The sequence below is a fragment of the Croceivirga thetidis genome (genome assembly GCF_012272815.1).
GTDB lineage: Bacteria > Bacteroidota > Bacteroidia > Flavobacteriales > Flavobacteriaceae > Croceivirga > Croceivirga thetidis.
The window spans coordinates 1,542,725-1,658,067 of record NZ_JAAWWL010000002.1; the positions used below are offsets into that span (position 1 = coordinate 1,542,725).

General features: G+C 38.1%; 122 protein-coding genes (2 of these 122 running past the window's edge). 50 read left to right on the forward strand and 72 right to left on the reverse strand.

The genetic code is table 11. The annotated features are described in order from the left end of the window. A protein-coding gene (locus HCU67_RS14610; protein ID WP_168553331.1) for a TonB-dependent receptor crosses the window boundary here: on the forward strand, positions 1-2,331 show its 3' portion. 234 nt of this gene lie to the left of the window's left edge; only the last 2,331 of its 2,565 coding nucleotides appear in the window; the start codon falls outside the window, past its left edge; the stop codon is at positions 2,329-2,331. On the opposite strand, the gene HCU67_RS14615 is transcribed toward HCU67_RS14610, so the two are convergent. Then, positions 2,315-3,190 carry a Brp/Blh family beta-carotene 15,15'-dioxygenase gene (locus HCU67_RS14615; protein ID WP_168553332.1) on the reverse strand — a complete coding sequence of 292 codons (876 nt, stop codon included), beginning with the start codon at positions 3,188-3,190 and terminating at the stop codon, positions 2,315-2,317. The genes HCU67_RS14610 and HCU67_RS14615 overlap by 17 nt on opposite strands. 118 nt (positions 3,191-3,308) lie before the next feature. On the opposite strand from HCU67_RS14615, the gene HCU67_RS14620 reads away from it, so the two are divergent. Next, a complete protein-coding gene (locus HCU67_RS14620; protein ID WP_168553333.1) occupies positions 3,309-4,055 on the forward strand; it encodes a bacteriorhodopsin-like in 747 nt (248 codons plus the stop codon). Between the two features lie 72 nt (positions 4,056-4,127). Here HCU67_RS14620 and HCU67_RS14625 read toward each other — a convergent pair whose 3' ends face one another. Together HCU67_RS14625 and argS are read right to left on the reverse strand one after the other, a co-directional pair. Beyond that, positions 4,128-4,937, reverse strand: coding sequence for a zinc-dependent peptidase (locus HCU67_RS14625; protein ID WP_168553334.1), 810 nt, complete (start codon positions 4,935-4,937; stop codon positions 4,128-4,130). Beyond that, positions 4,937-6,712 (reverse strand): arginine--tRNA ligase, encoded by a 1,776-nt coding sequence (gene argS, locus HCU67_RS14630; protein WP_168553335.1) that lies wholly within the window; start codon positions 6,710-6,712, stop codon positions 4,937-4,939. The genes HCU67_RS14625 and argS overlap by 1 nt, the downstream gene beginning before the upstream one ends. Before the next feature lie 95 nt (positions 6,713-6,807). On the opposite strand from argS, the gene HCU67_RS14635 reads away from it, so the two are divergent. The 6 genes from HCU67_RS14635 (at position 6,808) to HCU67_RS14660 (ending at position 12,735) form a co-directional block, all read left to right on the forward strand. Then, positions 6,808-7,170, forward strand: a complete 363-nt coding sequence (locus tag HCU67_RS14635; protein WP_168553336.1) for a bleomycin resistance protein — start codon at positions 6,808-6,810, stop codon at positions 7,168-7,170. Then, complete coding sequence (locus tag HCU67_RS14640; protein ID WP_168553337.1) at positions 7,170-7,595, forward strand: hypothetical protein; 426 nt, start codon at positions 7,170-7,172, stop codon at positions 7,593-7,595. The genes HCU67_RS14635 and HCU67_RS14640 overlap by 1 nt, the downstream gene beginning before the upstream one ends. 29 nt (positions 7,596-7,624) lie before the next feature. Then, the gene (locus HCU67_RS14645) at positions 7,625-8,077 is read left to right on the forward strand and encodes a nuclear transport factor 2 family protein (RefSeq protein ID WP_168553338.1); all 453 of its coding nucleotides are present in this window, start codon (positions 7,625-7,627) and stop codon (positions 8,075-8,077) included. Positions 8,078-8,126: 49 nt separating this feature from the next. After that, entirely contained in the window at positions 8,127-9,551 is a 1,425-nt protein-coding gene (locus HCU67_RS14650; protein WP_168553339.1) for an SDR family oxidoreductase, read from the forward strand. A gap of 109 nt (positions 9,552-9,660) precedes the next feature. Continuing rightward, the gene (locus tag HCU67_RS14655; protein ID WP_168553340.1) at positions 9,661-11,163 is read left to right on the forward strand and encodes a carboxypeptidase-like regulatory domain-containing protein; all 1,503 of its coding nucleotides are present in this window, start codon (positions 9,661-9,663) and stop codon (positions 11,161-11,163) included. Between the two features lie 93 nt (positions 11,164-11,256). Beyond that, positions 11,257-12,735: a peptidase associated/transthyretin-like domain-containing protein gene (locus HCU67_RS14660; protein ID WP_168553341.1), complete on the forward strand. Its 1,479-nt coding sequence runs from the start codon at positions 11,257-11,259 to the stop codon at positions 12,733-12,735. A gap of 3 nt (positions 12,736-12,738) precedes the next feature. Here the strand turns inward: HCU67_RS14660 and ctlX are convergent, their stop codons facing one another. The 38 genes from ctlX to rpsL form a co-directional block, all read right to left on the reverse strand. Continuing rightward, positions 12,739-13,668, reverse strand: coding sequence for a citrulline utilization hydrolase CtlX (ctlX, locus tag HCU67_RS14665; RefSeq protein WP_168553342.1), 930 nt, complete (start codon positions 13,666-13,668; stop codon positions 12,739-12,741). Positions 13,669-13,679: 11 nt separating this feature from the next. Further along, positions 13,680-14,597 (reverse strand): dimethylarginine dimethylaminohydrolase family protein, encoded by a 918-nt coding sequence (locus tag HCU67_RS14670; RefSeq protein ID WP_168553343.1) that lies wholly within the window; start codon positions 14,595-14,597, stop codon positions 13,680-13,682. Positions 14,598-14,681: 84 nt separating this feature from the next. Next, positions 14,682-15,965, reverse strand: coding sequence for a citrate synthase (locus tag HCU67_RS14675; protein ID WP_168553344.1), 1,284 nt, complete (start codon positions 15,963-15,965; stop codon positions 14,682-14,684). Between the two features lie 114 nt (positions 15,966-16,079). Further along, a complete protein-coding gene (locus HCU67_RS14680) occupies positions 16,080-17,615 on the reverse strand; it encodes a glycogen synthase (RefSeq protein WP_168553345.1) in 1,536 nt (511 codons plus the stop codon). 91 nt (positions 17,616-17,706) lie between these two features. Next, positions 17,707-18,999, reverse strand: a complete 1,293-nt coding sequence (gene eno / locus HCU67_RS14685) for a phosphopyruvate hydratase (RefSeq protein WP_168553346.1) — start codon at positions 18,997-18,999, stop codon at positions 17,707-17,709. A gap of 106 nt (positions 19,000-19,105) precedes the next feature. Next, complete coding sequence (carA, locus tag HCU67_RS14690; RefSeq protein ID WP_168553347.1) at positions 19,106-20,218, reverse strand: glutamine-hydrolyzing carbamoyl-phosphate synthase small subunit; 1,113 nt, start codon at positions 20,216-20,218, stop codon at positions 19,106-19,108. A gap of 83 nt (positions 20,219-20,301) precedes the next feature. Then, positions 20,302-20,808 carry a 50S ribosomal protein L17 gene (rplQ, locus tag HCU67_RS14695; protein ID WP_168553348.1) on the reverse strand — a complete coding sequence of 169 codons (507 nt, stop codon included), beginning with the start codon at positions 20,806-20,808 and terminating at the stop codon, positions 20,302-20,304. A 58-nt stretch (positions 20,809-20,866) separates the two neighbouring features. Beyond that, complete coding sequence (locus tag HCU67_RS14700; protein ID WP_168553349.1) at positions 20,867-21,859, reverse strand: DNA-directed RNA polymerase subunit alpha; 993 nt, start codon at positions 21,857-21,859, stop codon at positions 20,867-20,869. 16 nt (positions 21,860-21,875) lie between these two features. Continuing rightward, positions 21,876-22,481 (reverse strand): 30S ribosomal protein S4, encoded by a 606-nt coding sequence (gene rpsD, locus HCU67_RS14705; protein WP_168553350.1) that lies wholly within the window; start codon positions 22,479-22,481, stop codon positions 21,876-21,878. Between the two features lie 106 nt (positions 22,482-22,587). After that, positions 22,588-22,989, reverse strand: coding sequence for a 30S ribosomal protein S11 (gene rpsK, locus HCU67_RS14710; protein WP_168553351.1), 402 nt, complete (start codon positions 22,987-22,989; stop codon positions 22,588-22,590). 10 nt (positions 22,990-22,999) lie between these two features. Beyond that, positions 23,000-23,374 carry a 30S ribosomal protein S13 gene (gene rpsM / locus HCU67_RS14715; protein ID WP_168553352.1) on the reverse strand — a complete coding sequence of 125 codons (375 nt, stop codon included), beginning with the start codon at positions 23,372-23,374 and terminating at the stop codon, positions 23,000-23,002. A gap of 2 nt (positions 23,375-23,376) precedes the next feature. Next, a complete protein-coding gene (gene ykgO / locus HCU67_RS14720) occupies positions 23,377-23,493 on the reverse strand; it encodes a type B 50S ribosomal protein L36 (protein ID WP_038084689.1) in 117 nt (38 codons plus the stop codon). Between the two features lie 2 nt (positions 23,494-23,495). Next, a complete protein-coding gene (gene infA / locus HCU67_RS14725) occupies positions 23,496-23,711 on the reverse strand; it encodes a translation initiation factor IF-1 (RefSeq protein ID WP_007094967.1) in 216 nt (71 codons plus the stop codon). Between the two features lie 6 nt (positions 23,712-23,717). Beyond that, positions 23,718-25,061 (reverse strand): preprotein translocase subunit SecY, encoded by a 1,344-nt coding sequence (gene secY / locus HCU67_RS14730; RefSeq protein WP_168553353.1) that lies wholly within the window; start codon positions 25,059-25,061, stop codon positions 23,718-23,720. A gap of 10 nt (positions 25,062-25,071) precedes the next feature. Next, positions 25,072-25,524 (reverse strand): 50S ribosomal protein L15, encoded by a 453-nt coding sequence (gene rplO, locus HCU67_RS14735; protein WP_168553354.1) that lies wholly within the window; start codon positions 25,522-25,524, stop codon positions 25,072-25,074. 13 nt (positions 25,525-25,537) lie between these two features. Further along, positions 25,538-25,714: a 50S ribosomal protein L30 gene (gene rpmD / locus HCU67_RS14740; protein ID WP_168553355.1), complete on the reverse strand. Its 177-nt coding sequence runs from the start codon at positions 25,712-25,714 to the stop codon at positions 25,538-25,540. Positions 25,715-25,718: 4 nt separating this feature from the next. Next, the gene (gene rpsE, locus HCU67_RS14745; RefSeq protein WP_168553356.1) at positions 25,719-26,243 is read right to left on the reverse strand and encodes a 30S ribosomal protein S5; all 525 of its coding nucleotides are present in this window, start codon (positions 26,241-26,243) and stop codon (positions 25,719-25,721) included. Between the two features lie 6 nt (positions 26,244-26,249). Then, a complete protein-coding gene (gene rplR, locus HCU67_RS14750) occupies positions 26,250-26,603 on the reverse strand; it encodes a 50S ribosomal protein L18 (protein WP_168553357.1) in 354 nt (117 codons plus the stop codon). 11 nt (positions 26,604-26,614) lie between these two features. Continuing rightward, positions 26,615-27,157 (reverse strand): 50S ribosomal protein L6, encoded by a 543-nt coding sequence (rplF, locus tag HCU67_RS14755; RefSeq protein WP_168553358.1) that lies wholly within the window; start codon positions 27,155-27,157, stop codon positions 26,615-26,617. An 18-nt stretch (positions 27,158-27,175) separates the two neighbouring features. Next, positions 27,176-27,574 carry a 30S ribosomal protein S8 gene (gene rpsH / locus HCU67_RS14760; RefSeq protein ID WP_168553359.1) on the reverse strand — a complete coding sequence of 133 codons (399 nt, stop codon included), beginning with the start codon at positions 27,572-27,574 and terminating at the stop codon, positions 27,176-27,178. A 21-nt stretch (positions 27,575-27,595) separates the two neighbouring features. Then, positions 27,596-27,865, reverse strand: coding sequence for a 30S ribosomal protein S14 (gene rpsN / locus HCU67_RS14765; RefSeq protein ID WP_158779560.1), 270 nt, complete (start codon positions 27,863-27,865; stop codon positions 27,596-27,598). Positions 27,866-27,868: 3 nt separating this feature from the next. Continuing rightward, complete coding sequence (gene rplE, locus HCU67_RS14770; RefSeq protein WP_168553360.1) at positions 27,869-28,420, reverse strand: 50S ribosomal protein L5; 552 nt, start codon at positions 28,418-28,420, stop codon at positions 27,869-27,871. A 2-nt stretch (positions 28,421-28,422) separates the two neighbouring features. Next, positions 28,423-28,728 carry a 50S ribosomal protein L24 gene (rplX, locus tag HCU67_RS14775; protein ID WP_168553542.1) on the reverse strand — a complete coding sequence of 102 codons (306 nt, stop codon included), beginning with the start codon at positions 28,726-28,728 and terminating at the stop codon, positions 28,423-28,425. A gap of 12 nt (positions 28,729-28,740) precedes the next feature. Continuing rightward, complete coding sequence (gene rplN, locus HCU67_RS14780) at positions 28,741-29,109, reverse strand: 50S ribosomal protein L14 (RefSeq protein WP_168553361.1); 369 nt, start codon at positions 29,107-29,109, stop codon at positions 28,741-28,743. A 2-nt stretch (positions 29,110-29,111) separates the two neighbouring features. Next, on the reverse strand, positions 29,112-29,378 hold the full coding sequence (gene rpsQ / locus HCU67_RS14785) for a 30S ribosomal protein S17 (protein ID WP_168553362.1): 267 nt from the start codon (positions 29,376-29,378) through the stop codon (positions 29,112-29,114). Between the two features lie 13 nt (positions 29,379-29,391). Further along, the gene (gene rpmC / locus HCU67_RS14790) at positions 29,392-29,583 is read right to left on the reverse strand and encodes a 50S ribosomal protein L29 (protein ID WP_168553363.1); all 192 of its coding nucleotides are present in this window, start codon (positions 29,581-29,583) and stop codon (positions 29,392-29,394) included. Positions 29,584-29,595: 12 nt separating this feature from the next. Then, a complete protein-coding gene (gene rplP / locus HCU67_RS14795) occupies positions 29,596-30,015 on the reverse strand; it encodes a 50S ribosomal protein L16 (protein ID WP_168553364.1) in 420 nt (139 codons plus the stop codon). A 19-nt stretch (positions 30,016-30,034) separates the two neighbouring features. Then, positions 30,035-30,751 (reverse strand): 30S ribosomal protein S3, encoded by a 717-nt coding sequence (gene rpsC, locus HCU67_RS14800; protein WP_168553365.1) that lies wholly within the window; start codon positions 30,749-30,751, stop codon positions 30,035-30,037. A gap of 1 nt (position 30,752) precedes the next feature. Beyond that, the gene (gene rplV / locus HCU67_RS14805; RefSeq protein ID WP_168553366.1) at positions 30,753-31,172 is read right to left on the reverse strand and encodes a 50S ribosomal protein L22; all 420 of its coding nucleotides are present in this window, start codon (positions 31,170-31,172) and stop codon (positions 30,753-30,755) included. A gap of 6 nt (positions 31,173-31,178) precedes the next feature. Next, positions 31,179-31,457, reverse strand: coding sequence for a 30S ribosomal protein S19 (gene rpsS / locus HCU67_RS14810; RefSeq protein ID WP_168553367.1), 279 nt, complete (start codon positions 31,455-31,457; stop codon positions 31,179-31,181). A gap of 10 nt (positions 31,458-31,467) precedes the next feature. Next, entirely contained in the window at positions 31,468-32,292 is an 825-nt protein-coding gene (gene rplB / locus HCU67_RS14815; protein ID WP_168553368.1) for a 50S ribosomal protein L2, read from the reverse strand. A 9-nt stretch (positions 32,293-32,301) separates the two neighbouring features. Then, positions 32,302-32,592, reverse strand: a complete 291-nt coding sequence (gene rplW / locus HCU67_RS14820; protein ID WP_168553369.1) for a 50S ribosomal protein L23 — start codon at positions 32,590-32,592, stop codon at positions 32,302-32,304. A gap of 7 nt (positions 32,593-32,599) precedes the next feature. After that, positions 32,600-33,229 carry a 50S ribosomal protein L4 gene (gene rplD, locus HCU67_RS14825; RefSeq protein WP_168553370.1) on the reverse strand — a complete coding sequence of 210 codons (630 nt, stop codon included), beginning with the start codon at positions 33,227-33,229 and terminating at the stop codon, positions 32,600-32,602. Between the two features lie 4 nt (positions 33,230-33,233). Then, positions 33,234-33,851, reverse strand: coding sequence for a 50S ribosomal protein L3 (gene rplC, locus HCU67_RS14830; RefSeq protein ID WP_168553371.1), 618 nt, complete (start codon positions 33,849-33,851; stop codon positions 33,234-33,236). A gap of 162 nt (positions 33,852-34,013) precedes the next feature. Next, positions 34,014-34,319, reverse strand: a complete 306-nt coding sequence (gene rpsJ, locus HCU67_RS14835) for a 30S ribosomal protein S10 (protein ID WP_007094989.1) — start codon at positions 34,317-34,319, stop codon at positions 34,014-34,016. A 10-nt stretch (positions 34,320-34,329) separates the two neighbouring features. Next, positions 34,330-36,459: an elongation factor G gene (gene fusA, locus HCU67_RS14840; RefSeq protein ID WP_168553372.1), complete on the reverse strand. Its 2,130-nt coding sequence runs from the start codon at positions 36,457-36,459 to the stop codon at positions 34,330-34,332. Positions 36,460-36,466: 7 nt separating this feature from the next. Then, entirely contained in the window at positions 36,467-36,943 is a 477-nt protein-coding gene (rpsG, locus tag HCU67_RS14845) for a 30S ribosomal protein S7 (RefSeq protein WP_168553373.1), read from the reverse strand. A gap of 6 nt (positions 36,944-36,949) precedes the next feature. Continuing rightward, positions 36,950-37,324 carry a 30S ribosomal protein S12 gene (gene rpsL / locus HCU67_RS14850; protein WP_045801201.1) on the reverse strand — a complete coding sequence of 125 codons (375 nt, stop codon included), beginning with the start codon at positions 37,322-37,324 and terminating at the stop codon, positions 36,950-36,952. A 673-nt stretch (positions 37,325-37,997) separates the two neighbouring features. Here rpsL and HCU67_RS14855 point away from each other — a divergent pair. From HCU67_RS14855 to rlmB, 7 genes are all read left to right on the forward strand, one after another. Further along, complete coding sequence (locus tag HCU67_RS14855) at positions 37,998-41,255, forward strand: SusC/RagA family TonB-linked outer membrane protein (RefSeq protein ID WP_168553374.1); 3,258 nt, start codon at positions 37,998-38,000, stop codon at positions 41,253-41,255. A 25-nt stretch (positions 41,256-41,280) separates the two neighbouring features. Further along, positions 41,281-42,999: a SusD/RagB family nutrient-binding outer membrane lipoprotein gene (locus tag HCU67_RS14860; RefSeq protein ID WP_168553375.1), complete on the forward strand. Its 1,719-nt coding sequence runs from the start codon at positions 41,281-41,283 to the stop codon at positions 42,997-42,999. Positions 43,000-43,014: 15 nt separating this feature from the next. Then, positions 43,015-43,968, forward strand: coding sequence for a hypothetical protein (locus tag HCU67_RS14865; protein ID WP_168553376.1), 954 nt, complete (start codon positions 43,015-43,017; stop codon positions 43,966-43,968). A gap of 146 nt (positions 43,969-44,114) precedes the next feature. Next, the gene (locus HCU67_RS14870) at positions 44,115-47,465 is read left to right on the forward strand and encodes a VCBS repeat-containing protein (protein WP_168553377.1); all 3,351 of its coding nucleotides are present in this window, start codon (positions 44,115-44,117) and stop codon (positions 47,463-47,465) included. A gap of 155 nt (positions 47,466-47,620) precedes the next feature. Then, entirely contained in the window at positions 47,621-48,355 is a 735-nt protein-coding gene (locus HCU67_RS14875; RefSeq protein WP_168553378.1) for a hypothetical protein, read from the forward strand. A 110-nt stretch (positions 48,356-48,465) separates the two neighbouring features. Next, positions 48,466-49,200 (forward strand): hypothetical protein, encoded by a 735-nt coding sequence (locus tag HCU67_RS14880; protein ID WP_168553379.1) that lies wholly within the window; start codon positions 48,466-48,468, stop codon positions 49,198-49,200. A gap of 105 nt (positions 49,201-49,305) precedes the next feature. Further along, positions 49,306-50,043: a 23S rRNA (guanosine(2251)-2'-O)-methyltransferase RlmB gene (rlmB, locus tag HCU67_RS14885; protein ID WP_168553380.1), complete on the forward strand. Its 738-nt coding sequence runs from the start codon at positions 49,306-49,308 to the stop codon at positions 50,041-50,043. Here the strand turns inward: rlmB and HCU67_RS14890 are convergent. Further along, on the reverse strand, positions 50,040-50,765 hold the full coding sequence (locus HCU67_RS14890) for a rhomboid family intramembrane serine protease (RefSeq protein ID WP_168553381.1): 726 nt from the start codon (positions 50,763-50,765) through the stop codon (positions 50,040-50,042). The genes rlmB and HCU67_RS14890 overlap by 4 nt on opposite strands. Before the next feature lie 80 nt (positions 50,766-50,845). Between HCU67_RS14890 and HCU67_RS14895 the strand changes: the two genes are divergently transcribed. Continuing rightward, positions 50,846-52,123: a replication-associated recombination protein A gene (locus HCU67_RS14895; protein WP_168553382.1), complete on the forward strand. Its 1,278-nt coding sequence runs from the start codon at positions 50,846-50,848 to the stop codon at positions 52,121-52,123. Here the strand turns inward: HCU67_RS14895 and HCU67_RS14900 are convergent. From HCU67_RS14900 to radC, 6 genes are all read right to left on the reverse strand, one after another. Next, positions 52,120-53,016: a hypothetical protein gene (locus HCU67_RS14900; protein WP_168553383.1), complete on the reverse strand. Its 897-nt coding sequence runs from the start codon at positions 53,014-53,016 to the stop codon at positions 52,120-52,122. The genes HCU67_RS14895 and HCU67_RS14900 overlap by 4 nt on opposite strands. A 12-nt stretch (positions 53,017-53,028) precedes the next feature. After that, positions 53,029-54,477 (reverse strand): DUF5723 family protein, encoded by a 1,449-nt coding sequence (locus tag HCU67_RS14905; protein WP_168553384.1) that lies wholly within the window; start codon positions 54,475-54,477, stop codon positions 53,029-53,031. Next, positions 54,474-54,983: a hypothetical protein gene (locus tag HCU67_RS14910; protein WP_246865793.1), complete on the reverse strand. Its 510-nt coding sequence runs from the start codon at positions 54,981-54,983 to the stop codon at positions 54,474-54,476. The genes HCU67_RS14905 and HCU67_RS14910 overlap by 4 nt, the downstream gene beginning before the upstream one ends. 92 nt (positions 54,984-55,075) lie before the next feature. Then, on the reverse strand, positions 55,076-55,762 hold the full coding sequence (locus HCU67_RS14915; RefSeq protein WP_168553386.1) for a YjjG family noncanonical pyrimidine nucleotidase: 687 nt from the start codon (positions 55,760-55,762) through the stop codon (positions 55,076-55,078). After that, on the reverse strand, positions 55,755-57,050 hold the full coding sequence (locus HCU67_RS14920; RefSeq protein WP_168553387.1) for a polysaccharide deacetylase family protein: 1,296 nt from the start codon (positions 57,048-57,050) through the stop codon (positions 55,755-55,757). The genes HCU67_RS14915 and HCU67_RS14920 overlap by 8 nt, the downstream gene beginning before the upstream one ends. Positions 57,051-57,131: 81 nt before the next feature. Beyond that, a complete protein-coding gene (radC, locus tag HCU67_RS14925; RefSeq protein WP_168553388.1) occupies positions 57,132-57,830 on the reverse strand; it encodes a RadC family protein in 699 nt (232 codons plus the stop codon). Positions 57,831-57,907: 77 nt separating this feature from the next. On the opposite strand from radC, the gene HCU67_RS14930 reads away from it, so the two are divergent. After that, a complete protein-coding gene (locus HCU67_RS14930; protein ID WP_168553389.1) occupies positions 57,908-58,357 on the forward strand; it encodes a DUF1569 domain-containing protein in 450 nt (149 codons plus the stop codon). Here the strand turns inward: HCU67_RS14930 and HCU67_RS16545 are convergent, their stop codons facing one another. Then, entirely contained in the window at positions 58,358-58,588 is a 231-nt protein-coding gene (locus HCU67_RS16545) for a hypothetical protein (RefSeq protein ID WP_210423722.1), read from the reverse strand. A gap of 12 nt (positions 58,589-58,600) precedes the next feature. Further along, complete coding sequence (locus tag HCU67_RS14935; protein WP_168553390.1) at positions 58,601-59,956, reverse strand: UDP-N-acetylmuramate--L-alanine ligase; 1,356 nt, start codon at positions 59,954-59,956, stop codon at positions 58,601-58,603. On the opposite strand from HCU67_RS14935, the gene HCU67_RS14940 reads away from it, so the two are divergent. The 5 genes from HCU67_RS14940 (at position 59,945) to HCU67_RS14960 (ending at position 63,774) form a co-directional block, all read left to right on the forward strand. Next, complete coding sequence (locus tag HCU67_RS14940; protein WP_168553391.1) at positions 59,945-60,838, forward strand: class I SAM-dependent methyltransferase; 894 nt, start codon at positions 59,945-59,947, stop codon at positions 60,836-60,838. The two genes, HCU67_RS14935 and HCU67_RS14940, sit on opposite strands and share 12 nt — an antisense overlap. A 1-nt stretch (position 60,839) precedes the next feature. Continuing rightward, complete coding sequence (locus HCU67_RS14945) at positions 60,840-61,151, forward strand: cupin domain-containing protein (RefSeq protein ID WP_168553392.1); 312 nt, start codon at positions 60,840-60,842, stop codon at positions 61,149-61,151. Then, positions 61,148-61,933 (forward strand): SDR family oxidoreductase, encoded by a 786-nt coding sequence (locus HCU67_RS14950; RefSeq protein WP_168553393.1) that lies wholly within the window; start codon positions 61,148-61,150, stop codon positions 61,931-61,933. Before HCU67_RS14945 ends, HCU67_RS14950 begins: the two co-directional genes overlap by 4 nt. A gap of 138 nt (positions 61,934-62,071) precedes the next feature. Continuing rightward, entirely contained in the window at positions 62,072-62,755 is a 684-nt protein-coding gene (locus tag HCU67_RS14955) for a carboxypeptidase-like regulatory domain-containing protein (RefSeq protein ID WP_168553394.1), read from the forward strand. Continuing rightward, positions 62,752-63,774, forward strand: coding sequence for a transglutaminase domain-containing protein (locus HCU67_RS14960; protein WP_168553395.1), 1,023 nt, complete (start codon positions 62,752-62,754; stop codon positions 63,772-63,774). The genes HCU67_RS14955 and HCU67_RS14960 overlap by 4 nt, the downstream gene beginning before the upstream one ends. Here the strand turns inward: HCU67_RS14960 and HCU67_RS14965 are convergent. The 5 genes from HCU67_RS14965 to HCU67_RS14985 all read right to left on the reverse strand — a co-directional run bounded on the left by HCU67_RS14965 (position 63,752) and on the right by HCU67_RS14985 (position 67,552). After that, positions 63,752-64,474 carry a LytR/AlgR family response regulator transcription factor gene (locus tag HCU67_RS14965; protein WP_168553543.1) on the reverse strand — a complete coding sequence of 241 codons (723 nt, stop codon included), beginning with the start codon at positions 64,472-64,474 and terminating at the stop codon, positions 63,752-63,754. The two genes, HCU67_RS14960 and HCU67_RS14965, sit on opposite strands and share 23 nt — an antisense overlap. Beyond that, the gene (locus tag HCU67_RS14970) at positions 64,464-65,474 is read right to left on the reverse strand and encodes a hypothetical protein (protein ID WP_168553396.1); all 1,011 of its coding nucleotides are present in this window, start codon (positions 65,472-65,474) and stop codon (positions 64,464-64,466) included. The genes HCU67_RS14965 and HCU67_RS14970 overlap by 11 nt, the downstream gene beginning before the upstream one ends. A gap of 7 nt (positions 65,475-65,481) precedes the next feature. Next, complete coding sequence (locus tag HCU67_RS14975) at positions 65,482-66,543, reverse strand: sensor histidine kinase (protein WP_168553397.1); 1,062 nt, start codon at positions 66,541-66,543, stop codon at positions 65,482-65,484. An 11-nt stretch (positions 66,544-66,554) separates the two neighbouring features. Further along, positions 66,555-66,848, reverse strand: a complete 294-nt coding sequence (locus HCU67_RS14980; RefSeq protein WP_168553398.1) for a hypothetical protein — start codon at positions 66,846-66,848, stop codon at positions 66,555-66,557. 245 nt (positions 66,849-67,093) lie between these two features. Beyond that, complete coding sequence (locus tag HCU67_RS14985; protein ID WP_168553399.1) at positions 67,094-67,552, reverse strand: hypothetical protein; 459 nt, start codon at positions 67,550-67,552, stop codon at positions 67,094-67,096. Positions 67,553-67,638: 86 nt separating this feature from the next. On the opposite strand from HCU67_RS14985, the gene HCU67_RS14990 reads away from it, so the two are divergent. After that, the gene (locus tag HCU67_RS14990) at positions 67,639-67,788 is read left to right on the forward strand and encodes a hypothetical protein (protein WP_168553400.1); all 150 of its coding nucleotides are present in this window, start codon (positions 67,639-67,641) and stop codon (positions 67,786-67,788) included. Between the two features lie 48 nt (positions 67,789-67,836). Here the strand turns inward: HCU67_RS14990 and HCU67_RS14995 are convergent, their stop codons facing one another. The 4 genes from HCU67_RS14995 to HCU67_RS15010 form a co-directional block, all read right to left on the reverse strand. Continuing rightward, complete coding sequence (locus tag HCU67_RS14995) at positions 67,837-70,107, reverse strand: S9 family peptidase (protein WP_428047541.1); 2,271 nt, start codon at positions 70,105-70,107, stop codon at positions 67,837-67,839. Positions 70,108-70,286: 179 nt separating this feature from the next. Beyond that, a complete protein-coding gene (locus HCU67_RS15000; protein ID WP_168553402.1) occupies positions 70,287-70,811 on the reverse strand; it encodes a DUF4136 domain-containing protein in 525 nt (174 codons plus the stop codon). Between the two features lie 59 nt (positions 70,812-70,870). Continuing rightward, on the reverse strand, positions 70,871-71,872 hold the full coding sequence (gene obgE / locus HCU67_RS15005) for a GTPase ObgE (RefSeq protein ID WP_168553403.1): 1,002 nt from the start codon (positions 71,870-71,872) through the stop codon (positions 70,871-70,873). Positions 71,873-72,286: 414 nt separating this feature from the next. Then, positions 72,287-73,393, reverse strand: a complete 1,107-nt coding sequence (locus HCU67_RS15010) for an adenylate kinase (protein WP_168553404.1) — start codon at positions 73,391-73,393, stop codon at positions 72,287-72,289. A gap of 102 nt (positions 73,394-73,495) precedes the next feature. On the opposite strand from HCU67_RS15010, the gene HCU67_RS15015 reads away from it, so the two are divergent. From HCU67_RS15015 to HCU67_RS15045, 7 genes are all read left to right on the forward strand, one after another. Further along, positions 73,496-74,653 carry a 5-(carboxyamino)imidazole ribonucleotide synthase gene (locus HCU67_RS15015; protein WP_168553405.1) on the forward strand — a complete coding sequence of 386 codons (1,158 nt, stop codon included), beginning with the start codon at positions 73,496-73,498 and terminating at the stop codon, positions 74,651-74,653. Beyond that, a complete protein-coding gene (gene purE / locus HCU67_RS15020; protein WP_168553406.1) occupies positions 74,650-75,141 on the forward strand; it encodes a 5-(carboxyamino)imidazole ribonucleotide mutase in 492 nt (163 codons plus the stop codon). The genes HCU67_RS15015 and purE overlap by 4 nt, the downstream gene beginning before the upstream one ends. A gap of 56 nt (positions 75,142-75,197) precedes the next feature. Beyond that, positions 75,198-77,216, forward strand: a complete 2,019-nt coding sequence (locus tag HCU67_RS15025; protein ID WP_168553407.1) for a M3 family metallopeptidase — start codon at positions 75,198-75,200, stop codon at positions 77,214-77,216. A 55-nt stretch (positions 77,217-77,271) separates the two neighbouring features. Further along, positions 77,272-77,775 (forward strand): GbsR/MarR family transcriptional regulator, encoded by a 504-nt coding sequence (locus tag HCU67_RS15030; RefSeq protein WP_168553408.1) that lies wholly within the window; start codon positions 77,272-77,274, stop codon positions 77,773-77,775. A gap of 50 nt (positions 77,776-77,825) precedes the next feature. Then, positions 77,826-78,713 (forward strand): fatty acid desaturase, encoded by an 888-nt coding sequence (locus tag HCU67_RS15035; protein ID WP_168553409.1) that lies wholly within the window; start codon positions 77,826-77,828, stop codon positions 78,711-78,713. 118 nt (positions 78,714-78,831) lie between these two features. Then, positions 78,832-79,383, forward strand: a complete 552-nt coding sequence (locus HCU67_RS15040; RefSeq protein ID WP_168553410.1) for a sigma-70 family RNA polymerase sigma factor — start codon at positions 78,832-78,834, stop codon at positions 79,381-79,383. Between the two features lie 3 nt (positions 79,384-79,386). Continuing rightward, the gene (locus tag HCU67_RS15045) at positions 79,387-79,617 is read left to right on the forward strand and encodes a hypothetical protein (protein ID WP_168553411.1); all 231 of its coding nucleotides are present in this window, start codon (positions 79,387-79,389) and stop codon (positions 79,615-79,617) included. Here the strand turns inward: HCU67_RS15045 and HCU67_RS15050 are convergent. Then, positions 79,614-80,435: a UbiA prenyltransferase family protein gene (locus tag HCU67_RS15050; protein ID WP_168553412.1), complete on the reverse strand. Its 822-nt coding sequence runs from the start codon at positions 80,433-80,435 to the stop codon at positions 79,614-79,616. The two genes, HCU67_RS15045 and HCU67_RS15050, sit on opposite strands and share 4 nt — an antisense overlap. Positions 80,436-80,557: 122 nt before the next feature. On the opposite strand from HCU67_RS15050, the gene gcvP reads away from it, so the two are divergent. From gcvP to HCU67_RS15085, 7 genes are all read left to right on the forward strand, one after another. Next, positions 80,558-83,410 carry an aminomethyl-transferring glycine dehydrogenase gene (gcvP, locus tag HCU67_RS15055; RefSeq protein ID WP_168553413.1) on the forward strand — a complete coding sequence of 951 codons (2,853 nt, stop codon included), beginning with the start codon at positions 80,558-80,560 and terminating at the stop codon, positions 83,408-83,410. Positions 83,411-83,573: 163 nt separating this feature from the next. After that, positions 83,574-84,632 (forward strand): 3-oxoacyl-ACP synthase III family protein, encoded by a 1,059-nt coding sequence (locus HCU67_RS15060; protein WP_168553414.1) that lies wholly within the window; start codon positions 83,574-83,576, stop codon positions 84,630-84,632. A 242-nt stretch (positions 84,633-84,874) separates the two neighbouring features. Further along, positions 84,875-85,402 carry a methyltransferase gene (locus tag HCU67_RS15065; RefSeq protein ID WP_168553415.1) on the forward strand — a complete coding sequence of 176 codons (528 nt, stop codon included), beginning with the start codon at positions 84,875-84,877 and terminating at the stop codon, positions 85,400-85,402. Positions 85,403-85,472: 70 nt separating this feature from the next. Beyond that, on the forward strand, positions 85,473-86,324 hold the full coding sequence (locus tag HCU67_RS15070) for a glycosyltransferase family 2 protein (protein ID WP_168553416.1): 852 nt from the start codon (positions 85,473-85,475) through the stop codon (positions 86,322-86,324). A gap of 15 nt (positions 86,325-86,339) precedes the next feature. Continuing rightward, positions 86,340-87,041, forward strand: coding sequence for a class I SAM-dependent methyltransferase (locus HCU67_RS15075; protein WP_168553417.1), 702 nt, complete (start codon positions 86,340-86,342; stop codon positions 87,039-87,041). A 47-nt stretch (positions 87,042-87,088) separates the two neighbouring features. Next, positions 87,089-87,391 carry a hypothetical protein gene (locus HCU67_RS15080; RefSeq protein WP_168553418.1) on the forward strand — a complete coding sequence of 101 codons (303 nt, stop codon included), beginning with the start codon at positions 87,089-87,091 and terminating at the stop codon, positions 87,389-87,391. Between the two features lie 127 nt (positions 87,392-87,518). Continuing rightward, the gene (locus HCU67_RS15085; protein WP_168553419.1) at positions 87,519-88,868 is read left to right on the forward strand and encodes a purple acid phosphatase family protein; all 1,350 of its coding nucleotides are present in this window, start codon (positions 87,519-87,521) and stop codon (positions 88,866-88,868) included. Positions 88,869-88,934: 66 nt separating this feature from the next. Here HCU67_RS15085 and pafA read toward each other — a convergent pair whose 3' ends face one another. After that, positions 88,935-90,599: an alkaline phosphatase PafA gene (gene pafA / locus HCU67_RS15090; RefSeq protein WP_168553420.1), complete on the reverse strand. Its 1,665-nt coding sequence runs from the start codon at positions 90,597-90,599 to the stop codon at positions 88,935-88,937. A 110-nt stretch (positions 90,600-90,709) separates the two neighbouring features. On the opposite strand from pafA, the gene HCU67_RS15095 reads away from it, so the two are divergent. The 4 genes from HCU67_RS15095 to HCU67_RS15110 all read left to right on the forward strand — a co-directional run bounded on the left by HCU67_RS15095 (position 90,710) and on the right by HCU67_RS15110 (position 95,247). After that, a complete protein-coding gene (locus HCU67_RS15095) occupies positions 90,710-91,447 on the forward strand; it encodes an MlaE family ABC transporter permease (RefSeq protein WP_168553544.1) in 738 nt (245 codons plus the stop codon). Beyond that, a complete protein-coding gene (locus tag HCU67_RS15100; protein WP_168553421.1) occupies positions 91,447-92,214 on the forward strand; it encodes an ABC transporter ATP-binding protein in 768 nt (255 codons plus the stop codon). The genes HCU67_RS15095 and HCU67_RS15100 overlap by 1 nt, the downstream gene beginning before the upstream one ends. A gap of 338 nt (positions 92,215-92,552) precedes the next feature. Beyond that, entirely contained in the window at positions 92,553-93,323 is a 771-nt protein-coding gene (locus HCU67_RS15105; RefSeq protein ID WP_210423723.1) for a creatininase family protein, read from the forward strand. A gap of 97 nt (positions 93,324-93,420) precedes the next feature. Then, positions 93,421-95,247, forward strand: coding sequence for a metallophosphoesterase (locus tag HCU67_RS15110; protein ID WP_168553422.1), 1,827 nt, complete (start codon positions 93,421-93,423; stop codon positions 95,245-95,247). 4 nt (positions 95,248-95,251) lie between these two features. Here HCU67_RS15110 and HCU67_RS15115 read toward each other — a convergent pair whose 3' ends face one another. From HCU67_RS15115 to HCU67_RS15125, 3 genes are read right to left on the reverse strand one after another with little or no spacing between them, the layout of a single operon-like run. Continuing rightward, positions 95,252-96,703 carry a TIGR00341 family protein gene (locus HCU67_RS15115; RefSeq protein ID WP_168553423.1) on the reverse strand — a complete coding sequence of 484 codons (1,452 nt, stop codon included), beginning with the start codon at positions 96,701-96,703 and terminating at the stop codon, positions 95,252-95,254. A gap of 5 nt (positions 96,704-96,708) precedes the next feature. Beyond that, on the reverse strand, positions 96,709-97,788 hold the full coding sequence (locus HCU67_RS15120; protein ID WP_168553424.1) for a mannose-1-phosphate guanylyltransferase: 1,080 nt from the start codon (positions 97,786-97,788) through the stop codon (positions 96,709-96,711). Between the two features lie 9 nt (positions 97,789-97,797). Beyond that, positions 97,798-98,403: a SprT-like domain-containing protein gene (locus HCU67_RS15125; RefSeq protein ID WP_168553425.1), complete on the reverse strand. Its 606-nt coding sequence runs from the start codon at positions 98,401-98,403 to the stop codon at positions 97,798-97,800. Positions 98,404-98,523: 120 nt separating this feature from the next. Between HCU67_RS15125 and HCU67_RS15130 the strand changes: the two genes are divergently transcribed. The 3 genes from HCU67_RS15130 (at position 98,524) to HCU67_RS15140 (ending at position 100,734) form a co-directional block, all read left to right on the forward strand. Beyond that, on the forward strand, positions 98,524-99,363 hold the full coding sequence (locus HCU67_RS15130; RefSeq protein WP_168553426.1) for a metallophosphoesterase: 840 nt from the start codon (positions 98,524-98,526) through the stop codon (positions 99,361-99,363). A 64-nt stretch (positions 99,364-99,427) separates the two neighbouring features. Then, entirely contained in the window at positions 99,428-100,273 is an 846-nt protein-coding gene (locus tag HCU67_RS15135) for a metallophosphoesterase (protein WP_168553427.1), read from the forward strand. Positions 100,274-100,296: 23 nt separating this feature from the next. Next, positions 100,297-100,734: an SRPBCC family protein gene (locus tag HCU67_RS15140; RefSeq protein ID WP_168553428.1), complete on the forward strand. Its 438-nt coding sequence runs from the start codon at positions 100,297-100,299 to the stop codon at positions 100,732-100,734. Here HCU67_RS15140 and HCU67_RS15145 read toward each other — a convergent pair. The 7 genes from HCU67_RS15145 to porV all read right to left on the reverse strand — a co-directional run bounded on the left by HCU67_RS15145 (position 100,731) and on the right by porV (position 107,610). Further along, a complete protein-coding gene (locus HCU67_RS15145) occupies positions 100,731-101,315 on the reverse strand; it encodes an aspartyl/asparaginyl beta-hydroxylase domain-containing protein (protein WP_168553429.1) in 585 nt (194 codons plus the stop codon). The two genes, HCU67_RS15140 and HCU67_RS15145, sit on opposite strands and share 4 nt — an antisense overlap. Positions 101,316-101,326: 11 nt before the next feature. Next, the gene (locus HCU67_RS15150; RefSeq protein ID WP_168553430.1) at positions 101,327-102,004 is read right to left on the reverse strand and encodes an SDR family NAD(P)-dependent oxidoreductase; all 678 of its coding nucleotides are present in this window, start codon (positions 102,002-102,004) and stop codon (positions 101,327-101,329) included. A 5-nt stretch (positions 102,005-102,009) separates the two neighbouring features. Then, positions 102,010-103,056, reverse strand: a complete 1,047-nt coding sequence (locus HCU67_RS15155; RefSeq protein ID WP_168553431.1) for a M28 family metallopeptidase — start codon at positions 103,054-103,056, stop codon at positions 102,010-102,012. An 88-nt stretch (positions 103,057-103,144) separates the two neighbouring features. Beyond that, a complete protein-coding gene (locus HCU67_RS15160; RefSeq protein ID WP_168553432.1) occupies positions 103,145-104,818 on the reverse strand; it encodes a pyruvate dehydrogenase complex dihydrolipoamide acetyltransferase in 1,674 nt (557 codons plus the stop codon). Between the two features lie 3 nt (positions 104,819-104,821). Then, positions 104,822-105,820, reverse strand: coding sequence for a pyruvate dehydrogenase (acetyl-transferring) E1 component subunit alpha (pdhA, locus tag HCU67_RS15165; protein WP_168553433.1), 999 nt, complete (start codon positions 105,818-105,820; stop codon positions 104,822-104,824). Between the two features lie 79 nt (positions 105,821-105,899). Continuing rightward, complete coding sequence (gene cdd, locus HCU67_RS15170) at positions 105,900-106,391, reverse strand: cytidine deaminase (RefSeq protein ID WP_168553434.1); 492 nt, start codon at positions 106,389-106,391, stop codon at positions 105,900-105,902. A 76-nt stretch (positions 106,392-106,467) separates the two neighbouring features. Further along, complete coding sequence (porV, locus tag HCU67_RS15175) at positions 106,468-107,610, reverse strand: type IX secretion system outer membrane channel protein PorV (protein WP_168553435.1); 1,143 nt, start codon at positions 107,608-107,610, stop codon at positions 106,468-106,470. 354 nt (positions 107,611-107,964) lie between these two features. Here porV and gldJ point away from each other — a divergent pair, with 354 nt between their 5' ends. The 3 genes from gldJ to HCU67_RS15190 all read left to right on the forward strand — a co-directional run bounded on the left by gldJ (position 107,965) and on the right by HCU67_RS15190 (position 111,425). Then, positions 107,965-109,623 (forward strand): gliding motility lipoprotein GldJ, encoded by a 1,659-nt coding sequence (gldJ, locus tag HCU67_RS15180; RefSeq protein WP_168553436.1) that lies wholly within the window; start codon positions 107,965-107,967, stop codon positions 109,621-109,623. A 65-nt stretch (positions 109,624-109,688) separates the two neighbouring features. Then, the gene (locus HCU67_RS15185) at positions 109,689-110,963 is read left to right on the forward strand and encodes a UDP-N-acetylmuramoyl-tripeptide--D-alanyl-D-alanine ligase (RefSeq protein WP_168553437.1); all 1,275 of its coding nucleotides are present in this window, start codon (positions 109,689-109,691) and stop codon (positions 110,961-110,963) included. Positions 110,964-111,047: 84 nt separating this feature from the next. Beyond that, positions 111,048-111,425, forward strand: coding sequence for a thiol-disulfide oxidoreductase DCC family protein (locus HCU67_RS15190; protein ID WP_168553438.1), 378 nt, complete (start codon positions 111,048-111,050; stop codon positions 111,423-111,425). 12 nt (positions 111,426-111,437) lie between these two features. Here HCU67_RS15190 and HCU67_RS15195 read toward each other — a convergent pair whose 3' ends face one another. Further along, on the reverse strand, positions 111,438-112,313 hold the full coding sequence (locus HCU67_RS15195; RefSeq protein ID WP_168553439.1) for an AraC family transcriptional regulator: 876 nt from the start codon (positions 112,311-112,313) through the stop codon (positions 111,438-111,440). A 232-nt stretch (positions 112,314-112,545) separates the two neighbouring features. On the opposite strand from HCU67_RS15195, the gene HCU67_RS15200 reads away from it, so the two are divergent. The 3 genes in view from HCU67_RS15200 to HCU67_RS15210 are tightly spaced (at most 21 nt apart) and all read left to right on the forward strand, a layout consistent with a single transcriptional unit that may run on beyond the window. Next, positions 112,546-113,628 (forward strand): glycoside hydrolase family 26 protein, encoded by a 1,083-nt coding sequence (locus HCU67_RS15200; RefSeq protein WP_168553440.1) that lies wholly within the window; start codon positions 112,546-112,548, stop codon positions 113,626-113,628. Positions 113,629-113,649: 21 nt separating this feature from the next. Next, positions 113,650-115,029 (forward strand): MFS transporter, encoded by a 1,380-nt coding sequence (locus HCU67_RS15205; RefSeq protein ID WP_168553441.1) that lies wholly within the window; start codon positions 113,650-113,652, stop codon positions 115,027-115,029. Positions 115,030-115,031: 2 nt separating this feature from the next. Further along, positions 115,032-115,343: the start of a glycoside hydrolase family 130 protein gene (locus HCU67_RS15210; protein ID WP_168553442.1), read on the forward strand. The gene runs 888 nt beyond the window's last position; 312 of the gene's 1,200 nt are visible here — the first part of the coding sequence; the start codon lies at positions 115,032-115,034; its stop codon lies off the right edge, out of view.

Below are 115,343 nucleotides of genomic sequence, written 5' to 3' on the forward strand. Positions count from 1 at the left end.
GAGCTCATTTTGTCCAAAATTAACGAACGCTATTATAGCCTTGTTCGACCCCAAAACGTTTCTATCTGCGGTAGGGTACTCGATAATTTTGCAAAAAATACCGTTCCAGGTGCTACCGTTGAATTGCTCGATATGGACAGGGCCCTAGTGACAGATATTGATGGCTACTTTAAAATGGATAATGTACCTCGCGGAGCGATGCTAAAAATTCGGTATTTGGGCTACATCATAAAATTTGTGCCTGTCGATGAGCTTTCCAACACAGAAGGATGCACTGAAATTCTTTTGGCTGAGCGTCGAGAGATTTTGGAAGAGGTCGTGGTCTATCAATTTTTAACATCTGGCATAACCAAAAATGAAGATGCCAGTATTCTTTTGAACACTGCTGATCTCGGAATTTTACCTGGCTTGATTGAACCGGATGTTCTCCAAACTGTTCAAGCACTACCCGGAATCAAGAGTATTGATGAAACCGTCTCTGACATCAATGTTCGGGGAGGAACGAACGATCAAAACCTAATCCTTTGGAATGGTATAAAAATTTACCAGTCAGGACATTTTTTCGGACTCATTTCGGCTTTTAACCCATACCTAATCAAAGATGTCCGCATTTATAAAAATGGAACGCCTACACAATTTGGTGATGGTGTTAGCAGTGTTATTAGCATGAAAACCAATAACGAACTTGATGGCGTCTTTAATGGTGGAGCGGGAATTAGTCTTATATCAGGCGATGTTTTTGGGCAAATTCCGATTCGAGACAACTTGGAGTTTCAGTTCTCAGGTAGGCGTTCTGCAACCGACTTTCTCAACACCCCAACCTACAATAGCTTTACCGAGCGTGCTTTTCAAGATTCAGAAGTGGAAGACGAACAGAATCAACGAATCGCGCAAAATTTTGACCGAGAAGAGGATTTCTATTTCTATGATTTTTCTGGGAAAGTTCTGTACGATTTGAACGAAGATCACAAGATTCGATTCAGTTTTATAGTAATGGACAATGATCTGGATTACAATGAAACCAATACGAATACCAATGAAACAACACGAAGTTTTTTAGATCAAACGAATATTTCGGCAGGTATTCAATGGTTGGGTAAATGGTCTGCAAAATTTTCGGCCGAAGCCAATGTATATTTCTCAAAGTATAATTTAATGGCTATAGGCATTCAAGCCAATCAAATACAGCAACTCTTTCAAGAGAATGAAGTTGATGAAAGGGCCTTAAAATTTGATACAAAGTTTGAATTTTCAGACAAAGTTCATTGGAACAATGGTTTCGAATATATCGAAACTGGCATCACCAATATTTCAGATGTTACCCAGCCACCTTTTCAAAGTAATATTACTTCCGTAATCAGAAAATATGCTCCTTTCAGTCAATTTGCAATTCGAACGTTTGAAGACAGGTTCATTGCATCGGCTGGGGTCCGATTTAACTATCTTCTAAATCTTGCACAAGAGGGCGCATCATTTAATAAAGTATTAATCGAACCGCGACTTAACCTAAATTTTAGGATGGCCAAACATCTTCGAGCTCAGATTCTGGGTGAATTTAAAAGTCAGACCACAAATCAAATTATTGATTTGGAACAAAACTTCCTTGGTATCGAAAAACGTAGATGGATATTATCCGATAACGAGCTACTTCCGATTACCCAAAGTAAGCAGGCGTCAATTGGTCTGAATTATGATAAAAATGGCTTCTATTTTGGTCTGGAAGGCTTTTACAAAAGAGTTGATGGCATAAGTGTTTTAACACAAGGTTTTCAGAACGAAGGACAATTTAATGGGGATGAAATTGGGAGTTATGACGTTAGAGGAGTAGAATTATTACTAAATAAAAAAGGAGAGAATACTAGCACTTGGTTAGGTTATACCTACAATAAAAACGATTATACTTTTGATGGAATTCCACCCAACTCTTTCCCAAACAATCTTGATGTTAGGCATACAATCACCTTGGCAACTACATACGACCTACGAAATCTTAAATTAGGACTTGGACTGAACTATCGTACAGGCAAACCGTTCACCGAACCTGATGAGACGGACCCACTTGATGATTTATTTACCCCCAATAGGATTAATTACAAAACCCCCAATAGCAGCCGTTTACCAGAATATTTCAGGATGGATGCCTCAGCTACCTATAAATTCAATATTGGTCGGACCATTAAGGCTAACGCAGGTGTTTCACTATTGAACCTTACGAACCGAAAGAATATTTTGAACAAATATTACCGAGTTTCAAATAACAGTGAAATTGAAACTATCGAAAATCAATCGTTAGGTATTACCCCAAATTTCAGTTTTAGGGTGAGTTTTTAGCGTTCTCAACTTTTGACATGACGATAACATGTGGAAACGTTATCGCTGCTAAAACATATAGAAGTATCGTAATAAAATAGTCCACCTTTTCCCTTAGAATAAAATAAAGAATCGCTAATCCTAAGATTGATATTCCCCAATACAACCAAGATGTTTTTAAGTATTTAAGGATACTTAACCTGTCTGAATTCCCGTATAGAAAAACCATTTGGTCGTTCAAAGAAGGAATACTGTGCCAGAAGATGAAATAAATGGCAAAAGCCCAAGATAACGAGGCAGTTTTGAATACAATTGCAAACACCACGAACATAAAAAGCTCTCGAAATACATCTACCCTTAAAAGACGGTTTTTAACCATGACTGTAAATAGAATTAAGAACACACCAAGAGACATTACAAACACAACCAAATACACTTTTGGTGACAAAGTCAATGATGTAATTTCATAAATAATTGAAGAAACCTCGTTTATTCTTAGATAGAATATCATAAACAAAATGGAAAAACCGTAGGCAAAAAACAGAATGATTTCCCACCAGAGTTCTTTTACCAGGTTAGATTTAAAATGTTGCTCCCCAAAATGATAGGCACTAATACAAACAAAAAAGAGCAAGGCAAGGCTCTTAGATACAAGAAACAATAATGAAACAAGTATTACCACAACTATATATGGTAATAGTATCTTTCTGATTCTCTGATTTTTAGATTTTAATCGACTAGCTATAAAAATATCATTGGCACCGTGTAAAACCCCAAAAGTCAGTATCAATCCATAAGCCATATAATCTTGGACCTGCTCAGAAAACTGGGTTGATAACCAAAGCGAAAAAAAAGTAATGACAATGAGCCAATTTTTCATTTTGACATTTTACAGATACAATGTTTAAAGATAATTCATAAATTTTAAACAAAAAATATCAAATTGTGTTTAACTTTATATATATTTGGCTTCAACAAAATTAAATAACTCAATATATATGAAGTCTTTATTTCTTAATCTGCCTATGATGGCAGACGTGACAAAGATCGTTAATGACGATTATGTCGGTTTTACATTTTTTGTAGGCTGTATGGCTATGATGGCTGCTTCAGCTTTTTTCTTTTTATCAATGAATAATTTTGATAGAAAGTGGAAAACATCTATCCTGGTTTCAGGACTGATTACTTTTATCGCTGCTGTACACTATTGGTACATGCGTGACTACTGGGCTGCTTTCGGAGAATCACCTACCTTTTTCCGTTATGTGGACTGGACTCTTACAGTACCATTAATGTGTGTTGAATTCTATCTCATACTTAAAGTTGCTGGAGCCCAAAAATCCTTAATGTGGAAATTGATTTTAGCTTCTGTTGTTATGCTTGTCACCGGTTACTTTGGTGAGGCTGTTTACACAACTGGTTCCGGACCAGCTGTTTGGGGCTTCATTTCTGCAGTTGCTTATTTCTACATTGTTTATGAAATCTGGTTAGGGTCTGCAAAGAAATTGGCAGAGGCAGCAGGTGGAGCAACTTTGAAAGCACACAAAATGTTATGCTGGTTCGTACTCGTAGGATGGGCAATTTATCCATTAGGATATATGGCAGGTACTGAAGGATGGTATTCAGGTCTTGGTAACCTAGGATTAAATATGGATGTTATCTACAATATTGGTGACGCCATCAACAAAATTGGTTTTGGTCTTGTAGTCTATGGCGCTGCTGTAGCTGCCCAAAACAATGACTAATTCAAATACTTCCTTAATTTAGTTGGTTACTAATAGGAAGGGCCTCCATCTCAAGATGGGGGCTTTTCCTTTTTATGGGTAATTCAGCATTTTACCAACATATTGGTATACCCCAGGGTATTCTTGTTTCAATGCGATTGGTTGTTCAAAAAATACCTCCACCAACACTGCGAAATATTCCACAAAATTTGATTGGGCATATTCTCGAAATAAAGTACTTGATTTTAGTTTGTCTTGAAAGTGTGCTGTTTCATATTGGTTTTTTAAACGCATCAAACCAACTTTAAATCGCATAGCTTCCCATGTAGATTTCTTTCGTGTTTCTATCATCAAAGCATGGGTGACCTCATGAATCCCCAGATTTACGCCATCATTCGGTATACCGTAACCCTCTTTCAAATCTTCAGCGGAAAAAACAAGGGTTTTTAAACGAGGGTTGTATTCCCCAATATGATGTTTTCTGGAAATACGTGAACAATATTTGCTCGGATACACAACGATTCTAGAAACTGAATTCTGATATTTAAAATTTCGCATACCCATGGTTACCAATATGGCCGATGCAGCTACATATGCCCTAATCTCTTCCTTATTTTGAATATCTCCGTAAAAAATAAATCGCTTCTTTGATTTAAACCATGCAAATCGTTTCAAGAATTGTCGCCGCTGTTCAGGATTAAAGTCGTGAAACGGTTTAAGAAATTGTGAAATGAATTGTCTTTCCTTGGCTCCTATTGGTTTTATCGGATGAAAGACATGAAATAGCGTAAACTTTTCATTGGCAAAATACTCATATGCTACTTTTATGATTACAAAAAACAATCCTGCGGCCAACAACAAGGCATAAAATTGTTTTTCGGTCTCTGTATAGTACGATTCCATTACATTCGTTCAGGAACCTCAACACCTAAAAGTCTGAATGCCGATTGAATAGTTTGACCAACTTTTGTGCTCAGTTGAATCCTGAAATTTCTAATTGCAGCATCTCCCTCACCTAAAATCGAAACTTGTTGGTAGAATGAGTTAAACTCTTTTACGAGGTCATAAGTGTAGTTTGCAATTAGGGCTGGGCTATGATTATCAGCTGCCTCCTGAATTTTTTCAGGGAATTGCTGAATTATCTTAATCAACTCTTTCTCTTTTTCATGTAATACCATGCTTACCTGAACCGATGAAGTAATATCCCCTGCCTTTCGCAAGATTGATTGAATTCGAGCATAGGTATACTGAATAAAAGGACCTGTATTACCTTGAAAATCAACTGACTCTTCAGGATTAAATAGAATTCTTTTTTTGGGATCTACTTTAAGAATATAGTATTTCAATGCCCCGAGGCCTATTGTACGATACAGCTCTTTTTTTTCTTCATCGGAATAACCATCCAGTTTTCCTAATTCTTCAGAAATTTCAGCAGCAGTCTTCTCCATGCTTTTGACTAAATCATCAGCATCTACTACGGTACCTTCCCTACTCTTCATTTTACCTGAGGGCAGGTCTACCATTCCATAACTCAAATGGAATAACTTTTCGGCCCAAGAATACCCTAATTTTTTAAGAATCAAAAACAGCACTTTAAAGTGGTAGTCTTGTTCATTACCAACAGTATAGACCATTCCATTTATATCAGGGAAATCAGTAACGCGTTGAATGGCGGTGCCGATATCTTGAGTCATATAGACTGCGGTGCCATCTGCTCGTAGTACAATTTTTTCATCTAGACCTTCGTCAGTTAGGTCAATCCATACACTACCATCTTCCTTTTTGAAGAAAATGTCTTTATCTAAACCTTCTTTAACCACATTACGACCTAATAGGTAGGTATCACTCTCGTAATAAAGTTTATCAAAATCAACACCAAGGTTTTTATAGGTAACCTCAAAGCCATCATAAACCCAACTATTCATCATCTTCCAAAGCTTCACTATTTCTTCATCGCCAGCCTCCCATTTTCTTAACATGTTTTGGGCTTCCAATAAAATAGGCGCTTCTTTTTCAGCGACTTTCTTTTCCTTTCCTTCCGAAATAAGTTGGGCTATTTCTTCTTTGTAGGTTTTATCAAAAACGACATAATACTTACCTACCAAGTGGTCTCCCTTCATTCCCACGGACTCAGGGGTTTCTCCATCACCAAATTTTTTCCATGCCAACATACTTTTACAAATATGTATACCCCTATCATTGATTATTTGGGTCTTGTAAACCTTATGCCCAGCGGCTTTTAAAATTTCCGAAACTGAGTATCCCAACAAGACATTTCTGATATGGCCGAGGTGCAGTGGCTTGTTGGTGTTGGGAGATGAATACTCCACCATTCTGGCATCTTTTGAATTTGGCTTTTGGTAACCGAAGTTTTCATTTTCTAGTATTGACTTAAAAAATGTAAGATAATACGAGTCGGAAATAACCAAATTTAAAAAGCCTTTGACCACATTGAACTTGGCGATTTCATCAACATTGGTTTCTAAGTACTCCCCTATTTTAGATCCTATTTCAACAGGATTGCCCCGAACCACTTTTAACATCGGAAAGACCACAACCGTTATGTCGCCTTCAAAATCTTTTCGGGTAGGTTGAAATTCGACAGAAGACAGTTCTGCATCGAACAATGATTTAAAAGCCTCCTTAACCTTAAGTTCCAATACCTGTAATAACTGCATCAACGCTTCATTTTCAGGCAGCAAAACTACGTTTTTATGACAAGATTAAGAACCAAAATGCTGTTTGAGTCTTAATTTTAAAAAAACCATTGTTAATGGAACATCTTCAGGTCGCGGAACCGGTTTTAGCTTCTTTGGATATTTATAAAACAGTGGAGTTTTATCAGACCAAACTTGGTTTTGACCGCGTAGGCTGGAAAGATAAAAACTATGCCATTGTACATAGAGATAATATTTCTATCCATTTTTGGAAGTGCAATAACAAAATACATCCTGAAAATACTAGCTGCTACATAAGGGTTAAAGACGTAGATGGCCTTTTTAAAGAACTGGAACCAATGGGAGTAATTCACCCGAATGGTCCATTAGACGATCAACCTTGGGGAATGCGTGAATTTGCAATTCTGGATGGTGATGGAAATATGATTCGATTTGGACAATCTTCAACTGTTACATAATGTTACTGAACGTTAGCTACAACGATAAAAAAATAAGGGAAAGAATAGATGCAGAAGTTGGCAAACCATTTACACTAAAAGAACGTTTTCAACTTGGTGGTATAGGTTCTCCTAAATTGGAAATAACGGAAGCCAGTGCCGAAATTCGAAACCTTTTGATTCTAGATAATAATGCCGATTGCTGCAACATAGAATTGCGGCCTAAGGGTATTATTTTAGGATTTCGCTCACTCTTGGAATCCTATGCGCTGATTATTCCATTTTATAAATTGACCATCTACAAAGGAGACTTGGCCATATATTCCATTTATCGAGACCATTATTTTGTCAAGGTAAAATCAGATACGAAGGCAGTTCAAAAATTCTTCAAAAAATTATTGAATTATAAAGCAGACAATGCCCCAACTTCATTTGAAGATCTATAGATTAAAATTCCATTCTTAAAAACAACACCATGAAAACCAAACGATTGACCACTATATTTTTGCTATTCAGCTTTGTCTTGTTGTACCCACAAGATAGTACTGGACATAATGATAAAATAGCGGTTGAAAGTGCCATTAAAGATTACGTAGAGGCTCTCTATAAGGTTGAACCGTATAAGATAGAACGTAGTGTAGATACCACATTGAGCAAAGTCGGTTATTGGTTTGATGAAAAGGATGGTAGCTATCGTGATAATTTACGGATGACCTATCAACAATTGTATGACTTAGCAGGTAGTTGGAATATTGATGGAGACAGAATCACAAAAGATTCTCCTCAAGAAATCACAATCTATGAGGTAAACGACAAAACTGCTGTAGCAAAACTCAAAGCAGAATGGGGTATTGATATTTTTCATCTGGCGAAGGTCAATGATAAATGGAAAATCTATAATATCATCTGGCAAAGTCATCCAAAGTAGCCTAAACGTGATTTTGATGATTCCTTTTAAAGTCTAATATCGCTCAAAAATGAAAATCTTACTTACCGGTGCCAATGGCTATATTGGTATGCGCTTATTACCCAGACTACTTGAAATGGGACATGAAGTTGTGTGCACGGTGCGTGACGAGAATCGACTTTCCATAGATAAGGAAACCCGTCGAAAAATTGAAGTAGTTGAAATCGATTTTTTAAAAGAAGTAGAGGTAAGTAAGATTCCAAATGATATCGATGTAGCCTATTTTTTAATTCATTTAATGACGGTCAGCACCAAGAATTTTGATGAATTAGAAGCCCAGGCCGCTAGAAACTTCAATACTTATGTTAGAAACAGTGTTTTAAAACAGGTAATATACCTTAGCGGAATTGTAAATGACGATAACCTTTCCAAACATCTTTGGTCACGAAAAAATGTTGAAAGTATTTTAGGCGAGGGTAATTACCAACTTACGGTTCTAAAGGCTGGAATTATAGTTGGTTCAGGTAGTTCTTCTTTCGAAATAATTCGCGACTTGTGTGAAAAACTTCCTGTTATGATAACACCAAGGTGGGTTCTTACCAAATCACAGCCTATTGCCATTAGAAATGTTGTGGAATTTCTCACGGGTGTACTTGGTAATGAAAAGACGTTCGGTGAGTCTTTTGACATTGCAGGTCCAGATGTTTTGACATACAAAGAAATGCTTCATCAATATGCTGAAGTTCGAGGTTTCAAAAACTGGATTTTCACAGTCCCTGTGATGACACCAAAATTATCATCATATTGGTTGTATTTTGTTACATCAACCTCATACAAACTAGCCCTCAATCTAGTAGATAGTATGAAAATCGAAGTAATTGCCAAAGACAATAGACTTCAAAAAATTCTAGGTATCACTCCATATACTTACAAAGAAGCAATTGGAATGGCATTCAAAAAGATTGAGCAAAACTTGGTGGTCAGCAGTTGGAAAGACAGCATGGTTAGTGGTCGTTTTAACAATAATCTTGAAAAGTACATTCAAGTACCAAAATTTGGCGTCTTGAAAGACGTGCAAACCAAAAAGATTGAAGATGTAAAGGGAACAGTTGAGAATATTTGGCGAATTGGTGGTGAGACTGGTTGGTATTATGGCAGTTGGTTATGGAAAATTAGAGGTTTTTTAGACAAGCTCAATGGTGGCCCAGGACTTCGTAGAGGGCGAACGAATCCTGATAAAATATATCCAGGTGATGCCTTGGACTTTTGGCGAGTACTTTTAGCGGATAAAAAAGGAAAGCGGTTACTTCTTTTTGCCGAGATGCGGTTGCCTGGTGAGGCGTGGTTGGAATTTAAAATTGACGATAACAACGTATTGCACCAAGTAGCCACCTTTAGACCTAGGGGACTGAAAGGGCGTTTGTACTGGTATAGTGTACTGCCATTTCACTATTTCATATTTGGGGGAATGATTCGAAATATTTCAAAAACGTAATTTCAAGTTTGACTTTTGAAACAACTTTGAACATTAATCGTCAGACCTAGGCAACCATTTCTAAAATTGCGTTGTCTTCTAAATACAGTACATAAATTAAAATCTCTATATGAAAAACTCAATATCGATTCTCCTTATTTTTCTTTTCGGTATTCAACTTAGCGCGCAAACTATCTCATCTAAACTGGTAGATTCCAAAACAAAGAAAGAGATTCCTTATGCAACCATACAATACGGTGAAAACAAGGGTACAATAACCAATGAAGAAGGCGATTTTAGCTTTGTACTACCCAAAGAAGGTCTTGAGATTGATTCGATATACATTTCAAGTATGGGATATGAAAAAGTGGGATTTACCCTTGAACAATTACAAGGCGACGTGGTTTTTCTCTTGCCAAAGGCTATTAAATTAAGTGGGGTCTATCTTTTTGACGAAGAACTTGATGTAGACGAAATCATTGATAAAATGAAGGAAAATCTACCTCAAAACATTAATAGTGACCCAGTTAAACAACGCTATTTTATTCGTCAATCAGTATTCGGCAATATCCAGAAAATTGATATGGGTTTTGAAAAATCGACGATTGAAGGTTTGGACAAAAAACTTATTGATAGCATTGCTGGTATCATACCGCGTAATAACTATCACTACACTGAAGTTCTTGGTGACCTTTACAAAACCAATAACGGAACGAAAATCGGAGTATTGAAAGCTGCTGAGCTTTATGACAAAAAAGATGTAGGCTCATTTGAGGAATTGGGAGAACGAATGGAAACACTTTTTAAAAAGAGTGTAAAACCAGATTCATATTTAAAAATTAAATCAGGCATTTTCAGTCAAAAAGTACAGGTTGATGAAATGTTAGACGACATGGAGGCTGAAGAAGAAACACAAGAACAAGCCGAATTAATTGAGAAGGAAATTCAGCGTGATAGTGTTTCTGGTCTTGAAGATTCACAGCGGTTTATGTTTGATGAAATCCTACAAGAGGTTTATCATGAGGAAGACACCAAAATGGACCTTGTGCAGAAGACACGTAAATATGCCTTCAACCTAGTTGGATATACAGATATCGACGACCAAGGTGTTTATGTGATAGATTTTGAACCCAAAAGAAATGGTGATTTTAAAGGGAGACTTTTTGTCAATATCGAAGACTTCGCAATAATGCGCATCGACTTTGAAAATTTAAGAAATCTCAAAAATTTCAGGTTGCTCGGCATCTATTACCGAGAGACAGTTTATAAGGGAACCATGCGGTTTACAAAACTTCCGAATGACAAATATGAATTAAGCTTTATGGACTTTTCGTTTGGTCGATGGTTTAGAATGGACCGCCCTTTGGATGTGATAGAGAAAAATAAACATGTAAAAGGCCGACGTAAACAAAACGAATTACGATTGAACATTGACTTTCAAATGGCCAATAATAACAAATGGGAGCTCGTTGTTTTTGAGCAAGACTTGATTCAGAAATCAGAATACGATGCCTTTACCGAAAAAAAAGGAATAGAAGCCACATACATGCCAAAGTACAATCCAGAATTCTGGGACGGATACAACATTATGGAGCCAAACCAAGCTATTCGTGAATTTACGGTTGCTGAGTAGTAAATGTTGTGAAACCGGGGTTTTTTGATGTTCATTTTCACAAGATTTTGAGATTTAGCCAGTTATAAGAATACCAATCTTACTGCATTCGCGATGAAGTATTCTTTTTTAACCACAATGCTGGCGCTTTTTGGCGTTTGTTATATTTCATATTGCCAATCCATTTCTTCACGACTTTTGGATGTTCAAACCAAAGAGCCTATACCATTCGCCTCGATTTTATACGGTGAAGAACAAGGGGTTATCACCAACGAAAACGGAGACTTCCAATTTGTAATTGAACAGAACACCAAAGCACTTGATTCGATTTATATTTCTTGCATGGGTTATGTTGGGCAAGGTTTCACCCAAAAACAGCTTCAAGACAGCATAATCTATTTAGCACCTGGAGGGTTTGAATTGGTTGGTGTTGACCTAATGGGGCAAGGCCTATCTGCAGATGAAATCATTCAACGAATGGTGGATAGCATACCGGTAAACTATAACCAAATGCCCGTTCAAAAAAAGTTCTTTTTAAGACAGTCTACATATGATGAACTTGATGAAGCTAAAATCGTACTGAAAGCAAGTACGATTCCAGAAATAGATGATATCAGTATTGAACGAATCGTTGATCGGTTACCAAAAAAAACCCAATATCATACAGAAACCTTTGGTAACATGTATAAGTCTAATGGAAAAGTGAAGCTTGAAGTCTTAAAAGCCACGGAAATGTATGATAAATCCCAACAAGCGACATATGCTGGAATTAATCATAGTCTGATAAAACTCATAAAAAAACATGTTAAGGACGATTCCTATTTTAAAATTAAAACTGGTCCCATTAGTACCAAGCTGGATTTGGACACCATTATTGGGAGGCCCAGCTTAGACCCCCAAGCAGAAACCTCTATCAAATTAAATTATTTGGCCAGCAGGGCAAACCGATTGAATAAAATTGAAAATCAGTTTTTTAACGTCAATAGCCGGTTAGAAGTAATCGAAAAACGAAAGAACTATCAATTCACCAAAGACCAGACCTTTGAACAGGATGGTGAGCGATTCTATGTTATCAATTTTGGACCAAAGAAAAATGCCCGCTTAAGAGGAAAAATGTTTATCAATGCAAATGATTTTGCAATGACCCGTATTGAGTATGAAAATCTTGAATCGATTAAACCATTTAAATTATTGGGTGTAAATTATAATGAACCGAAGTACGTTGGTGTAGCGGAGTTCGATAAAATGAAAAACGGTAAATACGAACTGAGCTTTTCAACTTTAAAACACGACTTTTTTGTAAAAGTTCGAAGACCTTTTAAAATTGCTGAAAAAAACAAGAATACCAAAGGTCGCCGAAAGCAAAACGAAATAACCATAGACCTTTATCTAACTGCGAAAAGTGCCAATGTATTTGAATGGGTAGCTTTAGAAACAAAGGGGTCAAGCCAAGGCACCTTTGATATGGTTCCTCAACGGCAAATTGTCGAAGTCAAATACAGAACCAGCTATGATGAACAATACTGGGAAGATGTGACTATTGTTTCGCCAAGTGAATCCGTAAAGGAATTCGCGATTCTTGAGAATGAATAGTTGTTAAGGCTTCGGCAGAAAAACTTCTGCCATCATACATCGGGCTGAACCACCACCACATGTTTCTATAGTATCAAGAGGGCTGTGTAGAATCGCACAATGATTTTCTATAGCTTTTATTTGAACGTCATTCAAACTCTTAAAGGCTTGAGAACTCATCACCATAAAACGTTTTTCATCAGCACCATAAACTTGTAGCATGTTGCCTGCAAAGGCATGCATTTGAGCTTCGGTTATGGAAATAATTTCCTTGCCGTCCTTTTTTAAGTGTTCAACTACATTTTTACGTTCCTTTTTGTCGTCAATAGTGTCAAGACAAATTACCGCAAAAGTCTCGGCCATGGCCATCATTACATTAGTGTGATAAATGGGCTTACGCTCTCCATTCACGGTTTGATTTGCCGTAAAGATTACAGGAAAACAATCAAAATCCTCACAGAATTCAATAAACAATTCTTCATGTGCACGTTCAGAAAGCGCACAATAAGCTTTCTGATGTACCCGGTCTTTTAGTATGCTGCCAGTACCTTCCAAAAAAATACCCTCTTCTTCTGCAGATGTATAATCAATGATATCATTGATTTCAAATCCATGTGATTCCAACACCTCAAAAACATCCTCACGGCGCTCTTTTCTACGGTTTTCTGCGAACATTGGATAGACTACCACAGTACCACTACTATGGAAAGAAACCCAATTGTTGGGAAAAATGGAATCAGGAGTATCTTGTTCTTTATTATCATCAACCACGATTACATTAACACCTTGATTTCTAAGCACCGTTACGAAGGTGTCAAATTCCTTTTGTGCTTTGTCATTTATATCTGCATTGGCAATGGAAATATCTTCTTGAAAGTAATTGTTAACCGCGGTCTGTTCGTTCATACGAAAAGCTACCGGGCGTATCATTAATATGGTATTGGTTATTTGCATTTATGGGGGAATTAATATTCTCTAATCAACGGAAGCGTACTACAACGAAGAAGTCCTTCTTGTTTGGCAATTTCCGCATACGGTATTTCTTCAACTGTAAAGCCTTGATCTCGAAGCCAATTATTCAAACGGGTGAAATTCTTCTCTGAAACCACAATTTCTGGTGAAATTGAAAAGACATTACTGAACATCTGGTACATTTCATCAGCGCTGATTTCAAAAATGTTCTCTTGACCAAAAAAATTGACCAACCACTGGTATTCCTCATCTACCAAGAATCCATTTTTGTGCAGTATTGCTTTTCCTTTTCCTAGTGGTTGGAAGCAACAATCTAGATGCAGTGCATTTTCTTTAGCATTGGTATTGGATTTTCGTAGTTCGAACGCTTTGACCGTTTTATGTGGGAATTCAGCCTTTAAAAATTCGACTGCTTCTTTGTTGGTGCGTGCCGTAATAAAATCTGGATAATCGTCGCCAGTATAAGTGCCAACAAAAATGAAATCGTTCCATGGCATTACATCACCTCCTTCAATATGAACCTCTTCTGGTGGGCGAATTACCTTTTTGGAATCAACAATATCCAAAACATGCTGTATTGCCTCGAATTCCCGCTCTCTATCAGGAAGTATATTGGAATGAAAAAGTTTGTCTTCTATTACAAAGGCAATATCGCGGGAAAAAATCTGATTGCAATCTTCAATAACAGATGGTCGAAAAACCTGAACGTCGTATTTCTCAAAAACCCTTGCGAACGCATCCATTTCAGCAATCATATCGCTTTCAACCGGATACGTTCCAGCTAAAATATGTTCCAAAGATTTTGGATCATAAGCCTCTTCTGGTTTAGGCACTGGACCACAACTTTCTGCAGTTCCCAAAACAACCGCTTTTAAAGGGGCAACTTCATCAACTACATGCAAAGACAACATACGTAAATATTCTTTTTAATTTATTTCACAAAAAAAGCCCTTTAGCGAAGTAAAGAGCTTTTTGTTTTTTTTTGAGGTAGCAATCTACCTTTTGTCCAGTGGAACAAAAGGACGATGATTTTCGCCAATATAAATTTGCCTTGGTCTTCCTATCGGTTCTTTACGAAGTCGCATTTCTCTCCATTGAGCAATCCATCCTGGTAATCTTCCTAAAGCGAACATAACGGTGAACATATCAACTGGAATACCCATTGCGCGATAAATGATTCCTGAGTAAAAATCCACATTAGGGTACAACTTTCGTTCCACAAAATATTGGTCTTCCAAAGCCTCTTTTTCCAATCCTTTAGCGATATCAAGAATGGGGTCCTCGACTCCTAAATCCCCTAAAACCTGATCAGCTGCTTTTTTAATAATCTTTGCCCTTGGGTCAAAGTTTTTGTATACCCTGTGTCCAAATCCCATAAGACGAAAAGGATCGTTCTTGTCCTTTGCCTTCGCCATGTATTTCTTTGTATCTCCGCCATCTTCTTTTATAGCTTCGAGCATTTCTAAAACAGCTTGATTTGCTCCACCATGTAATGGACCCCAAAGTGCAGAAACACCCGCAGCAAGAGACACAAAAAGCCCAGCATGAGAAGAACCCGTTATTCTTACCGTAGAAGTAGAACAGTTCTGTTCATGATCGGCGTGTAAAATCAAAAGCTTATCCAGAGCATCAATTACAATTGGATTTTTGACATAGTCCTTAGTGGGTTTTTTGAACATCATTTTATGGATGTTTTCTACATAACCCAGATTATCGTCACCATAATCTAAAGGCAATCCCATCTTTTTTCGCATGGTCCAAGCAACCAATACAGGGAATTTACCTAAAATTCGAACTATAGAGTTGTACATTGCTTCATCAGAAGAAACATCAACGGTTGATGGGTTAAAGGCCACCAACGCGCTTGTTAATGAAGAAAGCACTCCCATGGGATGAGCAGACTTTGGGAAACCATCCAAAATCTTTTTCATTTCTTCATCTACCTGGGATTCTTCGGTAATATCGTCGTAGAATTTTTCTAACTGCGCTTTATTGGGTAGCTCACCAAAAATCAATAGATAGGCTACTTCTAAAAAATCCGCTTTTTCAGCTAATTCTTCAATAGAGTAACCCCTGTACCTCAATATTCCTTTCTCTCCATCAAGAAACGTAATCGCACTCTCGCAAGACCCTGTATTTTTATATCCGGGGTCTATGGTCACCATCCCTGTGGCACCCCTTAAAGTTTTTATATCAATAGCCAATTCATTCTCCGTTCCCTTGATAACTGGAAACTCGTATTTTTTTCCTTCAAATTCTATTGTTGCGGTCTGCGACATCTATGATTAGTATTAAATTTTTGAATCGTTAAAGTTAATGAATCGACAAGCCTTTAACAATTCAAACCGTGAATTTTGAAGTATTCTTAACGAATATTTGAAATATACCTACTTCTATAAATTATAAAGGAACTTGTAGTATTCGTCAACCGACTTTTTCCATGTAAATCGCTTGCGTTTTGCTGCAATCTGAATTTTTTCCCATTTAGGTTTATCATTCTCAAAAACTTCAAGAGCCACATCGAATGCCGATAACATATTTTTGATTTTCTCATCGTAAGTATCACCATCGAATGTAAAGCCTGTTTTCAAATGATCAACAGTATCTTTCAATCCTCCAGTATGATGAACCAAACAAGGGTTACCATTTCGCATTGCAAGCATTTGACTTATACCACAAGGTTCAAAAAGACTCGGCATAAAATAAAGGTCACATTCCAAATACATTGAATCAATTAGGCTCTCTGATTGACCATTGGTAAAAATGAAGTTTTCGTTTTCGTAACTTATTTTTCTAAAAAGCTCTTCGTATTCAGGGGCCCCAGTACCCAATAGCATAAAAATTCCATCCACCTTTTTTAGTTTTTGAAGGATTTTCACAAAAGCATCGGGATTACGCTTAAAGAAATAGTATTTCTGCTCTGTTAATCGGGCAATACTTGAAACAATAAATTTTGGTCGGTTTCCGACATATTTCATGATTTTCTCCCCGGTATGGGCAAGAAAATCAGCTTTGTACTTTTTATTTTCATCTTGAAGCCAACTAAAAAGGGCCTTTACCGTATTTCTGTAGATTTCCCCTTTTGCTTCAGCATTGATGTTCTTATAGTTACATCCATTCAAAATGCCGAATAAACGCCCTTCTTTATCTGCTTTTTTCAAATCTTTTTCCAAACCTTCACCACCAATAAATTCTGGTGGAGAACTTGGCTTCATTACGTCTTCCTTATAGGAAGGTGATACTGTGTGAACAGCATCTGCAAATCGGATGCCAACTGCCATTAAATTTATGCAATCTGTATAACGGTAATCCATCAAACGCTTAGTATCGATTGCCATATCAGGAAACCAGTTTCGAACAGATGAATAATTATCGCTAAAGGGACGAATACCCTGAATGGCCAAATTGTGAATGCTATAAACAAAACGTATGTCTTTCAGCATCTTGTAATCCTTATGATATTCCCTTAAGAACAATAATAAGCTTGAGTGCCAATCGTGCAGATGTACAACGTTTAAATTACCAAATGCCCCTTGTTTTATAGCTGCAGCAACTGCCGTATTAAATATAAAATACTTGATTGCATCGGTAAAAAATGGTTCTTCGGGATCATCATGATAAATATGTGCTATCCCACCTGCCTCTATTTCTGGATGATGAATGACATAGTGATGAACATTTTTAAATTCCTTTTTTGGAGGGACTTCATATAAATCTGCATTGTACATTAATCCCCTAAGTTCAAAATTCAATGAAGTTTTGAATGTTCCATTTTTATGCAGTCTACCATAAGCCGGTACCACTACATGAACTTTATCGCCACGTTCAGAAATTTGTCGGGGAACGTCTCTAACCACATCTCCCATACCACCAGCTTTACATTTTGGTATGGCATCATTTTCAGCAGCAGCAAAAAGAAAAGTATTCATATAGTCAAGTTGATTCTAAAAAGATAATGCTATTTGACATCAAAAAAAAGCCCTTTCAAAATTGAAAGGGCCGTTTATAATTGTAAAATGACTAGTTGATTTTAAATGCTTTTTCTTGTGGATAGTAAGCTACATCACCAAGCTCTTCTTCTATTCGAAGAAGCTGATTGTATTTTGCCATACGATCACTTCTTGATGCCGAACCGGTTTTTATTTGACCAGTATTCAATGCAACTGCCAAATCAGCAATAGTATTATCCTCAGTCTCACCAGACCTATGACTCATTACTGAGGTATAACCTGCATTCTTGGCCATATTCACAGCAGCAATCGTTTCTGTCAATGTCCCGATTTGATTTACCTTAATTAAAATTGAATTTGCGATTCCATTTTCAATTCCGCGTGAAAGGCGTTCAACGTTCGTTACAAATAAATCATCACCAACCAACTGCACACGGTCACCAACTTTATCCGTCAACATTTTCCATCCGTCCCAATCGTTTTCATCCATCCCGTCTTCTATAGAAATAATCGGATATTTTTCGCATAAATCCGCTAAGTATTGTGCTTGCTCTTCAGAAGTTCTTACAACACCTTTGTCTCCCTCGAATTTTGTGTAGTCATATTTTCCATCGACATAAAACTCAGCTGAAGCACAGTCAAGTGCAATCATCACATCATCGCCTAATTTATACCCTGCCTTGTCCACAGCCTTAGCAATGGTATCTAAAGCATCTTCTGTACCGCCTTCCAAGGTAGGTGCAAAACCACCTTCATCACCAACTGCTGTACTCAAATTCCTATCATGGAGTACCTTTTTCAGGTTGTGGAAAATTTCAGTCCCCATTTGCATGGCGTGACTAAAATCTTTTGCCTTAACGGGCATCACCATAAATTCCTGAAATGCAATCGGCGCGTCTGAATGCGAACCTCCATTGATAATATTCATCATTGGAACAGGTAATGTATTCGCACTGACCCCTCCGACATATCTGTAAAGTGGCATTGCCAGTTCTTCAGCTGCTGCCTTTGCTACCGCTAAAGAAACACCTAAAATGGCATTTGCTCCCAACTTTGATTTGTTAGGCGTACCATCCAAATCAATCATTGTTTGGTCTATATAGTTCTGTTCGAAAACAGAAGTACCAACCAACTCTTCAGCAATAATGGTATTAACGTTATTCACCGCCTTACCAACACCCTTGCCCATAAAAGAGTCTCCACCATCGCGCAGCTCAACCGCCTCGTGTTCTCCAGTTGATGCTCCCGAAGGAACCGCGGCTCGGCCTAGAATACCATTTTCAGTAACGACATCTACCTCTACGGTTGGGTTACCTCTAGAATCTAAAATTTGTCTTGCATGAATACCAAGAATAATGCTCATTTTTAGCTGGTTTAAATTAATCCGCCAAAGATACAAAAGCAATGAATTCCAGTTGCTTCGTAAAGACTACAACTGGAATTCATAACAAAAAGATAAACTAATGTTCTTAATTTCTACTGGCCTTTATGGCCTCGAAAAATTGATCAAATAAATAGTCTGCATCATGTGGGCCTGGACTCGCTTCTGGGTGATATTGTACAGAAAAAACATTCTTGTATTTCATTTTTAATCCAGCCACAGTTCCATCATTCAAATGGGTATGTGTTATTTCTAGGTCTGGGTGAGCTTCGGTCTCTTCACGATTAACTGCAAAACCATGATTTTGCGAGGTAATTTCACCCTTGCCAGTCATTAGGTTCAAAATTGGATGATTGATTCCTCTGTGCCCGTGGTGCATTTTATAAGTAGACACTCCGTTCGCCAAGGCCAACACTTGATGTCCTAAACAAATACCAAATAAGGGTTTGTTCGTTTTCAAAATCTCTTTGGTGCATTCGATAGCCTCAGAAAGTGGTTCTGGATCCCCTGGTCCATTTGAAATAAAATAACCATCAGGATTAAATTCAGCCATTTCCTCTTTTGTGGTATTGTAAGGAAAGACCTTTACATAAGCATCACGTTTGGTCAGGTTCCGAAGGATGTTCTTTTTAATTCCGATATCAAGGGCAGAAACTTTATACGTAGCGTTTTCGTCTCCAATGAAATAAGGTTCCTTTGTGGAAACTTTTGAAGCTAGCTCCAAACCTTCCATACTCGGAATTCCTTTCAATTCTTCTTTCAATTTATCCACTTCATCTGTACGTGTTGAAATTACAGCGTTCATCGCTCCATTATCTCTAATGTAACTTACCAAAGCCCGTGTATCAACATCTGAAATGGCCATAAGTTTATTATCCTTTAAAAAGTCAAGAAGACTTTTGTCTGCTCCAGGGCGCGAATATTGATAACTAAAGTTCTTAACGATTAGACCAGCAATTTTTATTGAATCCGATTCAACCTCGTCTTTTAGAGTTCCGTAATTACCAATATGCGCATTGGTGGTCACCATTATCTGACCATAATACGAAGGGTCAGTAAATATCTCTTGATAACCTGTCATACCGGTATTAAAACAGACTTCACCAAAAGCTGTTCCTTCGATGTCCCCCACCGCTTTTCCATAAAAAATGGTACCATCTTCCAACAGTACCAACGCTTTTTTTCTAGTATGATATTTCATCCACAAAAATTTACCAAATGAACATAAAAAAAGGATACCCTTTTGAGTATCCTTTGAAATATTTTAAACGATCAATCAACATTTTATTCTTCAGAATCGTCAGTTGTAGCAGTCGTCGTTTCAGGAGCTGTGGCTGCTGCGCCTTTGGCACCTCCACGACCTCTTCTACTTCTTCTAGTAGATTTCTTTTTCTTACCTGTGTCGTAAGTCTCATTAAAATCTACTAATTCGATTAAAGCCATATCAGCGTTATCACCGAGTCGGTTTCCTAATTTTATAATTCTAGTGTAACCACCTGGTCTGTCACCAACTTTTTCGGCTACCGCTCCAAACAATTCCGTTATTGCATGTTTGTTTCGCAGCTTACTGAAGGCTACCCTTCTATTGTGCATTCCTTTTTCATTAGACTGATTGTTTTCAGTTTTAGCTTTGGTGATAATCGGCTCAACAAACACCTTTAAAGCTTTGGCCTTCGCAACAGTTGTATTGATGCGCTTATGCTCAATTAAGGAGCACGCCATGTTTGCCAACATCGCCTTTCTATGAGCAGATTTTCTACCTAAGTGGTTAAACTTCTTTCCGTGTCTCATCTTTTTAATTTATCATCTTGCTACCAAATCCACAATGTGGAGAGCAAAATATGATTGCTTAATCTTTATCTAATTTATATTTGGACAAGTCCATACCGAACTGAAGACCTTTATTAATAACAAGTTCTTCAAGTTCCGTTAATGACTTCTTACCGAAGTTTCTGAACTTCATCAAATCATTCTTATTGAAGGAAACTAAGTCTCCCAAAGTGTCAACTTCAGCGGCTTTCAAACAATTCAATGCGCGCACCGACAAATCCATATCAACCAATTTGGTCTTCAATAACTGACGCATGTGCAACGATTCTTCATCATAAGTCTCTGTTTGGGCGATTTCATCAGCTTCAAGAGTAATTCGCTCATCTGAGAACAACATGAAGTGGTGAATCAAAATCTTAGCAGCTTCAGTCAAAGCATCTTTAGGATGTATAGAACCATCAGAAACAATTTCGAAAATCAACTTTTCGTAATCTGTTTTTTGTTCAACCCTAAAGTTCTCAATGCTGTATTTTACGTTTTTAATTGGTGTAAAAACCGAATCAACAGCAATGGTTCCCAAAGGAGCATTTGATTTCTTGTTTTCTTCAGCCGGAACGTATCCGCGACCTTTTTCTATGATGATTTCAAGGTTGACTTCAACCTTGGAATCCATATTACAAATCACTAAATCAGGATTCAATACTTGATATCCTGAAATAAACTTTTGAAAATCACCAGCAGTCAACTGGTCTTTTCCTGTTACTGAAACAGAAACAGTCTCGCTTTCAACATCATCGATTTGTCTTTTGAAACGAATTTGTTTCAAGTTCAAAATCATTTCAGTTACGTCCTCTACTACACCAGGTATAACAGAAAACTCATGCTCTACTCCATCAATCCTTACCGATGTTATTGCGAAGCCTTCCAAAGAGGAAAGCAGTACTCGTCTTAGTGCATTCCCGACGGTAAGACCATATCCAGGTTCCAATGGGCGAAATTCAAATTTCCCATCGAAATCTGTGGATTCAATCATTATTACCTTATCGGGCTTTTGAAAATTAAGTAATGCCATAATTGGACTAATAGGTTTATTTTGAGTATAACTCGACGATTAATTGTTCTTTGATGTTCTCTGGAATCTGTAGCCTTTCAGGAATGGTAACATATGTTCCTTCTTTGGTATCATTATTCCAAGTAAGCCATTCGTAAACTGAACTGTTGTTAGCTAAAGAATCGTTTATAGTTTGTAAAGACTTTGACTTTTCACGAACACCTACTACATCTCCTGCTTTTAACGCGTAGGAAGGAATATTTACAACCTCACCGTTTACAGTAATGTGCCTGTGGGACACCAATTGTCTTGCACCCCTTCTTGAAGGTGAAATACCTAATCGATATACCACATTATCCAGTCTTCCCTCACAAAGTTGAAGAAGCACCTCACCGGTTACACCTTCTCTTCGTTTTGCTTCAGTAAATAGATTTCTAAACTGCTTTTCTAGAATACCGTAGGTATATTTTGCTTTTTGCTTCTCCATTAATTGGATAGCATATTCAGACTTTTTACCACGACGACGGTTGTTACCGTGTTGCCCTGGAGGGTAGTTTTTCTTTTCGAAAGACTTATCGTCTCCGAAAATCGCTTCGCCAAATTTTCGAGCGATTTTTGTTTTTGGTCCTGTGTATCTTGCCATTTTCTAGTTTTTTTGAAAGTGCGATTATGAATTAAGGCTTATCCTTCGATAATCGTTAGTGCACCTTCGGTGAAAATCCGCCATAAGGCGGACCAATTATAATTAATTAAACTCTTCTTCTTTTGGGAGGTCTACAACCGTTATGTGGAATCGGTGTAACATCTATGATTTCTGTAACCTCTATACCTTCATTATGAATGGTTCTGATTGCAGATTCACGACCATTACCTGGTCCCTTAACGTAAACCTTTACCTTACGAAGACCTGCTTCTAAAGCAACTTTTGCACAATCTTCGGCGGCTACTTGGGCAGCATACGGAGTGTTCTTTTTAGAACCCCTAAAACCCATTTTACCGGCAGAAGACCAAGAAATAACGTCACCCTTTTTATTGGTCAACGAAATGATGATGTTGTTAAAAGAGGCAGTTATGTGCGCTTCTCCTGTAGAATCAACAACAACTTTACGTTTTTTAGCTGCGGTTTTTGAACCTGTTTTTCCTTTTGCCATCTCCTAATTATTATTTAGTAGCCTTCTTCTTGTTGGCAACTGTCTTACGTTTTCCTTTTCTCGTTCTCGAGTTGTTTTTTGTGCGCTGTCCTCTCAAAGGAAGTCCAGCTCTATGACGAATACCACGCTGACATCCGATATCCATCAAACGCTTGATATTCAATTGTGTCTCTGAACGTAATTCACCTTCAATGGTAAATTCACCAACGGCATCACGAATCTTACCAATCTGGTCATCGTTCCAATCTGAGACTTTTACATCTTCATCAACCCCAGCTTTGGCCAAGATTTCCTGTGCACGACTTTTACCTACTCCATAGATGTAGGTCAATGAAATTACGCCGCGTTTTTGTTTAGGTATATCAACCCCTGCAATTCTTGCCATAATTACCCTTGTCTTTGTTTAAATCTAGGATTCTTTTTGTTGATTACGTACAGCTTGCCCTTTCTGCGTACAATCTTGCAGTCTGCACTTCTTTTTTTTATGGATGCTCTTACCTTCATCGTTAATATCTGTATGTAATTCTTGCTTTTGTTAAATCGTATGGGCTCATTTCAAGCTTGACTTTATCACCAGGCAATAACTTGATGTAATGCATGCGCATTTTACCTGAAATATGAGCTGTAACAATGTGGCCATTTTCCAACTCTACCCGAAACATAGCGTTTGATAATGCCTCTATAATTGTTCCGTCTTGTTCTATTGCTGCTTGTTTAGCCATATAGATTTATGCTACTTTTCTGTTTTTACCAGTTTTCATTAAACCATCGTAGTGTCTATTCAACAAATATGAATTCACTTGTTGAACAGTATCGATAGCAACACCTACCATAATCAATAGTGATGTACCACCATAGAACAATGCCCATCCCGCCTGTACGTCCATTAGTTTCACAACCACCGCTGGCAAAACCGCCAAGGCAGCAAGAAAAACTGAACCTGGGAATGTAATCAATGACATTATTTTATCTAGGAAATCACCGGTTTCTTTGCCAGGACGTATTCCTGGAATAAAACCACCACTTCTTTTTAAGTCATCCGCCATTTTGTTCGTAGGAACAGTGATTGCCGTATAGAAATATGTGAAAATGATAATCAAAATAGCAAACACGAGGTTGTACCAAAAACCGAAAATATCAGCAAATTGAACTTCCATCCACTGACCTGCAGCAGTATTATTGAATGTTCTACCAATCAAACTTGGTGCAAACATTATGGCTTGAGCAAAAATAATTGGCATTACCCCTGATGCGTTCAACTTTAACGGTATGTATTGACGTGAACCCATCACATTCTTTTCATAACCACCTGAAGCACTTCTTCGGGCATATTGCACTGGTATTTGACGAACAGCCATCACCAATAGCACACTGGCCAAAATGACCACGAACCAGATAATCACTTCAATCAAAATGAACATGATACCACCAGTATTGTTTGTTGTCCTAGAAATAAATTCCTGAACAAATGACTGTGGCATTGTAGCAATGATACCTATCATAATCAATAAAGAGATACCGTTACCAATACCTTTATCCGTTATTTTTTCTCCTAACCACATTGCAAACACACAACCCGTGACCAAAATAATTACAGCTGGAATGATAAAATCAGGTCCTTTACCTAAAACAAAGGCACTGTCCGGTACACCAAGGGCCCCTAATCCGTACAAATAGGCAGGTGCTTGTACAATACATATGGCTATGGTCAACCAGCGAGTGATTTGATTCTTAGTCTTTCGACCACTTTCTCCTTCCTTGTCGAGTTTCTGCAAATAAGGAATGGCTATACTCATCAATTGTACTACAATCGAAGCAGAGATATAGGGCATGATACCCAATGCAAAAACCGATGCGTTCGCAAAAGCCCCACCAGTAAATGCATTAAGCAGACCTAAAATTCCATCACCGGCATTGCTTGCCAAGTTTGCCAATTGAGCAGTATCAATACCAGGAAGAACTACTTGGGCACCGAAACGATACACCAATAAAAGACCTAAGGTCACGATTATACGTTGTCTTAGTTCTTCAATCTTCCAAATATTTGATATGGTCTCAATAAACTTCTTCATTCTAAATAACTTACTGCGTTATAGCTTCACCTCCTGCTTTTTCAATCGCTTCCTTTGCCGAAGCGCTGAATTTATCGGCAGTTACTTTTAGTTTTGATTTCAATTCACCGCTACCTAAAATTTTAACCAAATCGTTTTTACCAACGATTCCGTTATCAATCAAAGTTTCAATGGTGACTTCATCTTTAACAATTTTATTATCAACCAATGCCTGCAATTTATCAAGGTTAACTGGTTGGTATTCCTTTCTGTTAAAGTTCTTGAAACCGAACTTGGGCACACGACGTTGTAATGGCATCTGACCCCCTTCAAAACCAATCTTCTTGGAGTATCCAGATCTAGATTTGGCACCTTTATGTCCTCTTGTGGCAGTACCGCCTTTACCGGAACCTTGTCCCCTACCTACACGCTTACCTTGTCTGTGCGTTGAGCCTTCTGCTGGTTTTAAGTTGCTTAAATCCATCGTATACTATCATTTAGGCTTCCGTAGAAACCAAGTGTTTTACTTTATCAATCATTCCAAGGATTGCTGGCGAATCATCATGCTCAACAACCTGCCCTATCTTTTTAAGGCCCAAGGCCTCTAAAGTACGCTTTTGGTTTTGCGGCCTTTTGATGGCACTCTTAACCTGCTTTACCTTAATCTTCGCCATTATCTTATCCTTTAAAAACTTTTTCCATACTTATACCTCGTTGCTTGGCAACAACACCTGCATCACGAAGCTGTAAAAGTGCATCAAATGTAGCTTTTACCACATTATGTGGATTTGAAGAACCTTGAGACTTTGAAAGTACATCATGAATACCCACTGATTCCAAAACTGCGCGAACAGCACCACCAGCGATTACTCCGGTACCAGTTGATGCAGGTTTCATAAAAACTTTTGCACCACCATATTTCCCTTTTTGTTCGTGTGGAACGGTCCCTTTGTTCAATGGAATACGCACCAAATTCTTTTTTGCATCTTCTATCGCCTTGGCAATAGCAGTAGCAACCTCTTTAGATTTTCCCAAACCGTGTCCTACAACACCATTTTCGTCTCCCACAACCACGATTGCAGAAAATCCGAAAGCACGACCACCTTTAGTTACTTTGGTTACCCTTTGCACACCAACTAGACGGTCTTTCAATTCTAAACCACCTGGTTTTACTAGTTCTACATTTTTGTATTTCCCGTACATATCGATTTAGAATTTAAGTCCTCCTTCTCTAGCACCTTCGGCCAAAGCTTTTACTCTACCATGGTACAAATTTCCTCCGCGATCAAAAGAAACAGTTTCTACTCCAGCCTTCTTTGCCTTTTCAGCAATTGCCTTACCAACGGCGTTGGCTATTTCTGTTTTTGTTCCTTTTACATCAATCGCTTTGTCACGTGAAGAGGCAGAAGCTAGCGTTTTACCAGCGTTGTCATCTATCACTTGAGCATATATTTCTTTGTTACTACGAAATACTGAAAGTCTTGGACGAGCTTCAGTACCGAAGGATACTTTTCGAATCCTTCTTCTAATACGTAGTTTTCTTTCAGATGTTGATAATCCCATTTCGCTACTTATTAGGCTGATTTACCTGCTTTTCTTCTAATTTGTTCTCCGACAAACTTGATACCTTTCCCTTTATAAGGCTCTGGCTTTCTGAACGAACGTATTTTAGCCGCTACAGCTCCAACCAATTGTTTGTCATGTGATGTCAATTTCACTATCGGATTCTTACCTTTTTCTGAAATTGTCTCGATTTTAACCTCAGGAGCAATATCCATTACTATGTTGTGAGAAAACCCCACGGCTAAATCCAATTTCTGGCCTTGGTTGCTAGCTCTATAACCAACACCAACAAGTTCCAATTCTTTTGTAAAACCTTTGGTCACACCTTCAACCATATTATTAACCAAAGCCCGGTACAGTCCGTGTTTGGCTTTGTGATCTTTTGATTCTGAAGGTCTTGTCACGGTCAATGTTCCATCTTCCACCTTCATGTCAACACCACTAAATTCCTGTACCAACTCTCCTAGTTTACCTTTCACGGTAATTGCGTTGTCTTTGATATCAACGGTTACCCCTTCTGGTATTGATATTGGATTATTTCCTATTCTTGACATCGTCTTTTCTTTTTTCTCTTAGTATACGTAACACAATACTTCGCCACCAACCTTTTCTTGCTGAGCTTGTTTACTGGTCATTACTCCGTGCGATGTAGACACAATAGCAATACCCAATCCGTTCAACACTCTTGGCAATTCACTTGAGTTGGCATACTTTCTAAGTCCTGGTTTACTTACTCGCTGTAATTTTTTGATTACTGGCTCTTTCGTAAACTTATCGTACTTCAAAGCGATTTTAATGTTTCCTTGCGCCCCATCATCTTCAAACTTGTAGCTTAAAATAAAACCTTGGTCAAACAAGATTTCTGTCATTGCTTTTTTCAAGTTGGAAGCGGGAATATTTACTACCCTGTGACCCGCCATGCTGGCGTTTCTAATTCGGGTCAAATAATCTGAAATTGGATCTGTTAACATTTTCTCTTCTTTACTTTCGGTTTACCAACTTGCTTTTGTCACACCAGGAATCAAACCTTTATTGGCCATTTCTCTAAAAGTCACCCTTGAAATACCAAAAGTTCTCATGTAACCTCTTGGTCTTCCCGTTAATTTGCATCTGTTACGCATACGCACAGGAGATGCATTCTTAGGAAGTTTTTGTAATGCTTCGTAATCACCAGCTTCTTTTAAAGCTTTTCTTTTCTCGGCATATTTGGCTACCATTTTTGCCCTTTTACGCTCACGGGCTTTCATTGATTCTTTGGCCATTTCTTAATTCTTTTTAAAGGGTAATCCTAATTCTGTCAATAATGATTTTGCTTCCTTATCTGTATCGGCAGAGGTCACAAAAGTTATATCCATACCGTTTATACGGTTAATTTTATCAATGTTGATTTCTGGAAATATAATTTGTTCTGTAACGCCCAAATTATAATTTCCCCTACCATCAAATCCCGTTGCTCGAACACCTTGAAAGTCACGTACGCGAGGAAGTGCTGTAGTTATTAAGCGATCTAAAAATTCGTACATACGCTCGCCTCGAAGTGTCACTTTTGCACCAATTGGCATACCCTTTCTTAATTTGAAGGTTGCAACATCTTTCTTAGACATAGTTGCTATAGCCTTTTGACCAGTAATCATTGTCAACTCATCAACAGCGTGGTCAATTAATTTTTTATCGGCTACGGCAGCACCTACACCTCGGCTAACTACTATCTTTTGCAGTTTAGGTACTTGCATTACGTTTTTATATCCGAATTCTTCGGAAAGCGCCTTAACAACTCGCTCTTTGTATTCTTGTTTTAGTCTTGGAATGTAACTCATGACTAGATAATTTCACCTGTTTTCTTGGAAACTCTTACTTTCTTTCCATCTTTAACTTCAAAGCCAACACGTACCGCTTCACCATTTTCAATCAAAGAAAGGTTAGAAACATGTATTGGAGCTTCCTTCTCTACTATTCCACCTTGAGGGTTCTGGGCACTTGGCTTCTCATGTTTTTTAACAACATTTACACCCTCAACAATAGCTTTGTTCTTTTCACGGTCAACACTCATGACCTTACCTTCAGAGCCTTTGTGGTCACCTGCTATTACTGCTACAGTATCTCCTGATTTAATTTTCAACTTCATCATACCTATTCTTTAAAGTACCTCAGGGGCCAATGAAACAATTTTCATGTATTGCTTGTCACGTAATTCTCTTGCAACGGGACCGAAAACGCGAGTTCCTCGCATTTCTCCGGTTGCACTAAGAAGTACACAAGCGTTATCATCAAACCTTATATAAGAACCATCAGGTCTTCTGACCTCTTTTTTAGTTCTCACGACAACCGCAGTTGAAACAGCGCCTTTTTTTACAGCACCATTCGGGGCAGCTTCTTTAACACTAACTACGATACGGTCACCTAAAGATGCATATCTTCTTTTAGTTCCTCCTAGTACGCGAATAGTCAGTACTTCTTTAGCACCTGTATTATCCGCAACTTTTAATCTTGATTCCTGTTGTACCATGATTACTTAGCTCTTTCCAAAATTTCTACTAACCTCCAGCACTTTGTTTTGCTCAAAGGCCTTGTTTCCATGATTCGAACCGTGTCCCCTTCATTGCAATCATTCTTCTCATCATGGGCAACATACTTCTTGGTCTTCAATACGAACTTACCGTACATTGGGTGTTTAACTCGCTTGACCTCAGAAACTACGATGGATTTTTCCATCTTGTTGCTGGTCACAACCCCAATTCTTTCCTTTCTTAAATTTCTTATTGTTGTTTCTTCCATAAGGCCCAATCCGTTATTGTTGATCCCTTTTAGTTAATTCTGTTGCCAATCTTGCCACTGTTCGTCTTGTCTGACGAATCTGCAATGGATTTTCTAATGGCGTTACAGCGTGTGCCATTTTCAAGTCCGCATGCTCCTTCTTCAATTCAGCCAATTTTTGCTGAAGCTCTTCAACCGATAATTCTTTTATCTCTGCTTGTTTCATCATCTATCAGTTTTATTCAGCGTAGTCTCTAGCTACTATAAATTTTGTTTTTACAGGAAGCTTTTGAGCCGCCAAACGCAATGCTTCTTTAGCCACGTCATGAGGAACTCCCGCTACTTCAAACATGATTCTACCAGGTTTTACAACGGCTACCCAATATTCAGGGGCACCCTTACCCTTACCCATACGTACCTCTAGAGGCTTTTTGGTAATAGGTTTGTCTGGAAAAATCTTAATCCACAATTGCCCTTGACGTTTCATATAACGTGTCGCTGCAATACGAGCAGCCTCAATTTGACGGGAAGTAATGAATTTAGAATCCAAAGATTTTATACCAAACATTCCATTCGAAAGCTGGTGTCCTCTCTGGGATAATCCCTTCATTCTACCCTTCTGGGCTTTTCTAAATTTTGTTCTTTTCGGCTGTAACATCTTAGCTGTACTTTACCTTTTATTTTCTACGACGTTGTCTTTTTCCGCCGTCTTTGTTTCCTCCTTTTGAACCACCTTTTGAAAGTCCTACTAATGGTGAAAGCTCACGCTTACCATATACTTCCCCTTTCATGATCCATACCTTGATACCTAATCTACCATAAGTAGTATGAGCCTCTTCTAAAGCATAATCTACATCAGCTCTGAAAGTTGACAAAGGAATACGACCCTCTTTATAGGTCTCGGTTCTTGCCATTTCAGCACCATTCAATCGACCTGCAATCTGAATTTTAATTCCCTCAGCATTCATACGAATGGCAGCGGCAATGGCCATTTTTATAGCTCTTCTATACGAAATTCTACTTTCAATTTGTCTTGCAACACTTGCTGCAACCAAATTGGCATCCAACTCAGGTCTTTTTATTTCGTGAATGTTGATTTGAACCTCCTTATTGGTGATTTTCTTCAACTCTTCCTTAAGCTTGTCAACCTCTTGACCGCCTTTTCCAATAATAATACCTGGTCTAGCTGTAGTAATCGTTACTGTGATAAGCTTTAAGGTTCTCTCGATGATTACCCTAGAAACACTAGCTTTGGCCAAACGGGCATGGATATATTTTCTGATTTTATCGTCTTCGGCCAACTTGTCGCCGTAGTCGTTACCACCGTACCAGTTGGACTCCCAGCCTCTAATAATACCTAAACGATTTCCTATCGGATTGGTCTTCTGTCCCATACTATGCCGTTGTTTCTGTTGTTACATTATTATTTGCTCCTAAAACCATAGTAACATGATTGGAACGTTTTCTAATTCTGTGTGCACGACCTTGAGGCGCTGGTCTTAATCTCTTCAACATACTACCACCATCCACTCGTATCTCTTTGATAAAAAGATCGGCATCCTCAATACTTGCATCCTCATTTTTTGCCTCCCAATTCGCAATTGCAGAAAGTAATAGTTTCTCCAATCTTCTAGAAGCTTCTTTTTGGTTAAATCGAAGGATGGCCAGAGCCATTTCAATTTGCTTTCCTCTAATTAAGTCAGCAACCAATCTCATTTTTCGAGGCGAAGTTGGACAATTATTCAACTTAGCAAAGGCCAATTCTTTCTTCTCAGCCTTGATGCGTTCCGCCATATTTCTTTTTCGAACTCCCATCGCCTGTTACTTTTTACCTTTATTTTTCGCTCCCGCATGCCCGCGGAAGGAACGTGTTGGTGAAAATTCGCCCAACTTGTGGCCCACCATATTCTCAGTTACGTAAACTGGGACAAATTGCCTACCATTATGAACTGCTATGGTTTGACCTACAAAGTCAGGAGTTATCATTGAAGCTCTTGACCAAGTTTTGATAACTGACTTTTTGCCAGATTCTACGTTGGCTTGAACTTTTTTCTCTAAACTGTGGTGAACGAAAGGTCCTTTTTTTAATGAACGTGCCATTTCTTATCTCTTATTTCTTTCTTCGTTCTACAATATATCTGTTACTTTCCTTGGTTAATGAACGAGTTCTATAACCTTTTGCCGGAATACCATTTCTGGATCTTGGGTGACCACCTGAGGCCCTACCTTCACCACCACCCATCGGGTGATCCACAGGGTTCATTACCACAGGTCTTGTTCTTGGTCTTCTACCTAACCATCTGCTACGACCGGCTTTACCAGAAACCAATAACTGATGATCAGAATTTGATACTGCTCCAATAGTTGCCATACAAGTAGACAAAATCATTCTTGTCTCTCCAGACGGTAATTTAATAGTCACGAACTTGCCGTCCTTTGCCATTAGTTGGGCAAAAGTTCCAGCACTTCTCGCCATTACTGCGCCTTGCCCTGGACGTAACTCAATGCATGAGATAACAGTTCCTAGAGGAATGTTACTTAACGGCATCGCATTTCCAATTTCAGGACCTGCTTTTTCACCAGAAATCACTTTTTGACCAACCTGCAGTCCGTTTTGTGCAATAATGTATCGCTTTTCACCATCCTTATATTCCAATAAGGCGATAAACGCAGTTCTGTTTGGATCGTATTGAATTGACTTCACCTCAGCCGCAACACCTTGCTTATCACGTTTGAAGTCGATAATTCGATACCTTCTCTTATGACCCCCACCTCTGTGGCGCATGGTCATCTTTCCTTGACTGTTTCTACCTCCCGTTCTTTTTATCGGAGCGAGTAAACTCTTCTCCGGCTTATCAGTAGTAATCGCGTCAAATCCGTTTACTACTCTAAAACGCTGTCCGGGAGTAATGGGTTTTAATTTTCTAACTGACATTACCCTTTATTATAGATTACTATAAAAATCAATGATATCACCCTCAGCCACATCAACAATGGCTTTCTTCATCATGTTGGTCTTACCGTGTTGAATACCAGTTTTGGTATATCTAGTTTTACGATTTGGACCATAATTCATGGTTCTCACCTTTTCAACAGAAACACCATAGGTTGTTTCAACGGCTTCCTTAATTTCAAGCTTGTTGGCCTTTGGCTCAACAAAAAAACCATACCTGTTAAACAACTCGCTATCAGCGGTCATTTTTTCAGTAATAATTGGCTTGATTAAAACACTCATCGCTTCTCTATTTACTTAGGTTAGCTTCCAATTCTTTTACCGCACCTTCAAGAAGAACAACACTTTTGGCATTCATAATCTTGTAAGTACTTATTTCTGAGTCTCTTACAACTTCAGAACTCTTAAGGTTTCGAGACGACAAATAAACATTGTTATTTTCACCTCCTAATACAACCAATGATTTTTTGTCTTGGATGCCCAAAGAGCTTAAAAACTGCACAAAATCTTTTGTTCTAGGAGTATCAAAATCGAAATCCTCAACGATTAACAACTCTTTATCCTTTGACTTCAAGCTCAAAGCAGATTTTCTAGCCAAACGTTTCACGTTTTTGTTCAACTTCTGACCGTAATCTTTTGGTCTAGGACCGAAAATTCGACCACCACCACGAAAAACGGGAGATTTTATACTACCTGCCCTTGCGGTACCGGTCCCTTTTTGTTTTTTGATTTTTCGAGTACTTCCCGCAATTTCAGCGCGTTCTTTTGCTTTGTGTGTACCTTGTCTTTGGTGAGCCAAATATTGCTTCACATCAAGATAAATGGCATGCTCATTTGGCTCAATTCCGAATACCTTGTCTGAAAGCTCAACCTTACGACCTGTATCTTTACCTTTTACATCTAATACTGCTACTTTCATGACCTTATTTTTCTACGGTTACGTAAGCATTTTTATGACCAGGAATGGCACCTTTAACCACTAAAAGGTTTTTCTCAGGAACCACTTTTAAAATCCTCAGGTTTTGAACGGTTACTCTTTCGCCTCCCATCCTACCAGCCATACGCAATCCCTTCACTACTTTTGAAGGAGTCGAAGCCGCACCGATGGAACCTGGAGCACGTAGTCTGTTATGCTGACCGTGAGTTGCTTGACCAACACCGGCAAAACCGTGCCTCTTTACCACACCTTGAAAGCCTTTACCCTTTGATGTACCTATTACATCAACAAATTCGCCTTCCGCAAATAAATCAACACCTATGGTATCACCTAATTTATATTCTCCTTCAAAATCTCGGAACTCAACGACTTTTTTCTTAGGCGATGCACCTGCTTTTTTGTAATGACCTTGTTCGGCCTTGCTAGTGCGTTTTTCTGCCTTGTCATCGAAACCGAGTTGAAGGGCACTGTACCCATCTACCTCTTCGGTTCTGACTTGGGTAACCACACATGGTCCAGCTTCGATTACTGTACAAGGAATATTCTTCCCGTTCTCATCGAAGATGCTGGTCATGCCGATTTTTTTTCCAATTAACCCAGACATACTATCTATTGTTTTACTTTTTATTTAGTTACACCCATTTTTTGGGCAAAAAAATTGGGTCAAAGAATATTTTCTGTGACCCAGATTTTGTATTCTTTTCTCCGTTTTTCCTTCGCTCGCAGCTTAGGACATGTTATCCCTTTTTTCTAAGGGCGTGCAAACTTACACTTTTATTTCGACTTCCACACCACTTGGAAGCTCTAATTTCATTAAAGCATCAATCGTTTTGGAAGAAGAGCTATAAATATCAAGCAAACGCTTGTATGAACTCAGTTGAAATTGCTCTCTTGATTTCTTGTTCACGTGTGGAGAACGCAAAACCGTAAAGATTTTCTTGTGTGTTGGTAATGGAATTGGACCCGTTACCACTGCACCTGTTGTTTTAACAGTCTTTACAATCTTTTCAGCAGATTTGTCCACCAAATTGTGGTCGTAAGACTTTAATTTAATTCTAATTTTTTGACTCATCTTCTGAAAATTATGCGGTTACACCTTTAGTTGCCTTAATAACTTCTTCTGCAATGTTAGAAGGAGTTTCGGCATAATGTGAAAATTCCATTGTAGATGTTGCTCGACCAGAACTCAAGGTTCTTAGCGAAGTAACATATCCGAACATTTCTGAAAGTGGTACCTCAGCCTTAACAACCTTAGAACCTGCCCTATCGTCCATATTGTTGACCTGACCTCTTCTTCGGTTCAAATCTCCAACGATATCACCCATGTTTTCTTCCGGAGTCAATACTTCCAACTTCATAATAGGTTCCATCAAAACAGCTCTCGCTTTTTTAGCAGCTTCTTTGTAGCCAAGTTTAGCAGCCAATTCGAATGACAAGGAATCAGAATCCACAGGGTGGAAAGAACCATCTTTCAAGGTAATCTTCATACTATCCATCTCGAATCCAGCCAAAGGACCATTCTTCATTGCCTCTTTGAATCCTTTTTCTACAGACGGGATATATTCTTTAGGAATATTACCACCTTTAATTACATTAACAAACTCCAATCCAGCTCCAGCTTCTTCACTAGCTGGCTCCATTGTAAATACGATATCAGCGAATTTACCACGACCACCTGTCTGTTTCTTGTAAGTCTCTCTATGATCAGCCGTAGCTGTAAGTGCTTCCTTGTACTCAACTTGAGGTTGACCTTGGTTGACCTCAACTTTAAATTCTCGTCGTAAACGGTCAACAATAATATCTAAGTGAAGCTCACCCATACCAGAAATAATGGTTTGGCCGGAAGCTTCATCAGTTTTTACTTGAAATGTTGGATCTTCTTCTGCCAATTTGGCCAAAGACATTCCCAACTTGTCAACATCAGCTTTTGTTTTAGGCTCTACAGCGATACCGATTACAGGGTCAGGGAAATCCATGCTCTCAAGAACAATTGGATGTTTCTCCGCTGACATGGTGTCACCGGTCTTGATATCTTTAAAGCCAACAGCTGCACCAATATCACCAGCCTCGATATAATCGATAGCATTTTGCTTATTGGAGTGCATCTGATAGATTCTAGAAATACGCTCTTTTTTACCTGACCTATTATTAAGGATATAAGAACCCGCATCTAAACGACCTGAATACGCTCTAAAGAAAGCCAATCGACCAACAAAAGGGTCAGTGGCAATTTTAAAAGCTAAAGCCGCAAACGGTTCTTTCGGGTCTGGCTTGCGTGTAATTTCTTCACCTGAATGAGGATCTGTTCCTACGATATCGTCCTTATCCAAAGGAGAAGGCAAGTATCGGCAAACACAATCCAATAAAAACTGTACACCTTTATTCTTAAAGGCAGAACCACATACCATAGGTATAATAGCTCTATCCATCACAGCAGCCCTCAGTGCAGCATGTACTTCTTCTTCAGTGATGGAATCTTCATCTTCAAAGAATTTTTCCATCAATTCTTCATCGTACTCCGCAACTGCTTCGATTAAGGCTGCACGATATTCGCGAACCTCTTCCTCCATTTCTGCAGGAATATCTACTACATCGAAGGTTGAACCAAAGTTCTCATCATGCCAAACAATCGCACGGTTCTTCGCTAGGTCAACAATGCCTTTAAAATCAGCTTCCTCACCTATAGGTAAAACAATTGGCACTGCATTAGAACCCAACATTTCTTTAACCTGCTTACACACGTTAAGGAAATTTGACCCTTGACGGTCCATTTTGTTTACGAAACCAATTCGTGGTACCTTATAATTATCAGCTAGCCTCCAGTTGGTTTCAGATTGTGGCTCTACACCATCAACCGCACTAAATAAGAAAACCAACCCATCTAATACACGTAATGAACGATTTACCTCAACCGTAAAGTCAACGTGACCGGGAGTGTCGATTATATTAAAGTGGTAATCCTTCGCATCTGCTGTGGGTTTACCTTGTTCTGTAGGGAACTGCCATGTACACGTTGTAGCTGCAGAAGTAATGGTGATACCACGTTCCTGCTCTTGCTCCATCCAGTCCATAGTTGCAGCCCCATCGTGCACCTCACCTATCTTGTGACTAACACCTGTATAAAAAAGGACACGTTCTGTTGTAGTGGTTTTACCAGCATCAATGTGCGCAGCAATTCCAATATTTCTAGTGAATTTTAAATCTCTTGCCATTTTTCAATTAAAATCTGAAGTGTGAGAATGCTTTATTAGCCTCGGCCATTTTGTGGGTATCCACTCTTTTCTTTACAGCTGCGCCCTCTTCTTTTGCAGCGGCCAAAATCTCGGAAGCCAACTTCTGTGCCATTGATTTTTCATTTCGCTTGCGGGCAAAACTAATTAACCACTTCATGGCAGTAGAAATTTTCCTGTCTGGACGAATTTGCATTGGAATTTGAAAAGTAGCACCACCGACTCGTCTACTCCTAACCTCAACATGAGGCATTACGTTTGAAAGGGCTTCCTTCCAAAGTTCGAGGGCAGATTTCTCTTCGTCGGTCTTCTTTTGATCTACGATATCAATGGCATCGTAAAAAATCTTGTAGGCAACGGATTTCTTACCGTCCCACATCATCATATTTACAAAACGCGTTACCAGTTGGTCATTGAACCTTGGGTCTGGTAACAATGGTCGTTTTTTCGCTTGTCTTTTTCTCATCGAATCTTACTTTTTAGGTTGTTTTGCACCATACTTGGAACGACGTTGGGTTCTACCGGCAACTCCGGCAGTATCCAATGCTCCACGTACGATGTGATACCTAACTCCTGGTAAATCTTTTACCCTTCCGCCTCTAACCAATACTATCGAGTGCTCTTGGAGATTGTGACCCTCACCTGGGATGTACGCGTTCACTTCTTTACCATTGGTCAACCTAACCCTTGCTACTTTACGCATAGCAGAGTTTGGTTTTTTAGGTGTAGTAGTGTAAACACGTGTGCACACCCCTCTTCGTTGAGGGCACGAATCCAAAGCAGCCGATTTACTCTTCTTGGTAATTGTGGCCCTTCCTTTTCGTACTAATTGTGAAATTGTTGGCATTAAATATTATTTATTAATGTATAACCCCGATTTTTTGGGGCTGCAAATGTAGAAATAATTAGTAATAATTCAAACCATCGAGGACATAATAATCTAAATACCAATTTCACACAGCAAAATTCGATTTCCATCTATAATATATTAAGGTATGGTTTAAAACTATTTTCCTGTTCAATTCCAAAATCCGAATGCCATGGACTGGCTTTTCAATATGGTCTTTACTTATCCTAAATCCGAACTAATGAAATAATGTGCATTAATTAAGAAATTTCAAAATCTTAAAAATTCGAATTAAAACAATATTATTATGTGACGACCAAACCATATTGTAACATTGAAAACCAGGGGTGCTTAAATCGCTTGACAAACCTCAGGCATTATTCTAGATGAAATTTTTAGTGCCAATTAAAACTAAACAGCTTCCATAATTTAAATTCCCTAACCGTAATCTTCCCTTGAGCGATTTTAAATCCCTTTAAATAAGCCAAGGCCAGATACCTATTTGCATTATTTCAAAATTTCAGGGCATAAAATTGAAGTATCTTCTTTAAACAAGGATGTACTTAAGAAAATGGCAATGAAGGTTAATTTCCTAAAGTTTTATTAAAATTATTTTGGATTATTAACATGATTTTTTCACTTTCGTGCTTAGCTAATTCAAATAATTTAACAAATGAAAACAAGATTTAATGGAATCTTAACGCTTTTACTGGCGTTACTGGTGCATTTGTCATATGCCCAAGACAAGACCATTACAGGTAATGTAACAGACCAAAATGGTCTACCACTACCTGGAGTGAATATTGTCGTTGAAGGGACGACGAATGGAACCCAATCGGATTTTGATGGTAATTATGCCATCTCAGCCAGTGAGGGTCAAACTTTATTGTTTACTTACATCGGTCAGAAGGCTGAAAGACGAGCAGTCGGTGCCGGCACAACCATTAATGTCCAGATGAGTGAAGATGCTCAGGCTTTGGAAGAGGTGGTAGTAACAGCCCAAGGTATCAAGCGTGAGAAAAAAGCTCTTGGTTATGCTGTAAGTTCTGTAGGTGAAGAAGCCTTAAAGGATCGTGCTGAGGGTGATGTTGCTAGGGTACTTGCCGGAAAAGCAGCTGGTGTACAGATTACTTCCGCTGGTGGTGCCTCTGGATCTGCAACAAATGTTGTAATTAGAGGTTTAAACTCCTTCAGTGGTAACAACCAAGCTTTATTTATTGTTGATGGGGTACCATTCAGTAATGACACCAATAATGACGGTGCCAACGGTACTGACGACTTCCTTGGCGGTAACACTGCTAGTTCAAGGTTTTTGGACATTGACCCAAACAACATAGAAAGTATTGAAGTATTAAAGGGACTTTCAGCTGCCACTCTATACGGTACGCAAGGTCGTAACGGTGTAATCTTAATTACTACCAAAGCAGGTTCTGCAACAACTGGTCCTAAGAAAACAGAGATAACTGTTAGTCAATCATTCTTCGCAAACGAAATCGCTTCAACTCCTGACTACCAAGATCAATTTGGTAATGGTTTTGACCAAGCTTTCGGATGGTTCTTCAGTAACTGGGGACCAAGTTTTGACAGGGATGGTACTGCAGGATGGGCAAATCAAGCTGCTATAGATGACGCAGGTACTTTGGCTCACCCATACTCAACTGCTTCTTCAGCAACAGGTATTCCACAGGCATTTCCTGAGTTCGCAGGAGCTCGTTACGATTGGAGACCTTACAACTCTGTTGATCAATTTTTCCGTCCAGGTAATACCTTAAATACAAATGTTAATGTAACGGGTAGTTCTGATGATGGTAATACATCTTTTAACGCAAACCTTGGTTACTATGACGATGAAGGTTTTACGCCAGGTAACAGCTTTAACAGATTAAACCTTTCTTTAGGTGGTGTAGCTAAATTGACTAATAAATTTACCATTCGTGGTACTATGAACTATGCAAAGTCGGATGTTAAGACTCCTCCGATTGCAGCAAGTAGGGGTAATGGTACTACCGGTCTATCAGTATACGGTGCAGTATTCTTTACACCTCGTAGTGTTGATTTGATGGGATTACCTTTTGAAAATCCTATTACTGGTGGTAGTGTTTACTACAGACAGAACAACAGTATCATTAATCCAAGATGGACGGCCAAAAACGTGACTAACCGTCAGATTACTAATCGTTTCTTCTGGAACCTCTCTGCAAATTATGAGTTGAATGAAAACCTTAATTTGAACTGGAGAACAGGTTTGGATTTTTACAATGAGAGAAACGTTAACAGTTCCAACAAAAACGGTGTTCAGTTCAATTCGGCGATTTTTGGTTTCTTAAATACATTTGATAATAACAATACCATTTGGGATCATTTTGCTTCTATTAATGGTAACTATGATTTATCAGAGAAATTAGGACTTTCATTCACGGCTGGTGCAACTGCAAGATCGGATTCTTTTGATAGAAATGGTGTAGCTAGTACTGGACAGTTGGTATTTGGTGTTAAGAGACATTTCAACTTCCAAAATCAGTTGCCGATACAGTTTTCTAGAAAAAGAAATATTGTTGGTTTATTAGGTCAAGCTACTTTGGACTATGATGATTTCTTATTCCTTAACGTTAGTGCACGTCAAGACTGGGTATCGAATTTCCAGAGTGCTAATAACAATATAGCTTATCCAGGTGCGAGTGTTTCATTCCTACCAACCAATGCGTTCCCAGAATTAAAATCAGAAAATGGATTGAACTTCTTGAAAATAAGAGCTAGTTATGGTACTTCTGCAAACTTTGATACTGATTCAGCATATCCTACCGTTGGTTTCACTGAGCAGACTACTCAAATTTTCAATGATCCAATCGGCGGTGGTTCAACAACTACCAACCAAGTTGCAAACTTTAGAGCAAATCCTGATTTGAAGCCTGAACTTTTGGAAGAACTTGAATTCGGTGTTGAATCAAAATTCTGGAAGAACAGAATTTCACTTGATGCGACATTCTTCTTGAGAACAACAAACGATTTGATTGTTGAAGAGCCGTTAGCACCATCAACTGGTTTCACACTTACTCAAAGTAACATTGGTGCAATTGAGAACAAAGGTTTTGAAGCTGATTTAGGTGTTGACATCTTTAGAAGTGAAAATTTCAACTGGAATTCAAGAGTGAATTTCTTTACCAATGATGTAACCGTAACAGAACTTGCTCAAGATGCGATATTCTATGCTGGTTCATTAGCAGACGGAGGTCCTCTAAACTGGGGTTCAAACGCAGCTATCGAAGGTGAATCAATTGGTACCATCGTCGGTACTGCCATCCAACGTGATGACAATGGTAATTTCATTGTTAATGCTGCTGGTAACTACCAAGTAGCTGAGCAAGATGCTGATGGTAACGTGCCAATCATTGGTGATGCTATCGCTGATTACCAAATGAACTTTATCAACTCGATTCGTTACAAGAATTGGAATTTGAATTTCCAGATTAACCATACAAAAGGTGGTGATATCATGTCAAGTACGGTTGCTACCTTATTAGGTCGTGGTCTTATTGTAGAAACTCAAAACAGATTGGATACTTATATACTTCCTGGGGTTAAAACTGATGGTTCTCCGAACAATACGCAGATTAACAACTCTCAGTATTTCTTTAGTAACCTATTGTTTGGTCCTACGGAAACAAGAATCTATGATGCTTCTGTAATTCGTTTGCAAGAGGTTTCTTTGGCATACAGTTTCCCTTCTAAATTTTTGGATAAGACCCCATTTGGTTCTTTGACATTTACTTTACAAGGTTTCAACCTTTGGTATGACGCTTACAACACTCCTGATGGTGCGAATTTTGATCCTAACGTACAGGGTGTTGGTATTGGAAATGGTCAAGGATTTGATTTCATTAACGGTCCTAGTTCAAGAAGGTACGGTTTCACAATTCGAGCATCATTCTAATAAAAAATTGATAAGAGAGAATATCATGAATAAAATATTTAAAAAATTTGCAGCGATTATTGCGGTTGGAACCGTAATAACCAGTTGCGAAACAACAGATTTGGACTTAACAGTAAGTCCGAATGAATTATCTCCGACACAATCAGACCCAAACTTGTTGCTGAATTCCATTCAATTGGCATATGCATCAAATCAGTATTTCTTGTCTGAAGATGTAGGGGAGTTGACGCGTATAGATTACTTCTTCGGAAGGAACTATTTCAACGCATTACCCGGTAGTGATTTGAATGCTACTTGGGCAAGAACCTATAGTTCCGGTGGAACTATTATTGGTGACCCTGTAAGTGTAGGTATTTTAACAAACTTGCAGACTTTGGAGCAAATCAATGCGGAGACGGATACCGATTTATCTTTTCATATTGGACTTGGTAAATTAATGTATGCGCACTCATTATTTCAATTGGTAGATATGCTTGGTGTTGCCGCTTTTTCACAAGCTGGTAATCCTGCCGAGTTTCCTGCTCCTGCTTTAGATAGTGGAGAAGAAGTATATGCTGGTGCATTCGGATTATTATCTGAAGCTGAAGCCCTTCTTTCATCTGGTCCTTCAACTAATGGCGCTACAGATATGTTTTATGGTGGTGACACTGATAAATGGATCAAGGCTATTAACTCTATTAGACTAAGGTCATACAAGAATACAGGTAATAAGTCGGCATTTGATGCAATCGTTGCTGGTGGTAACTATATTGCTGATGAGGCTGATGACTTGGAATTTTCTTATGGTACTAGTGCTTTACAGCCGGATGATAGACATCCACTTTACGCTGCTGCCTATGCACCCGCAGGTTCCGGTCCTTATCGTTCGAACTATTTGATGGATTTGATGTTGCAAAACGATGATCCAAGAATTCGTTACTACTTCTACCGTCAATCTGATGGTACTCCTGGTGCCTTGGATGTAGGTGGAAATCCAGTACCACCAAACGAAGAAACTATTTCATGTTCTTTGTTTACACCTCCTCCACATTACGCAGGTTTTGTGTACTGTAGTGTTGATAATGGATACTGGGGAAGAAGTCATGGTAACGACGAAGGTGGACCACCAGACGGATTCTTAAAAGCTGCTCCTGGTGTATACCCAACAGCTGGACGATTTGATGACAGCCAGTTCAACGAAGTTGATGCTGTAACAGGTGTGAATGTTGCGCCTGGTGTAGGTATCGGTCAAGGTGGTGGCGGAGCCGGTATTACTCCAATCATCCTTTCTTCTTATGTTGATTTTTGGATTGGTGAAATGGCCGCTTCTGATGCTGAAAGATCTGCTGCAATGAGAGCTGGATTGGAAAAATCAATCGCAAAAGTTCAAACTTTCGGAGCATTGGATTCTAGTGCTGACCTTTCGTTCGAGCCTTCAGCTGATGACGTTGAAGCTTATATCGATGGTATTGTAGCTGCTTTTGATGCTGCAACAGGTGACGATAAAGAGAACATATTCGCTGAGCAATATTTTGTAACTCTTTATGGTGGTGCTTTTGAATCTTACAATTATTATCGTAAGACAGGATTCCCTACAACGGTATTCCCTAACTGGGAACCAGATCCAGGACCATTCCCAAGAACTTATTTATTACCACAAAATGAGGTATTAAACAATCCTAACGTTACACAACGAACAGATTTGAATACACAAGTTTTTTGGGATACAAATCCAGCAAGTCCAACATTTCCACCTGCTAACTAAAATATCTTAGAAAAAATGAAGAAAATAAATTTTAAATATAGTTTGCTCTTAGTTGGAATGGTAGGATTACTATTCGCAGCTTGTGAAGACGGTGATCAGGTCATCGATGCAATTATAGATGGGGAAACCAGAGGTTCTGCCCTACGTACAATTGAAGTAACTGAAAATACAATTGAGTATGATGTACCTACCAGTACGCTTACAAGTGGTGGATTCAGTGCTACTGTAGAAGTACAAGATCAAGAGAGTGGAAATTTAACCCAATCTCTAGATGTATACGTTGGTTATAGTGATAACACTGCTGACCGTGGTTCTTCTACGATCGGCGATACTGAAGTATTAGTTCAGAGCTTCTCTTTAGGCGATGCTACTATTGGTGAATTTGGACTTCCAAGATTCACTTTTAGCACTACTGCGGCCGAAATGCAATCTGCATTAGGTCTTACAGGATCTGATATATTCGGTGGTGATGCTTTTACCATTCGTTTTGAAATTGTAAGAACAGATGGGCTTACTTTTTCAGCAGCTGATAACTCTGGTACTTTAACAGGTTCTTATTTTAGTTCTCCTTTCGAGTATACTTCTACTTTAGTATGTGCTCCAAAGCCTACTCAAGAAGGTACTTGGACTGTTGAAATGGCAGATGCTTTTGGAGACGGATGGCAACCAACTACCGGTGACGGTGGTGGTCCTGGTCTTATCGTAACATTGAGTGATGGTTCAGTTTTCGAAATTGGCCTTTGTACTCCTTACGAGGATCCAGGTTATGATTGTACTGATGGTGACAGTGCAGGAACAGCTACATTTGATGTTCCAGCTGGTCAAACAGATGCAGCAGTATTCGATTTTCAAGGTGATTTCTGGGGTGAAATATCCTTTACAATCACAACCCCTGCTGGTAACGAAGTTGCAAGCGTAGGTACTGGTACAGGTGCCGGTCCTGTTGCAATTGATTTCTGTGCAGACTAATTAGAAATATTCTATTTACATAATAAAACCACCTCTTTTGAGGTGGTTTTTTTGTTTTCTATATTAGCACTTTTACATTTCTTTTATACAATTATGTTGCAAAGCAATGCCACTGAACTTCATAAAGCTTATCTGAAACAACAATTATGAACCTTAGTCCAAATATCTTTTGGTATTGCACCCTATTCTCACTATTCATTATTTTTTGTGGTTGTAAGAACAAATCTGATTTTGATGAATCTCAAGTCAATTCAGATAAAAAAATGGAATCCAATAAAGTATTTGAAAGAATACCCTCTGAGGAAAGTAACTTACTTTTTCAAAATAACATCCAAGAAAATCTAGAAACAAAAGAGAACTTATTTAACTATGATTATTTCTACAATGGTGCTGGGGTGGGTATTGCCGACTTAAATAATGATGGTTTAAATGATATCTTTTTTTGTGGTAATCAGGTTGAGAACAAATTGTTTTTTAATAAAGGAGAATTAACGTTCGAAGATATTTCTAATGTTGCCCGCATTAACGACAACAAAACATGGTCTAACGGTGTGACATTTGTTGACATTAACAACGATGATTGGTTAGATATCTATATTTCACAGGGTGGTCCTTTTCCGCGAGAACAAAGAAAGAACTTATTATATCTGAATCAGAAGAACGGAACATTTACTGAAATCGCAGAAAATGTGGGATTGGCCGATGAAGGTGTAAGTACCCAATCCGTATTTTTTGACTACGATAATGATGGGGATCTTGATTGTTTGGTGATGAATGAAAATGAAATTTATGGTGTTGACCCTATTAACCTCTATAAAATAATCGAACAGGACACGGATGCCAGACGCTACAACAGTTCACATTTGTATCGAAACGATAATGGCAAATTTATCGAGGTAACAAAGATTGCGGGTGTAGAGCGACCAATATTCGGTCTAGGTGTTACTGTTTCAGATATCAATGAAGATGGCTGGCTAGACTTCTATATCGCAAGTGATTATTTTATTCCTGACGCAATGTTCATCAATAATCAAGATGGAACATTTACAGATAGGATTAAAGAATATACACAGCAGATATCCTTTTTTGGAATGGGAATGGACTTCGCCGACATAAATAATGACTTAAAACAAGACTTTTTCGTTCTTGATATGGCAGCTGACGACCATATTCGTTCAAAGACATTGATGGCCTCAATGAATACAGGTAGGTTCAATTATTTGATTAACACCGCTGGCTTTCACCACCAATACATGTACAATTCCTTACAACTAAGAACTGCTAAGGATAAATTCACTAATATTTCTCAGGCAACTAGTATGGCCAATTCAGATTGGAGTTGGTCAGTTTTAATGAGCGATTTTGACCATGACACCAACAAAGATATCTATGTGACCAATGGATATCGAAGATATGCTTTGGACAATGATTTGCAACTTAAAGTATATGAGTCAAAACTTAAGTATAAAGGTCAAGTACCGCTATCAGTAAAGAAACAACTTTACGAGTCAATGCCTTCTGAAAAATTACCTAATATTCTCTATCAAAACTCTGGTAATCTGAACTTTAAAAATGCTGCAAAAGAATGGGGTCTTGGTGATTATTCTTTCAGCAATGGAGCTGCACAAGGCGATCTTGACAATGATGGAGACTTAGATTTGGTTGTGAATAATATGGATGAAAACTGCTTCCTTTACAGAAATATGACTACTGAAAACGGAGGTGTCAATTATTTAAAAATTAAACCAAAAGGTCGTCTTTCAGAGTCTTTTGCAACTGTTACCATTACTTATGATGACCAATCCCAGATGAATGAAACAAGAAGGGTAAGAGGGTATCGTTCTGCACAAGAAAACATAGCTCATTTTGGTCTTGGAAATCATTCCATAGTTGATACCATAAGAGTGAAATGGCCAAGTGGTTTAGTGGAAACAAGATTTAATATCAAAGCAAATCAAACACTGGTTTTTACAGAAGAAGATGCAACAGAAAAGGTCCTCGATAAAACTGCTGATGCTATTTTCAAAGAAATCGAAAATTCCAATGTCGGACTTGATTTTGAGCATAGTGAAAATTTTTATGATGATTTTGAAAAAGAGATTTTACTACCGTACAAACAATCAACTCTAGGGCCCTTTATTGCTAGGGGTGATGTTAATGGCGATACCTTAGAAGACCTATTTGTAGGAGGTGCTTCTGGGCAAAGCAGTGCACTATTTATTCAAAATACTAACGGTTCTTTCGAAAAACGTAAGAATCAAGCTTTTGAAGACGATAGGACTTATGAAGACATGCAGTCAGTTTTCTTTGATGTAGATCTTGATGGTGACCTTGATTTATTTGTAGTTAGTGGTGGAAACGAATTTTCAAATTATTCGACTTTATATGCAGATAGACTTTATCTGAATAATGGTAAAGGCAATTTTGTCAAGGCCAATATTGATGTACTTAATTCCAACCCGAAAAGTGGCAGGTCTGTTGACTTGATTGATTATGATGAAGATGGTGATTTGGATATTTTGGTTGGAAATAGAATTATACCACAAAGTTATCCGCATTCAGCGCCTTCGACCTTATGGAAAAACGACCATGGTCAATTGGTAGATGTTACCAAAGAAATTGCGCCTGAATTATTGGATTTTGGAATTATCAATGATATCGTAGTAACCGATTTCAATTCTGATGGCAAACAAGATTTCATAGCAGTCGGGGAATGGAGCGAAATTGGATTTTTCAGAAATAACCAAGGGAAATTTGGTAAAGTTGAATTGCCAGGTCAACTTGAACAAACAAAAGGATGGTGGTATTCCATTGAAGAGACTGATATAAATAATGATAATCTACCCGATTATGTTTTGGGTAATGTTGGTTTAAACATCAAATTCAAAGCCAGTAAGAAGAAGCCTTTTAAAGTATTTGCTACTGATTTTGATGAGAATGGCACACCGGATATTGTATTAAGCAAACAATACAATGGTGAGTATGTTCCGGTAAGAGGTAGGGAATGTTCATCGCAACAGATGCCTTTTATTAAGCAAAAGTTTGAGACCTATTCTGAGTTCGCGAATGCCAATCTTGTGGATATTTATGGCGAAAAATTGAACTATGCTTATGAGGCAGAGGTCAATGAGCTTAAGTCAATTCTATTGATCAATAAAGGAAATGGAGAATTTAATAAAGTTGAATTGCCATTTGAAGCACAATTGTTCCCTGTATTAAATATGGAGTTTGAAGACTTTAATAAAGACGGAAATGAAGATGTTCTGCTTGTTGGGAACATTTATGAAACTGAAGTTGAAACACCAAGACTAGATGCATTTTCAGGGCTAATTCTACTTTCAAACGGTAAGGACAATTACCATCCCATGCCTTGGACTGAGTCAGGAATTATTCTAGATGGTAATATTAAAGACGTTTCGTTCATAAATACCAAAACGGGTTCTTTACTCTTGGCTACCCAAAATAATGGCCCATTGCTGGTACATAAACAACAATAAGTGACAATTACCGAATTAGGGGAAATAAAATTCTAAAATCGAAATATTGTCATTTTCCAATTAATAGGGATAATCAACTAATTTATCGACAAGTTAACTTTAAATATTCGCTGTTTTTGACTAAAAAAGTTAGCTTCGCAATCAAAATTTGAACAATGAAAAAAATATTAGTAGCCGCTGCGTTTTTTACTTTTTGTTTTATCAATGCCCAAACCTCAGGACAATTGGCAAATAACCAAATGTCGGCGGGTGGAGCAAATAATGATGCAGTATCATACCTTTTGGGAGATATTAAATCAGGAAATGAAAAGAGAAAAATTGAAGAAAATGATATTCAAGGTTCTGCCTATACTTCAGAAACATTTTTACCAGGAAAACTATATTACAAGGATAAGCTAGAAGGTGATGTGTTCTACCGGTATAATGCCTATATGGAAGAAATTGAAATCAAAAATGTTGATTTTCCTGGAGCACCGGTTAGAGGCCTACAAAGAGATAAAAACATTCGTGTATTAACCCCTGAAGGTAAATCATTAAGTTTTGAGACATTCATAGATAAGAAAGGTTTGACCCAAAACGGCTATCTACAAGAACTTTCAAGAGGAAAGTATACGTTGTATAAAAGAAGTGATGTAAAGTATACCCAGCCCATGAAATCTCAGAATTCCTTTGTGCCTGCCCAACCAGCGAGGTTTTCCAAGTTCGTAGAATATTACATTCAATTAGAAGGGCGTAACCGTATTGACGAACTTGAATTAAAGAAAAGTAAGTTATTGAAACTGGTGGCGGAATCTGATAGGGAAGCACTAAAAGCCCATATGAAAGAAAGAAGATTAAGTGTCAAGAATGAAAATGACATCTTGAGCATTTTGGTCTTCTTGAATAAATAACACAAGCCTTTCCTTGTTCTTTTATAACAACGAGTAAATAATTGTTGAGCTTGCAACAACCCTATTACAGACAAAGAGATTTTTTTGTAACTTAAGGAAAAATGAAAATCATGAAAAAAGTTATAGGATTACTATCCTTCTTGTTAGTTATTGGAAGCCTTAATGCACAGACATCAGGGCAAGTTGCGCAGTACACTCCTGGTGTTGGCGGTGAAACCGACGGTCTTTATCTAAATGCAATGGGTTCAATTGCGGATAAACTGGATAAATTAGACTACACTGATGATACCATTGAAGGTTCTCCCTACCAATCCAATACATTCGCCCCTGGTCAACTCTTTTATGGAGATGAGAATGTTGGCGAAATATTCTACCGCTATAACGCTTACAACGAAGAGATTGAAATCAAGCAAAAGAATACGGAAATCGAACCAATACGTGGTTTAGGCAAGGACAAGAAAATAAGACTTGTAGCCAATGGTAAGTCAATGAGTTTTAAAACGTTTGTTGACAAAAGAGGAAACACCAAAAACGGCTACATGACTTTGGTTTCGGATGGTGAATACAAGCTGTATAAACACTTAAAAGTAACTTTTAAAGAGGCTAAGAAAGCTGAAAACTCGTTGGTGAAAGGTTCACCTGCTCGATTTAGTCAATCTACCGTTTATTATTTGGAAAGTCCGGATGGTAAAAGATTAGATGAAGTTCAATTAAATAACAAAAAGCTTTTAGAATTAGTTGATAAAAGCAAACAAGAAGATTTAAAACAATATCTGAAAGAAAATAAGATTAAGGTTAACGATGTTAATGACCTAAACAAGGTGGTTAATTTTCTCAACGGATAAAAAATCAAATAGACTTTATTAAAAAAATGCAACCTTAAGGGTTGCATTTTTTTTGTCCCAACAATACATATGAAGAATTGACCATTTGATTACATTTGCGGCTATATGAAAGATGGGCAACGCATTTTTGGAATTCGGGCAATTATTGAAGCTATTGATGCCGAACAAGCAATTAATAAGGTCTATTTGCAAAAAGGCCTTCAAGGTGATTTATTTCAGCAACTTGAGGGTATGCTTAGAAAGCAAAAAATAAGTACATCTTACGTTCCAATTCAAAAACTTGACAAACTAGTACATGGTAATCACCAAGGTGCGGTGGCTTCTTTATCAAAGATTGAATTTCAAGATTTCGAAAGCACTATAGAATCAATTCTTGAACGGGAAAAATCTCCATTACTTCTGCTTCTTGACCAGGTAACAGATGTAAGAAATTTTGGAGCAATAATAAGAACCGCGGAGTGTACCGGTGTGCATGCGGTTATTGTGCCAAGAAGTGGCTCAGCACCCTTAAACGATATTGCTATAAAAACCTCAGCCGGGGCCGCATTTAACATCCCAATTATCAAAGTAGACCATCTAAAAGACGCCATTTATTATCTACAACCATCTGGAGTGGCAATTGTCGCAGCTACTGAAAAGGCGGATAAATCTGTATATGATATTGATTTTAAAAACCCGACGGCTGTTGTGATGGGTTCTGAAGAAAAAGGTATTAACCCTTCAACCTTAAAAGTGGTAGATGAAATGATGAAATTGCCTATTAAAGGTAAAATAGAATCCCTAAACGTTTCGGTAGCTTGCGGGGCAATTCTTTATGAAGTTTTGCGACAACGAATCACTTAGTCTTTTTTTGTTTGGTCTTTTTTGAATTCGTAATTAATAATGAATTCATCTTGTGAATCAGCATTCTCGATAAAATTTCCGTCCGCATCGAAATGCCGCATAAACTCATCTTCTTCTTCATTATAATCCTCTTTCTCCCAGGCAAATTTTTTCTCTTTCGGTACTGTAGTTTTCAAAAAATAAGCCATGACGAAACCTACTACAAATCCGGATAAATGCCCTTCCCAAGAAATTCCTTCTTCAATTGGGAAGATATACCAAATCATACTCCCATAAAGAAAAACTACCGCCAAAGAGAGCGCTATCAAACGAAAATGTTTGGTAAATATCCCTTTGAAAAAAATAAAACTAACCAAAACATAAATCAAGCCACTAGCACCAATGTGAAAAGATGGTCTTCCTATTATCCATGTCAAAAAACCAGAAATTAATATACCGAAGACCATTACCTTCCATGCAACACTTCTATAGAAATAAAATGTTGCAGCTGTCAGTACGACCAAAGGAATCGTGTTGTTGTACAAATGTTCTCTTGAACCATGAATAAAAGGGCTGCAAAGAACGCCTACTAAACCTCCAATCTTTCTAGGATAAACTCCATATTCATTAAAATTTACACCAAGTTTGAGCTCCAACCAATATACAACCCAAATTAAAAGCATTGAAAAAAAGGGAACGAACAGCACACTATTCGAAAACTTAAAATCTTGATTCTGTGACATCGTATAGAAATTTACCAAAATACCTGCCAAAGGCAAAAAATGGTTAAAATGTCAGTTCTAAAAATGTATACATTTACCAGATGAATGCTCCTCTAGCAGAAAGAATGCGACCAAAAACCCTAGAAGATTATATAGGGCAGCCACAACTAATTGGTAAGAAAGGAGCATTAACGGCACAAATCGAATCTGGTAATATTCCATCGATAATTTTTTGGGGGCCTCCTGGTACCGGTAAAACTACTTTAGCAGGCATCATTGCAAATCAAAGCAATCGACCATTTTTTACACTTAGTGCAATTAGCAGCGGAGTAAAGGATGTGAGGGAAGTAATTGAAAAAGCAAAACGTTCAGATGGACTTTTCACCACTCAAAACCCCATTCTTTTTATTGATGAAATTCATCGATTTAGTAAATCGCAGCAAGATTCATTGTTAGGCGCTGTTGAAAAAGGTTTGGTAACTCTCATTGGAGCAACAACTGAAAATCCAAGTTTTGAAGTAATTCCCGCACTTTTATCTCGATGTCAAGTCTATGTATTGAATTCTTTCAGCAAGGAAGATTTAGAAGCTTTACTGCGTCGGGCCATAGACCAAGACGAAGAACTGAAAAAGAAAAAAATAAACCTGAAAGAAATAGAAGGCCTACTTCGGTTATCAGGAGGTGACGGTCGTAAACTGCTGAATATTTTTGAACTTTTGGTGAATTCTGTCCAAGATTCAAAAGTAACGATCACAGACGCCTTAGTTCTAGAAAAAGTACAGAAAAACACGGTACTTTATGACAAAACCGGTGAGCAACATTACGATATAATCTCCGCGTTCATAAAATCAATTAGAGGTAGTGATCCAAATGCCGCAGTTTATTGGTTGGCCAGAATGGTCGAAGGTGGAGAGGATGTAAAGTTTATCGCCAGACGAATGCTTATTTTGGCTTCAGAAGATATTGGCAATGCCAATCCGACTGCTTTGGTATTGGCAAATGCAACTTTTCAAGCGGTGAGTACTATAGGTTATCCGGAGGCTCGTATCGTTCTCAGTCAATGCGCAACCTATCTGGCAAGCTCACCAAAGAGCAATGCAAGTTATATGGCCATAGGAGTCGCTCAAAAAATTGTGAAGGAAACTGGTGACTTAAGCGTTCCTCTCGCGATTAGAAATGCACCAACCAAACTAATGAAAGACTTGGGCTATGGCGAAGATTATGCCTACGCACATAACCATAAAAATAACTTTGTGGAAATGGAGTTCCTGCCAAAGGAAATATCCGGTACTTCCTTCTACATACCAGGAAATAATGCTCGAGAAAATGCAATGCGTGAATTTCTAAAAAAGCGCTGGAAAGATAAATACGACTTTTAAAATTTGACGTTCAGTTCACGAACGACTTTACCATTCTTACTTTCATATTCAAGGATCCATTTTCCATCCTTTTTGTAAAGGATGCCACTACTCTCATCAACACCCTTTACCAAAAAGGTATCTTGTAGAGTTGTTGGTGTCAATTCATACACAACCTTAGGACTTGTGTCCACAAGTTGGTAACCTTCGCCAACTGACTGGGCATATAAGGTCTGAATTGTTTCTTCCATTGGTTCTTTTTCTTCTTGGATGGAAACTTCTTCCTTCGTAACCTCCGAATCTTCTACTTTTTCTACAACATTGATTTGTTGTTCCTGAACATCTGTTTGTAATGGTGTTTCGTCAACCTGTTTAATGTCATTACCCATATTTATGGTAATGGTATCTTTTTTGATTTCTTTGATATCATTACCTATAGGAATCGTCACGGTCTCTTTTTGGGCTTTCTGATCAGACTGGGTAGCTGGTTCCTGATATGCATAGTTTATGGGATCCATAGAAGCTGAGGCGTCTTGTATGGCTTCCCTGTAAGATACTTCAAAGTTTTTGTCTTTACTTTTCCCTTCTTTGGATCGATAAACCTCTACCCCATCGCAATTCGTGAAAGCCAAAATTACCCTAGTGGCAAACATACCCGAATCGTCCAGCAAATCAAGATTCAAACCTAAACATCTATTATTTTTTAGTTCTTCTGGTAGATTATCACTGTAAGCAACATTCAAACCCTTTCTTGCCAATTCGTATTTGATAATGGTACTGGTCTTGAATTGGTTCTGATTTTTAAAAGCGCTAAACTTTATTGGAACCACCACATACTTATATTCATTAAACTGTGCATTGGTCGTAAATGCAATTAAAATTGCCCCAAAAACGAGTAGTAAGTCTTTTTTCATATTTATGGAAGATCAATAATCATTCCAAGATATGATATTGAGGCCAAATTGAAAAGAAGCATAATGCATACCGGCAATGTTTTGGTAACCCAAAAGATTATCCCCCAATAAATAGAGATTAACTGGTCCAAGTTGAAAATTAACTCCTAGCCCCACATTGGCAAGCGAATATTTATCTGCTGTATACGTCGTTTTCACCGCCATAAAATTGCCTATTCTTCTTTGATAGAAAGCGGTCAAGGCTGACTGGGGACCCCTTGGTCTATTTATCATAAATAGTTGGGCACCCGCTGCATTAACATAGTCTAAATCATTACTTCGTTGAGATATAGCGCTTGTAGAACATTCACAGTTCTTACTACTAAAACCACGTTCTCCCCAATTCTTTCGAATTGATGCATTTAATTTGGTTGGACGAAGGGAAAAGTAAGAATTCGTATTTGTTTCAAACGGTACCAATGTTTCTAAATCATCAACCAAATCTTGCCAAAATTCTGTGCTGGCATTATTTAAATCTTCCGGAAGTCGTATTTCAACACCTTCATTGCTAGCAGCTCCATTTAAAGTGTAGTTTTTGACGTCGTTGTTATGATAAATAAAACCAATATCCTGTAAACTTGCGGTAATGTATGTATTTGGTGAAAGCTCATGGGTAAAACCCAAATCAAAACCTAAACCAAGATTACCGCCAAATAGTGATCGACCTAAGAGCCATCTTGGTAATTCCTGGCTTTGGGCAACGTCATCATCCAATGCATCAAATAAACTTTCTACGCCAGAGGTACGCACTTCAACATCGGCAACAATGGTATTTCTTAGAATATTGTCCTGCCCCTGTGTGGTTACAAAATATCCGTCATTATTTGTTGATTTTAGTTCAAAGACACTAGAATAAATTTTGGCCCTTGCCCCTACTAGCCACTTATTGTTGATTTTTCTGTTAATTCCAAAGTGAAATACATTGACTGCTTCAATCTGAGTAGCTAAATGATTGAGTTCAAAACGCCTACCAATATTGTTTGCATTACCTTCAAAAGCCAGCCTTGCCAAGTCTTCTGGCCAATAATTTAGAAAGAATCCTTCGCCATAAACTCCAAAGGAATAGTAGTTCTTAGGATTGTTGCTTGTTCTGAACCCTGCACTGAATACTTCTATTGTTCCACCTGCGGTGATATTATCCCTAAAGTTCAAGCCATTTACTGCGTTATCACGAACCTTGGTTGTAAAATCGATTCCATCGTCAGCGAACAAATCATTGACAGCTAAACCACTTGAGCCTGCATAAAATGTGATGTTAGAAGCTACCGGCAAGCCAATATGCCATTTTTGAGGGGTCTTTACACCCGGATTTAGCATAATAGACTGCGGAATTTCGTAAAAATCGTAAAGAAGTTGCCGATTTTGCGCATGCGAATAAGCCATACTTAGTATGGCAAGCAACAGTATTTGTACGTTCTTCATTGTAATTTTACCGTGAAAGCCGCGCTAGATCTTAAGATTATTTTTGGTTCTGGTTGACTGGAGATACTTGTATCATCGCCCAGATTTGAACCATTCACCCTTATTGTTCTTGTATTCCTTAATATATCCAAACTTTTACCACCATCGCCATAGGCCACTTGAATTTCGGTAATAGGTGCTGGCTCAGGTTGTATACTGAAGAATTCAGAATCAATTGTATTGCCATTTGCATCTAAAAATTCAATTTCAAGGTCAATCTGCTTACTTGTGGAATTCTCTAATTGGTAGGTAATTACCCCATCAAGAATACGGTCCGCTACAAACGCTTCAGAAAATGCCTCGAAGGTAAAATCTTCGGTATAAAATGCCCCTGAACCAGCCAAATTGATGACCTCTTCCGTTGATTCGAAATAAAAAATACTGGATGCCAATGTCGGTTCAACTTCCAAATCATCGGCTTGACTGAAGTTAACATCTTCGGTACAGGCATTTAAAATGAATGCCATCGCCAAAACAGAAAATATGTATTTAAAAAACTTTGGAAGCATTCGGGCTTTTTGTTAATAACAGTTAAGCAACAAACTACCCTACTATAACTTTATAAAAAGTCTTTTATTTCGTTCAAATCGGATATTGTAATTGAAAAATCCTGATTTTCTTTTTTAAACTGATTATAGTGTATCGCATGCATACCAACCGACCGTGCTCCTAGTACATCAGCTTCTAAATCGTCACCTATCATAACACTATTTTCAGGGGAAACATTTGCCGACGCCAAGGCCAATTCAAAAATTTTGGGATTTGGTTTTTTAACACCTGCCTGCTCCGAATCCATAACAACCTGGAAAAAATCGTCAATTCCCGAATTTTTGAGCTTATTGCCCTGAATTTCATGAAAACCATTGGTGATGATATGCAATCTATACTTTGGCCTTAGGTAATTCAAAATAGACATGGCGTTTGGTAATGTATGTCTGAATGTTGACAGTACTTTGATATAGGCATCTGCCAGTGCATATATGGTATTGTCGTCAATGGTATGTCCCAATTCATCAAATGTGACCTTCAAGCGCTCGTATCGCAGGCGTTCTTTTGTAATACGCTCTTCACGATAAAGCTTCCAGTATTCCCTATTAAGCGGAACATAAACCTTCAAGAATTCAGTAATAGGAACCCTTACAGAATTCTCGGTTAAAATGCGTTCAAAGGTTAGTTTAGAATTGTGCTCAAAATCCCACAATGTGTGGTCTAAATCAAAGAAAACATCTGTAATCCCCTTAAACATAATATCTCTTCAATAGGTTTTCATATAATTCAAGCCAGTGAAAATTATGTTTGCTACCAAAAAGTTCATTTGAAAATACCATCGTTAATGTTCCGTTTAGGGTTTTCACCTCTTTGTAGATTTCATCAAGTTCATCAAAAACCTCTTGTTGCTTCTTTAATTTCAGAAGACTATAATCATACATCACAAACGGATGTACCCTCAAGGGTTGTTGCATTTCTAAATTAATGTCATAAAAATAAAATGGTGTGCAAGTTCCAGCCCTAAAACCAATTGTGTGTGAATAACCCATACTATATTCATCCTTGAATTCTGCAGAAACCAAATTTCTGTACGATATGGGAATTGCAACTTTATTATAGCGTAACCGAACAGCCTCGACGGGTCTATTTATCAAAGAACTTAATCCGTTTTTTTCATCTTTTAAAATCGACAAATCCAGCGCTGATTGAAATGAGGCACTCAACGATACCAGACTATAGTCACCAACCCATTTTATTAAATACCTAAACTTGTTTTTATATATGGAGACGTTTTTATCATGATGCCCATATTTGGCAAATTGAAAAAAGAAGTGTCCCTTTATCTTAAACCGCTTGTGCAATTGCATAAGCAGGTCAAAATTATCGTAAGGGTCCTTTTTTGGATTGAACCATGTTTTTATCCGCTTTGCCAACCTTCGTAACCTTAACCTGGTAAGATCTAGAAAAACACCACCAATGTTTCTAATAAATCCTTTATAGGCAAATGCATGCGAAACGGTAACGTTAATAAGGGGGGCAAATCTATATTTTCTTGGTTCACGTTTAAGTTCAGGAAATCTTTCTTGAAGAATCTTTAAAAATTTATGGGCCCAAATATCAACCAAGGGCCTTTTAATAAGACCTTCACGAAAAAGCCAACTTGTCTTAGAAGGAAACCTACCTAAATCATCTTTTACGTGCGGTAGGTATTCTTCATACCTGCTCAATAGGTAAAAACTTGCCGAGAAAATATCAAAGGGAATACTGCTCTCCTCTCCTGTTGCAAAATAACAGGGTACCCCTTCCCAATCTGAAACCTTTATCTGTATGTCATTAATACCCTGCTCAAACAATAGGTCATTCGAGCGAATGAAAAGCTCTTTTTGTAAAGGTTGTTTGGTATAGGTTATTTTGGCACCACTATGTTTTATAAAATCCTCCACTTTGGTGGTGAACGTATGTTCGATGCCCAACAACTCACCAAAAATATGGTGCATGGTATAACGGAAACGACTGGTTATTTTATGGGTATAGATAAGTAACATCAGTGGTTAATTTCCAAAAACACAAAGTACAAAAACCAAAGCTCTAAAACGGAAATTAGAAATTTTCATTAACCATTTTCTTTAAATAATACCTTCGTCTGCGAAGCTAAAATATGCCTTTTGGGTAATTATCAAATGGTCAAGCACTTTGATGTCAAGTACTTCGGCCGCGGTTTTAAGTTTATGTGTTAGTTGCTTATCTGCTTGACTTGGTTTTAGAGCACTTGAAGGATGGTTGTGCGCCAGAATCAATCCTACAGCACCGTGTTCCAGTGCTTGTTTCATTACCAAACGCACATCTACCAAAGTACCTGTTATGCCTCCTTTACTGAGTTGTTCCTTAAATAGTATTTTGTTGGAATTGTTTAAATAAATTATCCAAAATTCTTCGTGCGGCAGTTCCCCTAGAATAGGCTGTAGTAGCTCAAAAGCATCCCTACTGCTTGATATTTTCTTGACATTTGCAATCTCTTCACCTCTTCTTCTACGGCCAACTTCAAGCGCTGCTGCTATACCAATCGCCTTTGCTTCGCCTATGCCCTTGAATTTCATGAGTTGGTTAATAGATAGTTTGCCAAGCTCATTTAGGTTGTTGCCAACTGATGCAAGAATACGCTTGCTCAATTGTACTGCACTTTCATCACGATTGCCAGAACCAATTAAAATCGCAATTAATTCTGCATCGGACAGCACCGCCCTACCCTTGTGTAATAACTTTTCTCTTGGCCTATCGTCGTTGGCCCAGTTTTTAATGGAAAGTTTGGAATGGTTTTCTTCCATTTTCTAAAGATAAGCGGATTGAATGATTTTCAGTTCTTTAGGTGAATTTGTAATTTGAAGAAAATAACAAGCTTACCATGAAATCAATATTCGAGCAAAAGACCTATGAAGAAATTCTAAATCGTCTCCATACTATAAACGCAGAAAACACACCTAACTGGGGTAAAATGAATGCCGGTCAAATGATGCGGCATTGTCAGTTTCCATTTGAGACCGCTTTGGGCAAAAAACAACTGGACAAACCAAACTTTCTGATGCGACTCTTAATGAAGTCTTTCAAAAAAAGTATGTATAATGACAAGGAATGGCGCAAAAACCAACCAACTCCAAAAGCATTTCAAGTAAGTGACCAACAAGATTTTGATAAGGAAAAACAAAATTTACTTGGCTTGATAAATGAGTTTTACGCTACTAGAGATGTTAAAGAAAGGGAAGCTCATCCTGCGTTCGGACATTTTACGTATAATCAATGGGGACAAATGCAATACAAACATCTTGACCATCACCTTAGACAATTTGGTGCTTAATCAGTTTGCCAAATCCTCTTCATCATTCTCAACAACCTGCTGTTCTATTCTTGCACGCGTATCATTTATACTCCGTTCCTCTTCCATAACAATATTCGAAACCCCAATCATAATGGCCATTAGTACCATAGTCAAAAGTTGCTTAATGGCGTTTAGAAAATTTTTATTTGAAGGTTTGAAAGACACGAAACTAGCAGTACAAAATGTGTGCCTTCCGTTCTTATCTGACAAAAGTTCAGATACTTAAGAAAAAAAGGTCGTCAGCTTTACCATATCCAAACCACCGTAATTTCCGGAACTCATCAGTAATAATGCGGTTTCATTAAAATTTCTTGAAAAGAGGAACTCTTGAAATTCTGTTGGATTGGTGTATATCTTTAAATTCTTGTGTTTAAAGGCATCTCTGATTTGTTCAGTTGTAACCTCTTTCAGGCGTTTGATTTTTACTGCTTCAGGTGAATAAAAAACCACTGCCTCATCTGCAGCTTCTAATGTACCCTGATACTCATTCAAAAAAACTGCATTTAAACTGCTATAGGTATGCAATTCCAAACAAGCTAATAATTTCTTGTTAGGATATTGTTCTTTTAAGGCCTTGGTCGTTGCACTAACCTTGCTGGGTGAATGGGCAAAATCCTTAAAAGCTACATTCGCTTTACCTTGTGCCAGTTTTTCCATTCGTTTACTTGCACCTTTAAAAGTTGAAATGGCTTCGTAGAAATCGACTTCGTCAACACCCATTTGTTGGCAAATCCATTTTGCCCCCATGAGATTGTTCAAATTATGCCTACCAAACACTTCCAAGGGCATAAGACCGTCTTCGGTCTCTAAATAGGTAATTCCATTGTCCACAGAATATGATGGCGTTTCATAAGAAAATTTTCGAATTGTATTTTCAGAAGCCTCGACTACCTTTTTAACTTCGGCATCTTCTTGATTATAAGTTATACTGCCACCTTTCACAATTCCATCAACAAAGATTTTGAATTGTTCAACATAGTTTTCATAGGTAGGAAAGACATTGATGTGATCCCAGGCTATACCACTCAGTAAGGCGATATTTGGTCTATACAAATGAAATTTTGGCCTTCTATCAATTGGAGAACTTAAATACTCATCGCCTTCCAAAACCATAAAGTCATTTTCATCGGTTAGATGTACCATTCTATCAAAACCATCAAGCTGTGCACCAACCATATAATCAACTTGAATATCACAATATTCAAGAACATGTAAAATCATCGAAGTAATCGTGGTTTTACCATGACTACCCCCGATGACTACCCTAGTTTTGTTCTTGGATTGCTCATAAAGAAATTCAGGATAGGAATATATTTTCAATCCCAACTCCTGAGCTTTTGATAATTCAGGGTTATCGGGTTTGGCGTGCATGCCAAGGATTACGGCATCTAACTCAGAATTTATTTTTTCAGGAAACCAACCAAACTCTTCGGGCAGTAGGCCTTTAGCAGCTAATCGACTCTTCGAAGGGTCAAAAATAATATCGTCGCTTCCCGTAACGGTATAACCTTTGTACTCCAATGCCAACGCCAAATTGTGCATTGCGGCACCACCAATTGCTATAAAATGAATTTTCATTTTTATGAATTATCGCCCAAAGATAGTTTTAAAAATTACTACCTTTTTTCTGTGAACGAGAACATCGAAATATTTGAAACAGCTTTTGTTACTGCTGATTTTCGAGCATTTAATCCAGAATTGAGCAAAGATACCTTTGCCCATTTATGGCCAAGTAAACGTACCCAAGACTATAGAAACGAATATGTAACCAGCGTTTCTGAATACGAACCTTTGGCACATTGCCTTCGCAATCGCTTTTTTCTAGATAGGATTTCCTCCCTTTTTAATTCAGGTGAAATTGACCTACTAATCAATTTTGGTTGCGGATTTAGCATGTACCCATTTCTGCTTTCTGGAGATATGGAACATATCGAAATAGACATGCCCAACTCCATTTTATATAAGAGGGAAAAAGTTACAGAGTGGATAAGAAATGGCAAATTACCAAATCGTAAGTTGCACTTTATTGAAGCTAATTTTAATACCGAATATGAGGAAAGCCTGCTACAAAAAATCTCTTCAATTAAGCAAAATAAAAAGTCATTTATTCTCCTAGAAGGGGTATTGTTCTTTATTGATAGTAATGATACAAATCGACTTTTTCAGTTGTTCTCGAAAATTCAAAAACAAGGTGAGTTTGTTGGTAGCGTATCATTTCAAAAGGAAATTGAAGAAAGGAGTGCATTTAAGAGGCTCGCAACTTTCACAGAAGAACGTTTAAATGCCAATGAAAAATTTGAATATCAAACCCTTGAAGACGCTTACTATTCCAATTTGGAAGGTTATGATTTAATTGAACATGAAGACACCTTTAGTTTAAAAGATAAATATGTTCCAGAAGTAACTGTTACAAAACAAGATGTTCTTGATGAACATATGTATATTTTAAAAAGAATCTAAAATGAATTTAACCGAAATCAATTCAAAAGAAATAATGCCTGGCTACCATGGCAAATTGGTACACGGAGACAAAATAAGTTGGGCCTTTTGGACTGTTGAACAAGGGGCCGAGGTCCCTGAGCACCATCATCACCATGAGCAAATAATGCATGTTGTTGAAGGCGATTTCGAATTTACCCTTGCCGGGAAAACGAAAGTTTATAAAGCTGGTGATGTGGTGGTAATCCCTTCGAATACACCACATAGTGGCAAAGCATTGACCCCTTGTGAATTAATGGATGTGTTCAGTCCGATTAGAGAAGAATACAAATGAACATATCACTAAAAGGAAAAAAAGCCCTTGTCGGAGGGAGCAGCCGTGGTATTGGAAAGGCCATAGCGCAACAACTAGCTGAAAGTGGTGCAAGTGTAACCTTGCTCTCTCGCAGCGTTGACAAAATGCAAGACATTATTAAAAACCTTCCCAAGACAGAAAATCAAGAACACTCATTCTTACAAGTTGACTTTAGTGATTTTGAGGCCTACAAGGCAATAATATTTGACTATTTCAAAAACAACACGATAGATATTCTTGTAAATAACACCCAAGGGCCACAAGCAGGTGGTGCATTGGAGAAGAAAGTTGATGATTATCAAATTGCGTTTGATCTATTATTCAAATCTGTGGTATTCACTACAGAACTTGCCTTGCCACACATGCAGAAAAACAACTGGGGCCGAATAATTAATGTGGCATCAATCTCGGTTAAAGAACCACTGAACTATTTGGCTTTGTCGAATACCATTAGAGCTGCAGTGGTTACCTGGTCAAAAGGATTGGCAATGGATGTCGCCAAGCAAGGCATAACCGTAAATAGTGTATTGACCGGTTATTTTGATACGGAACGAATTGCACAACTGAACGCTAAAAAAGCTGAAAAGCTGGGAGTCAGCCAGAGCGAGGTGAGGAAGACAATGGAAAGACAAGTGCCAGTTGGTCGTATTGGCAAACCAGAAGAATACGGGTATTTAGTTTCATTTTTAGCTTCGGACAAAGCAGCTTATATCAACGGAACAAATATTCCCATTGACGGTGGACTTCTAAAATCACTTTAGACAATTCTAATTTTTCGAAAAACGCTCCCTCATTCATTTGGACATTTCGCTCATTAGTACTTCACCTATCCTTTTTCTCGATTTTAAAATCTGATATGCCTGTTTAGTTTGGTCTTATAATCCTAAAAACCAAATGATATGAAAACAGCAATTCAAATTAATGTAGATAGGCCATGCGAGGAGAACTTCGCGACTTTTAAAAAAACTGCTGATGGTGGTTTCTGTCTAAACTGTCAAAAAGAAGTGGTTGATTTTTCAGAAATGTCAAATACCGAAATGTTGACATTTTTAAACTTGGGTTCAAAAAACCTATGCGGTAGATTTAAGAGTTCACAACTTGAGAGGCCCATTTCCTTAAGAAGTAAAAGCTTTCTAAGAAAGACCGTAGGTTTCGCCAGTATTTTAGTTATGGCTCTTGGTGCTAATCCGTCTGCACATGCCCAAACATCTGATGAGAATCCGGCAATAGTTCAGGGCATACAACAAAGCTACATCGTGAAGGGAACCGTTCTGGACGACCAAGATATTCCTTTAGTAGGTGTAAATGTGGTTTTAAAAAACAGCAATGAAGGGGTTGTAACGGATTTCGATGGAAAGTTTAAGTTTTCTAGAAAACTTAAAGAGGGTGATGTTTTGGTGTTTAGCTATTTGGGATATGAAACAAAAGAGTATGAAGTAAAATCCTCCGATACTACTGAGATTGACATAACAATTCAATTTGAATATTCTGATGTGCTCTTAATGGGCGAGGTTTCCATTGATGAAGTCTATTCTTCAAAAAAGAAAAAAGCAAAAAAGTTCACTTCAATTTTTAGGAAATGAAATCACCTTTGATTTTATTTCTCATTTCAAGTATTCTATACTGTCAGCCGACCAAATCTGATGCATTTGATTTCTCGAAGGCTGACAGTATTGCAATTTCACATTCAGGAGATGACTTGTATAATCTTCCTAGGTTAGTTTACAATTTGACATTTGATCTTGAAAGCGAACCAGCAAAATTTAGAGCAATCTATTATTGGGTATGTTCTAACATAAAAAATGATTACAGTTCGTTCAAAAAAACAATTTCAAAAAGAAAGAAATACGACGAGCAAGAGAACAAATTCTTAAAATGGAATACGAAATACCTTCCAAAGGTTTTTAAGCGGTTGATAAGCCAAAAAAAAACATCATGCACTGGCTATGCCTACTTAATAAAAGAAATGGCAATTCTCGCAGGATTGGAATGTGAACTGGTTAATGGTTTTGCCAAAACTGCAAGTACCCATTTGTCGGCTGAGAGTAAGCCCAACCATTCTTGGAATGCTATTAGGTTGAATGGTAGATGGTACTTATGTGATGCTACATGGTCTGCAGGAAAGGTGAAACTTGAAAATAACAACCCTAGTTTTGAGTTCGACTTTTCTGACGGATATTTTTTATCCCCACCTGAACTCTTTGCTAAAAATCATTATCCCTTGGAAAAGAAATGGCTATTGCTCCAAGAACCTTTTGGCTTTAATGCCTTTTTACAAGGACCTTTGGTCTATAAAGGGGCTTTTGAAAATGGAATCACTCCTCTTCAACCGGATAAAATGTTTTTAAATGTGCCAACCAAAAAAAACATTGAGTTTGAACTTGCGGTTAATCCGTTGACAAAAGTTGATTCCTTAGAGTTAGTTTTGGTTTCAGGGGACAAAAAGACAAGGATTAAACCTTTCAACCTTGAGGCTGAAAACAGAATTGCATTCTCATGTTCTTTTGGTAAAAAAGGGCGCTACGATGTTCATGTAGTCAATGATGAAACCATTATTGCAACCTATGTTGTTGATGTTACTAAAAACTCATCTTATCCTTAAAGAGATAAGATTGCCGTCTTGACACTTCAACCTCATCACCATTTTTCATAGTAAGCTTTAGTTTACCGTTGAACCAAGGCACAACCTCTGAAATATAATTGGTATTCACTATTTGCTGTCTATTTGCCCTGAAAAAATATTCCTCAGGCAACTTTTCTTCAATTTGATTTAAAGACTTGTACAACATGGGTTTTTCATCTGCAAAAAACACCCTTGAATAGTTACCGACAATCTCAAAATGTGAAATTTCACCGATTCGGACCAACCAGCACTTTTCTCCGTCTTTGATGAATATTTGACTAGAAGAAGTCAGCCGCTTCGCGGCATCACTTTCCTGTTTATCTTCTAGTTTTGCTTTGGCCTTTTCCAAAGCTTGGTCAAATCGTTTTTGATTTATGGGCTTTAATAAATAATCCAAAGCATTGTATTCAAACGATTTTATGGCATATTCATCAAAGGCCGTAGTAAAAATGGTTATCGGTACTTCATCTAGCATTTCAAGTAATTCAAAACCGTCTTTTTCAGGCATATTGATATCTAGAAATAAAATATCAGGTTGTGTGTTCTGAATCAAATCAAATCCCTTATCAACATTTTCAGCTTCACCTAACACTTCGACTTCGGTATGTGACTTCAATAACTCTTTAAGTTCGTTCCTGGCCAATCTAGAATCTTCTACAATAACTGCACTAACACCCATGAGCTTCCAACCTATTCTTAAATTCAACTTTATTGTCTACAAAAAAAGACAATGTTTTATACGTTTTTTTGGTTCCATAGAGTCCTACCAAAAATTGCTCGTTTTTTAATCTTATGACAACATTGTGGTCTTCTAAACTACCTAGAAAAGACAATCGACGAAAATCTTCCTCGTTTCCCAACTCGTTTGAAGAAAGCGCTATTGATTGAATATCACCAATTGTAATTACAGCTTCATTCATTATTCCATACCGTAAGTATAGTTTGCCTTCAGCTATTTTATGTGGTCTATCCAACATTGACTTTGCGAACCCAAATAATTGGATAATCGTGTAAAAACTTAATACACTCAATGCCCAAGCAACAGATTCATTCCACTTTGAAACCATCAGATGCAAAACATAAGTTTCAACCCCAATTATTACCAAAAGAGCTCCTATCAATGATAATGAGCCGCTGTTCTTATGATAGGTGAATTCATTTGGGTTAATTGCCCGTTTTTTCCAAAATAAGAAGCCATAATAAAATACTGCTATTTCGGTAGCAATTAAGGAAGCTATTCTGCGCGGAAAAGACTCAGAACAAACCTTATATAAAACACCGTAAAAGTCTGCACCTATTCGTTTTGCGCTGTTGAAGGTTTTGCGGAAATTCCATACTTTAAATGCAACCCAAGAAAAAATCAGAAATTCAAGTATGGGTAAAACCCATTGCTTAAAAAAAGCCAAATAGAATTGGTTTTCTTCAGGTAGCCAAAAAGACCCCAATAATAATCCAAGAAGAATTACTAGTAGAATAGTGGTTTTTGGAATTTTTGTTCGCCTTATTGACAAAAAATAAATAAAAGGAATTGTCATCAAGAGGTCAATTGATACTACCAGACTCCAGTTACTATAATTCTGGATGCTTGAATTTTGAACTAAAAAGAACAAAACGGTTAGTAGAACCAGTGGCATTCCGAAAATAAAAACCAACCTAGTTATAGAGGTCCTAGCTTTCATTAATGCTTTATTTAACTAATGGAATTTTTACTTGGGCCAAAACCTCACCGTCACCTTCGTTCAAAACAAATGAAGCTTTGTCGCCGTAAAGCAATTTCAATCGTTGCTTAATGTTTTTAAGCCCTAATTGTGTGGAGTCTTTGGCAATCTTTAACTGTCCGGAGTTTGTCACATCAATCAAAAGGTATTCCCCATTTTTTTTTGTTTCCAAACTTATCGTACCCCCTTGTTTCAAATTTGAAATTCCATGTTTGGCCGCGTTTTCAATCAACAATTGAATCAACATAGGAGGTATCTGAATTTGCTCTGTATCCTTCTCGATAATTTTCGTGAATTGCAATCTATCCTCAAACTGTATTTTAGATAGGGCTATGTAGTTGTCAACCATTTCAAGTTCTTCTTCTAAAGCAATGGCATTGACATCGTTCTTTGTCAATGAATAGCGCAACATTTCAGAAAGCTTGGTCAACATTTCACGAGATTTTTCGACATCTTCCAACATCAGTCCACGAATATTGTTCAAACTGTTGAACATAAAATGCGGATTTATCTGCCCCTTAAGTGTATTCAATTGCGCTTGCTTTAGGGTAGAATTCAGTTGCAATCGCTCCAAACGGTTTTTATTCAACCGCAACAAAAGCTTGATTACCAAATAGCAAACTGTCCATACCCCTATGATAAATATGGAATTAATAACAAGAAGCCACACATTGTCAAAACTTTTAAGAATGTCGTGTTCGAGCTCGGATAGCTCAGGACCATATTTACCATATGCATAGCCCAAGCCATAACTGAGAAAACCATATATGCCAGCAGCCACAGTTGATGACAGTAGGATTTTGATGATTTCTGTAATGCCAAAATTTTCAAAGCCGACCTCTTTCTTTAAGTAGGCCCTAAGCAAGGAGGTTGAAAATATTCCAACAAACATTCCAGAGGTAATTGAAAAAACTACGAAAGCCGTTCCAAACTTGCTTATGACGAATATTGAAATCAAATTAATGAAACCCCAGCCCAAAAGCTGAAGTCCCCAGAAAACCATATTTCTATTTTTCTCAAGAAAATTCATTCAATACCTGTTTATTCCAAATGCGTCCAAAGATAGATAAGTTTACCAACGGCGAATCCCAATCCAAAAAAGACGGCCATTACGCCAACAGTTACCATAGCTACTTTTTTCTTAGTGGGTTTTTTGACCAAACAGGCCTTTACCAATTCTTTATCCTTGCGATAACCCAAAGGAAGTAAAATCATGGCAATGACGACCATTATGGTAGCGACTATAAGGTTTGAATTTTCAAACTTACCTAAGGCAAATATTACAGACGCTATCAAGATTGCTCCAGCGATGTATAAAGCGTTTCTAGTTTTCATAATCTTAAAGATTTGTACAATTATTATTCATTTTAGGAGTCTGAAGAGCAGAACTGAACATTACTCCAGCACATAAGACGGTTAATACAGGATAAATCAAACCACTGTCTTGAAAGAACATTAACACTCCTGAATACAAGAACAGAAGTCCTGCTATTACATACCCTATTTGGTCAAAATTTTTTTTCATTACTCTTATTTTTTGATTGATTGATACTTGTTAAACTATTAAATCATCTTGCGATTCAGAGGTTCTTTAAAACCCTATTTTCAACTTGCTTTTTTTGGTCCATAATAAGTCCTGCGAAAAGTCCACAAAGTAACCCTATAACTGACCCAACTATTGGTCCAAATACCAAACCGTTTGAAAATGGCACACCAAATGAAATACCCAAACATGTACCTAACGCTAGGCCAACACCACTTCCCAAGGTTGAGTAATAATTTAAGGGCACAAAACCAAAGTCATTGGTCAAAAGGCTTTTCATTTTTGACAGACCCATTTTCACATCTTTTTGGCTTTGAATTTTCTCAAAATTAATCTCGAACCTGGCAATTAATTGCTCCTGCTCTTCCAAGGTTAAATCTCTCTTCTTTAATTCTTTCAATAGAAGTACTGTGCTCTTGGCCATCTTGTCATATTTGACCCCATTTAAACCACTATTTAGGTTTTCTAGCTTTTCAATTAAAGTATTCAAACTCATTCTTCTTTTTTTTACTTGGTGACTCTTCAGATTTCAAAAAAGTTTTAAAATAGAATTAGAATAAAATACTCGTTAGTAAACCGATTATGACTTTTACAATTGTTACCATGACTGTTCGTTTTAATTATGATATAAAAATATGGTCAAAACAGGGCTCTACGAAGGGATTTATGATGAGTGGTAAAGAGGTTAGACTGAACGGTAACAGCACAATTGAATTTTATGAATCACAATAAAAAAAGAGGGCCGGAGCCCTCTTTCATGTAAATTTAGTTGGTCAATAATTACCCCTTGATGGGTGTTGCTTTTTCTTGTTCTCCCAAGTGTTTTGCAAAAAAGCCCATCATAGCTTTATACAGTGCAATTGAGTTTTCTTCCTTGCCAAAGCCATGGCCCTCATCGTACTTGACCATGTAGGGTACGTCTTGACCCTTGGCGCGAAGTGCTTCAACAATTTGGTCCGACTCGTTAATGTTAACCCTTGGGTCGTTTGCTCCCTGAACAACAAATAAGGGTTTTTCAATTTTGTCTATTTGATACACCGGAGAAACTTCTTCCATAATTTTCTTTTCTTCTGGAATGGTTTCATCATACCATATTTCACGAACGATTTCAAGATACGGCTTCCAGTATTCTGGGAAACTGTCCATAAAGGTGAACAAATTAGAAACCCCTACATAATCAACGCCACAAGCATATAAATCAGGAGTCTTGGTCAATCCGCGTAGTACGGCATAACCGCCATGACTTCCTCCATAAATTGCCGCTTTGTCCTTATCAACATATCCTTGCTCAACCACATACTTAAGACCGTCTTCTACATCATCCATGGCCTTTCTACCTATTTGCTTGAAACCTGACTCCAAAAACTCGCGACCATAGCCACCTGATATTCTAAAATTAACTTGAAGGGTTGCATAGCCTCTACTGGCAAATAATTGAGCCTCGGGATTGAAACCCCAAGAATCTCGGATACCCTGAGGCCCACCATGAGGATTTACAATTACCGGTACCTTCGCACCATCAACCGCATTTTTAGGAAGTGTAATGTAGCCATGAATGGTTTTTCCATCGCGACTTGTAAAGGTTATTGGGCGCATTTCCGCCATATCCTCTTCCTTTAACTGGGGCATTAAGTTGTAAAGGAAGGTAAATTCATCTTTCGCGACATCATAAGAATGATACTCGCCATAAAGCTTATCGCTTTGTAAAAAGACAAGAACTTTATCTTCTTCGTCAGTAGCATCAGCTATAGAGTACTGCTTACCGGGAAACGACTCGGTTACTCTTTTATGAAATTGCTTGTAGGTATCACTAAGTGGAATAATTACTTGTTTGTCCCCTTCATAGCTTACATAATCAAGCTCATAACCTCTTTTCTTTGACAATCCTAAATTGGAAACGTCATATTTATCATTGGCGAACACTTCGGCCAATACCTTGTCTTCTTTTAGGTCATATCTGATTATTCTCGCCTTATCGCTATCAAGATTCGAAACTATGTAAGCGTCATGCTCATTTTCGGTGGCATAGTCAAAATTCAAAACAGCAAAGGTGTCCTTCCAATTCAAACTTTTCAAAACCTTGAAACCACCATTACCATCTTGATAGTAATAATCTTGATCAACTCCATTTTTTAGTTTGGTATACCCCTTTAGGTTTCCATCTTTATCGAAATCATATCCAATAATTGGTGAAGCCGGGTCATCATTCTTAAAAAGCTGCGTCAATTCACCAGTGATTACATTCACCTTATACGGCTCAAATATTTGCGGATTGTTTTTATTCAAATTCACAATGATGTGCTCCTTATCTTCTGGTAAAAGATTTGAAAACTGGGCTTGCACCCCATCGAAAGGGGTTAGGTCTTTTAGGTTAGAACCATCTAAATCTACAGCAAAAACATGGTAATTTTCATCACCTCCCTTATCAGTTAAAAAGGCCAATCTATTATTGTTCAACCAAGCATAGCCCCTTACCAATTCTTCCTTTTCTTCTATGGCCTTGGTTACATTGCCTGATTCTACCTCCTTTACATAAATATGTCGTTTGCCGTCATCATCTTTTTCACGATACGAAATGTATTTTCCATCAGGTGAGAATCTAAAAGTAGAGGCCTTTGGCTTCGCAAAATAATCTTCAACGGAATATTTGAAATCTCCTTTGTCAAAAGCAACAAGAGAAGTTAGCTCATCGTCAGAACTGGGTAACTCAGGGTTTCCTGGGATGGTTTTTTCAGTTTTTTCCAGGTTTAAAGGAAATTCCATTCCTCCTTGATAAAAAGTTCCACTGACCTTATTCGCGTCTAAGGTTCCTTCATACTTAATACCAGCCTGTTTAAATACTATGGTCAAGGTATTATCAGCGAAGGTGGTTTCATCCATCGGGATATCCGTTGCTCCTTGAGAAGGACTGTCCATAGTTGAACTTATTGTTCCATCTTCATTGGACACGTTAAAAATTAAAGGCATTTCAGCGCCTTGAACTGAAAGGGTACCTTTCCATGTGCCCGTAATGTCCTGGGCGAACGCACCAAGACCGATAAAAAGGCCCATCACAGTTAAAAACACTTGTTTTTTGATTGTTTTTTTCATTACATCTAGTTTTTATTAATGAATATTGGACTCGGATACCATAAGATTGTTACGAATCCGACACATCAAATTTAGAATAAGACGTTTTTGAATGAAATTGAATTATGGGCAGCGGTAAATTGCCCTTGGCGAACGGAAATTTATTTTTTCTCCGGAGGAAACTTGGTAAGCGCCTTATCAACTACTTTTCGCAGCATGTCTTCGCGTACCGATGGTGCAGCATTATCACGAAATCCACTTTCAGTATCAGCTTGCCAAATCAACTGATTTCTTTGGGTATCTACAAAATCGAATATTATTGCCCTATTGATTGAGGATGAACCAATTGGTATTCCTACTGAAACGCCCCCTCCGACATTTCTTCCTCCGCCTCCAACGCCTACTCCAACTGTGTTTCCAGAAGCTCTTTGGTAAACTTCACTTTTGATATTGATTAAAAAAGTAGGCTCTTCTGATAACCGAATTCCTTTTATGGTTAAGGCAGAGTCTAAAACTCGTATCAAACGTTGCTCATCCAATTGACTTAGACCAGTATCCATTTCAGTAAAGTAATTGTAGGTGGTGTACCCAGAAAAATCAGTGCCACTTTGGTAATCGTAATTCACTCGTACTGAACTACAAGAAAATACAAAAAATAGAAGCAATGAAAGAACTATATTTTTCATAACTAAGGGGCTTTCCTAAAGTTACAAAGTTTGTTGTGGAGTCCTCTAAAATTTGGAAACTATTCGTTTAAACGCTGCCAGAGTTTATCTTTTAATTCTGCAATTCCTTTTTGCGCCACAGAAGAAATAAAAAGATACTCTACATCGACAAAATCTTCTTTCATCAAGGCATCCATTTCAGCAATTAGTTCATCATCCAGCATATCGCATTTTGAGACGGCTACCAGTCGTTGCTTGTCCAACATTTCTGGGTTATACCTTCTGAGCTCATCCAATAAGATTTCGTACTCTTTGGATATGTCATTGCTATCTGCAGGAATCAAAAACAATAGGGTCGCATTACGTTCTATATGCCTTAAAAAATAATGCCCCAAGCCTTTACCTTCAGCAGCCCCTTCAATAATACCGGGGATGTCGGCCATAACAAAACTTTGAAAATCTCGATATTCAACAATACCCAAATTGGGTTTTAGCGTAGTAAATTCGTAATCAGCGATTTTGGGTTTGGCAGAGGTGATAACCGACAACAAAGTTGATTTGCCAGCATTCGGAAATCCTACAAGCCCCACATCGGCCAGAACCTTTAACTCTAAAGTAAGGTTACATTCTTCACCTTCAATACCGGATTGGGCATACCTTGGAGTTTGATTGGTCGCACTTTTAAAATGCCAGTTTCCGCGCCCTCCTTTACCGCCTTCAGCCACAATTCGCTCTTCTTGATTTTCGGTAATTTCAAACAAGACTTCTCCTGAATCCGTATTCTTGATTACCGTACCCAAAGGCACTTCAAGTATAATATCCTCACCGTTCGCACCAGTACTTCGTTGTTTACCTCCATGGCCACCGTGGCCTGCTTTAAAGTGACGTTTGTATTTATAATGAACCAGTGTCCATAAATTACTGTTACCCCTGATAATTATATGGCCACCTCGACCACCATCGCCACCATCCGGACCTCCCATTGCAACAAACTTTTCTCGACGAAGATGGGTAGAACCCTTACCTCCATTTCCAGAAGTCACATGAACTTTTACGTAGTCTACAAAATTACCTTCAGTCATGAAATATCAAATTAATGAGTGTTAGATAAATTTTAATCTGTTATTTCTTTTGTTTTTCGAAAACAGTGAATAAAAAATAAAGTAAGCCAGCAACAATTATCATATTCGGCTTAAATCTATTTTGACTTAGGTAAGGAATAATTCCACTAGCTATTATCCAACCAAGAAATATTGAAATAATTAATCTAGTAGTCCACTTATGCATTTATTGGAAATTTAAATTTCTTCGGCTAATAATTGCATTAAAGGTATCAATCAACTCCAACCAATGAATCATCCAAATAAAAGAGCCAGATAAAAAAGCCTATACTTACCAAAATAAACAATAAGAGGGCAAATCCAAATGTTATAAGGCAACCTTTAAAGGCGTACCTCGGTGGAATCATCTCTTCATTATTGCCCATTTAACGAAAGCTATAGATTATCAATAACCTTGCTCAAACGACCTGTAATTTCGGCTATATCACCTATACCGTTAACTGAATGAAATTTACCTTGAGCTGAATAAAAGTCTTTTAAAGGAGCTGTTTTCTCATTGTATTCGTCAAAGCGGTTTCTAATCTTATCAACATCTTGATCATCACTACGTCCGCTTTCCTTGCCTCTTTCCAGTAAACGTTGCGTTAAAACCTCATCATCCGCTTCCAAAGCAATAGTTGCATCAACCTTCATATCCTTGCTTTCCAAAAAATTATCCAAAGCCTCCGCTTGAGCCGTAGTTCTTGGAAATCCATCAAAAATAAAACCTGCAGCATCAGGGTTTTTTTCAACTTCATCCTGCAACATTTTAATGGTAACCTCATCAGGCACCAAATCTCCGCGGTCGATATAAGACTTGGCTAACTTGCCCAGTTCAGTATCGTTTTTCATGTTGAATCGAAAAACGTCACCGGTTGAGATATGTTTTAAGTTGTATTTGTCTTTTAAAAACCCTGCTTGGGTTCCTTTTCCTGCGCCTGGCTTTCCAAAAAGCACTAGGTTAATCATATGTGATGGGTTTAATTGGTATACTTCTTTTAAGTTTCGCCCAAGTTCGTTGTAGTCCAATCCGTAACCAACAATGAACTTGCTCGGTATTTCAATACCTACATAATCGATGGTGTATTCACCATTATAGATTTCAGATTTGTAAAACAAAGAAGCAATCTTAAATTCTTTGACATTGGTGTCTGAAAAAAGGTGAACCAACTGCTGTAATGTTCGGCCGGTATCAATAATGTCTTCAACAATGATTACACTTCGACCCTCAATATCCTCTGAAACATCTAAAAGAGTTTCCACTATTCCAGTAGATGTTAGGCCCTGATATGAACTGAGTTTCACAAATGAAACTTCACAATCGTGTGGATAATGTTTCATCAAATCAGAAACGAACATAAAGGCACCATTGAGCACGCCAACAAAAATTGGGGTTTCATCGCGATAATCTTCAGCGATTTCCAATGCAATTTTCTTGACAGCAGCTTGAATCTGCTCCTCGCTCAAAAAAGGCTTGAAATGTTTGTCGTGTAGCTTTATCACAGCGTCCTCACTAGTTTAAGGTTGGCAAATATACAGTTTTTAAGGCGTTCTTTTTGAGGTGATTTCAGGTGGGTTTCTGCAATTCGCTGTATTTTTGTTGGAATGACAAATTATTTTTCTTCCGATTTTAAATTGGGCATTTTAGGAGGTGGTCAATTGGGTAAAATGATACTCTATGAAACCCGTAAATGGGATATTCAGACCAAGGTCATGGATGGGTCAAAAGAAGCGCCGTGTAAAATTGCTTGTAACGAATTTGTTCTGGGTGATTTGTTGGATTTTGATGCCGTGTATTCTTTTGGTAAGGATGTAGATGTATTAACCATTGAGATTGAAAACGTTAATGTTGATGCTTTAGAAAAATTACGAGATGAAGGTGTGACGGTATATCCACAGCCAGAAGTTCTTCGAACCATTCAAAACAAGGCGACACAAAAACTTTTTTATAGAGACAATTCCATCCCCACTTCCGAATTCTCTCGATTTGCCTACACCTCTGAAATCAAGGAAAGTATAGAAAATGGAGGATTACGTTTGCCCTTCGTATGGAAAAGTGCTCGATTTGGTTATGACGGACAAGGGGTGAAAATCATACGTAACATAAGTGACCTTGAAGGATTACCAAATGTTGAATGCATTGCCGAACAATTGGTCGATTTTAAAAATGAGTTGGCCGTCATTGTGTCTAGAAATTCGAAAGGGGAAGCAGTCACCTACCCTGTCGTAGAGATGGAGTTTCACCCAGAAGCCAATCAAGTTGAATACGTAATTTGTCCAGCTAGAATTAATGAGAAGGTAGCCCAAAAGGCACAGCACGTTGCCAAGCAAGTTTCTAACGCTTTTGAACATGTCGGACTATTGGCAGTCGAATTATTTCAAACCCAAGAAGATGAAATCTTGGTCAATGAAGTCGCTCCAAGACCACATAACAGTGGGCATTACAGTATTGAAGCCAGCTATACTAATCAATTTGAACAGCATTTAAGATGTATCCTAGGCTTGCCCTTAGGAAAAACAGCCAGTAAAGTTGCTGGTGTCATGGTCAATCTAGTGGGTAGTGAAGGTCATAACGGAAACGTGGTGTACGAAAATATCGAGGATATCTTATCCCAAGAGGGTGTTACCCCACATATTTATGGAAAAAAACAAACACGCCCTTTTCGGAAAATGGGACACGTGACCATAGTTAACGAAAATATGGGCCAGGCCAGACTAGTGGCACAAGAAGTGAAAGAAAAAATTAAAGTGATAAGCAAATGAGTAAAGTTGCTGTAGTTATGGGTAGTACAAGTGACCTACCGGTCATGCAAGATGCAGTTGATATCTTAAAAGGCTTCGACATTGAGGTTGATGTAGATATTGTTTCCGCACATCGAACGCCTGAAAAATTATTCGATTTTAGTAAAAACGCCCATAAAAATGGGTATTCCGTTATTATAGCAGGAGCTGGCGGTGCCGCCCATTTACCTGGCATGGTAGCTTCATTGTCACCCTTACCAGTAATTGGTGTTCCTGTCAAAAGTTCCAATTCAATCGATGGTTGGGATTCGGTATTGTCCATCCTACAAATGCCCGGTGGGGTACCAGTAGCGACTGTCGCTTTAAATGGTGCGAAAAATGCCGGTATCTTGGCAGCACAGATAATTGGTAGCTCAGATAAATGTGTTCTTGATAAAATCGAGATTTATAAAGAAGGACTTAAAGAAAAAGTAATCAAAGGAGCAAAAGAAGTTCAAAAGGGAAATTAAACAATTGAACTCTCCAGTTCAAATCAGCTTCAAAACAAAAAAATATTCTGTATTCGATGAATCCTCTTTTAAAAGAATTTGACCAAGCACCATTCTCCCAAATAAAAAATGAACATTTTGAATCTGCCATTCTGGAATCAATTGAAATGGCAAGAGCAGAGATTGAGGCGATTATTGTTAACGAAGAACCACCTTCCTTTGAGAATACTATAGAAGCCCTAGATTATTCAGGCCATCAATTAGATAGGGTTTCAGCTGTCTTCTTTAATCTAAATTCAGCTGAGACCAATGAAACAATTCAGAAAATTGCACAAGAAGTAAGTCCTAAGCTTTCGGCGTTCCAAAATGACATAACCCTCAATAAGGAGCTTTTTCAAAAGGTAAAATCCATATATGATAACCGTGATAGCTTAAATCTAAATACTGAGCAAAAAACCTTACTTGAAAAACGATACAAAAGCTTCAGTCGTAATGGGGCTAATTTATCTGAAGAAAAAAAGAAAAGACTTCGTGAAATTGATGCTGAGTTGGCCAAACTAAAACTTAAGTTCGGCGAAAATGTTCTAGCCGAAACCAATAAATATGAATTACATCTAACCTCAGCATCAGATGTTGATGGCCTACCGGAAAGTGCCAAAGAAGCCGCGGAGAAATTAGCCAAATCAAAAGATAAATCTGGTTGGATATTCACATTGCATTACCCTAGTTATAGTGCTTTTATCAAATATGCAAAAAACCGGGAATTACGTAAAGAATTGGCCTTGGCATTTGGTAGCAAGGGATTTCATGGAGATGAGTTGGACAATCAAGAAAACGTCATACAAATAGTGAACCTAAGGCATGAAAGAGCACAATTACTGGGCTATGAGACGCATGCTCATTTTGTATTGGAAGAACGTATGGCAGAAACCCCTAATAAAGTTCTGGACTTTCTAAACGAGCTACTAGAAAAGGCAAAACCAGCGGCAGATAGGGAATTTAAGGAGCTCTCTGCTTTCGCTAAGGAGATGGATAGTATCGAAAAACTTCAAAAATGGGATGGTGCGTATTATTCTGAAAAATTAAAACAAAAACGCTTTGATCTTGATGATGAACGCCTGAAGCCATATTTTAAATTGGAGAATGTTATTGATGGTGTTTTTAAAGTTGCTGAAAAGTTATTCGGGCTGACCTTTAAAGAAGTGTTCAATGTTGACAAATACCACGAAGAAGTAAAAACTTACGAGGTATTTGACGAGGAGAATAATTTCATATCGCTTTTTTACGCTGATTTCCATCCTCGAAAGGGAAAACGCGGAGGGGCATGGATGACTTCTTTTAAATCACAATTCAAAAAAGAAGGGGAAAATGTGCGACCACATGTGTCCAATGTATGCAATTTCACTCCTTCAACAGATACGAAACCTTCTTTGTTGACCTTTGGTGAGGTTACCACTTTGTTTCATGAATTTGGACATGGTCTACATGGCATGTTGGCCAATACTACATATCCTAGTCTTTCGGGCACATCGGTCTATTGGGATTTTGTTGAATTACCAAGCCAAGTAATGGAAAACTGGTGTTACGAAAAAGAAGCCTTGGAGTTGTTTGCACATCATTACGAAACTGGGAAGTTAATTCCTATGGAATTGGTTCAAAAAATCAAGGATTCGTCCACATTTCAAGAAGGGATGGCAACTTTACGACAATTGAGTTTTGGTTTGTTGGATATGGCTTGGCACGGCCAAGACCCAACACAAATAAAAGACGTAAAAAGTTTCGAAACAAAGGCGTTCAAAGGCACACAGTTCTATCCTGACACCCCTGAAACTTGTATGAGCACTGCTTTCGCCCATATTTTTCAAGGTGGCTACTCTTCGGGGTATTATAGTTACAAATGGGCTGAAGTTTTAGATGCGGATGCCTTTGCCTATTTCAAAGAGCATGGAATCTTCGATTCTCAAATCGCAAAAAAGTTCAAAGACCATGTACTCTCGAAAGGCGGTACAGAAAACCCGATGGTTTTGTATAAGAGGTTTCGCGGACAAGAACCCCAAATTGAAGCTTTATTGGAGCGTGCTGGTCTTTTGGTATAATTTCTATATTTTCAATATTTTTTGAAATTTCAGATATATATATTACATTTGTGATATGGAATTTCAATCATCCAAAGAAAAATTCATTAGTACATGGGGAAGTTTAGGAACCCTTTGGGGGATCAATAAAGCTATGGCCCAGATTCAAGCGCTGCTATTTGTTTCCCCAAATCCTCTTACTACAGAAGATATTATGGAGGAGTTAAAAATTTCTCGAGGTAATACCAGTATGAACGTACGACAATTAATGGATTGGGGTATTGTAACCAAAGTTTTAAAAACTGGAGAGCGAAAAGAGTATTATACTACAGAGAAAAATGTAGAAGAACTGGCAAGAATTATCGCGAAGGAAAGAAGTCGTCGCGAACTTAAACCCGTAATCAAAACATTGGGCGAGGTTAGTGCGATAAAGGCAAACGACTCAGCTGAGCAAAAAGAATTTGTGAAACAAACAAAAGCACTTTACGAATTGGCAAGTACGGCAGATTCATTTTTAAATCAATTGGCAAATCAGAAACAAAGCTGGTTAAACAAGAAATTATTTAAACTTCTGGGATAAAAAAATTTAATATATACTTTCAATATTTTCTGAAACTTTAATAATTAAATATGGAAAACTTAAATACAGAAGTGGGTAACATTTATTTTTCTTGGAAAAAAACATTCTGGCTTTATATAATGCTGGTTCCGATTGCATTTATCGACTTTAAGGCGATAACGTTTTTTGATTCAATTCTTGTAATTGCATTGACGATAGTCACCGTTGGTTTAGGGCATTCAGTGGGTTTGCATAGAGGTATAATTCACAAATCGTATGATACTTCAAGTAGGTATAGAAATGTTGGCCTCTTCTTATTTATTCTAACAGGACTAGGAAGTCCCCTAAGTTGGTTAAAGCAGCATTATTATAGAGATTATTGGCAGAACAGAGAAGATTGTCCAAGGTATTTCCGTTACCAACATTCATTAATTACAGACTACTGGTGGAATTTACACTTGCAATTTTCACCTGTAGACGAGGAGCTTTATCAAATTCCAACAATCGATCTGAACGATAAAACCATAAACCACCTACACAAATATTGGTATTTGTACTATTTATCTTTTCTATTAATCCTATATGTATTGTTTGGTCTCAACACAGCGCTTTTAGCCTCTTGTTTTAGAACAAGTCTAATAATATTAGGACATTGGTACATAGGGTTTGCATCTCACAAATATGGATACGCCAAACATGAAATTCAAAATGCAGATGAGAGTGGTTACAATGACGTGCTTTTAGGCTTTGTATCCTTCGGTGAAGGTTTTCATAACAACCATCATGCTTTTCCAACCTCTGCTAAATTTTCAAGTAGGTGGTATGAGGTTGATTTTGGCTGGTTTCTGGTATGGTTGTTAAAAAAACTAAAGGTTGTTTCAAATGTCAAAACTCAAAAACATACACTAAAGTCAACAGCTACACCTTTCGAAAGACTGAAATGGAAATTTCCCTGGTAATTGTTAACATTTACCCAAAGTATCTATTTGTAATATTTCTGTGATATTTCAAGAGGTCATTTGTAATGATTAAAAATCATTCACAAAAACCTTAATTTTGATACCACTAAAAAACTCAATGCCCGCACACGAACTACAACCCGACAAATGGGTCGATAACTATGCTGATTACTTATTTAACTACGCGGTTGGTCGCGTAAGTGATGGAGAATTAGCCAAAGATTTGGTTCAAGAGACTTTTATTGCAGGACTAAATTCAGCTAAGAACTATAAGGGTGATGCGGCCGAACGAACTTGGCTAATAGCCATATTGAAACGGAAGGTTATTGACCACTATAGAAAAATAAATTCAAAAAAAGGAAAGGCTGAAGTAAGGATAAATTATTCTGGCGACGAAGGCGAAGGTGATTGGTTGGAAGAGCGTGTGGCTGACCCTTACAGTAAAGATGGAGATAACACCATAGAAAATGAAGAATTAGGGCTAGCCATACAGGATTGTATTGCAAAATTGCCCAAAAAACAGGCGACTGCCTTTAATATGAAAACTATTCAGGGCATGAGTACAGAAGATATTTGTAATGAATTGGGAATTAATCCGTCGAACTTATGGGTCATAATCCATCGAGCGCGAACGGCATTAATGGGATGCATGAACGAAAATTGGTTCTAAAGAATGAAAATTAATTGCGAAGAAGCTGGGCACATATGCACCAGGGCACAATACAAGGAAGCTACCATCTGGGAGATTATTAAGCTTAACTTTCATACGCTTACATGCAAGGTTTGTGCTAAGTATTCAAGAAAGAATGGGGCATTTACCAAGCTCTGTGACAAGGCCAATTTACAATCACTTTCCGAAGAAGATAAAAAGCGTCTCAAAGAGGTTCTTGAAAACAAGGGCTAAATCAAACTAAGGGCAATACCGGTTATGATTAATAAAAAAATCGGTATTCCTTCTATCCAAAAAGCAGCATAATATTTCGACTGGTTAATAGTCGTGTATTTTATGGCCACCCCAAGCACGGCAAAAAGAATCAATGCTATAATAAAATTACTTAGCGAATGGTCCAAGTAGACCGTTATCAGAAAATAAAGGATAACTAGGCCATAGCCTACTTTTTTGGTTTTTTCAGTTCCTATCCTTTGAGGTAAGGTTTTCAATTCTATGGAATCTACCTTTAAATCCCTGATTTCAAAAGGTATAAACAAAATGATAACCAATAAAAATCTTTTAAGCATATTCAAGTAAAGCACTAAACCAAACTGCAATTGGTATTCGATAGCAGGTAACAGAACAGTAAAACCAACCCAAACCAAGGCAACCAAAAAAATCTTAAAACCTCCCAAGGTTCTCAAGCTCTTTGATGTGGGCAAAAAGGGCAGAATATAAAGACCGGAAAGAATGGTCAAAAGTGCGATAGGAAACCAGAGCTCTCTACTTAATTGTAAAAAGCAATACACTGCGAATGGAAAGCAAAGAAAACTAAAAACCTGTATGATTTTGTGGTAAGGTTTGTGTACAATCAGGTATTTTTTTGCCTCAACACCGTACTTCATAAAATTATAGCACACGATTGTGCCAAAAAATAGAAATCCAACCAGAAAATAATTTGGTGTTTTGTTGAACCCTAGAGAAGTATGAAGATTCAAGCAAACCACTGCCAAAGCCACATGTATACTGGCGTCAAGATAAAAGTCAAAAACAGGTTTCAGTAACCGCATTAAACAAAAGTACCGAAAGAATGTGCAGGTTGACCTGTGGTTAACAACTTTGGTCGAAGTGCTTTGAAATTCGGTAATTTTCAAAGGATTAATCCATAATTTTGCGCAATTATTTTTAAGCTATGAACACGGAATCTTTTGCGCTTCGCCATATTGGCGTTCGGGAGGAAGACCTCCAAAAAATGCTCGAAATCGTTGGAGTAAAATCCATAGACGAACTTATAGACCAAACCATACCTGAAGATATTCGGTTAAAGGAAGGGTTGAGTCTTCCGCAGGCACTTAGTGAATCTGAATTTCTTAAATTCATTCAAAATTTAGCCGAGAAGAACAGGGTATTCAAATCGTATATAGGACAAGGGTATCACGAAAGTGTTATTCCTTCCGTAATAAAGAGGAACATTCTTGAAAACCCAGGTTGGTATACTGCATACACGCCTTATCAAGCAGAAATTGCCCAAGGTAGGCTGGAAGCTTTATTAAATTTTCAAACCGTTGTTTGTGACTTAACCGGAATGGAAATTGCCAATGCGTCCCTTCTAGACGAGAGTACCGCGGCTGCAGAAGCGATGACCATGCTCTTTGACTTAAGAGCAAGAGATCAAAAGAAAAATGGTGTACTAAAGTTTTTTGTGTCTGAAGAGGTATTGCCTCAAACTTTGAGCTTATTGGAAACACGCTCGGCTCCATTGGGCATAGAATTGGTTATTGGAAATCATGAGAAGTTTGATTTTTCATCTGAATTTTATGGTGCCCTTTTACAATATCCAGGAAAATATGGGCAAGTACACGATTTAGAAGATTTCATAGCCCAAGCAAAAGAACACAATATCAAAACTGCTGTTGCAACTGATATAATGAGTTTGGTGATGCTCACACCCCCAGGAGAATGGGGTGCTGACGTAGTAGTGGGCACTACACAACGCTTTGGCATACCATTAGGATACGGTGGTCCCCATGCTGCATTTTTTGCAACTAAGGCTGCCTACAAAAGAAATATTCCTGGTAGAATAATTGGTTTGACCAAAGATACTGATGGTAATCCGGCATTACGTATGGCTCTGCAGACTAGAGAACAACACATTAAGCGCGACAAGGCCACTTCCAATATTTGTACTGCCCAAGTTTTATTGGCTGTAATGGCAGGAATGTATGCGGTCTATCATGGCCCAAAAGGCTTAAAGCATATTGCCAATAAAATTCATGAATACACAAAAACGGTGGCGCAAAGCATCGAAGCTTTCGGATTTGAACAGTTAAATACAGTGTATTTTGACACGATTCGATTTAAAGTTGAAAACGTTCATTCCATCCGTACCATTTCTGAATCTAAGGGAATTAATTTGAATTATATCGATGATGAGACCATATCAATTTCCCTAAATGAGGCCTTTACCAAAAAAGACATAAGACCATTGGTGAATTGTTTTGTAGAATCGCAGGCTCTCGACGATGATGGCGGTATCGTTGAATATGAAGGGCAGGTCATTCCAAAGAAATTAGTGCGGAAAACGCCTTTTTTAGAGCACGAAACGTTTAACTCGTACCACTCAGAAACTGACTTAATGCGCTATATCAAAAAATTGGAGCGCAAAGATTTGGCACTTAACCACAGCATGATTTCATTGGGTAGCTGTACTATGAAACTCAATGCAGCTTCTGAAATGCTTCCTTTAAGTTGGTCAAATTGGGGAAATATTCATCCTTTCGTTCCTGTTGAACAAGCAGAAGGCTATCAACTTGTTTTACGAGATTTAGAGCAACAATTGAATGTTATTACTGGATTTGCGGCAACATCGCTACAACCCAATTCAGGAGCACAAGGAGAATACGCCGGACTGATGACCATTAGGGCATATCACCAATCAAGAGGTGATCATCATAGAGATATTTGTTTAATCCCTTCTTCAGCTCATGGAACCAATCCTGCCTCAGCGGTTATGGCCGGAATGAAGGTGGTAGTAACCAAAACCGATGAGCAAGGAAATATTGATGTCCTTGATTTAGAAGAAAAGGTAAAGGAGCATTCTGATAATCTTGCTGCCCTCATGGTAACCTATCCGTCTACACATGGTGTATTTGAATCTTCGATTCGATATATAACCAAATTAATCCATGACCATGGCGGACAAGTCTACATGGATGGAGCGAATATGAATGCCCAGGTAGGTTTAACGAATCCTGCGACAATTGGTGCAGACGTTTGCCACTTGAATTTACACAAGACTTTTGCTATTCCACATGGAGGTGGTGGTCCTGGTGTTGGACCAATATGTGTAGCCGAACAGCTAAAACCATTTTTACCCTCAAACCCATTGATAGCAACTGGTGGTGAAAAAGGTATAACAGCCATTTCTTCCGCTCCATGGGGCAGTGCATTGGCTTGCCTTATCTCCTATGGTTACATCAAAATGCTTGGTGCAGACGGGCTAACCGATGCAACCAAAATCGCAATTTTAAATGCCAATTTCATTAAAGAACGCTTAAATGGTGCTTATGATGTGCTGTATACTGGCGAACAAGGCAGAGCTGCGCATGAAATGATTATTGACTGTCGTCCCTTTAAAGAAAAAGGTATTGAAGTAACTGATATTGCGAAGCGATTGATGGATTATGGTTTTCATGCACCAACTGTTTCCTTCCCGGTTGCGGGCACAATGATGATTGAGCCTACGGAAAGTGAAAGCTTGGCTGAATTAAATCGTTTTTGTGATGCAATGCTTAATATTCGTCAAGAAATTGAACAGGTTTCTGCTGAAGATGCGAATAACGTTTTGAAAAATGCACCTCACACTTTGGCAATGGTAACATCTGACGAATGGTCTTTTCCCTATAGTCGAAAAAAGGCAGCATATCCATTGGAATATGTAGCTGACAATAAGTTTTGGCCAAGTGTCAGAAGAACCGATGAAGCCTTTGGCGATCGTAATTTGATGTGTACTTGTCCTGCGATTGAAGAATACGCAGAGGCTTAAGAATCGTTGATTTTACTGTATTTAACCCGCTTTTTGTTTACAAAGCGGGTTTTATTTTACGAAAAATCCGACACTAAGAAATCATTGAACATCGTAAGCTTATTATGCATGCATAGCATCTAGTGTTAAGTTAAGGTTATCTTCGAACTTCTACGAGGCAAAAATGAAAATAGCAATTACCGGAACAGGTTCTTACCTGCCCTCAATAATCACGACTAACGAGGATTTTTTAAATCATGAATTTTTAAATGTTGATGGTACCGAATTTGGGCAATCAAATGAAGTTATCATTGAAAAATTTCAAGCCATCACCGGAATTGAGGAACGCCGTTATGCCAAAACAGAATTAAAAACCTCCGACTTAGGATACCTAGCATCAGAAAAGGCCATCGAAGACGCTGGAATCGATAGGGAAACAATTGATTACATCATCTTTGCCCATAACTTTGGAGACCTTACGAAAGGTAAGATTCAAGGCGACACCCTACCTAGCTTAGCCACACGGGTAAAGCATCTTTTACAAATAAAGAATACCTCATGTGTTGCCTACGATATGATTTTTGGATGCCCAGGTTGGGTTGAAGGGGTGATTCAGGCAAAAGCATTTATACAAAGTGGAATGGCCAAAACTTGTTTGGTCATCGGGGGTGAAACACTTTCTAGGGTAGTTGATCCTAATGATCGTGATAGCATGATTTATGCTGATGGGGCCGGAGCAACAATTGTTCAGCAAGTTGAAGACAAAGGAGAAATATTGGCCCATGCAAGTCAGACACATGCCAATGGTGAGGCATATCATCTTTTCTTTGATAAAAGTTATAATCCAGAAAGTTGTCCAGATACCCGATACATTAAAATGCATGGTAGAAAGATTTACGAATTTGCTTGCATTCATGTACCGGCCGCAATGAAGGCGTGTTTGGATAAAAGTGGGATTCCAATTGAAAAAGTAAAAAAAATCTTTATCCATCAGGCAAACGAAAAGATGGATGAAGCCATAGTCAAACGATTCTATCGTTTATATAAAAAAGAAGTTCCTGAAAACATCATGCCCATGATGATTCAAAAAACCGGAAATAGTTCGGTCGCAACCATACCAACGCTTTTTGATTTGGTTCGTAAAGGTGAGCTTAATGCTCATCAAATTTTAGATGGTGATATAGTTCTATTTGCTAGCGTTGGTGCGGGAATGAACGTGAATTGTGTAGTTTACCGTTACTAAATCCGTAGTGACTGCCGCCTCCATTCCCCCGTGGGGCGGCATTTTTCTTTAAACAGTTCTTTGATTTTCCCATGAAGGCGGGAATCCAAATCAAATTCGTTCTAACTTTTATCATTTGGAGCAAAAGATGTATTGAAAATTGATACATCTAACTCTGGTATTTTTCACACTCCATTTTTATTAGTTCTAAACGACAGGATACTTTTTTGGGATTTGTAATTTGAAAATTGGATTTTTACAGAATGTACGAAGGCAAATATCCACACAAGCGTTACCGTTTGACCCTAGAATTTCTAAAAAAGCATATTCCTAAAGATGAAAACATTTTAGATTTAGGCGTCGAAAATCCGTTTTCAGAAATCATGATTAACGAAGGATACCAAGTTGAAAACACCAAAGGGGAAGACTTGGATTTGGATTTTGAAGTGGTTCAGAATTCCAGTGCTAAAGTGGTTACAGCCTTTGAGATTTTCGAACATTTGGTAGCACCGTATAATGTACTCTGCGAAATAAAGTGCGATAAATTGATTGCTAGTATACCCATGCGGCTTTGGTTTTCATCAGCATACAGAAGTAAAACGGACCCTTGGGACCGACACTACCACGAATTTGAAGATTGGCAATTTGACTGGTTATTGGAAAAAGCAGGTTGGCAAATTAAGGATACTATGAAATGGACAAATCCAGTAAAAAAAATAGGTGTTAGACCTTTGTTGCGTTATTTTACAAATAGGTATTATATCGTTTATGCTGAAAGAAATTCAAAATAACAAACTTCAAATTCCAATGTATCATTGGTCTAGTGTGGGGTTTTGCATTTGATTATTGATATTTTTCAAAATGAAATTGAGTATAATCATTCCCGCACACAACGAAGAAAGGTATATCGCTGATTGCCTGTATTCTTTTGTGAATCAAACCCATAAACCAGATGAACTAATTATCGTCGACGATAATTCAACAGATGGCACCTTCAATCTCGCGTCTGGTTTTGCTGGTGACCACGATTGGATAAAAGTTGTTAAAAGGGAAAGCAGTGACCAACATCTTCCCGGACAAAAGGTAGTGGAAGCCTTTAACTACGGCTTGGCACAATCCTGCATTCAATACGACTTTATTGGTAAGTTTGATGCAGACATCATTTTACCTGAAAACTATTTCGAACAAATAATCAACCACTTTCAAGCCAACTGGTTATTAGGCATGTGTTCCGGTTTGTTATACGTGGAGAAAAAGGGAAAATGGGTCTATGAAAACATCGCTAAAAAAAGTCACGTACGTAGACCAATTAAATTGTATTACCGCCAAGTCTTTGAATTGATGGATGGGCTGCGTTTAGGCACGGGCTGGGATACAGTGGACACATTGCTTTGTCAATACCATGATTTTGAGGTCAAAACAGACTCATCTTTGATGGTTAAACACCTACGCCCAACGGGACATGGCTATAGCACCAAAAATTATCATGCCAAGGGTGAAGCTTTATATAAAATGCGGTATGGACTGCCCTTGGCTAAACTTGCCTTATTTAAGATGGCATTACAATCCAAAAATCCCATGCTATACGCGTCTGGAATTTTAGGCTATTTAAGGGCGTGGTTGAGGAGATTACCACGATTTGTAAATTCTGAAGAAGGCAAGTTTATTCGTAGATTACGTTGGAAGGGTATTTTTGGTAAACTTTCTGCCTAAATAAAAACCAGACATATGAGCAAATCAGTCTTTATCTTGTTAACACTGTTTTCATTCATTTCATGTAATAATCAAGCTAAAATGAATGAACATAATACCGAGAATAAGCCGACCGAACACCAAAAAGAACACCATGGTTCGGCAAACGACTTTATGCATCAATCTTCCACAGAAGAATTAGCAAAACGTTTTGAATCAAGTGAACGAGATGAGTACCAAAAACCACAAAAGGTCCTTGAGTTTTTAGGCGAGATTAAAGGAAAAACTATCATGGATATTGGTGCTGGTTCTGGTTATTTTTCGGTGAAATTAGCTGCTGCTGGGGCGCATGTAATTGCTGCAGACGTTAACGATGAGTTTCAAGAAATCATTAAAAAAAGAATTCTTGACAACAAACTAATCAATATAGAAACGAGAAAAATTCCTTACGACTCTCCCAATTTAAAAGACGGTGAGGTAGACATGGTCCTAGTGGTCAATACTTATCATCATATTGAAAATAGATCAAATTACTTTTCCTTGACAAAAAGTGGAATAAAGTCAAATGGAGAACTTGTAATTATAGACTTTTTTAAAGCGCATACTCCCGTTGGACCACCTATTGAACATAAAATCGCAATTGACAAAGTTATATATGAACTAAAAGAAGCAGGATATACCTCCTTTAATGTCAATGTAGATTTACTGCCGCATCAATATATTATACGCGCTAAATAAATAGTTAAACAAAAGCGTTCTTGTTACGTTCTATAAAATCACTTTCCATGGAATTTGCGCTACTTTTTGGAATACTGCCACTTGTTAGTATTGGATTACTTTTTATTAAAGATGCAAATAAAAAAAGGCGCATAATCCTGAATATTTTACTGATTCTAAATGCGATTGTTTTTACTTTACCCATGTTAGCAGCCTATTTGAGTACAGCTGAAGGCGAAAGCATGTTCAATGAAAATACTGGTGGTGGGGCCTATTTGTGGTTCTATATGTTTTTGTTACCGCTTTGCGGATTTGTACTTTTCGTTTTACTGATTCTGAAAATTGTTTTCGCATATGTTCCTAAAAAGTAATTGTGCTCTAACATGCTGGTTTTTTCAGTAGTTGGTTTTTCGTGATTATTTAAAGAAGAATTAATAATACAGGTTTAGTGGGAAAACTATAAGTCCCTACCTTCCCGCATCCGAAACACAAATGAAAATGAAAGCCTCAAATCAATTTTTGAAATGCAGTGTATTATTAGCTATTCTTTCTTTTTTTAACATAAGCGCGCAAGAACACGGCCACGGTCATGAAGGCTTGCATCACTGGGAAATTCCGAGTAAGGACCCTGACCGTATCATACTTACGTTCAATGGAAATCCAGCAACGAAAAGAGCGGTCACTTGGAGAACCAACAAACAAATTGAAAAGGCTTTTGCCCAGATTGCCAAAGCTACTTTAAACTCTGATTTTGTAGATGATGCAATTACTATTGAAGCAAAAACCGAGGCTTTCAACTTAGGGCAATACAAGGGTAATGCCCCTCTTATGGTCAATTACCACAGTGCTGTTTTTGAGGGATTGGAGCCAAATACACTTTACGTTTATCGTGTGGGTGATGGTACTGAGTATTGGTCAGAGTGGATACAGTTCAGAACGGCGAAAACTGATTACGCCCCGACCCAATTCGTTTATTTTGGTGATGCCCAAAACGAAGTTCTGGAGCATTGGTCACGTGTTATTCGTAGGGCCTATCAAACGGCCCCTAACGCAGCATTTGTTGTTCACGCAGGAGACTTGATAAACAATGCGCATCGCGATGTTGAATGGGCAGAATGGTATAAGGCGGGTGGTTTCATACACAGTCAATGGACAGCCATTCCCGTTGTGGGCAATCATGAATTCTGGCACCTAACTGACGAACATGAAGGCAGAAGACTTTCTATACAATGGAGGCCACAGTTCACTTTACCTGTTGAAAAAAAATTGCCAACAGAGCTACATGAGACTGTTTACACTGTTGATTATCAGGATGTACGAATCATAGTTCTAAATTCCAACGAACTACTGGAAGAGCAGACCAATTATGTAGAGAAACAACTAAAAAAATCTAAGGCCAAGTGGAACATTCTTACATGCCACCATTCTGTATTTTCTCCTGCAAAGGGAAGGGATTTTCAATTTGCACGCGAAAATTGGAAGCCTATTTTGGATAAATACAATGTAGATTTGGTGTTAAATGGTCATGATCATACCTATGCTCGAGGTCACGTACCTATTAGAACTGCAGATACGGCAAATGATACTGGGCTTAGTACTGTATATGTCACCTCTGTAAGTGGACCTAAACAATACCCCTTGGATAGAGATCAGATTAAATCCTATTCGGTAGACGGTTATGTTCCCGACAAGGCGGCCGAACAAACACAGTTCTATCAGGTTATTACTATTGAAGATGACAAGCTAACCTATGTGGCTTATACCGTACTGGGTGAGGAATACGATAGAGCGGTAATCAGAAAAGACTTTAAAACAGGTAAAAAAGAACTTTTACAATCTAAAGAATAGCTTGCCTAACGAAAGTATGGTGAACATCCTTTTTAACATTGCCATTTGTTGTGAGCCAAATTTGATTTAATCCAAAACCTCAACAATAGGGGTCCCTGTTGTTCCATTAGGGAATGCTGTGCCCAAAAGCACGGCTAGGGTTGGTGCTATATCAGGGATTTCTGTACGAGATGCAGTTTCACCATGTTTGATTCCATTGCCCATCAGTAGTAAAGGTACATGCGTATCATAAATCATTGGTGAACCATGGGTTGAACCAGTGAGTGGATAAGCGATGTAACCAGGCTTCTGTACAAATACAATATCACCCGACCTTTTCTGGTTCCATCCCTTTTGAATTAAATATGGTATTCCAGAAGATTGGGGGTAGCTGTTCTGCCACAATTGTGTGCCGGTAAATACCTTATCAATATGGGTATATCTCAGAAACTCTGAAGCGATTTCTTCTTCAACATCGTCCAAATCCATCTCAAGATTATCGATAACCTTCCTATCTAAAAAAACCTGGAAGTTGCTAATATTTTTCACGACATCGGTAGTGTTGTATTTGTATTTCAAAAACTCCAAGAATCTTGCTTTCATGGTAGCCATGTTCAAATAGCCAGCAGGTATTTTTTGTTCTTTTAAAAAGTTTGGAACATGAATAGCCCCGTGGTCTGCCGTTAAGAAAACAGTGTAGTTCTCTTTGCCAACTTTTTTATCAAGCGCTGAAAATAACCTTTCAAGGTCTTTATCGAGACGTAAATAAGTATCCTGTACCTCAACCGAGTTGACCCCATACATATGGCCAACATAATCCGTACTGGAAAAGCTGACTGTTAAAAAATCAGTAATATCATCTTCTCCTAAATCTTCATTTTTTAAGGCAGCCAAAGCAAAGTCTGTGGTAATTGAATTTCCGTAGGCAGTTACTCTAAGTAAACTGGTTTGCCCGTTTTGATCCCATAAAGTCGGTAAGTCGTGTGGAAATCGCGTGTAGATTTCACCTCTATGTCTTCCTTCGTAGATATTTTGATCGGTCCCACTTTCCACATACTCCGAGATTGGCTTTAATGTTGTCCAAGGCTTTTTGTAAGACTCTACTGCATTCGACGTGTTGAATGCCACAACCCATTTTGGCAATTCATTCATGTAAAAAGAACTTGTAATCCAATTACCTTCCTTTCCCCCTTCGAACCAATAGGCAGCGTTTGCGGTATGGCCGCCTGGCAACACTGCTCCCCTATCCTTTAATGCAATAGCAATCGTTTTTCCTCGAAACTGTGTATGCAATCTATTCTGGTCGGTTATGGTGGATGTCAACATGCGATGAGGTGACATTTTACCTGCTTCAGAATCTGTTCCTATAGATTCATAGCTATCATCAGAAGCTACATAAACGCTTTCATCTGAAAGCTTATCATACCAATCATTACCTATAATACCATGTACTGCAGGGGTCGTACCGGTATAAACCGAGGCATGACCAGGTCCTGTGCTTGTTGGAGCGTAATTAAAATGGTGGTTTTTACAATTAAAGCCTTCCCTAACCATTCTCTTAAACCCGCCTTCACCATAGTGGCTCCAAAAGCGGGTCAAATAATCATAACGCATTTGGTCAACTACAATTCCGACGACCAGTTTTGGATTCGCGGCAATAGATTCCTCTTGATTTTGGTTTTTACGTTGGGAGTGGATTAGAGAACATCCAACAAAAAAAAGGATGGTCAAGAAGATGTATTGGTTTCTCATTATCATATAATTCTTAATCAAATCTAGATATAAATTCACGCAAAGTATAAAATCAAGGTTAAATGCAATCCATTATTGCTATTTTTACCTTAGCAGTTAGAAATGAGTGCATGAGTTATATCGGAGCCATTGGCAAATACTTTATTATGGTGCGGGAAACCTTTAAAAAACCCACCAAATGGCGCATCATGAAATCCCTCATACTTAAGGAGATAGATGAACTTATTTTTGGTTCTATGGGGATTATCATCTTCATTTCTTTCTTTATCGGGGGTGTTGTCACCATTCAAACAGCATTGAACCTCAACAATCCACTAATACCCAAAAGCTTAATTGGTTTCGCTACACGCCAATCCGTGATATTGGAGTTTGCTCCAACTTTTACCTCAATAATAATGGCGGGAAAAGTAGGTTCCTATATCACTTCAAGTATTGGAACCATGAGGGTGACGGAACAAATTGATGCCCTAGAGGTAATGGGGGTCAATTCGTTGAATTATCTGGTTTTCCCAAAAATCATTGCCATGCTGGTATACCCATTCGCTGTGGCCATTGCCATGTATATTGGTATTTTAGGTGGTTGGGTTGCAGCAGTGTTTGGGGGCTATGCACCTAGTGGTGCATTCGTTGAAGGTTTGCAAATTGATTTTATTCCTTTTCATATAACCTATGCTTTTATTAAGACCCTAATTTTTGCATTTGTAATCGCCACAGTTCCTTCTTTTCACGGATATTTCATGAAGGGCGGGGCATTGGAGGTTGGTAAGGCGAGTACCACCGCCTTTGTTTGGACAAGTGTAGTTATAATCGTTCTTAATTATGTGTTGACCCAAATGATGTTAGGCTGATGATTGAAGTTGATAACGTACATAAATCATTTGGTGAAACCAAGGTTTTAAAAGGCATCAGTACTGTTTTTGAACAGGGTAAGACCAATTTGGTAATTGGACAAAGTGGTTCTGGAAAAACAGTTTTGATGAAAAGCCTTTTGGGTTTAATTGAACCCGAAGAAGGAACAATTAGTTACGATGGACAATTCTATTGGGATTTATCAATTGCTGAGAGACGTGATTTGAGACAGGATATGGGTATGGTATTTCAGGGTAGTGCGCTGTTCGACTCCATGACGGTTGAGGAGAACGTCCGATTCCCCATGGAAATGTTTACCAAAAACTCTATGGCTGAAATGCAAGACCGTGTTGATTTTGTTTTGGAACGAGTTAATCTGGTCGATGCCCACAAAAAATATCCTTCTGAAATTTCTGGAGGTATGCAGAAACGGGTTGCCATAGCAAGAGCAATCGTAATGAATCCTAAATATTTATTCTGCGACGAGCCCAATTCAGGCCTCGACCCAAAAACTGCAATCCTAATCGATAATCTAATTCAAGAAATCACCAAGGAATACAATATCACAACTATTATCAATACCCATGATATGAACTCTGTTATGGAAATCGGTGAGAAGATAATATTTCTCAAAAACGGTTTTAAAGAGTGGGAAGGAACCAACAAGGAAATCTTCAAAACGGATAATGAAGCCGTAACCAATTTTGTGTATTCATCAGAGCTCTTTAAAAAAGTGCGCCAGATGTACATTGAGGAACGTAATTAACCCTCAACTAAATAATTTGAAAAGTGAGATTGCCTAAACAAATTAAGGCAGTAACCTTGATTTACCTAATATGGTTGTCCGTAGCAACATTTATTTTGCTTGAGGCAAACCAAGATCAAGGGCAGTATGCGCAAATTGCTATTCCATTGGTCCTTATCACAATTCATTTTGTTTTGAGTTCGATACTTTTTTACTTCTTCTTTTTTAAATATTCAGAAGAGTTGAATTCAATTATCCTATTTATATCTTTAATACTTATACTTTTACCATTGTTTCCCTTTTTTACTTTTATCCTTCAATAGGTAATTTATACGTATTCAAAGAACTATCTAAGTTTTATGCCCGCAATTAGACCTTATGTTTTAGCAGATACCAATTGGAAGCATCTTAAGGACGAAAATTTCGATTTGGCCATTTTGCCTTGGGGAGCTACTGAGGCCCATAATTATCATCTGCCCTATTCTACCGATGTTATTGAAGGAACGGAGATTGCGGAAGAATCTGCAAAAATCGCTTGGGAAAAAGGTGCTAAGATTATAGTCTTACCAACTATTCCCTTTGGTGTGAATACTGGGCAAAAAGACATATATCTAGACATTAATCTAAACCCAAGCACACAATTTGCTATTCTAAAGGATATCATTACCGTTTTGGACCGTCAGGGCATCAAAAAGTTCATGCTTTTGAACAGCCATGGTGGTAATAATTGGAAGGCTATTATACGGGAGTTGGGCCTGCTTTTCCCCGAGATGTTTTTATGTATCAGCGAATGGTACAAACTGGCAAATGACCCTAAATATTTTGAAGAACCCGGTGATCATGCGGGTGAGATGGAAACGAGTATGATACTCCATCTGGCACCTCATTTGGTATTGCCAGAAATAGAATGGGGCAAAGGTTCTGAAAAGCAGAATACGATTCGCGCCTTTAACGAAGGGTGGGCTTGGACAGAAAGGCCGTGGTCCAAAATAAGTGAAGATACCGGTGTTGGTAATCCTGCCCTGTCAAGCCCGGAAAAAGGAAAAGTGTTCTTTAATGAAGTCTGTAAAAAAATGGCAGAACTTTTTGTTTCAATTGCAAACACCGACATCAATGAACTGTATAAATAAATTTCCAAGGTAGAATCCTTAACCTAAGCTTAATTAAAGAACATAACAATTGTAATTTTCATCAAATAATCTTGCAATTAATATTAAGTCCAACCTTATGAAACTTCCTTCTATTCTACTAATTACTCTACTAACCTCCTTTACTGGTATAGCCCAAGACAAACCGACTATTTATATTGACATACCAACCAATCAAAAACCGTGGAACCATATAGAATGGAACAACGACTCTGAAAAATTTCAATTCGCCATTGTTACCGATAGAACGGGTGGTCACCGACCTGGGGTATTCCCAACCGGAATTAAAAAATTAAACCTGTTACAACCAGAATTTGTCATGAGTGTAGGGGACCTTATTGAAGGGTACACTAAAGACACTGTGAGGTTAAACAGGGAATGGAATGAATTCAAAAGTTTTATTGAGCCTCTAGACGCTCCCTTTTTCTATGTGCCAGGCAACCATGATATCACCAATAAGGTAATGGAAGAAAAATGGAAGGAATTGTTTGGGGTTTCCTATTATCATTTTGTTTACAAGGATGTTTTATTCCTATGCCTTAATTCTGAAGATAATCTACGCGGTTCAGGCCGTGGAACTATTGATGATAAACAATATGAATACATCAAAAAAACTTTAGAAGAAAACGAAGAGGTTAAATGGACGCTTGTATTCGTTCATCAACCACTCTGGGTGCAGGAGAACACTAAACGATGGAAAGATGTTGAACAATTATTATCAAATAGAAACCATAATGTATTTGCCGGGCACTACCATCGATATTGGAAAACAGAAAGAAATAATGGAAAGTACTTTGCCCTTGCGACCACAGGCGGTGGAAGTCCCTTAAGAGGTAAAGCATATGGCGAATTTGACCATGTAGTCTGGGCTACGATGACGGATGAAGGTCCAATTTTGGCAAACTTGTTTTTAGATGGTATTTGGGATGAAAATGTGGTAACTGAAGAATTGGTTGAATTAGTCCGAAATCGACCTTTTCCGGTTCGAATTGAGCCCGCTTATTCTAGTGAAGAAAAACCCGAAAAAATGGAGGCTGAAATGAGAATCATCAATGACTCCGATGTGCAAATGCACGTTGATTTAAAAGGACAATCAGACAACATCTTATTTTATCAGTTTGAAAACAATTCGATTATCGTTGAACCGAATGATGTTGCCACTCAAAAGATTCGATTGAGTAATGCAGGTAATCAGGCTTTGGACAATTTTTCCACTTTAAATATAACTGCCGATGTTACCTACAAATTTGAAAATAAACCAAATGTCAGTTTCTCCTCAGACCTTAAATTCAAACCATTGTTCAAAAATATTTTGAATAAAACTAAAGTCAAAATAGATGGCAAACTGAAAGAATGGGGCGATGCCACTTGGCATGTTGCGAAAGATATGGAAGGCGCCCCATTTGATTTTGATGGTCCGGATGATTGTTCCCTAACTTTCGCCACAGCGTACGATGATGAAAATTTTTACGTGGCCGTTAAACTTATTGATAACGATTTTGTTGTTTCAGAAGAAGGTCATTATTGGGAGCAAGATGCGATAGTTTTAAGGCTGGATGCGCGGCCTTCACATCTAAGTGCTTTCAACATGGGCCAAGGCCGTGGTAAGGATTGGATTTCTTATTTACGAACCTTCAAAAAAAATAATCCGGTAGTTGGCGAAGAATATCTTCCACTAAAGGTAAAAGCGGCTACTGAAATGTTCAACAACGGGTCGCAGATGGAATTTGCCTTTCCAATGGAGTACATTAAAAAAATGGGAGGGGAAAATTGGTCAAATCTTCGCTTTGGCATTGGTTACTTCGACCATGATAATGACGATGAAAACGAAACTACGCATTTTTGGTTCCCCACCTGGAATGGCAGCAAAGATGTTCCCGGTTCAGGAATGTTTTTCAAAGAATAGCTTATCATTCTTGCCGCAGAACGATAGTCGAATCCTTCAATCGAACCTTTAACCATTTTAATAGGTTTTCAGATTGCTTAACCTTTTCATTTTTACGTAAGCTCCCTTTCCATTTGGCTTCAAAGATGGGAATGGTATCCATCTTATTAAAATCAGATTGTAATTGATAGGCAAAAGACAATCCTGCTAAGTTTTGATTGATTTCTTTAGCCTCGGCTACCACTTCTTGAAAAGGAATTTGCTTTCCGACATTTTCACTCAAACGCACAACCTCTTCTTCTAAGAATCGAATGCGCTCTTCACGAGTCAACAATTCCGCTTTTTTTGCTTCATACAGCTCGGAAACATAGTTGAATTTCTCTTCTGAATCATCTTTTCCACCCTGTACAACACTGAATTCTGCATCTTTTAGCCTACTGTAATCTTGTTTTTTTCGCCTCCAAGAGTTCAATATATTCTCGGGTATCTCTTCACTTCCCATGCATACAATTTCCACCAAAGACCCATTTTGGTAGTCATATTCAATCTTAGTTAGGTTATCCAAATAGCGTCCGTTTCTCGCAAATTCATATATCTCAATGGTTTCCGATAAAAATTCTTGGGCTTGTTTCTTAAAAAGCGATTCATTGAATGCCATGTAAAAGGTATACCCTGCTGGTAGCATTACCAAAAGACCAATGGCTGATGCAATTCTCGCAATGCGTCGCCTTCTTCTTGAATTCGCATAACGTACCATTGGAAATCTCAGATACTTGATAACCAAGAAGGTTGCCAAAGCAATGAAAATAGTGTTGATGATAAAGAGGTACATGGCCCCTAAGGCATACCACCAATTTCCAATGGCCAGTCCAAAACCTACGGTACAAAGTGGCGGCATCAAGGCAGTGGCAATGGCCACACCGAAAATCACACTAGCAATGGTCCCCTTCTTTGCCCTAGCGATAACTAGCGCAAGTCCACCAAAAAACGCAATTAGTACATCGCGAATGTCCGGTTTTGTTCGAGCTAAAAGTTCTGAAGATTCATCTTGAATGGGAAAGGTATAAAAGAATAAAAACGCAGTCACCACGCTCAAGACTACCATCACTAAAAAATTCTTTAGCGATTTTCGAAGTGTCTCAACATCATTTATGGCCAAAGACAAACCCATTCCTAAAATCGGGCCCATTAGGGGTGAAATAAGCATGGCGCCGATTACAACTGCCGTTGAATTAGCATTCAACCCAATGGATGCTATAAATATTGAACAGATGAGAATCCACGACGTGTGGCCCTTAAAAGGTATGTCGAGTATTATCGATTCTTTGGTAGTTGCAGCATCGGTATTGCTTCGAATCTCCAATAACTCCGTCATGAACTTTCGAACACTACCGAGTAAACCTTGAAAGTCTTTTTTTACTTCTTGAGAATTTGCTTCGTCGGAAGAATTATCCTCCTTAAACAGATTTTCTGGCATAAAAATTAAGCATAGTGATCCCCAAAGGTATCACTTACTTTATTACGTACCTGTTTTATGTCTTGCTGTTTTGATTTTGGATAAATAAGCAAAACGTCATCTTTATCAACTATAATATAATCTTTTAAGCCATCAACTATAACGACCTTGCCGTTAGTTGTGCGGACCATATTACCATTGGCGTCATTGAAAACGGTTTTACTGTTGACCACCGCATTTTCTTCTGCATCTTTATCCAACTTCTCGTAGAGTGCTCCCCATGTTCCTAAATCATTCCAATCAAATGTAGCCGGAAGGGTGAATATTGAGCTGGAATTTTCTAAAATGGCATAATCTATCGAGATGTTTTCTGCCTTGGGGTAGTTTTCTGCTATAAATTCCTTTTCATCAGCTGTATTATAACATGAGCTTCCTTTTTGAAAAAGTTCATACTGTGATGGTTGGTATTCTTGAAAGGCATTTACAATAGTTTTGACACTCCACATAAAAATACCTGCATTCCATAAAAAATTCCCCGCCGCTAAAAATTCTTTAGAAGTTTCTAAATCTGGCTTTTCACGGAATTGGGCCACCTTTTTTAGTTGGGTTTCTTGTTCCTTTTCAAATTCAATATATCCAAAACCAGTATTTGGGTATGTTGGTTGAATGCCCAACGTGCAAAGCACCTCTTCCTGCTCGCACTTATCAAAACATGCCCTTACATCATTTTCAAATGCTTGCTCGTCTTCAATCCAATGATCACTTGGTGCTACGATCATAACACCATTTGGATTCATCTTTTGAATTTTAAGGGCAGCATACAAAATACATGGAGCAGTATTGCGCATTGCAGGTTCAAGAACAACCTGATCTTGTTTGACCAAAGGAAGTTGTTCCAAGACCAGATCATTGTAGCGTTCATTGGTCAATATGAGTATGTTTTCAGTTGGGATAAATCTATTTAAACGGTCAAATGTTTTTTGAATCAAGGTTTTACCCGTACCAAGCATGTCATGGAACTGTTTTGGGTTATCAGTGGTGCTTACCGGCCAAAAACGGGAACCTACACCCCCTGCCATTAATACTGCGTAATAGTTTTTATTCATGGTATTGTGTTAATCATTGATTAATTCTACTTCGGCATTGGGCTGAAACAAGTACAATCTACCTGTGGAGAGCTCAACGCATTCGTAGCGCTTTCTTCTTTTATTACCTTTTTTGAACAACTTTCCGTTATACAATCGAAACGTGCTACCCAAAGGCAATTCAAAAACGTAAGATTTTTCTGATTGTTGTACTGGGTCATAGGCTTTTAAGGCAATTGCCAATTGAGAATCAGTACTACTACTAGCCTTTGGATTCTTAAAATGTCTTGCCATTAAGGGTAAAAGTTGAGTTGGAAAAATTTGGGGACGAATAAATGGTACCATCAATTCTTGAAAAGTGCGTTTCCATTCTATGCCATGTGGTTTTATGCGTCGACCGAATTTTTCAAATGCAACCAAATGTGAAATTTCATGAACCAGTGTTATTAAAAAACGGTATTTGTTCAATGTGGCATTAACCGTAATTTGATGTTGTCCGTTGGGCATTCTTCTATAATCACCGTGTCGTGTGACCCGTTCATTTACAATCTTTAAATGCACCCCAAATTGCTTAATCATCTCAAAACACGGCCGCACCGCGTTTTCGGGTAGGTATTTTTCAAGAATTGATTCCACATTGCAAAATTAGCCAATCCACTTGGGTATGACCATTAACAGCATGAAGATACTAGAACCAAAATTGACCCGTTCTAATTTTGTAAGTATTTACTTTCAATTCCAAATCTCAACTTAACCATGAACCGTCGTAAATTTTTGCAAGGGAGTGCTGCGCTCGCGGGTACTGGATTACTTACTGGATTATACACTTGGCAGATTGAACCTCATTGGGTTGAATTTGTAAACAGAAACCTGCCTATTAAAAACCTTCCAAAACACTTGTCAGGAAAGACACTTGTCCAATTCAGCGATATACACGTTGGGCCCTTTGTGAATGATTGGTTCTTAATTGACTCGTTTGAATTGACCAAACTTCTTAATCCGGATATTGTCGTTTACACCGGAGACTTTGTGCATTACGAAGGAACAAAAACAAGGCATCATCTTGCAGATATTTCAAAATATTTTGCAAAAGGAAAGCTCGGGACTTTTGGTATTCTTGGAAACCACGACTATGGGGATACCTATTCTGACGAAAAGGTCGCAGCCAATCTTATTGATATCTTGGAGGGGTCCGGTATTTCGGTGTTACGAAATGAACATAAAGAGATTGAAGGTTTTAATATAATGGGGTTGGATGATTATTGGGGTACTAACTTCTTTCCTAGGAACGCACTAAATGGCTACGATTCAGAAATAGGTAATTTGGTACTTTGTCATAACCCTGATGCATGCGATGCTACTATTTGGGGTGACTATAAGGGATGGATACTTTCGGGGCACACACATGGTGGTCAAGTTCGACCACCATTAATGAATGCACCTATTCTACCAATCGAAAATAAACGATACGTTGCTGGCGAAGTAAAATTACATGATGGCAGAACGCTTTACGTAAATAGGGCCCTTGGCCATCAAGAGCAATTGCGCTTTAATGTTCGCCCAGAAATTACCGTTTTTAAATTGATGTCAACTTAATAGCATCTAATAGTCTGGTGCGAACTTAAATTTTGAAGCTACCTTTGAAAGAACTGTATTTATAATGGACCGTCGAAAATTCTTAAAAACTACTGGTGTTGTCTCCGGAGCAGGAATCTTAACTGGATTTTATACCTGGCAAATAGAACCACATTGGTTGGAAATAGTCAAAAGAAAAATGCCAATTAAGAATTTACCAGAAAACTTGGTTGGACGGACCTTAATGCAAATAAGCGATATTCATGTGGGGCATTTGGTCAGTTCAAGCTTCTTGAGAAATTCACTTGAAAAGGCAGCCAAATTAGCACCTGATTTCATAGTATATACTGGTGATTACATACATTACGATAAAAGGAAATCTTTTACCGAACTTAAAGAAATGGCCCCATTCTTTCCGAAAGGAAAACTTGGTACAGTTGGCATTTTGGGCAACCACGACTTTGGTGAGTCTTGGGCAGAGCCCCATGTTGCAGACACAATTTCTGAGATTTTAGAAGATTTCGATATACCCATTCTGAGAAACTCAGTAATTGATCTCGAAGGATTAAAAGTATTTGGAGTGGATGATTTTTGGGGCACTAATTTTCGCCCCGAGAATGCTATGAACAAGTATAGTGATCAAGAACCAAGTTTGGTACTTTGCCACAATCCTGATGTCTGTGATTTGGATGTTTGGAATGGTTACCAGGGCTGGATATTGTCAGGTCACACCCATGGGGGTCAAGTGAAACCTCCCTTTCTTGATGCCCCTATCCTACCTGTTGAGAACAAACGCTATGGGCAAGGGGAAATTGATTTATTTGATGGAAGAAAACTTTATATCAATAGAGCATTGGGACATCTTTATCAGGTGCGTTTCAATGTACGCCCTGAGATTACCATCTTTGAATTGGAAAAGGAAATTTCATAATTTCCAGCATCCAATAAAATATTTTGAACGAAAAAGGTTTTACCATTTACCATGATGTTTTAATTAAGGCTTCAACCAATGAAGTTTTTGATGCTATTACACTACCTGAAAAGTTAATCAATTGGTGGCCTTCAAAATGTGCTGGCAAACCACGTATTGGAGAAACGTACAACTTCTTTTTTACAGAGGAATACAACTGGTTTGGCAAGGTCGAATCAATAGCTGAGAATAAATCCTTCCATATCAAAATGACCGACGCTGATGCCGATTGGAACCCCACTACCTTTGGATTTGATTTGTCAGAACAAGAAAATGGCACAATGCTCAATTTTAGCCATAAAAACTGGCCGAAAAACAACCATCATTTTCGAAGGTCTTCTTATTGTTGGGCAATTCTGTTAAAGGGTTTAAAGAGCTTTTTGGAAGAAGGTTTAATTATTCCTTTCGAAAAAAGGGCCTAATACTGAATAATTTGACTTTTCACCCAATCATTAGGAATCATATCAATGGTCAAATTTATACGTTCAATCGAACCTATATTATCGATTCGATGGGGGTCAGTTAATCTTAGATACCAACATTGACCAAGTTCTAAAGGAACTTTTTGATTATTTAAAAAAAACGAAACTCCTTCATCACGTTGTATGGGAATAGTTAATCGAATTACTGACTTTTTTTCTTCTAATGCCAATGTAGGGTCTGTGTGCTCTTTAACTACTGAACCTGGTGCTAATCTTAAAAGTCTAACGAGTGTAACCTTTGTCTTATCCTTAAAAAAATCAACCACTTCAGACAAATAAGTTGATTGTTTTAGTTCTCGAGTATCCATCCAATCTGTCCATGAACCATCAGCATAATCCTCAGCTGGTGGCGGAATGGGAAGTGAAGAGTCAACAAGATGAGCAGGTGCCCTTAACGAAATAACGTTGTAATAAATATAGTCCTGTAAATTCATCCCTTTGACTTCATCCAACATTTTGACAGCATCAAATTGAAAAGGCAACAAAACTCGATCCGGGGTCAAATATTCAATTGAATCCATTTTAAAAATTTTTAAGGAGTACTGCTACTCACCTGCAATAACTTACCATTATAAAATTGATGACCGGTCAGCGAAAAGTTTTTGATATAATTTCCCATTTCTGAAGGTTGCAATGGTGCTTGATAACCAGGAAAGGCCTCTTCCAACATTTCGGTCTGTACCGCTCCTATGGCCAGCACATTAAACGAGGGACCTTTTTCTTTAAACTCCTCTGCCCATAGTTCGGTCAGGGTAATAACAGCACCTTTGCTAGAACTATAAGCTGACAACCCAGGAAATTTCATACTACCCTGTACACCACCCATGGAACTTATAGTGACCACATGGCCGTTTTTTGGCATCTTGGGCAACACCAAACGGGTCAATTCCGCCACCGCAAAGACATTTACCTTATAAACCATTTCGAAATCTTCTGTAGTTGTTTCCAAAAAAGATTTGTTCAACAATGCTCCCGCATTATTAATGAGGATATCTACTGATTCCCAATCTGTAATGGCCGTTGCTACTTTCTTATAATCTTGAGGCTCCGTTAAATCGCACGGAAAACAACTCACATTTTCCAGCCCTAAATCCTGGATGGGTTGTTCATTTCGTGACAAGGCCAAAACTCGATGTCCGTCGTTAGCAAATTGTTTGACCAATTCGTAACCAATACCTCGACTGGTTCCCGTAATAATAATATTCTTCATAGAATTCATTCGTTCAATTGCAATTCTCCTAAAGGACCATTTGCAATTCCTTCAACCATAGGTATGGATTTATTTACAATAGCTGCCATATGACTAAAATCCATTTCGGATATTTCGTCGTCTGGCTTATGATAAAAGTCAAAGTTGGTAAAATCAAAGGTGCAATATGTCTGGGCGGGAACACCAAATTCTTGTGCAAAAGGATAATTGTCCGACCTAAAAAAGAGTTGGTACTGCTTCGCAGTTGGCAAATATCCTATAAGCTTTCCCCCTGCATATGTATTACTCACCTCCGCCAAGTTTGATTTTTCATAGCCGGTCACATACATTTCATAATCCTTATCACGTAAGGGGACTCCCACCATTTCAAAATTCAACATAGCGTAGAGGTTTAGATTTTCACCCTTCATGCGTTTAGCTAAATGTTTGGAACCCAAAAGACCTTTTTCTTCGGCACTGAACAAAGCAAAAATCAAACTTCGTTTATTGGTCTTCATTGAACCGAAATAACGTGCCAGTTCAAGTACGGTTGTGGTACCCGAAGCGTTGTCGTTTGCCCCATTGGCGATAGTATCGCCGTTGACTGCACCAACTATTCCAATATGGTCATAATGTGCCCCAATAACAATATATTCGTTCTTTAGTATTGGGTCGTTTCCTTCAACTACGCCCACCATATTAAATGCCTCAGGTGAAAAATTGGAGAGCACATCTCTGTAGGAAGCGTAGTAAGGCTTTACCCCAGAGGCAGTGAATTTTGCTTCAATAAATTTTGCAGCTTTCTCTATACCCTTAGAACCTGAATCCCTTCCTTTTAAATCATCAGAAGCCAAAAAATTCATGATTTCAGTTATTCCCTGAACATTTGAAAAAGCGACCTCTTTTATCTCTTTTTGAGAACTGGTTGTAACTGTTGTTCCAATAGGATTTGGTTCTGCTGGTGGTAATGGTGGAGTTGCTTGGATTACGGCATTGTCAGGAGTCTGAACCATTTGGGTACCACCACATGCAACAAAAACAACAAGGATTAATGATATAAGGATACTTTTCATCGTAAAGCATTTTGGATTAGGCTAAAGATAAAAAAAGCATCCTGCGCCAACAGGATGCCTTATTTTATTTTGGAGGGTTTCTAAAAATCTAAGCAAGCATCGTCACTGGATTCTCTAAATAAGCCCTTAAAGTTTGTAAAAATTGTGCTCCTGTAGCTCCGTCTACTGTTCTGTGATCACACGCAAGGGTTATTTTCATTGTGCTACCTGCAACGATTTCACCATTTTTAACCACAGGCTTATCCACAATGGCACCTACCGATAGAATTGCTGAGTTCGGTTGGTTGATGATAGAAGTGAACTCTAAAATTCCAAACATACCAAGATTGGAAACCGTAAACGTGCTTCCTTCCATCTCATCTGGTTTAATCTTTTTGTTTCGCGCCCTACCGGCCAAATCTTTTACTGAGGCTCCTATTTGGGTCAAGGTCATTTGGTCAGCGAACTTTAAAACGGGAACTACCAATCCTTCATCCACAGCAACGGCGACACCCATATGCACGTGGTGATTGTAAATAGTTGAATCCCCGTTCCAACTAGTATTAACCTGCGGATGCTTTTTCAAGGCCATTGCACAGGCCTTAAGTACCATGTCATTAAACGAAACCTTGATATCAGGCAGACTATTTATTTGTGCCCTTGAAGCTTTGGCATTATCCATATCAACCTCAATGGTCAAATAATAATGTGGCGCAGAGAATTTAGATTCGCTCAAACGCTTGGCGATAACCTTACGCATTTGAGAATTCTTAACCTCTTCCCTGCTCTCTTCACCTACGGGTAAATTTATTGGTGCAACTGGTGCTGATGCAACCGCAGTTGAACTGTCCGAAGCAGCATTTGAAACTACTGCTGGAGCAGCAGCTTTTGCGGCTGTAGAAAAGTTTTCAATATCACGTTTAACTATTCTACCATTATCACCGGTTCCTGTAACCTCAGCTAAATTTATTCCTTTATCAGCAGCCATTTTCTTAGCCAACGGCGAAGCGAATATTTTACCTCCTGTGGTGTTGTCTGATGTAGCTACAGCTTGATTTTCTGCTGCACTTGAAGACTCAGTTTTTTGCTCAGAACTTTGAGTCGACTCAGCAGGTTTTTCTGGACCTCCGGAGGCGTGCGCTTTAAGCACCGCGTCTACATCGGTACCTTCAGGTCCAATAATAGCCAAAAGAGAGTCTACGGGAGCACCTTCTCCTTCTTGTATTCCAATATGAATTAAGGTACCCTCATGAAAGGATTCAAACTCCATAGTAGCCTTATCAGTTTCGATTTCAGCAAGGATATCTCCTTCTTCAACAGAATCACCGACATTCTTTAACCAGGAAGCAACAGTACCCTCCTCCATGGTATCACTTAATCGAGGCATCGTAATTATTTCAACTCCTTCAGGCATTGCCGCTGCCTCAGAAGAAGCCGAGTAAGAAGTTGATGTTGTCTCTGCGGTATCATTTTCCGGAACAGCTTCACTTTCTTTGGTATCACTTGGTGCTGCCGACCCGTTCAACAAAGCGGTAATATCCTCACCTTCATCACCAATAATTGCCAGTAATGAATCAACAGGAGCACCATCACCTTCTTGTATTCCAATATGAAGTAAGGTACCCTCATGAAAAGATTCAAACTCCATTGTTGCTTTGTCAGTCTCAATCTCAGCAAGAATATCACCTTCTTCTACCTTGTCACCAACATTTTTCAACCATTTAGCAACGGTACCTTCTTCCATGGTATCGCTTAAACGGGGCATATTGATTACTTCTGCCATAGCTTATAATTTATGTGCTAAAAATGGATAATCTTCTTGTTCGTATACCATATCGTACAGTTGTTGAACTGGTGGGAAATCTGAATCTTCGGCGAACTTCTCACATTCAGATACCATTTTTTTGACCTTTTTGTCCATTTCTTTGATTTCGTCCTCAGTGGCATAGCCTTTTTCTAAAATCACATCCTTCACCTGAGTAATCGGGTCAATCTTTTTATACTCCTCAACCTCTTCTTTTGTTCGATAGTGCTGTGCATCTGACATAGAGTGACCTCGGTAACGATAGGTCTTCATCTCTAAGAATGTAGGACCTCCTCCGGTTCTCGCCCTTTCAATGGCTATATCCATTTCTTTTGCCACAGTTACCGGGTCCATACCGTCAACAGGAGCACAAGGCATTTCATAACCCAGTCCCAATTTCCAGATTTCCGTGGAATGCGATGTTCTCGCTACTGAAGTACCCATAGCATATCCATTATTTTCACAAATAAATACCACGGGCAATTGCCAAAGCATGGCCAAATTGAAGGCTTCGTGCAGCGAACCTTGTCTAACTGCACCGTCACCCATATAACAAAGGGTTACCGAATCTCTTTTAAAATATTTGTCCGCAAAGGCCAGGCCAGCACCGAGAGGTATTTGACCTCCAACGATACCATGACCACCGTAGAATCTATTTTCTTTCGAGAAGATGTGCATGGAACCGCCCATACCTTTAGAGGTTCCTGTTACCTTACCATATAATTCAGCCATGACCATTTTTGGGTCAGCACCCATTCCAATCGGCTGCACATGATTTCTGTAGGCCGTTATCATTCGGTCTTTGGTTAAATCCATGGCATGGAGCGCACCAGCTAAAACAGCTTCCTGACCGTTATATAGGTGCAAAAACCCACGCACTTTTTGTTGAATATAAACCGCTGCAAGCTTGTCTTCGAACTTGCGCCAAAACAACATATCCTCGTACCATTTAAGGTAAACTTCTTTGGTGATTTTTTTCATTTAGGACGATATAAGTTAGTCTTCGTTTTTCAAAAGGAAAACAAAAATACATATATATCCGCTTTAGCGAAAATGCAGCTTAAGAATCAAACAAAAAAGAGTTATCAAAACCCAAAGGCAACAAATTTGTCATGGAATCGACAACAAAAATATCGCCTTTCTCTCCTCTTAAGATAAGACGTATGGGCGATTTTTGTTTTGTTTCATATTCGGAAATGGCCTGTCTGCAATTTCCACATGGGCCAGCAGGACGATCAACCAAATATTCCTTTGAGGCTGCACTAATAGCAATGGCGGTAATAGTTTGGTTTGGAAAGTTGGCCCCTGCATGAAAAATTGCCACACGTTCGGCACACAGCCCGGAGGGATAGGATGCATTCTCTTGATTATTACCCAAAACTATCTCGCCATTCTGAAGTAAAACTGCGGCACCAACCTGAAAGTTTGAATACGGCGCATAGGCCTTATTACGAATTTCCTCTGCTTTTTCCAATAACCCCACAAGTTCTTTCGGTAATTCATCAGTAGACTGATAAACTTCTAACTCAAATCCAATCTTCTTTTTTACCATAACTTTCAGATTATATCAAAAATAAAAAACCTCGACATTGGCCGAGGTTTTCAATTATATATCGAAATTGATTTTTTTAATCATTGAAAAATTCTTCACCCAAATTAAATGTCAAAGAAAAACGCAAGGTATTCTCCAATGGGTTTTGAATTTGCGATGTTGAAAACAGATACGAAAGATCTATCTGGGCCGATCTAAATTTAAAACCTGCCCCAATCGTAGCAAATTGTCTTGCACCCTTTTCAGGACTTTCATTAAAATAACCTGCTCTAACCATAAATGAATTTTGGTATTTATACTCAGCACCTAAGGCCCAAGTAATCTCTTGTAATTCTTCACTAAATCCATCTGGTGAATCTCCAAAAGATTCAAAGACCCCATTAAAAAAGCTAATATTTTGATATTGATCGTTATCTGCCTGATCAAGGTCACCATCACCATCAAAATCACGAGGTGTCGGAACCAATAATTTATTGAATTCGGTATACAGGCCAAGAACATTATCTTGGTCTAAAATGAAATCAAATCCAGCTCCAAATTTCAGGTTAGCAGGCAAGAAGTTTTCTTGACCTCCTTCATCGTATTGAATTTTCCCTCCAAGGTTGGAAATATTAAAACCTGCTCTCCAACGACCATCGAAAGCATTGTAAGCAATTTCTCTAGATCTGTAATATCCGGCAACATCCACGGCAAAAGTATTTGCTGCTTGTGAATCTTGGGTGCCGTCTTGTAAACGTAAGTTTGAACTGATGAATCGACCTCCAACTGCCATGGAAAAGGTTTCGCTCAGCTTCAGTGAATAAGAACCATCAATGGCAAACTCGTTAGGCTTCACCGTAGTTCCTTGATCATCAAAAGACTGGCGAAGTTCTATTTCACCCAAACCAAAGTATCTCAAGCTAACTGCGAAGGCACTTTGTTCATTGATTTTATTAAAATAACTAGCGTTCAAAAGGGCAATATCGGTAACTATACTCTCCAAATAAGGGGTATAACTTGCTCCTATTCCCATTTTTCGTTCTGCGAATGCGAATTTAGCCGGGTTCCATTGTTGGCTAAAAGCATCTACAGAGGTAGCAACGCCCATTTCTCCCATTCCAGCCGCACGGGCATCTGACGAAATAGTTAAAAATGGTACTGCAGTTGTTATGACGCGGTCTTGTTGTGAAAAAACAATAAGTGAGGCAAATAGAAATGCCGCGAGTAGTAACTTTTTCATTTTATCCATTTAGTTAATAGCAGTTCGTTCTTTTGAAAGCGCATTTCTAGAAACATAGAATTGCACAAATATATGTCGTTAACGCTTTTTTGCACGAATTCTTATGAATAGTGCATTTTTTTTCGATGTATATCCCTTTTAGTCGATTTTGAGTTTGAAGCTAGATTACAATTCACCATACTATTGCGAGAAATATTTCGTTTCAATAGTTGAAAGTTCGCTCAAAAGTTTTGGTAAAATATTTTTAAACCATAAAATATATGCCAGTACTTTTCGTTTTTAGTGGCGAGATACTATTTAGAACAGATAAATTAAAGTATCCGATAAAGTCGGAATTTGAACTCAAATCCTATTATGAAAAAACACTTGACTAAAGTTGTACTATCTTGTTTGGTTATCGCAGGGAGCCTTTCAAGTTGTTCAAAATCTTCATCGTCTTCAAAGAATGTGTCAAGGGCGACCGGATGGAAAATAAATGCCAAAGAAGGTGGTTTTGAATACAACTCAGATTTTAAAGAACAAGAGACACCACCGGGAACGGTCTTTATTGAAGGTGGAACATTTACTAAAGGTAAGGTCCAAGATGACATCATGCACGATTGGAATAATACCCCTACCCAACAGCATGTGCAGTCCTTCTACATGGATGAAACCGAGGTAACCAATAAAATGTACATGGAGTACTTGGATTACCTTAAGAAGGTTTATCCTCCTGAGGACCCCAAATATGAAAACATTTACAAGGGCGCTTTACCAGATACCTTGGTATGGAGAAACCGTTTAGGGTTCAATGAAACCATGACCAACAATTATTTAAGGCACCCAGCTTATGCAGAGTATCCTGTTGTTGGTGTGAACTGGGTTCAAGCCACGCAATATGCCGAATGGAGAACTGATAGGGTAAACGAGATTCAACTGGTGCGTGAGGGCTTCTTAGCCGAAGACGCAATGTATGCACCTATAAATGGAGAAATCGAAGGTACTTTCAGTACTGAAGCCTATCTCAATAATCCGGAATCGGTCTATCAAGGTCAAATTGATTCACTACAAGGAAAAAAGAAAAAAGATTCCATTAACACTTTTGCAAAAAGAAGTAGTGGTATCATCATGCCCGAATATCGCCTACCAACAGAAACGGAGTGGGAATATGCAGCTCAGGCCCTGATAGGATCAAGGGAATACAATAACTACCGCGGTAGAAAGAAATATCCTTGGGAAGGTGACTATACCCGTAACGGCCAACGTGTAGGTCGCGGAGATCAGTTAGCGAACTTCAAACAAGGAAAAGGTGATTACGGCGGAATTGCCGGATGGTCAGACGATGGAGCTGATATTACCGCACAAGTAAAAAGTTACAAGCCGAATGATTTTGGATTATATGATATGTCAGGTAACGTCAGTGAATGGGTTGCAGATGTATACCGCCCAATTGTAGATGACCAAATAAGTGATTTCAACTATTACCGAGGTAACGTTTTTAAGAAAAAAGCGATCGGTGAAGATGGGAAAGTACAAGTTTTAGAAGATAAAATTGTTTATGACACCTTACCCAATGGAAAAATTGTGGCCATCAATTTACCTGGAGAAATCAAGGAAGTAGCCATAGGTGAAGAAGAAACTTATTTAAGAACCAATTTCGATAAGAGTGACAATAGAGGATACCGCGATGGTGATGCAGGATCTTCAAGGTTCTTTGAAAGATTTTCCGATGATGAAGACAATAACCGTAAGATGTACGACGCCCCAAGACATAAGGTGGAAAGGGATTCTAGCGGAAACCTAATTCGTCAATATGATACATCGAATTATAGAACTTCTTTGATAAACGATGAAGTACGTGTTTACAAAGGGGGTTCATGGCGAGATAGGGCTTTTTGGTTAGATCCGGCGCAACGCCGTTATTTACCACAGTACATGGCAACCGACGATATAGGGTTTAGATGTGCTATGTCTAGGGTCGGATCAAAATCGAAATCCAAGAACAAAACGGTTAGACATAAGAAAGTTAGATAACCGAAACTTGTAATTAGACAAAAAAGCCCTGACGTAAAAGTCAGGGCTTTTTTTATCTTCGAATTATGGATTTAACACAATTGCACAATTATTTTCTTGACTCTAGACAAGTCTCTACTGACACTCGGAAAATTAAAAAAGGAAGTCTGTTCTTTGCATTAAAAGGTCCAAATTTCAATGCCAACTCATTTGCAGATGAAGCTCTTGAAAAAGGTGCTTCTTACGCAATTATTGATGAGAAAAAATATAGTACCTCAGAGCGCACCATTTTGGTGAACGATACTTTGGAAACCCTCCAAAAGTTGGCAAATTATCATAGGAATTATTCTAACGCAAAGGTCGTTTCATTGACTGGAAGTAATGGAAAGACCACTACCAAGGAACTAATTCATCAAGTCTTATCGAAAAAATATAGAACCATTGCCACCGAAGGAAACTTAAATAATCACATTGGCGTACCCTTAACATTACTATCCATAAAAAACGACACGGAAATAGCTATTGTTGAAATGGGAGCTAATCACCAAGGTGAAATAGCTTTTTTATGCGAACTCGCCCAACCCGATTTTGGGTACATTACCAATTTTGGGAAGGCTCATTTAGAAGGATTTGGCGGAGTTGAGGGCGTCATAAAAGGAAAAAGCGAACTTTACGATTACCTCTTGGCAAATGACAAATACGTTTTTTTAAATGCAGATGACCCTATTCAACTCGAAAAATTAAAGGGTTACATTAAAAAATTCGGGTTTAGCCAAACTGACCATCAATATTTCAACATTGAATTAAAAGGAATATCTCCCTTTGTAACCCTACAATTCGATGAAACTGAAGTTAAAACAAAGTTGGTTGGCGAATACAATTTTGGCAATTGTGCCGTGTCTGTGCTGATTGGAAAATATTTTAATGTTGAGCAGGATGCCATTAGAAGCGCAATTGAAAGTTACACTCCAGAAAACAACCGCTCACAATTATTAGTTCAAAATGGCCATAATGTTGTTTTAGATGCTTACAATGCAAATCCCACTAGTATGGAAGCGGCGTTGCGAACATTTGCAGCTAACAATACAGAAAACAAGTCCGTCTTTTTAGGAGATATGTTCGAACTAGGTAAAGATGCTGAAGCAGAACATCAAAACATTGCTGATTTGTGCGGTTTATTAGGTATCAAAAATGCTTATTTGGTTGGAGAGAATTTTGCAAAAACCAAGGGGGATTACCATAAGTTCAGTTCCTTTGATGAATTTAAAACCAATATTAGCCTTAAGGAAATACCAAAGGGTGACATTTTAATTAAAGGATCACGAGGAATGGCCATGGAACGTATTTTAGAGATGCTTTGAGCTCCTATATTTTTATCAAAATCAAAACCCCATTGAAATTTTTGGTTCTTCTTTCCGACTGAATTGCCATTCAATACAAGTAAAATGGATAGGAGCATAATAATTTTTGACGCAGAATGTAATTTGTGCAACGGGGTTGTCGGCTGGCTTCTAAAATTTGCACCACAAGGATTATTTGAATATGTGCCCTTTCAATCCCCCAAAGGACAACAATTACTAATCAAGTATGGTTTTCCTACCAAAGAATTAACGACTGTCATTCTGTTTGACGAAAAAGGGCCGCACACACATTCAGATGGTTTTTTGAAAATAATTGCACAAATTCCGAAATATAGACTTGTGGCCGCACTCTTGGCCTTTGTTCCTAAAATAATTAGGGATACCATTTACAATATTGCATCAAAGAATAGGGTGCGTTGGTTTGGAAGGTCAGAAAATTGCGTAGTTCAATATGCCAAATAATCGATAGGTTATTTAAAGCACCCTTTTGATCCCTAGAAAATCATCTCGATATTCAGTTGGGGTGCATCCTTGGCTTTTTTTAAACATTCGATTAAAATTGGCCAGGTTATTGAATCCGCAATCAAAGGCTATTTCCGAAATGCTATCATCCCGTTCAACTAGCCATCTTGAGGCATAACCAATCCTCACCTCATTGAGGTATTCCACAAAAGTTTTTCCTGTACTTTTCTTTATAAATCGGTTTAAGGAAACCTTACTCATATTAGTTAACTCAGCAACCTCAGCCAGTGATATTTTTCTTGCAAAATTATTCTGAATATGATTATAAAACCTATCTAAACGTTGATCGTACTTTGAAGTACCGTTTTGATAGGATACAGTTAAAATTCGTTGATTACGCGATATTGCTAAATCATAAAGAATAGAGATGATTTCTAAAAAATAGTCAATACCTTCTATTTTGGATAATTTTTCAAGTCTTGGAATAATTCCTTTACATGTCTCCTCTGAAAAAACAATTCCATTCTTTGATCTTTCCAACATATCATTAATTGGTTTGAACAAGGTCTTTTGTAAAATGTTGGCATCAAATAAATCACTTCTAAACTGCAGGGTAATTTCATGAATACCTTTATTCGTACAATTATGCTGTTCCCAACAATGAGGTATATTGGCCCCAATCAAAACCAAATCTAGACTTGATATCTCTTCCATATTACTGCCCACTACCCTTCTTAGGCCATCTCCGCGATGAATAAAATTTAGTTCATACTCCGGATGAAAATGTATTGGGTAATCAAATTCATCTTTCACTCGGTCAAATACTAAAAAACTTTCGTGAGATCCTATCTGAATTAATTCTCTATGGGCTTTGATTGATCTATCCATCAATAGTTATTTGTACGTCAAAATGACAATATAGTACCAGCAAATATTTATATTAAAAGATACTTTTGAAATATTAAAATTTGAGCAAAAATTCAAAATTTCTACGAATATTTCTCAATTATCGTAATAAATAAAATATTTAATTGAATTTAAAGCAATTTATAAATTGAAAGGCTATATTCATTATTCATCTTTTGGAGCAAAAAGATTATATATTATAATTATAATACTAATGAATATTTTATTTAGTTCATGTAAAAGTAGTCTGATAACCTCTTCCAAGACTATCGGTCTAAGCAATTCAAATGCTTCACCAGAAACCAAACATCTACAACAACGAATCAAAGAAATTGCGAAAAGTGGCTATGCCTTTGGCCACCAAGATGCAACTTCATATGGAATTGGATGGAAAAATGAAGGAGACGTCTACCGAAGCGATGTAAATGATGTAGCAGGAGATTTTCCAGGAGTCTACGGTTTTGAATTGGGACATCTGGAACTAGGCCATGAACAAAATCTAGACACGGTAAACTTCGATTTAATGTCAAAGCTCATTAAAAGAGCTCATGAAGAAGGAGGTTTGATTACCATAAGTTGGCATCCTAACAATCCTGTTTCGAAGAAAAGCGCTTGGAACACAAAAACCGCAGTTCCTTACATTTTAAAAGATGGCAATTTACACCCGCTATATAATGCTTGGTTATCGAAAATTGCTTCATTTTTCAAAAATTTGAAAACTGATGATGGTAAAATGATACCCGTTGTCTTTAGACCTTTTCATGAAATGAACGGTTCTTGGTTCTGGTGGGGTGCTGGTAACTGTACCCCTGATGAGTTTAAGCGTCTCTGGATAGAAACCCATGATATCTTATCCAAAAAGTTTGAAGTAAACAATCTTATTTATTGCTATTCAACAGACGCCATAAAAAATGAAAAAGAATATCTGAAATACTACCCGGGTGATAACTATGTAGATGTTTTGGGTATTGACCTATATCAAAAAGGTAGTACCAATAAATATGTTGAACTCTTAAATAGTAATTTGAAAATGCTGTCTGCCATTGCAAAGTCTAAAAACAAACCGTACGCAATGACCGAAGGTGGTTACGAAACCTTGCCCGAAAAAGATTGGTGGACTCAAGTCTTTGACAGAAACCTTGCTGACAAGGGTATTGCTTGGGCTTTGGTCTGGAGAAATGCTTGGCCAAACCATTTCTACGCTCCCTTCATGGGTCAAATTAGCGGTGAAGACTTTGTAAAGTTTAAACAACTACCCAATGTTTTCTTTTTAAGTGATGTCAAAAAAATAAAATAAAGATCCCAAATTATTTTTCGGATGGATAAACTAAAACTTAAGGAAAAAATTGGATACGGGTTTGGAGATTTTGCCTCGAGCATGTTCTGGAAAATGTTCAGTGTCTATCTTTTATTTTTCTATACGGATGTTTTTGGTATTTCAGCCGCGGTAGTTGGCACCATGTTTTTGATAACTAGAATTTTCGATGGCGTAAATGACCCCATTATGGGAATCATTGCAGATAAAACAAAAACAAAATGGGGAAAATTCAGACCATACCTTTTATGGATGGCAATACCATTTGGGATATTAGGTGTTTTGACTTTTACCACTCCCGATTTTAGCACTTCAGGTAAAATCATCTACGCTTACGTTACTTATTGTCTAATGATGATTTTTTACACTACGGTTAATGTGCCTTATGCATCATTAATGGGGGTAATGACATCTGACCTTAAAGACAGAACTTCTTTAGCAACCTTCAGGTTCATATTTGCATTTGCGGGAAGCATTTTTGTTCTGGCTTTGGCCGAGCCACTTGTCGAATTTCTTGGTGGAGAAAGCCCCCAAAAAGGTTGGCAATTGACCATGGCAGTTTTCGCTACAATCGCCACTTTACTTTTTTTTGGTACTTTTTCTTGGACCAAAGAACGGGTGCACCCACCCAAATCACAACAGACCAATTTAAGGGCAGATTTAAAAAACCTAGCTAAAAACAGGCCATGGTTTATCCTTTTAGGGGCAGGAATAAGTGCTTTGATCTTTAATTCGATTCGTGACGGTGCTACCATTTACTATTTCAAATATTTTTTTCAAAATCAAGATGCATTTTCCCTTCCGTTTATGTCATCAACGATGACTTTCAGTGCACTGTACCTGGTATTAGGTCAAGCAGCAAATATTTTAGGCGTTGTACTGGCAAAACCTATTTCAGATAAGATTGGTAAAAAGAAAACTTTTATCGCAGCAATGCTGACCGCAGCAAGTTTCAGCTGTGCATTCTTTTTTCTAACGGAAAACCAATTGCCGATTATCTTCATCTTTCAGTTTCTAATCAGCATATGTGCCGGTATCATATTTCCGTTACTGTGGTCAATGTATGCTGATATTGCAGATTTTTCTGAGTGGAAAACAGGTAGAAGGGCAACCGGGCTTATTTTTTCGTCCTCTTCAATGTCCCAAAAAATGGGGTGGACTCTGGGCGGAGCCTTAACAGGATGGATTCTTGCCTTTTATGGTTTCGAAGCGAATACAGAACAAACAGATGCGGCAATCAGAGGTATAAAGCAAATGATGAGTTTTCTACCGGCAATCGGGGCTTTACTTTCTGCTGGATTTTTGCTGTTTTATAATCTCAACGACGAATTCATAGATAAAATAAACAAAGACCTCATCAAGCAACGGAAGCTAGACCAATAACAATGAAAAAAACAACCACACCTGCAATTCTAAACCATCCTCTCGAAAATATTGTAGAGGCACATCGAAACCTTATCGACAGAAAAAATATACCTCAAGCTCACCCGAGTGGACTTTTCACTAAATACAGATATCCTATTGTCACAGCAGAACATGCACCCCTAAATTGGCGATATGATTTAAACCCGGAAACCAATCCACATGGTCTCGAAAGAATTGGGATAAATGCTGCATTTAATCCAGGTGCGATTAAATGGAACGACAAATATGTGCTTTGTGTTCGAGTTGAAGGCAAGGACAGAAAATCCTTTTTT

Coding starts and splice junctions, on each gene's coding strand:
- HCU67_RS14655 (WP_168553340.1), top strand. CDS start 9,661: ATGAAAAACTCAATATCGATTCTCCTTATTTTTCTTTTCGGTATTCAA.
- HCU67_RS15060 (WP_168553414.1), top strand. CDS start 83,574: ATGAAAATAGCAATTACCGGAACAGGTTCTTACCTGCCCTCAATAATC.
- rplR (WP_168553357.1), bottom strand. CDS start 26,603: ATGGGATTATCAACATCTGAAAGAAAACTACGTATTAGAAGAAGGATT.
- HCU67_RS15115 (WP_168553423.1), bottom strand. CDS start 96,703: ATGCCAGAAAATCTGTTTAAGGAGGATAATTCTTCCGACGAAGCAAAT.
- HCU67_RS14700 (WP_168553349.1), bottom strand. CDS start 21,859: ATGGCATTACTTAATTTTCAAAAGCCCGATAAGGTAATAATGATTGAA.
- HCU67_RS14625 (WP_168553334.1), bottom strand. CDS start 4,937: ATGGAATCGTACTATACAGAGACCGAAAAACAATTTTATGCCTTGTTG.
- HCU67_RS14675 (WP_168553344.1), bottom strand. CDS start 15,965: ATGTCGCAGACCGCAACAATAGAATTTGAAGGAAAAAAATACGAGTTT.
- HCU67_RS15160 (WP_168553432.1), bottom strand. CDS start 104,818: ATGGCAGAAGTAATCAATATGCCCCGTTTAAGCGATACCATGGAAGAA.
- rpsS (WP_168553367.1), bottom strand. CDS start 31,457: ATGGCACGTTCATTAAAAAAAGGACCTTTCGTTCACCACAGTTTAGAG.
- HCU67_RS14865 (WP_168553376.1), top strand. CDS start 43,015: ATGAAGAAAATAAATTTTAAATATAGTTTGCTCTTAGTTGGAATGGTA.
- rplP (WP_168553364.1), bottom strand. CDS start 30,015: ATGTTACAGCCGAAAAGAACAAAATTTAGAAAAGCCCAGAAGGGTAGA.
- rplV (WP_168553366.1), bottom strand. CDS start 31,172: ATGGGAGTTCGAAAAAGAAATATGGCGGAACGCATCAAGGCTGAGAAG.
- radC (WP_168553388.1), bottom strand. CDS start 57,830: ATGGAAGAAAACCATTCCAAACTTTCCATTAAAAACTGGGCCAACGAC.
- rpsL (WP_045801201.1), bottom strand. CDS start 37,324: ATGCCAACAATTTCACAATTAGTACGAAAAGGAAGGGCCACAATTACC.
- HCU67_RS15040 (WP_168553410.1), top strand. CDS start 78,832: ATGCCCGCACACGAACTACAACCCGACAAATGGGTCGATAACTATGCT.
- HCU67_RS14935 (WP_168553390.1), bottom strand. CDS start 59,956: ATGAAAATTCATTTTATAGCAATTGGTGGTGCCGCAATGCACAATTTG.
- rpsG (WP_168553373.1), bottom strand. CDS start 36,943: ATGAGAAAAAGACAAGCGAAAAAACGACCATTGTTACCAGACCCAAGG.
- HCU67_RS14975 (WP_168553397.1), bottom strand. CDS start 66,543: ATGAATTTTCTTGAGAAAAATAGAAATATGGTTTTCTGGGGACTTCAG.
- rplN (WP_168553361.1), bottom strand. CDS start 29,109: ATGGTACAACAGGAATCAAGATTAAAAGTTGCGGATAATACAGGTGCT.
- HCU67_RS14670 (WP_168553343.1), bottom strand. CDS start 14,597: ATGTTGTCTTTGCATGTAGTTGATGAAGTTGCCCCTTTAAAAGCGGTT.
- HCU67_RS15065 (WP_168553415.1), top strand. CDS start 84,875: ATGTACGAAGGCAAATATCCACACAAGCGTTACCGTTTGACCCTAGAA.
- secY (WP_168553353.1), bottom strand. CDS start 25,061: ATGAAGAAGTTTATTGAGACCATATCAAATATTTGGAAGATTGAAGAA.
- HCU67_RS14955 (WP_168553394.1), top strand. CDS start 62,072: ATGAAAACAGCAATTCAAATTAATGTAGATAGGCCATGCGAGGAGAAC.
- HCU67_RS14650 (WP_168553339.1), top strand. CDS start 8,127: ATGAAAATCTTACTTACCGGTGCCAATGGCTATATTGGTATGCGCTTA.
- HCU67_RS14980 (WP_168553398.1), bottom strand. CDS start 66,848: ATGAAAACTAGAAACGCTTTATACATCGCTGGAGCAATCTTGATAGCG.
- HCU67_RS15150 (WP_168553430.1), bottom strand. CDS start 102,004: ATGAAGAATATTATTATTACGGGAACCAGTCGAGGTATTGGTTACGAA.
- HCU67_RS14890 (WP_168553381.1), bottom strand. CDS start 50,765: ATGTCACAGAATCAAGATTTTAAGTTTTCGAATAGTGTGCTGTTCGTT.
- rplX (WP_168553542.1), bottom strand. CDS start 28,728: ATGAAGTTGAAAATTAAATCAGGAGATACTGTAGCAGTAATAGCAGGT.
- HCU67_RS15135 (WP_168553427.1), top strand. CDS start 99,428: ATGGACCGTCGAAAATTCTTAAAAACTACTGGTGTTGTCTCCGGAGCA.
- HCU67_RS15100 (WP_168553421.1), top strand. CDS start 91,447: ATGATTGAAGTTGATAACGTACATAAATCATTTGGTGAAACCAAGGTT.
- eno (WP_168553346.1), bottom strand. CDS start 18,999: ATGAGCATTATTCTTGGTATTCATGCAAGACAAATTTTAGATTCTAGA.
- rpsJ (WP_007094989.1), bottom strand. CDS start 34,319: ATGAGTCAAAAAATTAGAATTAAATTAAAGTCTTACGACCACAATTTG.
- pdhA (WP_168553433.1), bottom strand. CDS start 105,820: ATGAAAAAAATCACCAAAGAAGTTTACCTTAAATGGTACGAGGATATG.
- HCU67_RS14985 (WP_168553399.1), bottom strand. CDS start 67,552: ATGAGTTTGAATACTTTAATTGAAAAGCTAGAAAACCTAAATAGTGGT.
- HCU67_RS14945 (WP_168553392.1), top strand. CDS start 60,840: ATGAATTTAACCGAAATCAATTCAAAAGAAATAATGCCTGGCTACCAT.
- purE (WP_168553406.1), top strand. CDS start 74,650: ATGAGTAAAGTTGCTGTAGTTATGGGTAGTACAAGTGACCTACCGGTC.
- obgE (WP_168553403.1), bottom strand. CDS start 71,872: ATGACTGAAGGTAATTTTGTAGACTACGTAAAAGTTCATGTGACTTCT.
- HCU67_RS14855 (WP_168553374.1), top strand. CDS start 37,998: ATGAAAACAAGATTTAATGGAATCTTAACGCTTTTACTGGCGTTACTG.
- HCU67_RS14660 (WP_168553341.1), top strand. CDS start 11,257: ATGAAGTATTCTTTTTTAACCACAATGCTGGCGCTTTTTGGCGTTTGT.
- argS (WP_168553335.1), bottom strand. CDS start 6,712: ATGCAGTTATTACAGGTATTGGAACTTAAGGTTAAGGAGGCTTTTAAA.
- HCU67_RS14620 (WP_168553333.1), top strand. CDS start 3,309: ATGAAGTCTTTATTTCTTAATCTGCCTATGATGGCAGACGTGACAAAG.
- HCU67_RS14940 (WP_168553391.1), top strand. CDS start 59,945: ATGAATTTTCATTTTTATGAATTATCGCCCAAAGATAGTTTTAAAAAT.
- HCU67_RS14860 (WP_168553375.1), top strand. CDS start 41,281: ATGAATAAAATATTTAAAAAATTTGCAGCGATTATTGCGGTTGGAACC.
- rpsE (WP_168553356.1), bottom strand. CDS start 26,243: ATGTACGGGAAATACAAAAATGTAGAACTAGTAAAACCAGGTGGTTTA.
- HCU67_RS14910 (WP_246865793.1), bottom strand. CDS start 54,983: ATGGCATTCATTTTAAATGCCTGTACCGAAGATGTTAACTTCAGTCAA.
- HCU67_RS14965 (WP_168553543.1), bottom strand. CDS start 64,474: ATGGGTGTTAGTGCAGTTATTGTAGAAGATTCTAGATTGGCCAGGAAC.
- HCU67_RS15110 (WP_168553422.1), top strand. CDS start 93,421: ATGAAACTTCCTTCTATTCTACTAATTACTCTACTAACCTCCTTTACT.
- pafA (WP_168553420.1), bottom strand. CDS start 90,599: ATGAGAAACCAATACATCTTCTTGACCATCCTTTTTTTTGTTGGATGT.
- HCU67_RS14905 (WP_168553384.1), bottom strand. CDS start 54,477: ATGAAGAACGTACAAATACTGTTGCTTGCCATACTAAGTATGGCTTAT.
- rplO (WP_168553354.1), bottom strand. CDS start 25,524: ATGGATTTAAGCAACTTAAAACCAGCAGAAGGCTCAACGCACAGACAA.
- gldJ (WP_168553436.1), top strand. CDS start 107,965: ATGAAAAAACACTTGACTAAAGTTGTACTATCTTGTTTGGTTATCGCA.
- HCU67_RS15145 (WP_168553429.1), bottom strand. CDS start 101,315: ATGGATTCAATTGAATATTTGACCCCGGATCGAGTTTTGTTGCCTTTT.
- HCU67_RS15080 (WP_168553418.1), top strand. CDS start 87,089: ATGGAATTTGCGCTACTTTTTGGAATACTGCCACTTGTTAGTATTGGA.
- HCU67_RS15185 (WP_168553437.1), top strand. CDS start 109,689: ATGGATTTAACACAATTGCACAATTATTTTCTTGACTCTAGACAAGTC.
- rpmC (WP_168553363.1), bottom strand. CDS start 29,583: ATGAAACAAGCAGAGATAAAAGAATTATCGGTTGAAGAGCTTCAGCAA.
- HCU67_RS15155 (WP_168553431.1), bottom strand. CDS start 103,056: ATGAAAAGTATCCTTATATCATTAATCCTTGTTGTTTTTGTTGCATGT.
- HCU67_RS14635 (WP_168553336.1), top strand. CDS start 6,808: ATGGAACATCTTCAGGTCGCGGAACCGGTTTTAGCTTCTTTGGATATT.
- carA (WP_168553347.1), bottom strand. CDS start 20,218: ATGAAATATCATACTAGAAAAAAAGCGTTGGTACTGTTGGAAGATGGT.
- HCU67_RS15095 (WP_168553544.1), top strand. CDS start 90,710: ATGAGTTATATCGGAGCCATTGGCAAATACTTTATTATGGTGCGGGAA.
- rplD (WP_168553370.1), bottom strand. CDS start 33,229: ATGAAAGTAGCAGTATTAGATGTAAAAGGTAAAGATACAGGTCGTAAG.
- HCU67_RS14915 (WP_168553386.1), bottom strand. CDS start 55,762: ATGTTTAAGGGGATTACAGATGTTTTCTTTGATTTAGACCACACATTG.
- HCU67_RS15035 (WP_168553409.1), top strand. CDS start 77,826: ATGGAAAACTTAAATACAGAAGTGGGTAACATTTATTTTTCTTGGAAA.
- HCU67_RS14880 (WP_168553379.1), top strand. CDS start 48,466: ATGAAAAAAGTTATAGGATTACTATCCTTCTTGTTAGTTATTGGAAGC.
- HCU67_RS15025 (WP_168553407.1), top strand. CDS start 75,198: ATGAATCCTCTTTTAAAAGAATTTGACCAAGCACCATTCTCCCAAATA.
- HCU67_RS15120 (WP_168553424.1), bottom strand. CDS start 97,788: ATGAATAAAAACTATTACGCAGTATTAATGGCAGGGGGTGTAGGTTCC.
- HCU67_RS14990 (WP_168553400.1), top strand. CDS start 67,639: ATGACTTTTACAATTGTTACCATGACTGTTCGTTTTAATTATGATATA.
- rlmB (WP_168553380.1), top strand. CDS start 49,306: ATGAAAGATGGGCAACGCATTTTTGGAATTCGGGCAATTATTGAAGCT.
- rplQ (WP_168553348.1), bottom strand. CDS start 20,808: ATGAGACACGGAAAGAAGTTTAACCACTTAGGTAGAAAATCTGCTCAT.
- HCU67_RS15190 (WP_168553438.1), top strand. CDS start 111,048: ATGGATAGGAGCATAATAATTTTTGACGCAGAATGTAATTTGTGCAAC.
- porV (WP_168553435.1), bottom strand. CDS start 107,610: ATGAAAAAGTTACTACTCGCGGCATTTCTATTTGCCTCACTTATTGTT.
- HCU67_RS14920 (WP_168553387.1), bottom strand. CDS start 57,050: ATGTTACTTATCTATACCCATAAAATAACCAGTCGTTTCCGTTATACC.
- infA (WP_007094967.1), bottom strand. CDS start 23,711: ATGGCTAAACAAGCAGCAATAGAACAAGACGGAACAATTATAGAGGCA.
- cdd (WP_168553434.1), bottom strand. CDS start 106,391: ATGGTAAAAAAGAAGATTGGATTTGAGTTAGAAGTTTATCAGTCTACT.
- rpsD (WP_168553350.1), bottom strand. CDS start 22,481: ATGGCAAGATACACAGGACCAAAAACAAAAATCGCTCGAAAATTTGGC.
- rpsN (WP_158779560.1), bottom strand. CDS start 27,865: ATGGCCAAAGAATCAATGAAAGCCCGTGAGCGTAAAAGGGCAAAAATG.
- rpsQ (WP_168553362.1), bottom strand. CDS start 29,378: ATGGAAGAAACAACAATAAGAAATTTAAGAAAGGAAAGAATTGGGGTT.
- rpsC (WP_168553365.1), bottom strand. CDS start 30,751: ATGGGACAGAAGACCAATCCGATAGGAAATCGTTTAGGTATTATTAGA.
- HCU67_RS15205 (WP_168553441.1), top strand. CDS start 113,650: ATGGATAAACTAAAACTTAAGGAAAAAATTGGATACGGGTTTGGAGAT.
- HCU67_RS14930 (WP_168553389.1), top strand. CDS start 57,908: ATGAAATCAATATTCGAGCAAAAGACCTATGAAGAAATTCTAAATCGT.
- HCU67_RS14615 (WP_168553332.1), bottom strand. CDS start 3,190: ATGAAAAATTGGCTCATTGTCATTACTTTTTTTTCGCTTTGGTTATCA.
- ykgO (WP_038084689.1), bottom strand. CDS start 23,493: ATGAAGGTAAGAGCATCCATAAAAAAAAGAAGTGCAGACTGCAAGATT.
- HCU67_RS15050 (WP_168553412.1), bottom strand. CDS start 80,435: ATGCGGTTACTGAAACCTGTTTTTGACTTTTATCTTGACGCCAGTATA.
- rpsH (WP_168553359.1), bottom strand. CDS start 27,574: ATGTTAACAGATCCAATTTCAGATTATTTGACCCGAATTAGAAACGCC.
- rplE (WP_168553360.1), bottom strand. CDS start 28,420: ATGAGTTACATTCCAAGACTAAAACAAGAATACAAAGAGCGAGTTGTT.
- HCU67_RS14960 (WP_168553395.1), top strand. CDS start 62,752: ATGAAATCACCTTTGATTTTATTTCTCATTTCAAGTATTCTATACTGT.
- HCU67_RS14895 (WP_168553382.1), top strand. CDS start 50,846: ATGAATGCTCCTCTAGCAGAAAGAATGCGACCAAAAACCCTAGAAGAT.
- HCU67_RS15105 (WP_210423723.1), top strand. CDS start 92,553: ATGCCCGCAATTAGACCTTATGTTTTAGCAGATACCAATTGGAAGCAT.
- HCU67_RS15085 (WP_168553419.1), top strand. CDS start 87,519: ATGAAAGCCTCAAATCAATTTTTGAAATGCAGTGTATTATTAGCTATT.
- HCU67_RS14870 (WP_168553377.1), top strand. CDS start 44,115: ATGAACCTTAGTCCAAATATCTTTTGGTATTGCACCCTATTCTCACTA.
- fusA (WP_168553372.1), bottom strand. CDS start 36,459: ATGGCAAGAGATTTAAAATTCACTAGAAATATTGGAATTGCTGCGCAC.
- HCU67_RS14995 (WP_428047541.1), bottom strand. CDS start 70,107: ATGGGCCTTTTTATCGGTCTTGGTGCGTTCGCCCAGGACATTACGGGC.
- rpmD (WP_168553355.1), bottom strand. CDS start 25,714: ATGGCGAAGATTAAGGTAAAGCAGGTTAAGAGTGCCATCAAAAGGCCG.
- HCU67_RS15195 (WP_168553439.1), bottom strand. CDS start 112,313: ATGGATAGATCAATCAAAGCCCATAGAGAATTAATTCAGATAGGATCT.
- HCU67_RS14645 (WP_168553338.1), top strand. CDS start 7,625: ATGAAAACCAAACGATTGACCACTATATTTTTGCTATTCAGCTTTGTC.
- gcvP (WP_168553413.1), top strand. CDS start 80,558: ATGAACACGGAATCTTTTGCGCTTCGCCATATTGGCGTTCGGGAGGAA.
- rpsK (WP_168553351.1), bottom strand. CDS start 22,989: ATGGCAAAAGGAAAAACAGGTTCAAAAACCGCAGCTAAAAAACGTAAA.
- HCU67_RS15000 (WP_168553402.1), bottom strand. CDS start 70,811: ATGAAAAATATAGTTCTTTCATTGCTTCTATTTTTTGTATTTTCTTGT.
- rplB (WP_168553368.1), bottom strand. CDS start 32,292: ATGTCAGTTAGAAAATTAAAACCCATTACTCCCGGACAGCGTTTTAGA.
- HCU67_RS14900 (WP_168553383.1), bottom strand. CDS start 53,016: ATGAAAAAAGACTTACTACTCGTTTTTGGGGCAATTTTAATTGCATTT.
- rpsM (WP_168553352.1), bottom strand. CDS start 23,374: ATGGCAAGAATTGCAGGGGTTGATATACCTAAACAAAAACGCGGCGTA.
- rplC (WP_168553371.1), bottom strand. CDS start 33,851: ATGTCTGGGTTAATTGGAAAAAAAATCGGCATGACCAGCATCTTCGAT.
- ctlX (WP_168553342.1), bottom strand. CDS start 13,668: ATGCAAATAACCAATACCATATTAATGATACGCCCGGTAGCTTTTCGT.
- HCU67_RS15075 (WP_168553417.1), top strand. CDS start 86,340: ATGAGCAAATCAGTCTTTATCTTGTTAACACTGTTTTCATTCATTTCA.
- HCU67_RS14950 (WP_168553393.1), top strand. CDS start 61,148: ATGAACATATCACTAAAAGGAAAAAAAGCCCTTGTCGGAGGGAGCAGC.
- HCU67_RS14970 (WP_168553396.1), bottom strand. CDS start 65,474: ATGAAAGCTAGGACCTCTATAACTAGGTTGGTTTTTATTTTCGGAATG.
- HCU67_RS15070 (WP_168553416.1), top strand. CDS start 85,473: ATGAAATTGAGTATAATCATTCCCGCACACAACGAAGAAAGGTATATC.
- HCU67_RS15130 (WP_168553426.1), top strand. CDS start 98,524: ATGAACCGTCGTAAATTTTTGCAAGGGAGTGCTGCGCTCGCGGGTACT.
- HCU67_RS15045 (WP_168553411.1), top strand. CDS start 79,387: ATGAAAATTAATTGCGAAGAAGCTGGGCACATATGCACCAGGGCACAA.
- HCU67_RS14875 (WP_168553378.1), top strand. CDS start 47,621: ATGAAAAAAATATTAGTAGCCGCTGCGTTTTTTACTTTTTGTTTTATC.
- HCU67_RS14680 (WP_168553345.1), bottom strand. CDS start 17,615: ATGAATACTTTTCTTTTTGCTGCTGCTGAAAATGATGCCATACCAAAA.
- rplW (WP_168553369.1), bottom strand. CDS start 32,592: ATGAGTGTTTTAATCAAGCCAATTATTACTGAAAAAATGACCGCTGAT.
- HCU67_RS15030 (WP_168553408.1), top strand. CDS start 77,272: ATGGAATTTCAATCATCCAAAGAAAAATTCATTAGTACATGGGGAAGT.
- HCU67_RS15200 (WP_168553440.1), top strand. CDS start 112,546: ATGAATATTTTATTTAGTTCATGTAAAAGTAGTCTGATAACCTCTTCC.
- HCU67_RS14640 (WP_168553337.1), top strand. CDS start 7,170: ATGTTACTGAACGTTAGCTACAACGATAAAAAAATAAGGGAAAGAATA.
- rplF (WP_168553358.1), bottom strand. CDS start 27,157: ATGTCAAGAATAGGAAATAATCCAATATCAATACCAGAAGGGGTAACC.
- HCU67_RS15015 (WP_168553405.1), top strand. CDS start 73,496: ATGACAAATTATTTTTCTTCCGATTTTAAATTGGGCATTTTAGGAGGT.